The sequence below is a fragment of the Ruegeria sp. BB10 genome (assembly GCF_056535725.1).
Map to the genome: position 1 here is coordinate 1 of NZ_JBQFIW010000003.1, position 115,343 is coordinate 115,343.

Sequence of the window (115,343 nt, forward strand, 5' to 3'; positions counted from 1 at the left end):
GAGTGGGTTCCATGCCCCGGCCTTGCCTCAAATCTATTGGATGCGTTTTCGGATGATCCACTGCAATCAGGTATCAGACGGTACGCACTGACCTTTACGATTGCAAGAATGGCTGGGCTAACAGGTTTCAAATCGATTGCCCATCCGCCCCGTTCGTCACAAATTCGCGAGATTTGCCCCCCAGTGTCGTTTATTCTCCTTTAAACCCTGCGTTGTCTTTGACTAAACAGGGTCACACTTTGAATGATGGGGCCATGGGCAGACTTCTGGATCGCTATATTCAACGCCGCGCCGTCGAACGCTGGCGTCAGGCCCTGCGTGGTGCGTCTGCTGCGCCTGAACCGCAACTGCGGCAACAGCGTGATGATGCGCGCAAGCTGCGCACGCATCTGCAGTTGCTGATTCATGAGGCCGACAGCCGTCTGGCCCGACCTCGAATTGGGTCGACCCAATTCCCAAAACCCCTTGGCACCGATTGGTGCTGGCGACCGGATCTGTGGCGCGGGCCATTGCCGCGTCCGGGTGTGGCCTCGGCCGCACGAAAGGCGCAGATGGACCGGCAGGTGACCTTGTTCCACGACTGTTCCCTGGCCGAAATAGCAATGCGGCAGACCCGGAATTCCCGCGACAAGGATCTGGCCGCATATGGGATGACAGTTGAAGTGTTCGGGTTTTCGGGCTCTTTCCTGTCCCTGTCTGTGGAATTGCCCTACGAGGCTGCTCAGGGCCTGACCAAACAGCATCTCATGCGTGTGGATACCCTGATCGAGGCCGAGCAGCCGCTTGAGATATTCGCCCGTCTCAACATCCAGCACGGACCCAACGCTGAACAGGTTCTGCGCAAGCTGGACCTGTCTGCAAGCTCCTGCTCAGTCGATTTCGATCTGGCACATTTGCCCTTGAATGAGTCGCGGATCGAGAAGATCTGGCTGGACCTGATCTTTGAAAACCCGCAGATGAATCGCGTTTCCCTGCGCGATCTGACCTTCTGCCGCCACCATCGCGCCGATTTGTAAGAGGTCCGGCCATGACGCAACCGACATTGACACCCATCCGGTTCGAGAACGGCCTCTGGCAGGGTCACCTGCAGGCCGAGGTGGCGGTTGAGGTTCTGTACTTGGGCGAACCTTTGGAAGACGTGCGCGTGACACCAGCAGATGACGGATGGGCACTGACTGTCCCTGTACCCGTGAAGGCACTGTCCGATGGCGTGCATTGCTTTGTCATCGTGGACGCAGGCACGTCCGAAAAACTTGGCGATTTTACCATTATCGCAGGCGCCTCGGCAGCGGATGATCTTCGCGCTGAGGTCGAGCTGCTGCGCGCGGAACTGGATATGCTGAAACGGGCATTTCGGCGGGCGCAGAGCGTGGGCGAATAGCCCGTTTAGGGCCAAGTCCCTATCTTTTCATCAGAATCCCGTGCATCCTTGAGCGACCCGCAGCAACTTGGGCAAGCTCATGGATCGCAGCAGCATCATTAAACTCATCGCGCTGATGGTGACGGGGTTCGGGATCGGCATCGACTTTACCGGTGCGTTGATCCTGGTTCCGGCTATCGAAAACAGTTTCGACGCCGATATCACCAGCACCCAATGGGTTTTGAACATCTATGCCCTGTTCTTTGCCATGACGATGGTTGCCGGGGGGCGGCTTGGCGACATGTACGGGCACCGCAAGTTGATGCTGATCGGCCTGTCGATCTTTCTGTTTTCCTCTGTCATGTGTTTTGTATCGCCTAGCCTGGATTTTCTGATTGTCTCACGCGCATTACAGGGGATCGGCGCGGGATGTGTCTGGCCCTGCACGCTGGCCTACGGCGCCACCAAAGTCTCGCGCCCTGAACATCGCGCCATGATCATGGGGCTTATTCTGGCAGGTGTCACCTGTGGTAATGTCATTGGCCCGCTGATCAGCGGTACGGTCGTCAACCTGGGGGATTGGCGGCTATTTTTCCTTGCAAACGTGGTGTTTGCGACCATTTCGATGGTCACCGCCCTAGTGTTGATGGAGCGCGAAACCCAGCACAAACAAGGCGAACACATCGACGTTGCAGGTATGGCTGTACTGTCATTGGCTGTCCTGCTGTTGCTTTATGGGTTGGACGTGGGTGCAGATTGGGGCTGGACCTCATCGCCGCTGCTGATGTTGTTCTTCGTCTGCGCTGTTCTGTTCGTCTTGTTCCCACAAGTGGAAAAACGAGTGAAAGAACCCCTATTGCTGCCCCAGATGATGGCAAACAGAGAGTTTCGCATCACGCTGGGCCTGAACATGTTCAATGTCTCAGCAGCGTTCGTAGGGTTGATGTATTTCCCCCAATACATGCAAAAGGTATTGGGCTGGTCGACGTTGCAATCTGCATTCGGGTTGGCCCCGCTTACTGTTCTGCTTGCCGTGGGGTCCATCTTGTCGGGCAAACTGTACAACGATTTCGGTCCCAAACGGCTTTTGTTCTGGGGTTACCTGTGCGCCACTATCGGTGCGGCCAGTGTTGTCGTGTTGCCCGCAGGGTTGGGCTATTTTCAGATTCTGCCCGGTATGGCGATGATTGGGTTGGGGGCCACGCTGACGGTTGGCCCATCAGGCACCGCTGCGGTTTGCGCGGTGAAACCGGAACGGGCCGGGTTGGTCGGTGGGCTGAGTTTCATGACTCACCTCGTCTATGGTGCCATCTCGGTGGCCTGCGCGACCGCGATCATGTATCTGGCCAGTCTGCGTAGCCTGGGCGAACGTCTGGCGACCGCCGGGATTGATATGTCGGAATCCGATCAGCGGGCCATCAACGGTGGGACGCTGACCACATCCTCTGCACGCGCGATCATGGACAAACTGAGCACGGCCGAAGCCGAAAAGGTCAAAACCGCCATCACCGCAGCGTTTGACACCGGCATGAACATGGCGTTCATTTTCGCCACTGTGTCTGTATCTGTCGGCGTCTTATTGGCGATGTTGCTGGATGAGGAAAAGCTGCACAAAGTGGAAAGCTGATCCACCAAAGAAGAAGGGCCGCCTGTCTGGCGGCCCCGTTTGTTTACTGCGACGGCCCGTTCGGGTTGAAGGCCGACAAACCTTTGAGGATATCGATAGCATAGGCCATTTGATAATCTTCTTCCCGTAGCTCGGCTGTGGCTTCGGCCCGGGCTCGGTCTTCCTCGATCTGACGAATCTCATCTTCGCTGAGGCTGTCATTGTTCAGGCTGCCGCGCAGGTCGGCTTCGGACCGGGCGGGACGGTTCGAATCTTCCTCTTCCGAATCCGGCACCGGGCGCGGTTGCTCGACAATGATGTCGGGGCTGACGCCAAGCGCCTGGATCGAACGACCCGACGGTGTGTAATACCGCGACGTAGTCAGGCGCATGGCCCCGTCGCCACGCAGCGGCATGACCGTCTGAACAGAACCTTTGCCAAAGCTTTTGGTGCCGACCACGATGGCGCGGCGGTGATCCTGCAAGGCACCGGCAACAATCTCGGACGCCGAGGCCGAACCCCCATTGATCAGAACCACAATCGGCTTGCCTTCGGCCAGATCGCCTGGGGTTGCGTTAAACCGCTCACCCTCGCCCGGGTCGCGGCCACGGGTAGACACGATCTCACCCTCGTTCAGGAAGGCATCGGAGACCTTGATCGCCTGCGTCAGCAGACCGCCCGGGTTGTTGCGCAGGTCCAGAACAAAGCCATTGACCTTTTCGATGCCACCAGCCTCTTCGATCTGTTCGTTCAGCCCTTCCTGCAGGTTGGGGAAGGTCTGGTCGTTAAAGGTGGTCACTCGCAGCACGACGCTGGTGCCTTCGGTGCGGGCACGCACAGCGGTCAGCTTGATCGTGTCGCGAATGATTGTGACGTCAAAGGGTTCCTGTTCCCCTTCGCGCACGACCGTAATCACGATTTCCGAACCCACAGGTCCGCGCATCAGATCCACCGCCTTGTCCAGCGTCAGGCCCAGAATGCTTTCGCCATCGACATGGGTGATGAAGTCCCCAGCCTCGATCCCAGCCGCATCCGCCGGGGTGTCATCAATCGGAGAGACAACTTTCACAAAGCCCTCTTCCTGCGTGACTTCGATACCCAGCCCGCCAAATTCGCCGCGTGTCTGCACGCGCATCTGTTCGGCGTCGTCAGGCGACAGATAGCTGGAATGCGGGTCCAGCGATGTCAGCATCCCATCAATCGCTGCTTCGATCAGCTCCTCGGGCTCAACCTCTTCAACATATTGCGCACGTATGCGTTCGAAAATGTCCCCGAACAGATCAAGCTGCTCATAGACGCTGGCCTTGTTCTCAGCCTCTTGTGCCAGCAGGGGTCCTGCGATCTGAGTAGTTGCGAGTATGCCTGCCACGGTTCCGGCCAAACCGGCCATCACAAATTTCTTCATATGTATTTATCCATCCTTGCTGGTCCGAAACCACGATTCCGGGTCCACGGGGCTGTTATCCTGTCTTACCTCTATATAGAGCGTTTCTGACCGATCAGTTCCAGTGCCATCACTGCTTGTTGACAAAATAGCGCCGATTTCGGGCGTTTCACCAGGCATCAAGCCGACCGGAGTGCCCTCGGGGATCACCTGACCGGGGTTGCCGTAGACCTCTTGCAGCCCCGAAAATACGAATAAAAGACCGGGTTGAGGCTCTAGGATGACCAGATTCCCCAAATCCAGCAGCGGCCCGCGATAACGTATCGTAGCCGCAGTCGGCGATGTCACAATCGCGCGTGGACGTGTGCCCAGCACCACACCCGGGCGCTTGACCCCTGCTGCATCCGTGTCACCAGCGCGGTGCAGCACAACACCCTGAGCGGGCAAGGCAACTTCACCCTTGCGCTGTGAAATATCCGCGTTGGTTTCAGCAATCTCTCCTTCCGAGATTTCCGACAGTCCGCTGGCAAACCCTTCCAGCGTTTCTGTGGACGAGATCAGGATCGCCGTTCGAACCGGATCTTCGACAAAACGCACTGGCAAATCGGTCCGATCTGCTATGGCGGTACTGAGCTTCGTACGCGCGGCCTGCACGCCGGTCAGACCTTCAGTCAGTGTATCAGCAGCGCTTTGTTGTAGCTGCCGCAGGGTCTGAACCTCTTGCAGGTCGTGGGCCAGTTCTTGCGCGCGAGCGTTCAAACCTGGCGTGACCTCGGACAGCATCATACCTGCGCGGGCCGATCCCAACGGGCCAGAGGGGTGCAGCATCAGAACCGGTGGCGCGGTTGTTTCGATGGTTTGCAACACGCCCAGCAACTGCGCGATTTCATCCTCGCGGCTGCGCAATTCAGTGGTCAACTGTGCCTCGCGCGTGGCGGCGCGGCGCAGGCCCTCGCGCATGGCGGTCAGACCGGCCTCATAGGCCTGAATGGTTTCGGTCAGGGCACGGACGCGGTCACGGGCGCTGTCGGCCTCGGTCAAAGCGACGGATGCGTCTTCCAGCATTTGCACCGCATTCAGCGCCGCTGTGGACGGGTCGGTCTGGGCGTGGACCGGCGTCGCAAACAGCACTGCCCAAAGAAGCGCGCGCAAGGTCATGACAACAGGCTCTTGCCGGTCATTTCGGGTGGCTGTTCAAGGCCCATCAACTGCAACAGGGTCGGTGCCAGATCGGACAGACGCCCATTACGCAACGTGGAACCTTCCGGCCCACCCACCAGCGCCACGGGAACGGGATTCAAGGTATGCGCGGTGTGCGGTCCGCCGGTTTCGGGATCCACCATCATTTCACAGTTGCCGTGGTCGGCAGTGATGATCATCGCACCACCTGCCTTTTTCAGCGCGGCAACCACCTGTGCCAGGCCCTGGTCCACCGCCTCGCAGGCTTTGATTGCGGCTTTCAGATCACCGGTGTGACCCACCATATCCGGGTTGGCATAATTGGTGACGATCAGGTCGTACCCGGCCTCGATCGCCTCGACAAACTTGGCGGTAACTTGGGCCGAGGACATTTCGGGCTGCAAATCATATGTCGCCACTTTGGGCGATTTCGGCATATAACGATCTTCGCCCACTTCGGGCGTTTCTTTGCCACCGTTGAGGAAAAACGTAACATGCGGGTATTTCTCGGTCTCGGCGAGGCGGAACTGACGCAGCCCCTGTTTAGCGACCCATTCGCCCAGCGTGTTCACGATATCGCGCTTTGGGAACACGGTTGTCATGAAGGCATTGTGACCGTCCGAGTATTCCACCATACCCAATAGCGCAGACAGGTGCGGGCGCGGACCAGTGTCGAAATCAGCAAAATCCGGCTCGCCAATCGCGCGTAGAATCTCGCGCGCCCGATCAGCGCGGAAGTTGAGGCAGAAAACACCATCGCCATCACTTACGCCGCCATAGCCTTGTAGAACCGTCGGCACAATGAACTCGTCGGTTTCCGACTGGTTATAGGCGTGATCAATCGCGCCATGCGCTGTGGCCGCAGTCCGCCCCTGCCCCTTGATCATCGCCTCAAAGGCCTCACTGACGCGTTCCCAGCGGTTGTCGCGGTCCATCGCGAAATAGCGCCCGCTGACAGTCACAACGCGCGCACCTTCGGGCAGTCGGTCCTCAAGCTCGGCAATGTAGGTGAAAGCCGATTTCGGGGCCACATCGCGCCCATCCGTGATCGCGTGCAGCGCGACAGGAACGCCCGCATCGGTGATGGCTTTGGCCGCTGCGATGATGTGGTTCAGATGCCCATGCACCCCGCCATCCGAAACCAGCCCCATCAGATGCGCTGTACCACTCGCGGCCTTCACCTTGGCGATGAAGGTCTGCAGGGCGTTGTTGTCGAAGAATGAGCCATCTTCGATCGCCAGATCAATCTGACCCAGATCCATGGCCACGATGCGGCCCGCGCCGATATTGGTATGGCCGACCTCGGAATTGCCCATCTGACCGCTGGGCAGGCCAACATCGGGCCCGTGCGTTATCAAAGTGGCATGCGGCCCGTTGGCCATGATTGCGTCGAACGTAGGGGTATTGGCCAGATACGGCGCGTTGGCTTTAGCGTCCTCGGACAGGCCCCACCCATCGAGAATGCACAGGACAACGGGTTTGGGGGCGGTCATTATAGCTCTCCGGATTTCTGCTCTTGGTCGATCTTTTACCGCCTGACCATCGGCGGGTGAACCGCCTTTTGGCCTGTGGTGGGCAGATTTAATGCCGGGGCGGATTTTCCTTGCCGATATATTCGGTGAATGGCCGAGCCTTGCGCCCCCGGTACTTGACGGTCAGATCCAGCGGAGCATCGTTTTCGTCATAGACCCCGACAACAACACCCCTGCCGCGGCTTTTGGTCCGCATATCGATCAGTTGTTGTTCCGAGCGCGTGGTCCGTTGCGAGGCGCGGCGCGTCCACGCGAAAAGGTAATCGTACATACGGTCGATAATTTCGGCATGATCCGCGCTTTCACCAAGATCGATCAACTCGTCCGGGTCGTTTTCCAGATCAAACAGGATTGGCCGGTGGCCACCTTCACAATGGATCAGCTTCCACTTTTTGTCGGCAACCATGAACATCACCGCATCCCGGACCGAGGCGTTCAGCGTATCGGCAATCGGTGAGGCCGAATAGTCATATTCACAGATCACCACATCGCGCGCGGTCTCTTCCTGCCGCCCGTGCAGGATCGGCAGCAAGGAATGCCCTTCGAGGATGTGCAAAGGCGCATCGCCCCCCGCAACCTCCACAAAGGTCGGGGCAAGGTCGATGGATTCGACCAGCGCATCACTAACAGTACCGCGCGTAGCGTCGGCCTCGGCTGACGGGTCGTAGATGATCAGGGGCACTTTGGTCGAGGCATCGTGGAAGAAGGTCTTCTCCCCCATCCAGTGATCGCCCAGAAAATCACCATGGTCCGAGGTCAATACGATCATCGTATCGTCCATCCGGCCGGTTTTCTCCATCCAGTCGAACAGGCGGCCCATCTGGTCATCGGCCTGTTTGATCAGGCCCATATAAGCGGGGATCACCGCCTCACGCACTTCCTGGCGCGAGAATGTCTGGCCGATCTTCGTGTCCATAAAGGCCCGCAGCACCGGGTGGGCTTTTTGGCGCTCGACCTCGGATCGCACCACAGGCAGCACATGTTCGGGACCGTACATTGAGGCATAGGGTTCAGGGACGATATAAGGCCAATGCGGCTTGATGAAACTCAGGTGACAACACCACGGGCCGTCCTGCGTTTCCATGAATTCGATACCTCGGCCAGTCAGATATGGGGTTTCGCTGTCTTCTTCGGCTATATTGGCGGGTTCGGGGGAATTCTTCAGGAACCAGCCCGACAGGACGTTGCCATCCGCATCCAGCCCCGAGTTGGCAAAGTCGTGCCAGGGGTTGTCGCTCTCATATCCCTTGGCGATGAGGTATTTGTTGTATTCCCTGGCCCCGTCCGGATCGTAAAACCCGTCCGGCCCCTCGGGACGCATCCCGTCATCGCGTTCAAACACGTCAAAGCCGCATTCTGCCACGCGGGCACCGATCAGGCTGTCGGGTTCCAGCCCCAGCCGTGCCATGCCTTCGGCATCCGCACGCATATGGGTTTTGCCGACCAGCCAGCACCCCATCCCGGCCTTGCGAAGATGATCGCCCATCGTCATCTCGCCCACTTTCAAGGGGATGCCATTCCAAGACGCACCATGCGAATGCACATAGCGCCCGGTATAGGTCGACATGCGTGAACTACCGCAAATGGGGGACTGGATAAAAGCCCGGTCAAACCGCACGCCCCGCGCGGCCAAACGATCAATGTTCGGGGTGTGCAGATGCGGATGGCCGTAGCAACTCAGATAATCCCAGCGCAGCTGGTCGAACATGATGAACAGAATGTTTTTGGCTTTGGCCAACGCGGCACCTCCCCGATAGTCAGGGACTTAGTTAGCCAATTCCCGGCCCGCAGCGAAGCGTAATTTACGCTTCGGCCTGCCGCTCCATCTGTTCCAGCATCTTCTTGGCGCGTTTGCACTGCAACTGATCACGCAGCGGGCTGTCAGGATCAATGTCTTTGTGGCAGACCACACATTTGTCCGCGCCCGAGATCGCGTTCAGGCCACCACAACTGCCTTTGATGGTTTTGCCCATCAGCATAACACCCAACGACATACCTACCATCACAAGGGCAAGCAGAATAAAGGCCAGAATAAAGGTGCTCATTGTGGTACCTACCAGTCAGTTGGTCTCAAGCGCGTCTTTGAACGCGGTGCTGTGTACCGTGATATAGGCTTCTTCGCCACCCGTCACATCCCGCGAGATGAAATACACAGCAAGTTTATGTTCTTCGGCCAGCTCAAGGCCCTTTTCCTGCCCCAGCGCCAGCATCGCGGTTGCCCATGCATCCGCCATCATAGCGTTTTCAGCCAGAACAGTCACCGATGTTGTCCGATGCGTGATCGGGCGCCCGGTTGTTGGATCGATGATATGCGAATACCGCACACCGTCTTGTTCAAAGAAATTCTTGTAATCGCCCGAGCTGGCCATGCCCAGATCGCTGACCGACACAATCAGCTGATAGGTCTGCGCTCCCGCTTGTGGTTTTTCGATACCGATGCGCCAGGCCTCGCCCTTGTCGTTCTGCCCCATGGTGACCAGATCGCCACCGATCTCGACCAGATAATCTTCAATCCCGGCGTCGCGCAGGGTCTTGGCCACCGCGTCGATACCATAACCCTTGGCAATAGCGGACAGGTTGATCCCAACACCGGGTTCAGATTTGGTCAGCGTTCCCGCCTCGGCATCCAGAGTTAGCAAACGCCCCTGCCCGACGCCGTTGAGTGCTTTCAGAATTTCGACATCCGCAGGCACCGGGTCTTCCGGTTTGCGGGGCCCAAAGCCCCACAGTTCGATCAAAGGTCCAAGGGTGACATCAAAGGTGCCGCCGGTTTTTTCATGCACATCATTCGCGGCAGCCATCACCTGTGCGAATTCTGCGGAAACCTGCACCGGTTCGGTGCTTGTCGCGGCGGAAAAGGTCGAGACCTCGGAATTTGGGTCCCAGTTGGACATCTTGGCGTTAACGTCTGCCAATGTTTCTTCGACCGCCACAGCCAGCGCGTTTTCGTCCAGGTCCTGGCCAATTGCGGTGATGTTGAAGGTTGTTCCCATCGTTTCGCCCGATAGGCGAACCACCTCTGGCTCTTTGTCGAACAGACAGCCGGACAGCAAAGTGACGAAGGCCAAAACTGGCACAAGACGCATGGGGCGATCTCCTGGAAAATCAGTGTCCGGCATATGCCAGCCACCCCCGCCAGAGTCAAATCGACTTCACAGTTTCAGCGGCAAAAAGCCCAGTACCAAAAGGCCAATTCCCGCCGGCACACCAAACAGCCAGGCCCGTTTCTGCCATCCCGGCGGCTGCTGTTTCCACGTCTTGCGGAAATTATGGCCGCACACGACCACTACAAAGAAAATCAAGGCAGCCACCGGCGGGGTAAGATACAGGTCGTTCAAAGGCTTAAGCGTCCTTTTTTTGATGGGGGTTTCTGCCGATCAGCGCAATTGCACCCTATACAGGTCGTTTAGCTGCGCTAAGGTAAAAGGGAAAGACTTTGCAAGAACCATGAAGGAGATTGCCCATGGCCCCGACCTCTTACCAAGCCCCCAAGCGCGGCGACAAGGCTGACAAGACCACGTACAGCCAATCGACGGAGTCGAACTTGTCGCATGCGCAGACAACTGTGGCCAAGCTGATGGATGGTAAAGGGGATGCGGTGTTTTCGGTCCGCCCGAACGATACGATCCATTCGGTGGTCAATACGCTGAAGGAAAAGCGGATTGGGGCGGTGCTGGTGACCGACCAGAACGGCACATTGCAAGGCATCCTGTCCGAGCGCGACATCGTACGGCGCATGGCGGATACGCCCGGCCAGACGTTGCCTCAAGCGGTCGAGGATCTGATGACCCGCGAGGTCAAGACTTGTTCGCCGGACGATCTGCTGGATGATGTTCTTAAAACCATGACCGACGGTCGGTTCCGCCACATGCCAGTGCTTCGCGATGGCAACCTGTGCGGCGTGATCACAATTGGAGACGTTGTTCATTTCCGTCTCAAAGAGCTGGAATACGAGGCGCTTCGCATGAAGCAGATGATCGTCGGCTAATGGCTTTGATCTAGAAGGCCAGTAACCTTGCAGCTTAAATAAAACCGGCGCTGAATGCGCCGGTTTTTCGTTTCTTACCCGCCGAAATCGTCGAGCATAATGTCTTCGCGGTCCACACCCAGATCCAGCAGCATGTTGATGACCGACTGGTTCATGATTGGCGGGCCACACATGTAGAACTCACAATCTTCGGGCGCGGGGTGGTTTTTGAGGTATTCCTCGAACAGCACATTGTGGATGAAGCCGGTATAGCCTTTCCAGTCATCCTCGGGCTGCGCATCGGACAAGGCCACGTGCCATTCGAAATTGTCGAACTCTTCGGCCAGCGTGTCGAAATCCTCGACAAAGAACATCTCTTTCTTGGACCGCGCGCCGTACCAGAAGCTGATCTTACGATCGCGGTTTTCAAGGCGTTTGAGCTGGTCAAAGATATGGCTGCGCATCGGCGCCATACCGGCACCACCACCGATAAAGACCATCTCTTTCTGCGTTTCGCGGGCAAAGAATTCACCGAACGGACCTGAAATGGTGACCTTGTCGCCGGGCTTCAGATTGAAGATGTAAGACGACATCTGACCTGCTGGAATACCTTCGGAGCCTGGAGGTGGCGAGGCCACACGGACGTTGAGCATGATCATGCCCTTTTCATCCGGGTAGTTTGCCATCGAATAGGCGCGTTCGATCGGTTCGCTCACCACAGATTCGTACTGCCACAGATTGAAGCGATCCCAATCTTCGCGGTATTCCTCTTCGATGTCGAAATCGGTGTATTTCAATGCGTGCGCAGGGGCTTCGATCTGAATGTAGCCGCCAGCACGGAAGTTTACATCCTCACCCTCGGGCAGGTCCAGCGTCAGCGCCTTGATGAAGGTCGCCACGTTCTCATTCGAGCGGACAGTGCATTCCCATTTCTTGACGCCAAAGACCTCCTCGGGGACTTCGATATCCATGTCCTGTTTGACCGCAACCTGACAGGACAAACGATCGCCGCATGCAGCCTCACGCTTGGTGATGTGACTTTCTTCGGTCGGCAGGATCGATCCGCCGCCCGAATGCACCTTGACCCGGCATTGCGCGCAGGTGCCGCCACCGCCGCAGGCCGACGGGACAAAGAGCTTCTCAGCCGCCAGCGTTTGCAGCAACTTGCCGCCTGCGGGCACCGAAATGGTTTTTTCGCCATTGATAGTGATGTTCACATCACCGGTGGATACAAGTCTGGAGCGTGCCGCCAGAATGATCGTTACCAGCGCGATAACGATCAGGGTAAAGAGGACGACGCCAAGGCTAAAAGTTTCCATTCGTCCCTCCTTACAGTTTCACGCCCGAGAAGGACATAAAGGCCAGCGCCATCAGTCCTGCGGTGATGAAGGTGATCCCCAGACCCTGCAGGCCGTCAGGAATATCCGAATATTTCAGCTTTTCCCGAACCCCTGCCATCGCGGTGATCGCCAGCGCCCAGCCAAAGCCCGAAGACAGACCATAGGTAGCAGCTTCGGCAAAGTTATAGTCGCGTTCCACCATGAACAGCGAACCACCCAGAATTGCGCAGTTCACCGTGATCAGCGGCAGGAAGATCCCCAGCGCGTTGTAGAGCGGCGGAAAATACTTATCCAGGATCATCTCTAGGATCTGCACCATCGCCGCGATCACACCGATATACGAGATAAGGCCAAGAAAGGTCAGGTCCACATCCGGGAACCCGGCCCAGGCCAGCGCGCCCGGTTTCAGCAGATAAGTCAGCAGCAGGTTGTTGGTAGGCACGGTGATCGCCTGAACCAGCATCACCGAAATGCCCAGACCCAGCGCGGTCGAAATCTTCTTGGAAACGGCGATGAAGGTACACATCCCCAGAAAGAAGCTTAGCGCAAGGTTTTCGACAAAGATGGCCTTTACGGCCAATGAAATCAGACCTTCCATTAGTGGGCCTCTACCTGCTGAATTTTGTATTCACGTTCTTCAACCTGGCTCGGCTTCCACGTGCGGAAGGCCCAGATGATCAGACCGATGATGAAGAACGCCGATGGCGGCAGCAGCAGCATGCCGTTGGGCACATACCAGCCACCATTGTTGACGGTTTGCAGAATGGTCACGCCAAACAGCGACCCCGCCCCGAACAATTCGCGGAAGAAACCGACCAGCAGCAGGATCAGGCCATAGCCCATCCCGTTGCCCAATCCATCGATGAACGATGCGACCGGAGGGTTCTTCATCGCAAACGCCTCGGCGCGGCCCATCACGATACAGTTGGTGATGATCAGACCGACAAACACCGACAGGGTTTTCGAAATCTCAAAGGCATAGGCCTTGAGAACCTGATCCACCAAGATCACCAGCGAGGCGATGATCACCATCTGCACGATGATCCGGATCGAGCTGGGAATCTGGTTGCGCAGGCACGAGATAAAGAAGGACGAGAACGATGTCACGAAGGTCACCGCCAGTGCCATCACGAACGACACCTGCAGTGACGAGGTCACCGCCAAAGCCGAACAGATGCCAAGCACCTGCAGGGTGATCGGGTTGTTGTCGACAAGCGGGTCGACCAGCATTTCTTTCTTGGTCTGGGACATCAGATCTCTCCTGCTTGCAGTTTGGCCAGGAACGGAGCGAAGCCCGCATCACCCATCCAGAATTTCACCAGGTTATCGACACCAACCGAGGTCAGTGTGGCACCGGCCAGCGCGTCGACGTAAAAGTCGGGGCCAGCTGCTGGTTGCGATTTCGCAACGGTGATTTGCAGATCACCCGCGTCATCACGCAGTTTCTTGCCGCTCCACAACGCTTTCCAGCGGGGGTTGTCCACCTCGGCCCCAAGGCCCGGCGTTTCACCATGCTGATAGAATTGCAGGCCGTAGATATCGTTGCCGTTGTTTTCCAGCGCGATAAAACCATAGAGCGTGGACCACAGACCATAGCCGTGCAGCGGCAGGATCACCTTGTCCAGATCACCCGCATCATCACGCAGCAGGTAAATCACACGATACTTAGCTTTGCGGCCGATCCCGGCCGGGTCGTCGTCCAGCGCAACGCTCAATTCGGGGTCGCTTGCGGCAGCGATGTCATCGAAAGTGGCCGGATCAAACTGGTCATCGACGAATTCGCCGGTGGACAGTTCCACAACATGCGGCTCAAACGCGGCGAAGGCTTCGGTCACGTCGGCGCCAGGTTCATAAACACCCGCGACCTGCAGGACGTTGATCTGCTTGTCCTTCAGCTTGTTCGCCTCTTGCACGGGGCGCAGACTTACAGCAGCCGAGGACACGACCATCGAGGCGACAAGGCAGACAGCGACGGCGATAAAGATCGTCTTGCCGACCGAATCCGGCGAGGCTGCCAGGAACTTGGCAATCGCCCCCTTGGGTGCCTCGTTATTGTCTGGGGATTGCGTATCAGACATGGCGACGCGCCCTCCGTTTGATGTTGGCCTGAACGACGAAATAGTCGATCAGCGGTGCAAAGACGTTGCCGAACAGAATCGCCAGCATCATGCCTTCGGGGAAAGCCGGGTTAATCACCCGGATCATCACAACCATGACACCGATCAGCGCGCCATAGATGTAGCGGCCCAGATTGGTGTGGCTGGCCGAAACCGGTTCGGTAACCATGAAGGCCAGACCAAAGGCGTAACCACCAACGACCAGGTGCCAGTACCACGGCATTGCAAACATCGGGTTAGTGTCCGAACCGATCAGGTTCAGCAGCAGGGAAAAGACGATCATGCCCCCCAGACAGCCAACGATCAGGCGGAAGTTCGCAATACGTGTCACCAACAGGAAGCCCAGGCCAATCAGACAGGCCAGTGTGGAAGTTTCGCCAAAGCTGCCCTGCATGAAGCCCATGAAGGCATTCCACCAGGTCAGACCTTCGGCTGCCAGCGCCTGATAGCCTTCGGACGCCGAAACCGACAGCGCAGTTGCACCTGAAAAACCGTCAACCGGGGTCCAGACCGTGTCACCCGACATATTCGCCGGATAGGCGAAATACAGGAAGGCACGCCCGACCAGCGCAGGGTTGAGGAAGTTCTTACCGGTGCCGCCAAACACCTCTTTGCCGATGACCACACCGAAGATGATGCCCAATGCCACCTGCCACAGCGGGGCGGATGCGGGCATGATCAGCGTGTAAAGCATTGAGGTTACGAGGAAACCTTCATTGACCTCGTGCCCACGCACGGTGGCGAAGATCACCTCGAAAATACCGCCCGCAACCAGTGTGACAATGTAGATCGGCAGGAAATACATCAATCCGTGCATCACGTTGGCGAAGATGCTGGACGGATCCAGCGAGATGCCAAATGCCTGCAGGATGGCGATACGCCAGCCAGTTGCCGCATCCGGGCCAAGCGCCGCAATCGCACTGTTAGCCTGATAGCCGGTATTCCACATCCCCCACAGGATACAGGGGATCGTCGCGATCACGACATAAGTCATGATCCGCTTCATATCTATGTAGGACCGCGCGTGCGGTGCGACGGTGGTGACGGTTTTCGGAGTGTAGATAAAGCTTTCTACCATCTCGTAGATGGGGAAATACTTCTCGTACTTGCCGCCTTTGGTAAAGTTCGGCTCGATCCGATCGAAGAAGCTGCGCAAACCCATTTGGATCAGCCCTCCTTTTCAATCTTGGTCAGGCAGTCGCGCAGCGCCAGCCCGTATTCATATTTTGCCGGACAGGCAAAGCCGACAAGGCCCAGATCCTCTTCGTCCAACTCCATCGCACCCAACGCCTGGGCACTGTCAGTATCCATCACCAGCAAGGCGCGCAACAACTGTGTTGGCAGATAATCCTGCGGCATCAGCCGCTCAAACACACCCGTCGGCACCATCGCGCGGCGACCGCCGTTCAGGTTGCTGGTGAACTTAAAAAGTTTGTGCGAAAACGCCGAGCCCAGGACCGGTTGAACTGAGTATTTCGACGGCATCGGACGAATCCAACCCATCGGAATCTGGTCGTGATCTTCGCGGATGATGCTGATCTGACGCGCGAAACGTCCCAGATACGCGGTTGGTCCTTCAGCCTGAGTACCTGACAGGATCGACCCCGAAATGATGCGCGGAGTGCCGTCCACGTCGATCTCGTCGTTGGTCAAATCGTCGGTCGAAGCACCCATGACGGTGCGGATCAGACGCGGTTGACGCGCGCCCGGGCCGCTGAGTGCGATCACGATGTTCGGATCCAGATGACCGGACTGCATCAAGCGACCAATGGCGATCACGTCCTGATAACCGATGGTCCAGACCTGCTTGTCCCCCGCCAGGGGTTCAAGGAAATGAATATGCGTCCCGGCCAATCCGGCGGGATGCGGGCCCGAGAAAGCCGCAGCTTCGACCCCCGGCACTTCCGCGCCCGGAATGGCGTCGCCTTCCTTGTGGCACAGATAGGTCTTGCCTTCGGTCAGCTTGGTGATTGCGGCCAAACCGGCTGCAAAGGCCTCACCGGCATCGGCAATGATCACGGCCGCGTCTGCCGCCAACGGTTCACTGTCCATGGCGGTGACAAAAATCGCGGCCGGAGCGGTACCCGGCACCGGCATTTTCGAATAGGGCCGAGTGCGGAAGGCAGTCCAGAGACCGGCCGCGCAAAGCTTTTCGGTCACACCTTCGGCGCTGTCCGCATTGCCCACACCCGAGAAATCAATCCCTGTATCGTTCGGGTCCGAAACCTCGATCACGACGCTCTGCAATACACGGCGCGCACCGCGATTGATTGCCACGATCTTCCCGCTAAGCGGGGCGACCATCATCGCCTCGGGCGCATCCTTGTGGCAGAACAACGGCGTACCGCGCTGAACCGCGTCACCTTCCTGCACCAGCATGCGCGGTTTCAGGCCCAGGTAATCCCCGCCCAACACCCCAACGGATTTAAATTCAGGTCCCGGCTGGATGGTTTGATCCGGCGCGCCTTGCACCGGCAGCTCCAACCCTTTTTTCAGTTTGAAAGTTTGCATGTTGCTACTGTCTTCCAAGCCTCTTTATCTGCGCCGGTTAGACCAACACTTTAACAGTGTCGGACAATAACGCAGGATTTTTTAACAGTCGTCGCAAAAGCGTCGAAATGCGTCCAAATTCCGCGGGCGTAATTCCGATTTGGGCTCCTTTACGCGGGGATGATGCTAAAAGCAAACCCGTTGCCGCCAAAATCACACAATGATTTTCACTTTCCTTTGAAATGTTTCCATTTTAGCGCCCAAAAATTGCTGGTCGCGCCCAGTGCCCTTCCAGTGTAAGCACGCCCAATGGAACAGACGCGCGAATTTGAGATTTTTCTGGTGGCCACCCCCGGGCTTGAGGCGCCTTTGCAGGCCGAAGCCGTCGAAAAGGGATTCGCAGATGCCAAAATTGTACCCGGCGGGATAAGCTGCCATGGCGGTTGGCCCGAGGTTTGGCGAGCAAACCTGTGTCTGCGCGGTGCCAACAAAGTACTGGTCCGGATGGGCACATTTCCGGCAGTACATTTGGCGCAGCTCGACAAGCGGGCACGCAAGTTCCCCTGGTCCGATTTTCTGCGTGCCGACATCCCGGTCAAGGTTGAGGCGACAAGCCGGAAATCCCGCATCTATCATGCCGGGGCCGCCCGCCAAAGAGTCGAGCGGGCAATCACCGAAACGCTGGGTGCGCCGATTTCATCCGACGCTGGGCTGCGCGTGTTGCTGCGCATCGAAAAAGACATTTGCACCTTCTCGGTCGACACCTCAGGAGAACCCTTGCATAAGCGTGGCCACAAACCGGCGGTGGCCAAGGCCCCGATGCGCGAAACCATGGCTGCGATGTTTTTGCGCGAATGTGGTTTCGACGGAGCTGAGGCTGTTCTGGACCCGATGTGCGGTTCGGGTACTTTCGTTATCGAAGCGGCCGAGATCGCAGCCGGGCTAAATCCGGGCCGTTCCCGCCGTTTTGCCTTCGAAGACCTGCACGGATTCGATTCGCGCGCTTGGGCCGAACTGCGCAAAGACGGACCGCCGGTAAACTTGGACACTGTCTTTTACGGCTCGGACCGGAATGCCGGAGCCGCCGAGGCCGCCGCCACCAATGCCGATCGAGCTGGGGTTGCCGCACACACCCGGTTTCAGTGCCGGTCGGTCAGTGACATTAAGCCGCCACCGGGCCCCACGGGTCTGGTCATCGTCAACCCGCCCTATGGTGCAAGAATCGGGGACGAGAAACGCCTGCGCTCTCTGTACGGCAGCCTGGGCAAGGTTCTGATGTCGCGGTTCAGCGGCTGGCGGGTGGGTATAGTGACCAGCAATCAATCACTAGCCCGGGCCACGCGCTTGCCTTTGCTCCCTGCCGGGCCAGTCGTCGATCACGGTGGCACGAAAATCCGGCTGTACCGCACGGATCCCCTACCCTAATTGCTAATGCAGCGGTGGCGCAAAGGACAGTTTCTGCTGGGCACGAATTCCTGCATTTGGCCCCATAATCCCCTTGCACATCCGATTCCTCGGGTATAGATCACGCGCCACGGTCGGAGTGTAGCTCAGCCTGGTAGAGCACTGTCTTCGGGAGGCAGGGGTCGGAGGTTCGAATCCTCTCACCCGACCAGTAAAACTAGGCGCCCAAGGGCGCCTTTGTTGTTGTAAGACAGTAATCCGAGGTTCGTTGAACCTGAGCGCTAGTCGAACTCCAACGCACTGGCTGCTTTACGCAGATGCTCCGGACTATAGCGTGCATAAGTGGACGCCGTGATCCAGTATCTGAGTGACCAAGATACTGAGCGATCTCGTCCATCGAAATGCCTGCTTCAGCCATATGAACAGCCGCGGTGGACAGCAGGCGCATCCGCTACTTACTGTATCTTTTGATGTGCATGGAAGCGTTTATGCAAACCAAGAGCCAAAACGCCGTCGCACGTGTTTTTCAAATGCATCGCTTGCGTATCCGAATTGACGATCAATGAGTAACTCTTGAAGGCTTGGTTTTCAGAAAGTTTGGCTTTCACACGCCTAATGATCGCAAACGGCCCCGTCTGTTGGCGCAAGGTCTGTGGCTTTGAAAGAAGTTCCAAGCAGTGTTCTTCCGTGCTCGGCGGTGCGCCCAGGTCAGCCAGATCTTCTATTGCAGCAACAAGATCGTCTTGTGATCTCGCAGTCAACCAAAGGTCGAGTTCTCGATTTGACCGCGACCAAGAGCTTAGTTTTGCTGATCGCTTTGCAAGTCCGTTGATACGCCTTTCTAAAGCCCCGGATAAGGCCGCGTGCAGATCCGATCCAAGAGCGACAACGCCTGCGGTCCACGAACTCCTAATTAGTCCCTGCGCTTTGTTTTTAGCGCTCTATTGCCCAACAATGCCGCACATCCAATCGCAGGTCCAGGATGAGGGCACCGGCGGGACCTATGACCACTAGCCCTACCCAGCTCCCCGCCGTTGACCCGGCAATGCCAAGAGCGCCACGAGAAGCGCCATCCAGCAACAGCCAGGCTGGCATGTCATTCAAAGGTATCCTGCCCTTATAAACCTCAAACCCACCTCGCAAAAAACCAGCAGAGATAGCAAACTCCAAAATACTTGGGTCCGCAAGTTCAGCCGCATGTCAAGCGCTTCCGATATTTGATGCTCGATAGCCCCAATCTCGAACCCGGTAGAGTGGTGACCATATCCGCCCAATCATACGAACTTTCAAGAGCCTTTTGGGCCAACTCTTCATTTGCGACAACCGGGATGTCTGGGTATTTTTCAAAGTGCTCAACTAGGTTCGAGAGCTCGGTTCCACACTTTACTTGAACCGGATTTCCATTGACGATTAGGTCCAGTCCCGGCGTATTACTGGCCTCGGCGATGTGCACATCGTTGCCGGTCGCGACGAGCGCATCAAGAACCAACCTTTCAGCCGTGTAGCCCCTCAATGAATAGCCGGCACCTTTGAGTAAAAAGTCCTGGCCTCAACGGCAAAACTCAACGGATCGCTTAGATCAGCGGTGCGCGAAAAATCTGCAGCGTTCAGCACATTTTGATCAATCGCTGCGGCATGCCAGAGCATTTCTCCTGCGGTAAGAGAAGCTACAATTGCTGTGTCCGTCAGGTCAGAATTTAAGTGTTTTTGGTTCCATGGCCTCGGCGGAGAGCCCGCAGGTTTCGGTATAGCTGACAGAAAGTGGTGTGAAACTTCTCCCAACCGAGTTCTAAGTGAACTTTTTTCAGCTTTACTTAGATGCTCAAACGAGGAGGTTGGCTCGCGATCTAAAGTGCGCATTTCAGATACGAAATCACTCAGGCCTCGCTCTGAATCCTCGCTTCCCGGAAGTACCAATAGAGCACAAATACGTGCCGCGACTTGGCTTCTAACCACTCTTGAACCTTTGCCCATCGCCAGCCAGCCAAGAGCGCCGACGCCTACGACCACCGTCGCGGGATTGACAAGCGTCGCGAGCAAAGAAACCAAGCTGGGCCTCCCACCAAGGAACCCATGCACTAAGTTTTGCCGCCAGTATATAGGGTAGGAACCCAGCATTGCCTACGATCGTTGCGAAGGCCACCCAGCCACCACCAGCTGCGATAGCCGTTTCGGCAGCAAAATGCGCCTTACGCAGTGCTTCCTGAATTTCAGGATCAGCGTGCTTCGCTGCTTCCGAGACCAGACCCTCATCTGCCAGCATGTTTAGGAGCTCTTCTCGAACTAGACCTGGAAACGGCAGTGGGTCTTCTCGGTGAAGTAAGTTTTTTCCGGTTTTCCATAGCTCGCTAGCCTTCCTTCCTATGAGACCACCAATTTCGTCGTTACTAGGTTCCTTTGTTCCTTCTTGCGTCGAGCCATGACAGACGGACTAAGTCTCAGACGCACGAATAGCCAGAGCCGTTGCAGATTTTCGACCTGAGCGAGAAGACAACGGAACAATGGTTGGCACCATCAAAGCGTCAGCCAACCTGACCCAAAGACGGTGTTTCAACACCGCGTCAGAATTTGATGAAGCCGATAATTTTGTTTCGCGACTTCAATCGCCGACCCGGAAACATCGTCGAGTATAGCAAGATGGTTGTCGGGATGACGTTAAATCTATCCGATCCCCATTTAATTTCACATGCACCAGTTTGCCCTGTGAATTCCTATGGGCAGCACGCAGTTCATTGTTTCAGTTGGTGTCCTGTTGGATAGAGGAGGTTTGGACCGTCCGGATACTGCGAAGCCAGAACCCATCCCTTAATCATGCGTGGGAAACCTAGGACTTCGATTTTCTAGGGTTCTGGCGAACGGGCTTGAGCGAGGCGCTCAGCCATTCCTCGCCCACTTGCGTGATCGGACCCATTGTTTGCGCCTCAAACCCATCAGACAGATTCAGCTGCTGCTGATCTCCATTTTCTCAAATCCGAATTGTCCCTTCGACTCACGCTCTGTCCGACCACAACGGACCCAATAACTATGGCTGCACCTATTGACTGAGTGAAGCTAAGCGTTTGTCCCAAGTATACCCAGCCGAGCACGACAGCTGTAACAGGACTCATCATGCCGAGCATCGAGACTGCACTGGGGTCCAGGCGCGCTATACCGCGAAACCAAAGAGCATAGGTTGCTGCAGCACCAATCAACCCAAGCCAAATAAGGCCGGCGACATTTGTCGCGCTGAGCGCAGGTAGAGGCGGCTCAAGGAACAGTGCGACTGGCAGCAGTATCAAACCACCGGCTGTTAATTGCCACGCTGTGAAACTCAACGCCGAGACCGGAGGTTGCCATTTCCGGCTGAGAACAGTGCCAGCAGCCATTGACGCGGCTCCTCCCAAACCCGCTGCTATCCCGATCCAATCAAGTTGTGCTTCTGGTCCGATCAGCAGCAGAGACACACCCATTACGCCAGTCGCGGCGGCGCCGAGAGCACCAAGTCGGATTGGGGTTCCCAGCCATCCCCACGCCATCAAAATCACGATCATCGCTTGTAACGATCCTAGGGTGGCGGCCACACCACCAGGTAACCTATACGCAGCAACGAAGAGGAGCACCCAGAACAGAGCGAAATTGAGGCTGCCTAAGACGAAAGTTCGACCGAGCCACTCGCGTGGTGGAACGCAGCGCGTCACTGCAAGCAACAACAAGCCAGCAGGCAGAGCTCGTAACGCAGCCAGGGTTATCGGATAGCCAGCCGGGAGCGCTTCCGTAGTTACCAGATAAGTGCTTCCCCATACCGCTGGGGCGAGTGAAGTGAGAAGAATATCAGTTGAGCGTGACACGGTATGTCTCCCGGCTGAGGCGTTTGAAAATTTGAGTGAGACGTCAGGGGCGCGCGGGTTACGCTGCTGCCGCTTGCAGGTTTGATCCAGCGAGGCACGCTGTAATCCTTGCAACATGAGCACCCTGAAACCGCGCTCCGGCTAGGTCGGTTTCGGTAGGCCTGCGGGAACCATCAGCACCGGCGATCGTTCCGGCACCATATGGTGCGCCGCCAATGATTTCTTTTGATGTGGTCTGTCCAGCAAATGTGAAGGCATTCCTGCAATCAGCATCCCAAAGTGTTGAAGAGGGACTTGCGTTGTCAGAAGGGTCGCCTCGTGCCCGCCATGTTGCGAACCCGTAGATGCAAAGACCGCCCCGACTTTACCAACCAGAGCATTCCTGGCCCAAAGCCCGCCAGCCTGATCCAGGAACGACTTCATTTGGCCGGCCATCATGCCAAATCGGGTCGGCGTTCCTAAAATTATTGCATCATAGTTTTCCAGATCTGCCGGCAAGGCTATAGGCGTATCATCGACGACATAGCCGGCCTGCTGGCGGACTTCTTCAGGGACGGTTTCGGGCACACGCCGAACGTCAACTTCGGTGCCGGGAACACTACTGGCGCCTTCAGCTTCTGCATCGGCCAATGTGCGGACGTGGCCATAGCTTGAATAGTAGAGAACGAGAATACGTGACATAGGATACCTCTCAGGGCTGTGACTTGTTCCCTGAGAGAATGGAATATGTTGCGCCGCCAATTAAGTCGCGCTCTTTGACATCACTCTTTACCTGTATTGAACAATGTCACGACCTGAGAGCCAGGCGCAAATGATCAAGAAAGGCTGTGACCTTGACGTCCATTCCCAAGCGAGATGCTGTAACGGCGAATACTTCTGGCGCGGGCAATTCGTGGTCAGGAAGAACTCTCACCAAGGCCCCGCTAGCTTCAGGAACATCAGAAACGAACTCGGGCAGAGTTCCGATGCCTTGCCCGGCTATCAGCAGATCACGCAAAACGAGGCTATTACCAACCCTCACACGCGGATCAAGTTCCAACGATGTGACGCCGTTGGCGGCCGAGCTTCCAGCTCGTCAAATGATCAGCAAGCAAAAAGCCGATTATTGCGTGGTTTTTCAGATCCGCCGGTTGGGTCGGCGTCCCACATCGCTCCAAATAGTCAGGAGACGCAAATATTCTTTGCCGCATCACGCCGATCCGTCGGGCAACAAGTGCCGAATCCGGCATGGCAGCACGGATACGTATCGATAGATCGAACCCGCCCTCGACCATATCGATCACCTTGTCGTCCATCGAAAGAGTAAATCGAAGATCTGGATAGGTTTCCAAGAACTCTGGCAGCATCGGTGCGATAACAGTTTGACCGAAAGAACTTGACGCATTCACCCGAAGGTGCCCACGCATCGCTTTTGAACCTTCCCTGATGGTCTGTTCCGTTTTTCGACCGCGTCGAGAATTCCAATTGCATCTTGGTAATAGAGACTGCCGGTGTCAGTCAGTGACATAGATCGGGTCGTTCTGGTGAGGAGAACGGTTCCCAAGCTCTCTTCCAGAAGTTTCACCTCTCTGCTGAGAAGTGCAGGAGATACACCAAGATCTTCTGCCGCACGGGCAAAGCTGCCGCGTTCAACGATACGGCAAAAGCTTGCATGACTGATAGTTTGTCCAACTCCAGGCCCCGAGCAGTTTTTGAGCCGCCCAGTTGGGCGTAACGAACTGCAAGTTATACGACTGCGTCACTGGTGCGAAGGGCGACGCGCCTGTGTCGCTGGCGTTGATTTCCAGGCGATTGCCAGAAAACAATCATCGCTCTATTTTCGTTGAAGCTTGGAGTAAGGCGTAATGGAAAAATCTAGTCCGCATACACCGAAAAACGGTCCGAGCCGGCCGAACAATGAAAACTCCGATCGCCCCGTCAAAAGCAGAGCTAAACCAGAGAGCGACGCTGCTAGTGAGCCAACTCGGCAGAAAATGCTTAGGGCGATTGCAGAAGATGCGGAAAGACGTCTCAAGGGTTCAATGAAGCTTCTCTCTTGAAGTCGTCATACGAACTTCCAAAGGAATAACAGCACATACAATCAAAGTGCAGCCTACTTTACGCTCCGCCGTAAGCTACCGGCTTTCCATTGAGCAATCAGAACTAACGGAGCATAAAAAAGTTCAGTTAAACGTAAGCGCAATTCGGGTGCTGGACTAGAGCACTCCTCCCTACGATCAACTCTTTTCTTTAGGCTCAAGCTCTGTCTACAAGAGCTAACTGTTTGTGCCTCTATTAGAGCGGTTCTCTCTAGTGTGTTTGTCTCTGAGGTATGTTCATCACTAAAGCAAAAACTGCCTATTTCCGCTCTATGAGCAATCGTTGCTATTTCGTCTCCGGAAATGCTCAATAGCTTTGCTGGCCTTGACCTGTGTGTTTGCTCTCTGCGTAGTATTAGCTCTGACTCGTTCTGGTGAGGCCTGAGTTACGTCCGTTATCTTACGTGTGTCAGGTGTCGGCTGCCCTGCGTTCCGTCTCTCTTGAGCATTCTGACCTGTTCTCGGATGTGTTTTTCAGAAAGCCATGTATTGGGTTCCGCTGGTTCAAAGGTTTACATTTCTCCGAAAAAATCCCGATTTCGGCCCTGATCTGTCAACTTAACGTAAACTTAGTGTAAACCTTTGGCCCGATTTTGGAGTGTTTTTGAGGTCGATAGGTTTACATTCCGTCGATCCCGAGAGAGCGGACGTAAACCTATGTCAACTTTATGCAACCTTAGAAGGCGCCGAATGTCTCATTCTGCTCCGGGTGCTTGAAGGGCTCGATTTAGCCTAAGACGGTGTTCTCCTCGAACCAGCTCTCTATGAGGTTTGCGTTCTGATCGCAGCCGCTAATCAAGTTGCCATAGTTGATCACATAGATGTCGTAGCAGTCCGGCTTCTGCGCGCTGTATGGCAACGCCCGGCAGGACGGCCTCGTCCTTGCCGCTGTCGTCGCGATCGAGTCCGCGCTGACGTCACCCGCTTAGCATAACTCTCGCGGTTCTTCCGAGCCGATGCCGTCTTCGCGTCGCCCGGACACTGTGAACCAGCATCGAAAACTAACGCCGTGGAGGTGTGATCGGCGCCCGATATTGACCTTTCCCGTAAGTCGCCGAGAGCTGCTATTCACCGGGATTCTGCTCTATGCCGCATGGCTGACGTCCGCAAGAAGACCGATGCTGCGCGCAGCCGCCGATGACCGCTTTCTGCACGCCGCAGGCGGCCCCGGTGGGGCCCGTAAAGGTCCGGAATTGGCCGTTTGGGGCGGAACCTTCTAAACGCCAGTAAACCGGGCAAGACATTCCGGAACATCGCGATATAGTTGCAATCTACTTAAACGAACCAGGATGATGCCTTGACGTCTCTGAATGACGAAGACTTGCCTCAACTACAGCGAGAAGTTCAACGATTGCTGGGCCGATGTATGTTGCGACTGCAACAGTGTGAGCGGCTGATCAAGGTTTTGGTCGCGCATCATAGTCTCTCAGGACCGATTCATAACTTGGAGCGGATTCGCACCGCAAGAATTGACGGCATTGCCCGCAGTACGCTTGGCTCTTTAATTGGCGAGCTCATCGGATCGTATGTTGTGGCCGATGAAATCAAGCCACCCGAAGACGCGATGATCGAGTCACCCAAGGCTCCCGACAGGTTCGCCATGCATATGGCTGTTCGTCTTCCGATCACAGACTTCACGCGGGTAGAGTGTGAACTGAGGGAAATGGTCGATCTGAGGAACAATCTGGTTCATCACTTCATCGACCAGCACAACATCGGGAGTGCAGATGGATGCCGTGGAGCGCAAAATGCCTTGGTGGCGGCCTACAGCCGCATCGACCAACACCTCGCGCAGCTTCGGGAATGGGCTGAAGATATGCAGAACCTACGCCAGGCAGCGGCGGAAGCCATGCAGACGCAAGCGTTCAGAGACTGTTTTATCAATCGGGATTCATCCGACGGGACCGTAAACTGGTTTGCCTCGGGCATAGTGAGCGCATTGCGGGAGGCATTCGAGGCATTGGTTGACGATGGATGGGCTCAGCTGGCCGAGGCTGAGAAGTGGATCACCGCGCGCCATCCCGAGCAACTGCCTAACAAGTATGGATGCCAAAGTTGGCGGCAGGTCGTGCATAAGGCACCGGACCTGGAACTCCGGTATTTTGTGATCGATGGAGAACGTTCTGCCTTCTACCGGCCAAAAAGGCTCCCATCGAAGTTGCGTTGAAACATTCGCCTCGAATGGTCATATGCCTCGCTTCATGGCAGTTTACAGTTGGTCGCACCGTAGAAAATTCAGCTTAGCGAATGTCCGGTAGCGGCCGGAAGCTCCCGTTGCATGCCGTGGACTGCACTTCATCGGCTCGCCAAAAACGCTAAGACAGCAAAGGGAGCTTCAACCGCCACAAAGAACAGGTGGATGTGGTCGGGTCGTAGGCGTTGTTGCGGGACCCGGCGAGGCAAAACGGACCAGCCATTCCTCGCCGCGATGCCAACGCTGGTTAACTCTAAGCTCTTAGCGGCGCAGAGGTGCCGTAGAAGCTGCACCCGCCGTAACGTAGGCTCAGGATCACTGCCGTTGCTCAAGTCACGGAGAAACCGCAACCGGGCGAGCTCATTCAATGTCAGGTCGTCATTCCGGACATACATGGCACCTACCTCCCGAAGATGGCTTTGATCGCCGTCTCTGACCGACTGGTCAGCCGAGGATCAGTGTTATCAGAGGCCTTGCGAATTGCCTTTAGCCAGCCAAGTTCATTCGACGTGACAGGTTCTCCGAACACCTCGACAACTGCCTCAGCTGCAGTCAGGCCGATCGACTGCTCAATTGCGAGGCGCATAAGGTAGGCAGCGTCGCATTCCAAAGCTTTCGCCAAAGCCGGGACGCGATCCAATGCCACCTTGGAACTACCCTGCTTGATCGTCGTGATCATGTTCGGGTTGACGTATCCCACCTGCGCCGCGATCTCGGCTTGGCTCTTGGTAGGTTTCAGTTCGAGCACCCTCCGTTCGACATACGTCGCCATCCGGGTGTCTCCATACGGTTTATTTGTCATCGCTATCCTCTCAGAAGTGATGCAGCAAGCGCTGCATGTCTTTGATATAGCGACGGTGAGAATGGGAAATTGCGGAGGGAAAAAATCAATCAACTAAAATGTTTAGCCGATTGGCAACAACTCATTCTAACTGGGTCCATCTATCCGGGCGGAAAAACAGCGGTCTTTTTGCCGTTCCATAGACAAGCTGGTATCGATCGAGGCTATCCACCGATAGGATGAATTCGGTGACGAATAAATTCCTCGTAGGCCTCGGATCCGATACCAAAACCCGCAATTGGTAGTCCATTGCCCCGGTCAGCACGTGGCATTCAAGAACTTCATCGATCATCCGAACGCGTTTCTCGAAGTTCTGAACGTCCGTTTCGTTGTGTCGCTCCAACCTGATACGCACGAAGACGTAATGGCCATCCCATACGCGGCAGCGTCAACGTCGGCGCTGTATCCCTTTATCACTCCGTTGGCTTCAAGGTTTTTGACCCGGCGCAAACACGGCGAGGGAGACAGGTTCACTTCGTCGGCAAGATTCTGGTTCGTTATGCGCCCGTCCCGCTGCAACGCTCGAATGATCTGCCTATCCTTAGCGTCCATTTCACCCTCTTGTAGCAGAATATGCCAATTTCTCCACTTAAGTTGGTATAATTCGCAACCAATAGCCCAAAGTAAAGGCGCAAACTGGCTCCAACATGTATCAGGAGCTAGCAATGACTCGTTCAACCGGATTTGCCACCCGCGCCATTCACCACGCTTACAACCCTCTGGAAAATGACGGTGCGCTGACGCCACCGCTGCATTTGACGTCCACGTTTACCTTGAAACCGCAGAGGCTGGTGGAGAGATGTTCGCTGGAGAGCGTGAAGGTCACATCTACAGCCGTATTTCAAACCCCACATGCGACCTTCTTGAACAACGTATTGCCGTGCTAGAGGGGGCCGAGGCTGGGCTAGCTCTCTCAAGCGGCATGGGGGCGATCACGGCAGTGCTTTGGACCCTTCTGTCGCCGGGGGACGAAGTCATCGTGGACAAAACGCTCTACGGCTGCACCTTTGCCTTCATGCGTCACGGTTTGGCGAAATGGGGGGTCACGATCACACATGTCGACATGACAGACCCTGAAAACCTTAAAGCTGCCGTTTCCAGCAAAACCCGCGTTGTCTATTTCGAAACTCCGGCCAATCCGAACATGCGCTTGGTGGACATCTCCGCAAGCGCCGCAATTGCGCATTCGGTCGGTGCAACAGTCGTCGTCGATAACACTTATGCCAGTCCTTATCTGACCCGCCCGATTGAGCACGGCGCAGATATCGTTCTGCACTCCGCCACCAAATACCTGGGCGGACATGGCGATGTTGTCGCCGGGCTGGTTGTCGGAACCGCCGAACAGATTGCCGAGATCCGCCTTGTTGGGATGAAGGACATGACAGGTGCAGTGATGGCCCCTTTCAACGCGATGTTGATCCTGCGAGGGCTGAAAACACTGAACCTGCGTCTGGATCGTCACTGTGCGTCTGCCAAGGTCGTCGCGGACTTCCTCGAAGCGCATCCTGCCGTCGACGAGGTTTATTTCCCCGGTCTTGAGAGTTTCACCCAGCATGATGTCGCGCAGCGCCAGATGTCCCAACCCGGCGCTATGATAGCGTTTGAAATCAAGTCCGGCCTGTCCGGCGGGATTGGGTTCATGAACCGCCTGAACATGATCCAGCGTGCGGTGTCCTTGGGCGACGCGGAAACCCTGATCCAGCACCCCGCATCCATGACGCATTCGACGTATACCCCGGAAGAGCGTGCCGAGCATGGGATCAGCGATGGCCTGATCCGCCTGTCCGTCGGGCTGGAGGATGTCGAGGACATCCTTGCAGACCTAGAGCAAGCTTTGCCTTACCCTGCTCGCAGCGCCGCCTAAACCCGGAGACCAACATGCACATCGATCCCACCCAACTGAAGATCGTCGAACAGCGCCTGTTGTGGTTGTCTCATTGGATGATCCACCATGCCAACCATGTCCGACCAAAGGTGGATGGGATCAAAATCGGTGGCCATCAGGCTTCGTCTGCTTCGATGGTATCGATCACGACCGCGCTCTACTTCTCGGCCCTACGCCCTGAGGACCGGGTCGCAGTCAAACCCCATGCGTCGCCGGTATTTCACGCGATGCAGTATCTCATGGGTAATCAGACCCGTGAGAAGATGGAGAATTTCCGCGGATTTGGCGGTGTGCAAAGTTATCCAAGCCGGACAAAGGATATTGATGATGTTGATTTCTCGACCGGGTCGGTGGGTTTAGGTGTCGCGATCACCTCGTTTGCCTCGATCATTCAAGACTACATCAAGGCCAAAAGCTGGGGTTCAGACGCGCCAATGGGTCGTATGGTAGCCTTGGTAGGCGATGCCGAACTGGATGAAGGCAACGTCTATGAGGCACTACAAGAAGGCTGGAAAAACGACCTACGAAACACGTGGTGGATCATCGATTACAACCGACAGTCGCTGGACGGTATCGTCCGGGAAGGACTGTTTGAACGGATCGAGAAAATCTTCGATGCATTCAGTTGGGATGTCGTGCGTGTTAAATATGGGGTTCTTCAACGCGCGGCCTTTGAAGAGCCCGGCGGCGCCTGCGTGATTGGATCGACGCTTGCCCCAACCAGGATTACTCCGCTTTGACTTTCATGGGTGGTGCAATTGGCGACAGCGCCTCATGGACGATCTGGGGATCAGGGCGATGTGACTGCTTTGATCGAACGGCGCACGGATGCAGAGCTCGCAGCCCCATGGAGAACCTCGGCGGCAACTGCGTCGAGACGATGGCCCAAACATTTGCCGACATCGATCATGATCGCCCAACATGTTTCCGGCCTACAGTCAAAGGATGGGGCACCCCATTGCAGGCCACAAGGACAATCACGGCGGGCTGATGAACAATAGCCAGTTCGCCGCGTGGCAATCGCATATGGGTGTGCCGAAGGGCGAAGAATGGGAGCCGCTTGCGACAGTGCAGGAACCAAAAAAGCTGAAGGATTTCCTTGCGAATACACCTTCTTTGCCAAAGGTCCGCGCCGCTATTTTGATGACAAGCTGGATGTGCCGACAATCGAGATCGACACCAGTCGCGAAATCTCGACACAGATGGCGTTGGCAAGATTCTGACGATCTATCAAAAGGCGACAGCCCATTGGCCGAACGCATAGTGACTCCCAGATGTGACAGGCACAACAAGCCTTGGTCCTTGGGTGAATAGGCGCAAGCTATTTGCCCGATCCGAACAATCCGACGCCTTTATAGAACACCGAATCCTTCGACGGCGAAATGGGAATTCACTCCGGAAGGGCAGCATATCGAGCTTGTATCGCCGAAATGAACCTCATGTTGCTTCTGGGAGCAGCGGGTCTGTCGCATTCCCTGTTCGGTGCGCCTGATCCCAATTGGCACCGTCTATGATCCATTTGTCAGCCGCGGCCTCGATGCGCTGAATTACGCCTGTTATCAGGACGCGCGTTTCATGCTGGTTGGCACACCTTCGGGCGTCACTCGCCCCGAAGGTGGAGCACAATCCGTTGGAACACCGCTCATCGGGATGAGCCAAGACGGGCTGGCGGCTTTTGAACCCGCCTTCGCCGACGAGCTGGCAGTAATCATGGAGTGGGCCTTTGACTACATGCAACGCGACGGCGAAGGGCAACCGGATGAGCGCACGGCTGCGCGATGAAACCGGAGGGTCCGTCTACCTGCGCCTGACCACCAACCCGATTGAACAGCCCGGCAAACGTGTTGACGACGAGTTCCGCCAAGGTGCCATTGATGGAGCCTATTGGTTACGAAAACCCGGGCCCAATTGCGAAGTTGTAATCGCCTATCAAGGAGCAGTCGCGCCAGAGGCAATCAAAGCCGCCGGTATGATTGGTGAAGGTCGTCGCGACATAATATTGGCCGTGACATCCGCAGATCGCCTGAATGCCGGATGGACCGCCGCGCAACGAGCGCGTTCTCGCGGTAACCAAGCGGCGCGCTCCCACATCGAAACCCTGATGTCCGACCTTCCGCCACACTGCAAGCTCGTCACCGTTATCGATGGTCATCCTGCAACTCTCTCCTGGCTTGGGGCGGTGCTTGGACATCAGACTATCCCCATGGGCGTCGAGCATTTTGGTCAGACCGGAACGATCGGCGATCTATATCGCCATCACTGTATTGACGCAGACGCTATCCTGGAGAAAGTGAATGGCCTGACACATGGCAGGACCCTTCATCGTGCATAATTGGGTTGGATTTGGGCAATAATGTAGAGAGCAAACCAGCACTGAACACAGACCAAGATAACTATTGGGCCATGTAGAGTTCTCTTACGTTCAATGAACCTGCTGAACCCGAACTTGGCTGGTTTGATTGGAGAAGACGCCAAGGAAACAGGGCCTTTGGCAAAAATCAATAACTTGCTCTCTGCACCGGCCTTCGGGAGGCAGGGGTCGGAGGTTCGAATCCTCTCACTCCGACCAATATCACCTAACAGACTAACAGATCTAAACGGTGCAACCGCGTCTCTATAAATGATGCGTTTGCTGTTCGGCAATAAGTTTGGCCGAGAGCGATCTGCTCATCGCGTCCGTATCAAAAACCAAGTTTTTCAACATCCGTTCCAACCACTGCAATGCGCCCGAGGTCAGAAGAAACGTCTCGGGCACCGTCACCCATTCAGCAATCCAAACGCCACCTGATCGTTCGTGTTCATGCAGGGTCAGTTCGCCTATTTGCTCGGCGCGTTGGCGCCCAAGGCGGGCTACGGCTTCGCCGAATTCCGATGTACGTTGGTTTCGTTTGTGGGCCATCGCGGAAGACGCGCCTTGACCAGGTTCCTGAACCTCAAGGAATTCTCCGATGTCAGACGACGACAACTGATTGACGTTATGTGCAATTTTACAAAGCGTCCCGCACAGCGCACCTAGTGCAGTGATGATGTCAGCCACCCCGTCCCGCGCATTCTGCCAATGAGGCTCGACCACATTCAGTCCAAGAGATGCGGCGATACCTTGTTTGATGCGTTGACCGGTCCCGTTTTCATAACCACGCAAATCGCCAACAGGTCCACCAATCTGGACGTTCAACCCACGTCCTGACGCATCTTTCAGCGCCTGTGAACGACGTTCAAGTTCCGATCGCCAAACCAAAAGCTTTGTGGCCAGCTGAATCGGCACTGCGAATTGCCCGTTTGTGCGACCCATCATCATTGTATCGGGATGAGAAGAAATATGATGATCAATGGCCGCGATAACGCCATCCAGAGCGTCTTGAACAAACTCTAGCCCCAGCTTCATCTGCAAAGCCATCGCAGTATCCATAATGTCCTGCGTGGTAGCACGGAAATGCACATAGGCGGCGTATTCCGGAAGGAGGGTGCGCATCTGTTTGACCAATCCGACAATCGGGCGACCGACAAGCATCATTTCCTCTTGCAGATCGGGCTTGTTAAGATCGCAGATTGACAGGGAATTTATTGCCTTTGCCGCCTCAGCTGGGATCACGTTGGCCATTGCCTGATGCTCGGCAAGCACCTGCTCCACGCGCAACCAGGCCGAGATGACTGTATGTTCTGACCAGATGGACCGCATGTCTGCACTGGAAAAACAATCCCGGTAGATACCATAATCAAGCATCTCCAAGCCCTCCTTGTGCGATCCGGCGTTCCTTGACGATACCGCGAATTCGGAATGCCATCGCAGCAAGCCCGACCAGCAGGAACGCAAGCGCGATGGGGCGTTCCACAAAGACCAACGCCCCACCTTCGGACATCAGCAACGACTGGCGAAAGGTTTCTTCCGCGCCCTTGGCCAACACAAAAGAGATGACGAATGCGGCAACATTGAAGTCAAATTTGCGCATCAGCCAACCGGCGAAACCTGCAACTGTCATGACGGTCACATCAAACATCGACCCACGTGCGGAATAGGCAGCCACGAATGAGGTCAGAAAGATCAGCGGATAAAGAACATTGGTCGGTATCTTCAGGATCAACCGCGCAACCTGCGTAGCCCCGAAATAGCCGATCAGACCGTAGGCAAGAATGCCAAGCATTCCACAGGCGAACAGTTTATAGACCAGTTCCTTATCCGTCAGGAACAGGGTCGGGCCAACCTGAATGCCGTGGATCAGGAATACACCCAGCAGGATTGCACCGATGGTTGAACCCGGAATACCAAGCGTCAACAGAGGTGCCATTGATGGGCCGGAAACAGCGTTATTGGCGGCCTCGGGCGCGGCCACGCCTTCCAGCGCGCCCTTGCCCCACATTTCTGGGTTTTTGGCGCGGCGCTTGCCTTCACCGTATGAGATGAACGCGGCAATGGCTGAACCCAGTCCAGGCAGAACACCGATGCCCGCACCGATGAACCCGCCTCGGAAAGCGTGCGGCAGGCAGGGTTTGTACTCTTCCCATGTCAGAGTGTTTCCGTCCGCCGTGCTTTCGTTCTCTTTGGTGTCACCCGTGGCTTCGCGCCGGGTTTCAAGCTGTGCAAAGACCTCACCCAGAACGAATACGCCGATCATCAGCGGCACAAGACCGATGCCGTTGGACAGCTCGAATGAGCCGAAAGTATAGCGTTCTTCGCTTGAAATCGGATCCAGTCCGACCATTGCAATCAGGATGCCCATCAGCGCCGACGCCAACCCTTTGACGATGGAATTTCCGATGACCGATCCAATCACCACAAAGGCTGCAAAATAGATGGCGAAGGTTTCCGGCGGGCCCAGTTTCAGGGCAATGGCCGCAATGAAACCGACGCCGATGACCAACAGAATGTCACCCATCAAATCCCCGATGATGGATGAGATTGTGGCCACCTTCATCGCTTTGCCCGCCTTGCCGGCGCGTGCCAGCGGATAGCCGTCAATCTGAGTCGCCGCGCTGGCCGCAGTACCGGGCGTATTGAACAGGATCGCCGCAACCGACCCGCCATAGCGGCCGGATTTTCCGATCACATACAGAAAGGCGAGTGCAAAAATCGGCGACATGTAAAAGGTAATGGGCAACAGCATGGCAATCGCAGCCGATGCCGTGAGGCCGGGCGTGGCACCCACGATCATGCCAACAACCGCAGCAAGGACAATTGCAAACAGCAGCGTGGGGTCTGTGATAACCGAAAGAAGTGCGGGAAAGATTTCCATGGTGGATTACCCCTGAAACCAGCTCAGCAGATCGAAAACCTCGCCATAGGGAGGGTAGACGCCGAGCAGGACAAAAAAGATGAGATGGAAGATCAGCGGGCAAAGGATGACAGACACGGCCAGCCCGATCCGGCTGCGCACACCGAAAAAGTAGAGGACAAGTGGTGCGACAATGGCCGTTGGCAGTAAGTAACCGAACCAGCGGAAGGATTGTTGATAGATCAGAGCAATGATGAACAAGCCAATGATCTGCAAGGCCGCGCTATTATCTTGTGCGTGGCTCGCTCCACCCGTCGTCTGACGTGCTGCACCCGCCAGCATAAGGCCTGAGAGAAACAGCAGGGCAACTGCGGCAGAGAACGGCACAATCCCGGCCCATGTATCCCCTGGAGATGCCGCAGGCACTTGCCAGGCGCCCCAGATGGCAAAAATCGAAATGAGGGCAAGCACCAGACCTTCTGCATAGGCACGCATGACGATCCTCTCTATTTTCCGTCGTTAGAATTGGGCCGGGGGATGATCCGCCGGCCCCAGGAGCTTTAGTTGGTCAGGCTTTCAACCAAGGGGGTGGCGTCTTCTTTCATCGCCGAAAGCGCCGCCTTGGCTTCCGCACCGTTCTGATAGACCGGGCCGGTCCCGCGTGATGCGAGAAGTTCGGCGAATTCCGGCTTGGCAGCGATCTGTTCGAGTGCGGCCTCCATCGCGGCGACCACCTCTGCAGGCGTCCCTTTCGGAGCAAACACGATTACTGGCGAGGATACTGCAGCAAATGGAATGCCCAGCTCCCCAAAAGCGGGCACCTCATTCATAATGCCGTCACGGTCCTGACTGTTGACCGCCAGCGCGCGCAATTGTTCTTCAAAACCTGCCAGTTGCTGAACTCCAAGGAAGCCGAAATCAGCCTGTTCACCAATCAGCGCGGCACGGGTCGGCCCGCCCCCTTTGAACGGCACATCCTGAGCTTCGATACCGTTATTGGCCAAAAAACCCATGCCGCCAACGTGATGGAAACCACCGCGGCCCGAATGAGCCCACCGCAATTGGCCGGGGTTGGCCTTGGCGGCATCGATCACATCCTGAACGGATTGAAAGGGGCTGTTGACCGGAACCATCAATGAGGTCTGCAACTGGCCAACCTGTGCCACGAAGTCAAAGCTTTCCAGCGCGTCGATCTCAGTATCGCGGGTCATGGTCGACAGCAGGAACGACCCCCCCGACGTCATCATCATAGTGTACCCGTCAGGACGCGCGCCAACGACTGCATTGGCACCGTTCAAACCACCCGAACCGGGTTTATTCACAACTACCACAGGCACGTCCAGAATACCTTCGGCAGCGGCCGAGATAGCGCGCGCATAAGCATCTGTGCCGCCACCCGCCTTGTAGGGGACAACAAGGTTGATCGGGCGTTTCGGCCAATCCGCGGCAAAGCTTGCTGTAGCTGTGGCGGTGACGGTAACTGCCGCGATGGCAACACCAAGAAGAGTTCTGCGTTTCATGAGTAACCTCCCAATTTCACTTGGGATCAAATTACGCGATTTCTTCAATTGTAAAAAATGCAAAGGTGTTATCTACTCTTGCAAATTATGAAAGAGTAGAAGGATGAATATCAAAGCCCTACGCGCGTTTCGCGCTACTTTGTCCGAAGGATCCCTTGTCGCCGCCTCTGAGATCCTCCATCTCAGCCAACCTGCTGTCAGCCGTTTGATCACCGGGCTTGAGGCCGAGCTGAAATTGACGCTTTTTGATCGCAGTGGCCGCAACCTGACGCCGACGCCGGAAGGGTTGGCCTTTTACAAAGAGGCCGGCAGGATTCTGGACAATCTTGACGAAGTTCCGCGCATCGCAGCCGAGATCAAAGCGGGGCGCACCGAAACGCTCCGCATTGTGACGATGCCCCGAATTGCACAATCCCTGTCCGCGCCTGCGGTGGCACGGTTCATGCAAGAGAACCCCAGCACCAATGTAAACCTGGATGTCCGGGCAAGACGCGAGGCGGGAAAATGGCTGGCCGGGCGGGAATACGATATTGGAATTGGGGCGTTGCCCGTCGATCATCCCGGCATAGTCTCCAAACCCCTCTTCCGAGTAAAAGCGCAGGCGGTTTTGCCCGCAGGCCATCCGCTTTCATCCCGAAGTCATTTGACGGCGGACGATCTTGCCGGGGAGCCCGTTATACGTCTGATGCATGGTCTGCTGTTGCGGGATCAACTGGACGACTTCTTTCGTTCCGCCGGTGTGACGCCCAGACAAACCTGCGAAGTCGCCGCCTCGCAGCTGGCTTGCGCGCTGGTGGCAGAGGGCGCGGGTGTCACGATCGCGGATGAATTGGTGGCCGCTCAGGTCGCGTCCGCAAACCTTACGCTTGTTCCCGTGGCCCCAGAGCGGTGGATGACCTTTGGGCTGCTCTATCCGGTTTCCGAAACAGGGTCTAAAACTCTGCCGCTGTTCGAAAAGGCCTTGTTCGACGTCGTCAACGAATTGGCACAGCAGAGTGAGACGCTTGAACCCACCAATTAGAGCAACCTCAGGAACCGGACATTGGCGACAAAGGGTCGTCCGATATGCGAAATGCGCGGCGGTATCTTGACGGTCCGATTGCCGCGGGGTCTCAAGTAGCTCGGTCCTTTAGCGGCGCGGCAACTGAACCCAGTATGGTATCGGCATGAGCGTATGCGCGCCCACCAGCGTTCCTTTGCCTTGACTGCAAGTAGCTTTTCGCCGATCCACCAATTCTCGCATTTTCTCCGTTGTGCCATAGTTTAAGATGCGGCCCATCGCCACCACTCTGGTCCGGCAGAGAATCAGTTACTAAAGGCCCTGTACGTGAATATTGAAAACCGCATGACACTGCCGCCTCGCCATGAGTTGCGAAATGTGCGCAATCGGGGCATTACCTTCCTGGCCCTGGCGTTTCTGTTCAGCATCTTCGTTAACCTTCTGATGCTGACCGGGCCTTTGTTCATGCTGCAGGTTTACGATCGGGTCCTGGGCTCGCGCGCTGTGGAAACGCTGACAGCACTGTTTTTGCTGGTGGCCCTGCTATATGGCCTTATGGCGATGCTGGATTTTGCCCGCGGCAGAATCGTGGCTAGATTCGGAGCGCGGTTCCAGTCTGAACTGGATGAACGTGTGTTCGACGCCACCCTGCGCCGATCACTTTTTCCACAAGCACGGTCCGCTCCGGCCACGGCATTGCGCGATCTTGAGTCGATTCAGAACCTGTGTGCCTCGCCCGTTCTTTTGGCGGTGATGGATATTCCGTGGACACCAGTATTTCTGGCAGCAATCTTCTTGTTTCACCCGTTGCTAGGCTGGTTGGCCGTGGCGGGCGGGAGTTTGCTTATCCTGATCGCCTTGTTGAACCAGTGGCTAACCCACAGCAAGGTGGCTTCGGCACAAAGGGCGTCGGCCCAGGCCAACGCGTTTTCCGAACACGCAAGACAAGCGGCCGAAGTGGTGCGATCGCAAGGCATGCAAGAGGACATAACCCAACGCTGGCAGCGGCAGCGCACCAATGCCCTGCGTCAGACCATTGCCGCCAGTGACTGGACAGGCAGCTTTACCTCGCTGACCAAATCACTGCGGTTGTTTTTGCAATCAGCCATGCTGGCGCTTGGCGCTTGGCTGGTGCTGCGCAACGAACTGACGCCAGGGGCGATGATTGCCGGCTCTATCTTGTTGGGGCGGGCGCTGGCACCCGTTGAGCAGGCGGTTGGCCAATGGGGTATGGTTGAACGGGCCCGCACGGCCTGGAGTTCGCTTAACCGGTTTCTGGATGCGACCCCACCTGAAAAACCTCGCACCAAACTGCCTGTACCCGAGGCCCGGCTGACCGCAAAAAGCCTAACTGTCATTCCTCCGGGTGCGGACAAGCCGACGCTGCGCAATGTCGCTTTGCGACTAGAACCAGGTAAAGCGCTTGGCGTCATCGGTAAAAGCGGCTCGGGGAAATCGACGCTGGCCAAAGCCCTGTTGGGCCTGTGGCAACCTGCCGCCGGGGAAATACGGTTGGGTGGTGCAACACTGGATCAATATGATCCCGACGATCTGGGCCAGCATATTGGTTACCTGCCGCAGGAAGTTACTCTGTTCAACGGATCCGTGGCTGAAAACATTGCCCGCATGTCGGAAAATCCCGACCCTGACGCGGTTGTAGCCGCAGCAAAAATGGCCAACGCGCATGATCTGATCCTGTCATTGAGCAAAGGATATGACACATTTCTGGAAGGCAATGACAGCCAATTGTCGGGCGGGCAAAAGCAACGTATCGCACTGGCCCGCGCCCTTTACGGCAACCCGGTTCTGTTGATTCTGGATGAGCCGAACTCGGCCCTGGATGCCGATGGGACCGAGGCGCTGAACGCCGCTGTTCGAGGTCTGAAAGAGGCCGGAAAATCAACCATCATCATGACCCACCGCCCTCAGGCAATTTCGGAATGTGACGATCTGGCCGTTGTCGAAAACGGGCAAGTTGTGAAATCCGGCACTCGGGATGAGGTGCTGGGTGCAATGGTACAAAACGCTGGCGCCATCAAACGCGGCCTCAGTCAGGTGAAAAAAGATGCAGGATAAGACGGGTAAAGACACGCGCCCGGTGTGGCACATCACGATACCAGCCTTGGTCGGTTTTGTGGCTTTGCTAATTTTGGTTGGCGGGCTTGGCATCTGGTCCGTGCAGACCCGACTGGCCGGGGCGATCATATCGCAAGGAACAATCGAGGTTCAAAGTAGCCGACAGGTAGTGGAACATCCTGATGGTGGCGTTGTGGGCGAGATTTTCGTGCGCGACGGTGACGAAGTCGCCAACGGAGACATGCTGGTACGTTTGGACGATACGTTTTTATCTTCGGAGAAAACGATCGTCGAATCTCAGCTGTTTGAGTTGTTGGCACGTAGAGCCCGATTGGTGGCCGAACGCGACGGTGAGGACGCCGTAGCCATGGCAGCTCTACTTAAAGAAATTCAAAAGCAGGACGATATCGACGCTGAACTGATTGCCGGTCAGCAACGATTGTTCGAGGCCCGTCTGGAAACACTGGACCAACAGACCCAACAATTGGGCAAACAGCGGGTTCAGATCGACAGTGAAATCGAAGGAACCGAGGCACAGCTAGTGTCCTTGCGTCGCCAGGTGGAACTGATTCAAAACGAGCTGAAGGACCAACAAGACTTGTTACAACGCGGTTTGACTCAGGCCAGCCGCGTGTCCGCCTTGCAGCGGGAAGAGGCCAGCCTGACGGGTGAGATTGGTAGGCTCGAAGCTGCTGTGGCTCGCCTGAAAGGTCAGATTTCAGCAACCGAGATTGAGATTGTCGAATTGACGGCCACGCGGCGGGAAGAGGCTATTACCGAACTGCGGGACGTTCAGACGCAGATCGCTGAATTGGCTGAGCGACGTCTTTCTCTGGAAGAACGGCTGTCGAGGTTGGACATTCGCGCACCCGTTGCGGGTACGGTCTATGGCAGTCAGGTTTTCGCCCTGCAATCGGTGATCCAACCCGCCGAGCCGATGATGTATGTTGTACCCCAAGACACGCCCTTGCTGGTGGCAGCGCGCGTTGATGCCATCCACGTAGATCAATTGCATATTGGGCAACCAGTGGCGTTACGGTTCCCCGCATTTAATCAACGTGAGACGCCCGAGATTGACGGACGTGTCATCACCATCTCGGCGGATACGTTCACTGATGATGCAACTGGTCAGACATTCTACCGCGCCGAAGTCGCGCCCGAAGACAATCAGATCGAACGGCTGAACGGGCAAGCCCTTTTGCCGGGCATGCCGGTGGAGACCATGATCAAGACCGACGAAAGAACCCCTTTGTCCTATATGGTCAAACCCATGGCCGACTACTTCAACCGGGCTTTCCGAGAATAACAGGTTGCGGCTTCAGACCGGTTCGAGGTTACCCAGAAGGATCGAGGTCATATCGGTGCTAATCATATTGTCGAACACAGTGACATCCACACCAGTCTCATAACTGACATTGTTCTCGGTAATCCCGGACAGGTCTGCGTCATCATCAAGGAAAACCCATTCCGCTTCATGCGCGGTGGGCAGACCAACGGCAATTTGCAAGATGGTCAGCGCATCCAACGCATTGACCATTCCGTCCTGTGTAATATCGGCCGCGATCAGGTTCTCGGGCGTGGCCGGACCCCAGGTCGGGTCCAACCCGACCGACATGCGCAAGACCTGCAACGCATCCAACGCTGTGATCTCATAGCTGGCCGTCGAATAGGTTTTGATGATATCCAACTCCCCCTCGAATGTACCTGATGGCAAATCCAGATCGAACCGCCCCTCGTCATCCGCCCTGACGCTGATGGTTCCGCCGCCATCCGGTGTAAATCGAATCTCAGCGTCCGACAGGCCAGGATTCGCGGTTTCGGAGGCGACAGTCACAGTGCCCTGCACCCCATCCGAGCTGCCAGGATCCAACCCACCAAAATCGCCAAAATCGACAGGGATATGATCCGGCCCGCCAAAGTCCGCACCAAACACTTCAGCGCTGGTCAGGGGCCCTCCGGTTGAAGAGTTGATCACGATGACCTCATCGAGAAATTTGATCTGCGCCCCCTGCGCAGTGGCTGTGAACATCAGTTGCCCCGGCGTGCGCAGCAGCGGATAGTCGAATAAATTCAACCGGTCGGTTCCGGCCTGAAAACCGTTAATTGTTGTGGGGTCACTGCCGTATTGCATAACAAAGATATCCGCGCCGGCACCTCCATGCATGGTTGTTGCGCCGATACCTGCGATCAGAATGTCGTCACCTGCGCCACCCATCAGGGTTGTTTCGAGGATACTGCCGCTGAGCATGTCATTCCGCGCAGTTCCCGTCACCGTACCAAAACCATCGCGCACGATGCCCAAATCCGCAATCGAAACGCTGAGTTGCGTCAAGCCTTCATCCTGTTGCGCGCCGACAAGAATCTGAAGCTCGTCCCCGACATGGGCAACACTCAATGTTTCGACATTCTGCAACCCGCTATGAATAGTGTCGGCAAAGCTGTCCTGATGCACCAATTGCCCGCCAGGTGTCAGCGTGAAAAGGGAAACGCCATCATCGCCGCCGCCAGCAACAACAAACACATGCCCGTCAGCCTCGATCACGGCTAAATCCTGAACCGTTTCGAACCGTGTATGCAAGGAATCCAAAACATGATCCGTGGGGATCAATCGCCCGTCACCCGCTAACTCCATAACGCTCAGCGAGTTGCTGCCTGCCCCTGCCACAATGACCCAGGATTGGCCATAGGCTTGCACCACTTCGACCGCCGTCGGTGAAGCAATCCCTAAAGTCGCTAGCGCGTCGCTGTTGTCGACCACTGTCAGCGCACCGGTGTTTTGATCAACATTGTAGGTGCTAATCGTGCCGTTGGTCGCGTCGGCTGCAATCATGAAATGATCCGCCCCGGCTTGTAGAACTTGCATCGAATCAGCCTGCCCCGCGATCGACGCCGACAGGCTCAATGTGCCGTCCCCGTTCACGGTATAGGTTGCAATCTGCCCTGTCGATTCGTGCGCGATGGTCAGGATATCGCCGAACTGCACTAGGGCCGAGATATCTCCGCCGCCGGTCAGTGTCCCCGTTTCCTGAAGCGGGCCTACGGTTCCATCTGGGTTCAGGTCATACCCGATCAAACCAGTCGCCGTACGTACATCCAGAACAAGCTGATCGTCTCCGGCCAGCGTTACAGGCATACCGATATCGCCAACCTGAAACGTGATCGTTCCACTGAAATATTCGGTGTCTTGCAATTGCGGCAGCGCACCTTCGACCAGCTTCCAAACCGCGATACCGCCGCCCGGACCGGTCACGCTGTACAGATACGTGACGTCATTAAGCGTTTTTAAAGCCGTATGGCCGATACCTGAATCGAGCGCTGCGCTCCCCGTTGCAACCACTCCTTCGAACTGAAGCATCATATCCAATCACTCCACGCCATACCCGGCACCGATTACAGGATGATCCGATGCCCAGTCCGAAACCAAAGCTGGAATGTGGAGAAAACGAGGAGTTCGGCTTCAGTTTAACTCAATTTTTTCTGGTCCGACCGCATGAGTCACCGAAGAGAAAGACAGATGAAAAAAGCCTGGATCCTTCGAGCGGATGCGGAAACCACATGTGAGGGCAAGATGACCAAAGAACCTGAATCCAAGATCAACCCGGCCGACGCTCAGCCTGATACCGAACGCAAGCGACACATCCGCCAGTGGATTGACGGCAAGATGCGCTGTTGGGCCGGACGTGGCATTGTTGGAGGGCTCGGGTCAACGATCCTCGCGCTGCCCGCCCTGGCGCAGGCCACAATCGAAGAGCTTTATGCGTTCCAATTCGCGGAAACGATTCCCGGCGTAAGATCCGTCAAGCTGTTGGACAATGGCGACGTTCTTTTGAAATTGGCCGATGGTCGCAAGATGGTTGTCGCCGCCGAAAACGTACAGGTGCTTGATAGTGGCGCAATCATGATCGCCGAAGACGCCGTGTCCGAGATTGCCCAGTTCAGCCTGGCAGAGGCCGGAGGCGCCGCAGCGGCAGGAGGTCTTAGCGGCGCAACCGCGGCGCTGGGTGGTCTTGGTCTGGCGGGTGCTGCAGCGGCTGCCGGGGGTGGCGGCGGCGGTGGCGGAGACGACGATACCGCACCGTCACCTGCACCTGCGCCTGCACCGACACCCAGCTATCCGGTTCTCAACTTGGCAGGTTCGCAGGGCGATATGCTAAGCACGGCACGCACTGGACTGACTGCACCAGAGGGTACTGAAACTGTCGAAGTGACGATCGGATCGCTCACCAAAACAGTAACCCCCGAAGATGACGGAAGCTGGAGCCTTTCGCTGACTCCTGCCGAAGCCGCAACCTTGCCACAGGGCGTGCAAACCGTAACGGTCCGCAATCTCGACGCCGAGGGCACGGAATTGTCAGCAGAAACGGTGACATTTGCCGTGGATACCATCCCACCGACCCTGACCATTACAGGGTTTTCGGACGGGGCGGTGATGAATGCCTCGGAACAGACCACTGATCTCAACGTAGTCGGGACAACGAATGCCCAGGACGGGCAAACCGTAGTCGTTACAATCAACGGACAAACCTTCACCGGTACTGTTGCTGGCGGACAATGGAGCGTATCGGTCCCTGCCGCCAATCTGGCGACCCTGCCGGACGGTGCCACGATTGCGGTCACCGCAGATGTCAACGATCAGGCAGGCAACTCGGCAACACAAGCCGATGCCAGCTTTGATACAGACTTTACCGCTCCGACGATTACTCTGGACCCCGTTGCCGGCGGGTCTATCGAATTGATCGACGTCAGCGCCGACCTGACCCTGACAGGGTCAACCACAGCCGTCGACGGTCAGACGGTTTCCGTCACATTTGACGGTCAAACATATTCAACCACGGCCACGGGTGGCGCATGGAGCGTAACAGTCCCAAGCGCCGATCTGACCGGGCTATCGACGGGTGTTCCGGCAACCGTCAATGTCACGGTCAGCGATGCCGCCGGCAACATTTCGGTCCCGGCTTCGGCTTCTGTTCCTGTTGATTTGACGGGCCCGTCTATCTCCGTTTCTCCGCTATCCGTTGGCGGGGTTCTCAACGCGGTGGAGGTTGGGTCCGATCTGACAATCTCGGGATCGACGGCCAACGTTGAAGACGGCCAGCAGGTCACCGTTACCTTGAACGGCAAAACCTATACAGACGCGGTCTCGGGCGGGAGTTGGAGCGTGACAGTTCCAGCCGCTGACCTGGCATCCCTGGCTGATGGAGGAAGCTTTGCGGTGACTGCTGACGTTTCCGATACCGATGGGCTGGCAGCACCTCAAGCCAGTGTACCGCTTACCAAAGATGCAACCGCCCCGACCCTGTCCATTGACAGTTTTTCGGATGGCGCTGTTCTGAACGCAACCGAGCAGGGAACAGACTTCACCATCACCGGTTCGACCACGGCCGAAGATGGGCAACTCGTGACGGTTTCGATGAACGGTCAAACCTATACCGGGGCGGCCTCGGGTGGCGCATGGTCTGTCACTGTTCCTGCGGCGGATCTTGCCGCCTTGTCTGACGGTGTCACCATTCCGGTCACGGCAGACGTGTCCGACACGGCGGGAAATCCGGCGATCCAGGCCAGCAACAGCTTTGATACAGACTTTACCGCCCCTTCGATCAGCGTCACAGGCCTGTCGGATGGCGCCGTCATGAATGCCGTGGAACAAGGCACAGACCTGACTGTCAACGGTACCTCTGACGCCGCAGACGGCACGGTTGTCACGGTCGAAATCGCCCGACCCGACGGAACCGTGGATGTCACGGGCACCGCTACGGTCAATAGCGGCAGTTGGAGCTATACAGCCTCGGCTGCAGATCTTAGCGCATTGCAGGATGGCGTATCATATGATGTCGATGCTTCGGTAACCGACGCGGCAGGCAACAACGCGCAGGACACCACAAGCTTTGCCACTGATTTCACTGTTCCGACAGTGACTCTCGACCCCCTGCCGGTTGGAACCGAATTGGACGTGACCGAGCAAGGCAGCGACCTCACGATCTCGGGCACGACCAGTGCCGAGGATGGGCAAACCGTTTCCGTCAGCCTGAATGGCCAAACATATACCGGCACCGCGTCGGGTGGTTCCTGGACCGCAACCGTCCCTTCCGTTGATCTGGCGGCCCTTGCAGACAGTACGGGCTATCCGATCTCAGCCGGTGTAGCCGATCAGGCCGGAAACCCGGCCACCTCGGCGACCATCACATTGACCACTGACCTTCGGCCCGTGTTGGCCATAAACCCGGTCGGTTCAAACGGCGCTGTGTCGTTGGCCGACGCGCAGGCGTCAGGTGTAACCGTATCGGGCACATCTGTCGGACTAAGTGCAGGTCAGGCGGTAGACGTCACCCTGAACGGCAACCCCGTCGGTTCTGCAACGGTCGCCGCAGATGGAAGCTGGTCTCTGGCTGTTCCTGCCTCGGATTTCTCGGGGATTAACGCAGGTGACGACCTTGATTTTGCAGCGGGCGCAACTGTTACCGGCGGTCCGGGCCCCCTGACCGCAAACGATGACAATACGGCTCATGAACCAGCCGCCTATGTCATCACACAGGCCGGAATCAGTGGAAACACCGTGACATTCGAGATCTACGCAGATGCGGATCGGGATATCTCAAGCGGTCTTGCCATGACGGCAGAGCTGGGCTTTGACCCATCCGTTGTAACCTTCGACACTGGGTCGGATGTGGGCAACGGGGCATTCGATTTCTTCGTGTCCAACCCGATCGGAGGGAACGTGATCCGCTTTGCCGGTGCAGCAACCACCTTCACGGATCTGAACCACCCTCTGGTTACATTCGAGATGACCGTTGTTGACCCAAATCAGCCCATCGAGTTGACTATCACGACCCCGGATGGCGGTCCAAGCGTCTACCAGATTGGCACCAGCGGTGACGACACCTTGGTAGCCTCTGATTTGGATAATTTTATCCGCGGTCAAGACGGTGATGATGCGATTGACGTTTCGGACGCTGGGCGCGACGTCATCATCTTCGAACCTGATCCAGCCGCAAACGGTGTCGATACAGTGACAGGCTTTACGATTGGCACCGCAGCCGAAGTGTCCGATGCCGTTATGTTCAGTGGCCTAAGCTTCGGAACACTTCGCGGAGATGGCACCGATGTCGAGACACTGGCCGTCGGTGACGCGATCGGCGCAGATACCGGGGTCGTCGGTCTGACTACGGTACTGGGCGACCTGTCTGAGAACACGATCGAAACTGCCGTTGAAAGCCTGACTGGAATTCAAGCTGGCGACGAGATTTACGTGATGGCGACGGATGGGACCGACAGCGTGCTGGTCAAAGTCGACTATACCGCCCCGAACTCTGCAACGGTTGAAACCATGGCGCAATTCTCCGGATTGGATGACCTAAGCGGTCTGAGTGCGGACAACATCCTGCACACCGACCCCACCGGGGCCACAGCCTGATCAGAAATTCGGCTGCCGTTGCTTCTGGCGGCAGTCACTCAAATCACGGGGTAAAAATGGCGCAGAATGGCCTGGTTCCAGTCACCTTTTCCCGGCACGGGCAGCGTTACTGGACACGTTTCACGTCTTACCAATTCGCGGCCAATCGCGCTGAATGCGCAATTGTCTTGCAAGAAGCTCAACAAGCGGCCGCCACTTTTCCCATTTTGTTCAAGAAAACAGCCAGAGGTTATGAGCCAACCGGTATATTGTCCGTTCTGAAAGATAGGCCTACCCCATTTGTATCGCAGGCGGGCCAGTGGCTTGCCGCCTATGTGCCCTCAGCTTTGCGTTACTATCCTTTTCAGGCCGCACCCACCGGTCGCAAAACAGCAGACCAGACACCACTGTTTCAATTAAATGTGGATGAATCCTCTGGGTTGCTAAGCGACGACCCAAAGGACGAAGCATTTTTTGACAAAACCGGAGCCATTTCACCTGCGTTGCGCGAGGTGAAAATCTTTCTTCAAGCCCACGCTGCGGCCTGTGAGGAAACCCTGGCCCTGTGTCAGATCATCAATAGTCTTGGGTTGTTCGAACCAATTGCGTCACATGATGGGATACCGCTGCCGCCCGACATGTTTGGGGTGTCGGTCCAGCGGCTCAAGACTTTGTCGCAGGTTGAAAAGCTGAAACTGGTCGAATCGGGTGCTCTTTTCTTGATCCACGCGCATCAGATTTCACTGTCACATTGCGGGTGGTTGGCCCGGGCTCATCAACAGCTTGCACAGCAAAACCCGCAAGAAAAATACACGGAAAATTCAGATATTTCCGGTTTCCTCTACGCCATGGCCAACGCTCAGAATGACGACTTTCTCGGAACCAGTGGGGTGTGAAACACCTATGCAAAAACATGAACGCAGAATAAAATTTTCAACTCTAATCTGTCTCGCCGCGCTTTCGTCGGCTTGCACGCCCGCGCCTGATCTGACGGGGGTTGAAATGTCGCTTTCCCGTGGCTCAGTGGGCGCGGGCGCGAACGCTCCTTCACCGCGGCTTGCGCAAAGTGCATTTGGTCAAAAGGTCCGGGTCGCTGTCGAATCCAACCCCGACTTGGCGCAGAGCGCAACTCGACTTGAAGTCGCTGCTGCCAATGAGGACGCCGCAAAAGGGGAGTTCTTGCCGCAAGTGTCCATCGGCGTAAACGCACGATCCGAGCGCATTGAATCGGATATTGCTGACGTTACCCCCTATTTGCGAATTTCGCAGCTAGTCTATGACGGCGGCGCGGCCTCGAATGACCTGGCTGCCGCAAAAGCCCGCGTGCTTCAAAGCCGGGGCGACCAGTTGCAAACCGCGGCGGCAATCGCGCTTTCGGCAATCGAGGCCTATGTTGTGGTTCTTGACAGGCGGAAAATCCTGGGCATATCGGAACAGAACGTGTCGGCTCACGAAGAAATGCTTCGCCAAATAGCCGAGCGAACCGCGCAGGGTGTAGGTTCAAATGCGGATGTTCTGGCGGCCCGCTCTCGCATGGCTGACGCGCAGACAAGATTGGCGGATGCTGAGGCCAGACTAGATCGTGCGGATGCTCAGTTTCGCGAATTTTTCGGCTCTGCCCCCGGGGTATTGCCCCCTCCGGTTGCGGCCCCAAAACTGTCGAGAACTGATGCTCAGATCGTGATGGACAGCCCACAGGTTCGGCGGGCGGATGCAGCGCTGCTATCTGCAAAGGCCGAGCAGGCTGCTGCTCAATCCCGGCGACAGCCTGGCGTTCAGGTTGCAGCCTTTGCTGATCGGGATGATAGCAATGACGCGAATTTCGGCGTCGACCTGTCATTCAATTACGAGATCGACAGCACAGGACAGCGCCGCGCTGCAATTGCGGCGGCAGAGGCACAGGTCAAAGAGGCTGAATTCACACGAGAATCCGTAATCCGGGACATACGGCGAGAGTTGGAATTTGTTCGCTCGGATCAGCAAGCTGGCGCAGTGCGGCTGCAGGCCGCCCGCATCGCAGTGCAGGCCAACGCCGACAGTGTCTCAGCGGCACGCGAGCAATTCACAATAGGACGGCGCAGTCTGATCGAAATCCTGGACGCGCAACGAGATTATGTGAACGCTCAGGAAAGATTGATCCTGGCTGAGCAGAATTTCTTCCTGACCAACTATGCCGCGCTCAGCCTCACTGGTGACATTCTGGACCTTCTAGGGATTTCATCGGCCAAGTGGGGTGAGGGTCTATGACACAACTGCTGCCAATTTCACGAGACCCCGAGCTTACGCCTTTGGAAAAATGCCTGTTGCACGTCGCGGCTCAACTGGATCGGCCGATGACAAGCGCCACTTTGTATGCCGCGCAATCAGGAACGACCGGGGAACTTACCCTCCGTGACGCTATCGAAGTGGCACAAAGGGCTGGTCTGCAGGCCGGATACGGCAAACGAAAGCTGCGGGATTTCGACACCAAACTGGCACCAGCGCTTTTGCTGTTGCAAGACAATAAAGCCGTTGTTTACCACGGTCGTTCGCCCGATGGGCATCTTTTGATTTTCGACCCTGATCTTGGGGCTGGTATCGGTGAAGTGTCAGAAGATAAGTTGAGGCACATTTACACCGGATATGCCATTTTGTTTCGCCGCAATTATCGCGACGAAGTATCAAACAGCGATTCCTCAAATTCCGGGCACTGGTTCTGGTCGGCAATGGCCGCAAACCGATGGTCTTACACACAGGTTATTCTGGCGGCAGCGCTCGCCAATCTGCTTGGCCTTTCAACGTCGATCTTCATCATGGTGGTTTATGACCGCGTTCTACCCAACGAAGCGACTGAATCCCTGATTGCGCTGACCGCTGGCGTCGGCCTCGCACTAAGCTTCGATTTCATCCTAAAGCTGTTGCGCGCCGGGTTCATTGATCGCGCCGGGCAAAAGGCCGACATGCTGATGGGGCGTCGTGTGTTTGACCAGGTTCTGAACATCCGAATGAAATCGCGTACAGGCTCGACTGGCGCCATGGCCAGCACAGTTCGTGAGTTCGAAACTCTACGCGAGTTCTTTACTTCGGCCACGCTGGTTGCGCTGGTTGATCTGCCGTTTATCGCGCTGTTCATCTTTGTCATCCATCTGGTGGGTGGACCGCTGGCGCTTATCCCGGCCCTCGCGGTTCCAATTGTGTTGCTTGCGGGAATTGCCGTTCAACCAGTGTTGGCACGCCTGGCAGAGAAAAGCTTTTCAGACGGGCAATCCAAGCAATCCGTTCTTGTAGAAACGGTTTCAGGGCTTGAGACCATCAAAACCACCGCAGCGGCAAGGCAAATGCGAACCCGTTGGGAAAATGCGATAGAACGACAATCGTCACACGGCGCGCGAAGCCGCACGGTGACGCAGTTTGCCCTGAATCTGACCGGTTTCACCCAACAGGCTGCACAGGTTTTGATCGTCTTCTATGGCGTGTTTCTGATCACCGACGCTCAGGCCAGCATGGGGGCGCTGGTTGCCTCAGTCATGCTAACGGGGCGCGCTTTGGCCCCGTTGGGACAGCTTGCCCAAACCTTGACCCGCGTCAACCAGGCCCGAAGCGCTTACCGCAGTCTGGATGCCTTGATGCAGGCCGAAAGCGAAAGGCCACAGGGACGCAATTGGGTAAGTCGAAACGGTTTCGAAGGCCGGATCTGCTTCAAGGATGTTCACTTCGCCTATCCCGATCAGACCGAGGACACTTTGTCCGGCGTGTCATTTTCAATTGAACCGGGTGAGAAGGTCGCGGTTTTGGGGCCAATCGGCTCGGGTAAAAGTACAGTGGCCCGGCTGTTGCTTGGACTTTACCAGCCGCGTTCGGGGTCGGTTCTGCTGGACGGGGCAGATATCCGACAGATCGACCCTGGTGATCTGCGTCGAAACGTCGGGTCGATCCTACAAGATATCTGGCTGTTTTCTGGCACGGTACGCGAGAACATAAACAGCGGCACCTTCAGGCCACGCGATCAGGACTTGATCCATGCTGGGAAGGTGGCGGGGGTCGAGGATTTTATTGCCCATACCCCCAATGGGTATGACCTGAAACTGGCGGAGCGGGGCGAAGGTTTGTCCGGCGGTCAGCGACAAGCCATTGCTTTGGCCAGGGCACTGGTCGGACGACCTCCGGTCCTGTTGCTGGATGAACCGACCAGCGCGATGGATGTAAAAACCGAGGCCGAAGTGATCCGTCGCCTGAAACAGGCAACGCAGGACACAACGATGGTCATCGTCACGCATCGCACCAGCCTTCTGGAGCTGGTGGATCGGGTCATTGTGATCGAAGGCGGGCGCGTAGGCGCAGACGGCCCGAAAAGCTTGCTGGTCCAACACGCCCGCAAAACACGGAGGCACCTGAATGTCGCGGCATCCTGATCTGGCCACACTCGCGCGTGAAATACGTGGACGCTCACCGTTACGTGGATCTCTGCTTTTGTTGGTGATTGCGTCCTGTCTTGTCGCGCTTGGACTGTGGGCTCATCTCACCGAATTGGACGACGTGACGCGCGTTGACGGTCGGATCGTGCCTTCGGCTGACATTCAGGTGATCGAAGCCACTGAACCCGGCGTATTGCAATCCCTGAAAATTCGGGAAGGGCAAGTGGTTGAAAAAGGAACGCTGCTGATGGAGTTCGAAACCACCCAGATCGACAGTCAGCTAAACCAGGAACAACAGCGTGCATTCGGGCTGATGGCGCGCACCCAACGTTTGCAGGCAGAAATTGACGGGACCGAACTGAGGTTTTCGCCGAAACTGATCAAAGGGTCCCCCGAGGTCGTGCATTCGGAAACCGCGCTGTATCAGGGGCGCCAATCCGAATTGCGTGCTGAAATCGCAATTCTTGAAAGGCAGCGCCAGCAACGCCAACAGGAATACGAAGAAGGGCTGGTGGATCGTGTGACAGCAGATCAGACGCTTAAGTTGCTGGCTGAAGAACGCGCGATGATGCAGCCACTGGTGGAAAAGAAAATGGAGCCAGCCACAACGCTTTTAACGCTCCGCCGTGGTGAGGCCGAATGGGAAGGCCGCAGAACGCGGGCCGTGGCCGCGACCAACAGGCTGAAAACTGGTCTAGACGAAATAGACGACCGCATCCGCGCAACGCGCAGCCGGTTTCGCAGCGCCGCGCTGACTGATCTGGCGCTGGCGACAACAGAGCTTGCGGCGTTGCAACCCATTCTGCCAGCACTGCGCAACCGGGCCGAAAGAGCACAGGTGCGATCGCCGGTTCGGGGTATCGTGAACCGGGTGCATAGCAGCACAATCGGGGGATTGGCCCGCAGTGGAGAAGAATTGATTGAAATTGTGCCCTTGAACGACACCTTGCTTGTTGAAGCCTATGTGCGGCCAGAAAACATTGCCTTTCTTCACTCAGGGCAGCCGGTCAAGGTCAAGATCACAGCCTATGACTTTGCTCGTTATGGGGCTTTGAACGGTCAAATCACGCGCATCGGTGCAGACACGATCACGCGGTCCGAACGTAATGACGAAGAAGTTTTTGTCGTAGAAATTGAGACTAGCAACTCGATGCTGGATGCCAATGGTCTGGCCGTTGAAATCATCCCCGGCATGATTGCCGAGGTTGACATTCTGTCGGGCAAAAAGACGGTAATGGAATACCTTCTGCAACCAGTGGTCAAAGTCAAAGACAGGGCACTGCGCGAATAGGTCAAAACGAGCTAAGCCCGGTTATAGGTCCACGTTACTGACCAGATCCTACAGAATGGGCGGCTGTCAGGACACCGGTTGTTTAAACTGCTTGTCAAACAATTTCCGGAACACCCCATCGTTCTCGACCAGAGTTTCCAAGTTGCCTTCCTCTATAACCTCACCGTCCTGAATGACAATGATCTTGTCCGCTTCCAACACGGTAGACAGCCTGTGGGCGATGACAATCGTTGTGACATTCTCGGTCAGCTTGTCCAGCGCGGTTTTCACAAGGGTTTCTGATTCTGCATCAAGGGCACTGGTGGCTTCGTCCAGCAACAAGATTTCAGACTTTCGCAGAATTGCTCGTGCAATGGCCAACCTCTGTTTTTGCCCGCCAGACAAAAACGCACCATTTTCACCCACTTGCGTGTCATAGCCGAATTGCATCTTGCTGATAAATTCATGTGCATGGGCGGCCCGCGCGGCTTCGGTCACCTCTTCGTCGGTGGCCTCGGGACGCGCAAATCTGAGGTTCTCCATAATCGAAGCGGAAAACAGGAACGTTTCCTGACCAACATACGAGATCTTTTGGCGCAACGAGGCAAAGCTTGCCCCCTGTAGATCCTGCCCGTCTATTTCAACCGCTCCGCTATCAGGATCATAAAAACGCATGATCAGACCAAAGATAGTAGATTTTCCGCCACCGGACTGACCAACAAGAGCCGTTGTCTTTCCAGCCTCAAATGTCACGTTCATATCCGAAATGACATTGGGGTTTCCCTTGTACCCAAAACTGAGATCCCTTAGCCGAATTTCACCCGGTCCAGATTCCAGCGGTTTGGCATCGGGGCTTTCCCGCATGGGCTCTTCTTCGTCCAGCAAATCAAACATCATGCCGATCGGAACCAGCGCCGTTTCAATGACAACGCGCATCTTCGACAAACGTTTTGCCGGCTCGTATGCCATCAACAGCGCCGTGATGAACGACATCAGCTGACCTGCGGTGGTTGGGCCGCTTCCTGCGATACCTATGGTGCTGATCACCAGAACCCCGGCTATGGCAAGGCCCGCCAGAAATTCCATCAGCGGGCTGGCTACCGATTGCAGTTTCGAAATCGAGTTCGCCCGTTTTTCAACCGATCTGATCGCCCCATTCATCCGTCCGACCATATGATCTTCGAGAGCAAAGACCTTGATGATCGTTATGCCACCGGAGGTTTCCTGAAGAACCTTGATGATCTCGGACAGCGCCGCCATCTCGGACTGCATGATCGAGCGAACGCGCTTGAGCAGGAAACGAACACTCACCAAGGCAACCGGGCCCACGACAAAGAACAGCACTGACAATAAAGGCTGCTGATAGACCATTACGAAAACCAGACCGATCAATGTCAGTAAGTCTCGCACAAAGCTGGTGACAACGACGTTGACCAGCCGTCTGGCCGCCTGAGCCCCCTGCGTCACGCGCATCAAAAGGCCCGAGGATTCGTTTCTGGAGAAAAAGCCCACACCGCGCTTGATCAGCTTGGCATAAAGACGTTCTTGTTGAACGGCAATGATGCGGTTCCCAGCCCGCGCCAAAAACACTGCCTGTACGTAAGATGCAGCCGCCTTGCCGAAAAACAGCGCAATTACAGCCACGGCAACCAGAAAGACCTGCGAGCGCATCTCAGGCTCGGTCATGGTGTTGACGATGTTTTCCATCATCCACGCGGTACCGGCAGTGGTTGCAGCAACCACAACCATGGCCATCATCGCGATCCCATACAACCAGCCCTGGCTGCGCAGGCTTTCGCCCAGCAAACGGCCGATATGACCGGACTGCCATTTGGCCAAGGTTTTTTTGATCATTCTACTCTCCAAAACCCTTAGCTGTTCCGATACCCGGCAGCGTCATGGTATTAACCCGCATTGCACCGGCAACCCCCGGACAGGATGGTGTTAGTTATGCGCGACTGCGCCAAGAATCCATAGCCCGTGCGCAGATAATAAAAGCGATGTGTTCCAGCTGACATCAGGTTTAGGATTTTGTCCTATTTTTTGTGTAACGAAGTGGTTTTGCTAAATTATTCACAACATGAGCTCTAGTATAAGACCGCCTTCCAGCTATTGATAGGCGCTTTACCGCCACTCGACGTCCCCCAGAAAAATGTAACCTGCGCCGTAGATGGTCTTTATCAGGCGCGGGTTTTTCGGATCTTCGCCCAGCTTGGTGCGCAACCGAGAGATGCGCACATCCATTGCCCGGTCAAAGCTGTCGCCAGCCGCACCGCCCAGTGCCTCTTGCATCTGAGATCGGCTGATCAGGCGTTTCGGGCTGTCCAAAAACAATCGCAGAACTTCCCCCTCCGCATGGCTGAACGGTGTCTCTGCGCCACTGGCATCGATCAGGACATAGCGGTCAAAATACGCAGTCCAACCATTGAACATCGCCACATCCGACTGCGAGGTCTGCTGGCGAGGGGACCGCAATCTGGCCCGAATGCGGGCCACAACCTCGGCCGGGTCGAACGGCTTGGTAATGTAATCATCCGCCCCAAGCTCTAGCCCGGTCACACGATCTTGCACCTGCGCCCGACCTGAGATGATGATCACCGCTGCCCCCTGTTCCAGTGCCAGCCGATGCACCAACGCCAACCCGTCCGTATCGGGTAGGGACAGATCAACCAGGCACACATCCGGCGTCACACGTTTCAGCGCAGCCTCGAATTCCCGCGCCCGGGCAAAGCTTTGGGTGCGGAATCCGGCCTCTTCCAGCGCGTCGGTCAGAACACGTCGGATTTCGGGTTCATCATCGACAATGGTGACCAGCGGTTGAGTCATCAGGTGCCCTCGGTTCGGATCAGGGCGGACAGCTGTGCCCGCGTAAACGGTTTACTCAGGACCGGCGCCAGTGTCAGCGCTTGCCGGTGCAGCGGGTCAGAATAGGGCAACGAGGTCATCAAAATACACACCAAGCCTGGCTTCAACTGCGCCAACAGGTCAAGACCCGTCCCCTGCCCTTCCAGTCGGATGTCTGACAGTACCAGCGCGATATCGTCAATATCCGCCGTTAAAGCCAGGGCTTCATCGACCGAGGTTGCCTCGATCACCGAACATCCAAGATCGACCAGCATATCGCGGAACTGCCCGCGCAGATCATCATTGTCTTCGACAAGCAGGACCAGCCCATCCTTCACTGGCGGGGCTGGACGATAGGGCAATCGCATGGCCACCGCTGCGCCCGAAGGCGTGTTGCGAAGGTTCAGGTCTCCGCCTGCCAGTTTTACAGTATCATAGACCATCGGCAGACCCAGCCCCGACCCTTTGCTGCCCTTGGTCGTAAAGAAAGGGTTCAGGGCTTTCTCCAAACCTTCCTCGGAAAAACCCGGTCCGGTATCGGTGACCGCAATTTCAATCCAGATCTCTCCGATCTTATGCGCGCTGATCGTCACCTGACCAAATCCACCACAGGCATCGCGCGCGTTCAGAACAAGGTTCAACAACGCGTCCTGCACCATGCCCGGGTCCAGCATCAGCGCCTCATCCGGCAGAGTGTTGACTACCGACAGGCCGACGCCGCGTGGCAGGGATGGCGAGGCGAGGATGCGTAAGTCTTCCAACAAGCCGCGCATGTCGGTTGCTTTTGGTTGAAATGTTCGGTTGCCAGTCATATCCGCAATCCGGTTCAGCAATTGCCCGCCCCTCAGCGCGGTTTGCTGGGTCGCGGCCACAAGCTCTCGCGCGGCTTCGGACAAATCCATCTTTTCCAACCGGGACTGCATACCCAGAATGATGGTCAACAGGTTCGAGAAATCATGCGCCAACCCACTGGTCATCTGCGCCGCCATGGCCCGGCGACGTGTCTGTTGCAGGGCCACACGCGCCTGCGTTTCCTCGGTAATATCGACAGACATCACATAGACGCCCCCCTCACCATCTGGTGAAAACGACACGCGGATGCGGCGGGAATCCTGATCCTCTGTGAACTCGAACACCGACGTTTCACCGCCATAGGCTTTGAGCAGGTAAGGTTCTACACGGGTAAAGGCCGCAGCACCCAACGCGTCAGATATGTGCATATCCAGAATTTCAGAAGGTCGACCCGGCATGACCGAGCTGAGCCGTCGGTTGGAGTAATCATACCGCCCGTCTGGATTCAGATGGGCAATATGGGCCGGCATCATCTCGGTCGTCATGCGTGTGCGGGCTTCGATCTCGGTCAGCTGACGTTTGGCCTCTTCCAGCGCAGAGTTGGTCGCCGCGAGTTTCCGGTTGGCTGCCAAAAGCTCCTCGGCGCGGTCCAGCAATTGATCCGACAGTTCCTCGGACCGGGCACGCAGCAGGGCCTCGGCCTGTTTGGTGTTGGTGATATCGGTGTAGACGGATACCCAACCGCCTGTGGGCAAAGGCGCACCTTCGACCGAAATCACGCAGCCGTTGGCGCGCACACGTTCCATGTAATGAGGCTCGAACGCCAGCGCCTGTTGAACCCGCTGAGCGACGGCATCCTCGACATCAGTAACTTCACCATATTCACCGTGCTCAACCAGATAGCGGATCGTGTCGGCGAACAGCGCTCCGGGCTGCACAAGTTCATCCGGCAGGTCGAACATATCCTGAAAACGGTGGTTACTGACCACAAGCCGCAATTGGCTGTCGTAGATCGACAGGGCCTGACCGATCAGGTTCAGACCCGCACTGGTCATCGACTTTATCTGTTGTTCAGTTATGTCCAAATTCGCCCTCTCCGCGAACCATGCGTAGCACCGGTTTCGTCACAGGTGTATAGGACAGATTGGATCAGTACCGCGGTTTGGACTTTGCCCCATCCGGCGTGATGGAATGCAGCGACAGCGTATGGTCCATGTTTCGCATCCGATGCCGCAACATTAGCCGCCCCAAACGCGCCAGGTCCACCGCATGATCGGGGTTGCTTGCAACATCCTCCAGCTCTCCCTTGCCGTCGTGATCGAAAAGCAGCGGCGGCAAATCAGCCGCAAATTCGACCAAAGTGAACCGCTCGTCGCGCAGAATGCCCAAACACGAGTCGCTGTTGCCCGTGCCCAATTGCTGTTGCCACAACGTAGGGTTTTCGGGTTCCGAGAAATCAAGCTCGCTAAAAGAATAGCTGCGCCAATCCTCAGGCACTTCGCCACGCAAAAGCGGCAACAAGGACCGGCCATCCATCGCATTCGGAACCGTCTGACCAACCCATTCAAGGATCGTCGGGGTTATATCGACCGACTCGGTTGGCGCAGACACTACCTTGCCCGCCTGAGATTCATTACCCGGCACCCGGATCATCAGCGGCGTATGATAGGCCGCGTCATAGACTGTCATCTTGCCCCAGCTGTGCCGATCACCCAGCATCTCGCCGTGATCGGCGGTGATCACCAGCAGCGTATCGTCGTATTGCCCGCTGTCTTTCAGGTACTGGATAACGCGACCGACATGATGATCCACTTCGGTTGCCAGCCCCAGATAGACCGAGCGCAGCGTCTGGATATTCTCAACCGTGGGGTCAACGTGATCGAAACCAAGCACGAAATCCGCAGCCGTCTGCTTGTCCATCGTTGGACCAAAGAAAGGATGCATCGCCCGCTCTTCAGTTGCATCAGAGCTACCCGCAGGCAGTGGCAATGACGCCGGATCGTACATGTCATTGTACGGCGCGGGGGCCACCAGCGGTGGGTGTGGTCGGATATAGGTCAAATGGGCAAACCAGTTCTGGCCCTTGAGCGGGGCAAGACTGTTCAGGAATGTGTCGGTCAAAAAGGCCGTGTCGCTGTCTTCGGCCGGGTACAGGGCCGGATCATTCAGGCGCGGTGCATCTCCGGTCGGTGACACCGGTTTATGAACGTCCCAGTAATCGTCAAAGCGGTATCCTTTCTGCATCAGGTGGGATCGCCACGGGTAGGATTCCTCCAACCGCATCTCGACGATTTCATCAAACCCGGCCATCGGGTTCTCATAGGATTTCAGAACTGGGTCACCTGCGTCATGCACACGCGGATCGGCCGAGGTATCGGTATAGCCGAACAGCATGGGCAGGTAACCGGCCTTACGCATCTCGGTCGCGATATTCGGCGTATCATGCCGCAGCGGTGTGCCATTGCGGACCGAGCGGTGATTCATCGCATATTGCCCAGTCAGGATCGAGGCCCGCGAAGGCCCGCAAGGATTGGTGACCGAAAAGTGGCGGTCAAATGTCACGGCCTCATCCATGAAAGCCCGCATGTTCGGTAGATCGACGTGATCCGCAAGGGCACCGTTCAGGCAATCTGCCCGCAACTGATCAATAATGATGAACAGGACATTTCCCGCGTGCTTCATGACACTTACCTTGATTCCAACGAGGCGTTTCCGCTGCAGACTTTGACTTGGTTCCGTGGTCGCGGCAAGCCGTTCATCGCGCTGATATTTGAGCACGCTTTTTTTCGTATCACGTACAAAAAACAGTCATTTAAGGGGATGGCGCACATGGCTAGCGTCAGGCGGACCCAAATTGTCACACCCCTGCTATGGTATGGCGGCAAATCTGGTCACAGCGTAAAAATCCGTTGCAGCACAACGTGGTTTCACATCACATACGACCATGACGCAGCCCATGATACATTCGGAACATGACGCCGACGGCGTCTGCCTGCGTATTTCGGGTGAAATGCTCACCAAATCTCTGGCGTCGGTAGAACAGGCTTTTGCCTCAACTCAACCCCAGGGTGGCAACGTCACGTTTGATCTGTCTCAGGTCGAGGCGCTGGATACCGGTGGCGCATGGCTGGTTGCCGATTTGGCCCGGCGAAACAGGGCCGTAGGCGCCGAGGTTCGGTTCGAAGGGTTAAGCCCGGCTCAGTCCGCCCTGTTGGACACTGTAGCCAAGAACATACCTGACGATTCCGGTATCGAAGCGGAACACCGCAGTTTTGTTGATTGGGTCGCCAGCGTTGGTCAAGGCACGGCCGGGGCCTGGAAAGACACCCTTTCGATGCTGGGCTTTCTGGGCCTGACTCTGCATCGGTTGGCCCGCACCATTATTATGCCATGGCGGCTGCGACAGGCAGCGCTGGTATCTCAGATGGAGGAAACGGGTTTTAGGGCCATCCCGATTGTTGCCCTGATGGGGTTTTTGATCGGCGTTGTGCTGGCTTTTCAGGGGGCCACTCAGCTGAAACAATTCGGAGCCGAGATTTTCGTGGTCGAACTGATCTCGATCTCGGTGCTGCGCGAGCTGGGTATCCTGCTGACAGCCATTATTGTTGCGGGCCGGTCCGGGTCGGCTTTCACCGCGTCAATCGGATCGATGAAAGTGCAGGAAGAGATCGACGCCATGCGCACGCTGGGCCTTGACCCGATCGAAGTGCTGGTGATCCCGCGCGTCGTCGCTTTGTTGATCATGTTGCCGATCCTGGGTTTCATTGCGGATATGGCCGCCCTGATCGGTGGGGGTTTGATGAGCTGGATTGATCTTGGCATCAGCCCCGGCATGTTCGTGACGCGGCTGAAGGAAAGCACCGGCATCTGGCATTTTGCCATCGGCATGATCAAAGCCCCGTTTTTTGCCGTGGTCATCGGCGTTATCGCCTGTTGGCAGGCAATGCAGGTCAAGGGATCGGCCCAGAGCGTCGGCCAAAGAACAACAGCCTCCGTTGTGCAGTCGATCTTTATGGTGATTGCACTGGACGCGCTGTTTTCGATCTTCTTCTCGGTGTTGGAGGTCTGACATGGACGGGAGCGTGCTTGAAAAGACCTCGGAAACCGGCGCTCAGCGCGAGGCAGTGATCCGCGTGCGCAATCTGACCAACCAGTTTGGAACGCAGGTGGTGCATCAGAACCTCAACCTGGACGTCTGGCGCGGTGAAGTATTGGGCATCGTTGGCGGATCGGGCACCGGCAAGTCGGTGCTGTTGCGCACGATTGTTGGGTTGAACAGACCCGCCGCAGGCAGCATCGAAGTATTGGGTGTCGACGTCCTGAACGGACCCGAACAGGAACGTCGCCGCATCGAACGGCATTGGGGCGTGGCCTTTCAGGATGGCGCACTGTTTTCGTCTCTGACAGTTTTGCAGAACGTCATGGCCCCGCTGCGCGAACACACCGGGTTAAGTGAAAAGCTGATGTGTGCCCTTGGCAGCCTGAAGATCAGTCTTGTGGGTCTGCCACAACTGAGCTGCGGCAAGTTTCCGTCAGAACTGTCCGGGGGTATGCGCAAACGCGCAGCCTTGGCCCGCGCACTGGCACTGGACCCCGAGATCGTGTTTCTGGACGAACCCACCGCCGGGTTGGACCCGATCGGGGCGGCGGCTTATGACGAGTTGATCGGCGAGTTGCAGCACGCGCTGGGGCTAACAGTGTTTATGGTTACGCATGATCTCGATAGCCTCTATGCCATTTGCGATCGTGTCGCAGTGCTGGCCGAAAAACGCGTTCTGGTTGAAGGACGGATTGAAGAAATGACCAAAGTCGACCATCCTTGGGTACAGGAATACTTCACCGGCCCCCGGGCGCGCGCGGCGCAAAAGAAGGGGCAGGACAGGTAGAGGCCATGGAAACCCGAGCGAATTATATCCTGATCGGCGCCTTCACCCTTGCGGGCATCCTTGGTGCATTCGGCTTTTTCCTATGGTTGGCGAAATTCGAGGTGTCGCGGCAATACGCCTATTATGATGTGCTGTTCGACAACGTATCTGGCCTGTCAGCGGCTGGTGGCGTCAGCTACAATGGTCTGCCGGTCGGTCAGGTTATTTCGCTGAATCTGGACGAGGACGATCCGTCCAAGGTACGGGTCAGGCTTGAGGTCGACGCAGACATCCCCGTAACCGAAGACACAATTGCGCAGTTGCAATCACTGGGTGTCACGGGCGTTAGTTACGTGGAACTGACCGGCGGGTCCGCCAGCGGCACAAAACTGCCACAAGACAGTGTGATTAAAAGCAAACGCAGCGCCATTCAATCGTTGTTTGAGGGTGCCCCGAAGGTGCTGGACGAGGCCGTTACCCTGCTGGAAAACCTCAATGCCGTAGTCGATGACAAGAACCGCAAATACGTCAGCGACATTCTCGACAATCTGGCATCCGCTTCAGGCAAGTTGGAAAAGACGCTTTCGGATTTCGAGAACCTGTCGACGGATCTTGGGGGCGCCGCCAAAAAGCTTGGCGATTTCACAGATCGACTGGATCAGTTGGCCGACACCGCCGAAACGACCCTGACAACCGGCACGGATACGCTGAAAAGCGTGAAAACCGCATCGGACTCGGCAACCGAAGCCCTGGGGAGCGTCAAGGTCACCATCGAAACAGCGAACAGTGTGATAGAGGAAGATATCCGACCCTTTATCGAACGGGCCACAACCTTGGCCGAGAACCTGAACAGCCTGACGGGCGAGGCCGGGGTATCATTGGCAACCATCACCGAGACCTTCGTGAACGCCAACAAAACCCTCGGATCGATCACTGGCACAATGGAGATGGCAGAGGGCACCCTGGCTTCGGCAGAACGTGCCTTTGACTCGGCCAACAAAGTCATAACCGAAGACGTCGGCACTGTAATGAACGACATCCGTACAGCCGCAAATGAGGTATCCGCGACTGTGAAGAACGTCACCCAACGTCTAGACGACATATCCGCCGATATCCTGAGCGCATCGAAATCAGCCTCGGAACTGCTGGGCACCATCGACGGTATCGTCCAGGACAACCGCCGTCAGCTGTCCGATTTCTTGCGGGTCGGCCTGCCGCAGTTCACCCGCTTTATCGAAGAATCGCAACGACTGGTCATCAGCCTGGATCGTCTGGTGGATAAGGTCGAACGTGATCCCGCGCGATTCCTTCTTGGAACCCAAGCATCGGAGTTTCGCCAATGATTAGGCATTTACTTGTGGTTCTCGCCCTGGTGTCGCTGGGGGGATGCGCGGGGCTGGGAACGCTCAGGCAGGCATCAAAGCCTAATGATTTGTACTTGTTGACACCAAAAAGCACGTTTTCGTCTTCGTTGCCGCGCATTCAAAAACAGGTCGTGGTGCAGGAACCAACGGCCACCGCAGCCGTCAACACCGATCAGATTGCTATTCAACCCACACCGTTGCAGGTCCAGTATCTGCCTCGGGCGCGTTGGGTGGACCGCGCGCCGCTGATCGTTCAGGCGCTGCTGGTGGAAAGCTATGAAAACAGCGGCAAGGTGGCTGCCGTTGGTCGTTCGACCGTTGGGTTGCGCGCGGACTATGTCATCGTTCCGGACTTGCGGGAATTTCAGGGCCTTGTGATTGCCGAAGACGATGGATCGTCAACTGTACGGGTCGAAGTTCGAATGAACATCAAGATCATCGACGAGTTCGAAGACAAGATCATCGCGTCAGATTCCTTCCGGGAATATGTGGTCGCCGCCAGCGATAAAACTCCTGATCTGGTCCGAGCGTTCGATGATGCGTTGGGCAAGACCATGCGGGATGCGGTGGAATGGAGTGTGCGCAAGATCAACACCCACGCCGCGAATAATTCTGATCGATTTTAGGGTAGGTAAACGGGCGCTCTTAGGTTTCAGCGCCCGCATACCGGTTTCATTGAGACAATGTCTGGGCCAAACGCATCAATGTGATGGCTTCGGCACGATACCCGAACGGGTCCTCACCCTTTGCCTCATTAGCAAGCGCAATCGCATCCGCATAGGACCACGAGCCTAAATATTCCCCGCCGCGCAGCAACTGCCCAAAGCCCGCAATGGCGTATGAGAATTCCACATCTTCAGTTACGGCCCCCTGCCCCGGCAGGATTGGATGCTGGATCAATTGGCTTTCTGCAACACCAGGGGATTTGTAACGCAGTTTGAAAAACCCTATTTCGTCCGATCCCTCGGACACCGCTTGTTCCGCATAGCGCAAGGGACCATTTCGGATGGCGTCCGACCCCACAGGTGTCACTTCGTAAATCGCAGTCACCGTATGACCGGCCCCGATATCGCCCGCGTCCACCTTATCGTTCGCGAAATCTTCGCGCTGCAAAGCACGGGTTTCATACCCGATCAGACGGTATTCGGCGATCTGCGCCGGGTTGAATTCGACCTGTATTTTGACGTCATTGGCAATCGGAAACAGCACGCCGGTCAGCTGATCGACCAGAACCTTGCGTGCCTCGCTTAATGTATCGATATAGGCCGCCTGCCCGTTCCCATTCTGCGCCAGCGCCTGCATGGTCGCATCGTCCAGATTTCCCCGACCAAAGCCCAGAACGCTTAGAAACGTGCCGCTGTCGCGTTTTTGGGCTATGAAATCTTTCAAAGCGTCCGGGTCCGACAGGCCAACATTGAAATCACCATCCGTGGCCAGGATAACGCGGGTGACCTCGCCATCCTCAACCATGCTTTCCGCCACCTGATAGGCCTGCTGCAACCCGGCCTGCCCGGCGGTCGAACCCCCGGCCTCCAATTGGTCCAGCGCGTTTAGGATTTTGGACCGTTCCGACGCCGCCGTCGGCTCCAGCACTTGCCCGGCGCCGCCCGCGTAAGTGACGATTGACACCTGATCTTCGGGCCGCAATTCCGATAGCATCAGGCGGAAAGATTGTTTCAGCAGCGGCAGTTTGTCGGTATTTTGCATCGAACCCGACGTGTCGATCAGAAACACCAGGTTCAGCGGTGGGCGATCTTCGATTTGCGGAAGCGCACCCTGAATGCCGATATGGACCAGCTGCGTGCCTTCGTTCCAGGGTGTTGGGGTCACCGAAATCGAAGGCCGGAACGGCACATCACTTTCGGGCGCGGGATAGCTGTAGGGGAAGTAATTCACCATCTCTTCAACCCGCACCGCATCTTTCGGCGGCAACTGACCGCGCATCAAAGAGGATCGGACAATCGAATATGAGGACGTGTCGACATCAATCGAGAAGGTCGACACGGGATCTTCGGCAGTGACCTTCAATGGATTGGTGTCGGCGTTGGCAAAATCTTCGGTATTTTGTTCGGGTGCCAGAACAACAACGCGTTGGTCCGGCGACGGCACCAAGGGTTGGGTATCTCCAACTAATCCCGAACTGGAATAGCTCTCACTTGTCACACCCAGGCCACCGGTTTGTATTTTACTCGATGCATTGGGACGCGATCGAGGCGCGATCGAGTCCTCCATCACAACAGGCGCTTCGACCACGGGTTCTGAAACCGCGCTGTCGGGAACGGCGAAAGACAATTCACTGTCTTGATCCGCCTCTTCTGTTTTGGTCCGGGATTCAAAGCGTTCATCGTTCGGTAGTGGGGATGGATTCAACATGTAATCCCGCGTCTGTGGCAGGATCACCACCAAGGCCACTGCGGCGATTGCAGTTGTTGCGGTCAATGCGCCGCGATGCGTCAGGACATTCGACATGGACTTCGCTCCTTCTGTCAGGCGGGCTATTGGGCCTCGCTTGACAGTCGGACGCGCGCCAGACTGCAATCCTTGGGCGCGGGCGAAACTTTTCTGCGCCTGCTGCAGATTTTCCACCCGACGCTGCGCATCCGGCGCGGGGGTGGCGGCATTCATCAAGGTTTTGAAATCTTCAAGATCGTCTGTCATTGAGCCAGCTCCTCTTGCCGCAGGGCGCGCAGGCGTTTGCGGATATCCGACATGCGCCAAGACACTGTGCCCTCAGACACGCCCAGTACCTGTGCCGCCTGGGCATGAGTCATTTCATCCTCAAGCGTCAGGGCCAAGGTGTCCTGCAATTCTTGCGGTAAGGCGCGCATGGCCCGTTGTAGCCAGTCGACGGCTTCGGCGGTTTCCGCCGCTTCCGCCCGGCGCATCTGCTCGACATCGCCCCACCCGACCGCAGCACGGCTGTGACTGGCTTGCCGACGGCGCGCATCTTCGGCGGCGTTGACGACAACACGATACAGCCAAGTGGTGAATTTGGCCTGCGCCCGAAACCCAACAATCTTGGTTGGTAAGGCGGCGCAGATATCCTGTGTCAAATCTTCGGCCTGATCACCGCGCCCACTCAACCGAAAAGCCAGACGAAAAATCCGGTCGTAATGGCGCGCAAGAAGGGCAGCGAACGCATCCGCGTCCCCCTTTGCGGCAGCTTTGGCCAGATCCTCATCCGAAGTTGTCATACGCATCACGATGAGTAAGACGGACCAGAAAGGTCAATCCTTGGCGGCGGGTCGAAAAAAACTTAAAAATGACTTGCCGATGCCATTTTCCAATCCGCAGCAAAGGCTTCGGGGGGCGTATCGGTCAGCAAGGCGCCTTCATCAATAAAAGTGTACATTTCGGCATAGGACCGCTCGTGTTCATCCGCGTTACGACAGCGGATATCGCTTGGATGCAGGTCAGAGACTTTTTCTTTACCCATAGCTCCCAAAAGCTCTCGAAAGCTTTCCAGCGTGGCGTCATGAAAGCGCTGCACCCGAACGCGTTTTTGCGGCACGTTCACTGCCCGTCCCCGGACCGGGTCTTGTGTGGCGACACCCGAAGGGCAGCGGTTCGTATTGCAATGCAACGCCTGTATGCAGCCAACCGCAAACATCATCGCCCGCGCCGCGTTGCACATATCAGCCCCAAGCGCAAATTTCTCGACCATGTCATAGCCCGTGGCCACCTTGCCCGAGCAGATGATCCGCATCTTGTCGCGCAAACCAGCGCCACGCAGGCAGTTGTTAACAAAGATCAACGCCTCGTTCAGGGGCACGCCGAGGCGGTTGGTGAATTCAACCGGAGCCGCCCCGGTGCCCCCTTCGGCACCGTCAATGGTAATAAAGTCGGGCAAAATTCCAGTTTCCAACATCGCCTTGCAGATCGCCATAAACTCGGAAGGACGTCCAATGCACAGCTTGAAACCGACGGGTTTTCCGCCTGACAATTCACGCAGGTGCTGAACGAAATGCATCAAACCCGTCGGGCCTTCAAAAGCCGAATGGATGGGAGGAGATATGACATCCTGATGCTCGGGTACGTGGCGGATTTCGGCGATTTCCTTATCCACCTTAGCCGCAGGCAGAACCCCGCCATGGGATGGTTTCGCGCCCTGCGACAGTTTGATTTCAATCGCCTTGACCACATCTTTTTGGGCTTTTTCAGCGAATTTATCCTTATCGAACGTTCCTTCGAGCGTACGGCATCCAAAATAACCCGTACCGATCTGCCAGATGATATCACCGCCCTCGGCCAGATGGTGCGGAGACAACCCACCCTCACCCGTGTTATGCGCAAACCCCCCATCCTTGGCACCGCCATTTAACGCCCGGATCGCATTGGCGCTGAGTGCGCCGAAACTCATGGCGGATACGTTCAGACGCGAGGCATTATAGGGTTTGGTACACTGGGGTCCGCCCAGCATGACCCGTTCCTCACTTTCGGCCACCTCTTTGGGTGCAAGTGAATGGTTTGCCCGGTGATACCCTACGGTCATGATGTCGAATTGTGTGCCAAAAGCCTGTGTATCCATCTGCCCCTTGGCGCGCGAATAGACCAGGCTGCGGATAATACGGTTATAGGGGCGCCCGCTTTCGTTGGTCTCAACAAAGTATTGGCGGATTTCCGGGCTGACAAATTCCAGCATGTACCGGAAATGCCCCAGAACCGGATAATTGTTCAGAACGTTATGCTTTGTGGTCAGCATGTCATACAGGCCTACCACTGCGTAGGGGATCAGCAGGACCAGTAACCAATGCGCCGGTGGCCAGTACAGCCCCCACAACACAGTCAGCGGCAAACACACGTAGCTGAGGAAGTAATAGAGTTGACGTACAATCATTTTGCGCTCTCCCAAGGTGTTGCCAAACCGGCTAATGGCAAGCGTGGATCAATTCGGTTTTTGATTGCAAGCGTTTGAACCAAACATCACGCGATCAGGTTAGATTACGAAACAGGCAGAATACAGAGCCACTGTTGATCCCCCTTGCCCCAATAGGTATGCCAAAACAAAGGTGAAATTGGGCAGGAATCCAGGCCGTGACACAGACCCGACCCGCCGTCCGGACCACGGCCATCACGTTTGCTGCCGTTTTCGTAGGGGGCGCTGCGGGGTCGTTGCTGCGCGAGGCGCTCTCGGCCCAGATCCCCGGCGCTCCGATTCTGACGGCCACGTTTGGGATCAATATTGTGGCCTGTTTCATACTCGGTTGGCTTTATGCAGTGCGGTATCGCGTGCATGCGCATGTATTGCATCTAGGCGCCGTCGGGTTTTGCGGTGGTCTGTCTACGTTTTCCTCATTTGTGGCTGAGCTGGAGCGTATGGCGGCAACGCATCTTTGGGGCGCTATTTCGGCTGCTGGTCTGGAAATAGCGGTTGGCCTCGCGGCAGCCGTTCTGGGTGAGGCTATCGGACGGCGTCTCCCAGGGCAGAGGCCAGCAAAATGACTGAGCTGTACCTGCACGCCATGTTCGGGCTGGGCGGCGGTCTGGGCGCAGTGCTGCGCCATTGGGTCGCCCTGCGGGTTCGCCACGACCTGCCGTTTGCAACGCTGATTGTGAATATTCTGGGCAGCCTGCTTCTGGGTCTGTGGATCGGTTACCTGGGTGGGTCGGTTGATTTGGGCGAGGAAGAAAGACGGCTGGTTTTCGGGTTTTGTGGTGGGTTTACCACTTTCTCAAGCTTTGCTTATCAGTCGCTGGAGTTGCGGCGGCAACGCACGATTGCGCTGGCGGCGGGGAATATTCTACTTAGCCTGATCTTGTGTTGGCTTGCCTTGTTGCTGGGATTGTTCCTGACACACTAGTGCGCGGGAACAGCAGACTGTGTGCCTGGCTTAGGGGCGCGGCAGAAAAACAGCAAAGGAATCGTCGCCAGGGCCAGCAAACCCAGGTTATTGAAAACGGTCAGATATGAAATCAGTTCAGCCTGCTGGCTGATCGCTTGCCCCAGTATGGCAGCGCCTTGCGCACTGTCGGGCGTCAGGCCAAGCGGTTGCAGATAAGCCTGAGCAGCCGGGTTGTAGGGGGTCACATTCTGGCCAAGCACAGCGGTATTCGTCTGCAACCCGCGCACCACCCAAGTACCAACAAGCGAAATTCCAACCGACGAGCCCAACTGACGGGTTACGTTGAACAATCCAGACGCTTCGTCCTGCCGGGTTTTCGAAATACTCTCGAACGCCAGAATCGACATGGGCACAAAGACCAACCCCATACCCAGACCGCTGACGGCACCCGGCCAGGCCAGCTCCCAAAACCCCGCATTCATATTTAGCGCGCCCATCATTAAGTTGCTTACCGCCGTCAACGCCATGCCCAGCCCGGCCAGAATACGCGGATCAAAACGATGCACCAGTACAGCGCCAGTAACCACCATGGACAGACCCGCCGTAATACCCCGCGGAATGAACAAATGGCCTGAGGCGATGACCGGATAGTCCAGCAGGTTCTGCACAAAAGTTGGCAGGATCGCGATGCCTCCAAATAGCGAGATCGCAAACCCTGCGATGACCAGATTGCACAGGGCAAAATTCCGGTCCGCGAAAAGGCGTAGATCAACGACGGGGCGCTTCGAGCTGAGCGCATGAACAACAAACCCCAACGCGCCCAGAACCGACGCGATCAGCGCCACCTGTATCACACGAGAGGTCAACCAATCCTTGGTTTCCCCCTGATCCAGTATGTATTGCAGGCACCCAATGCCGATGGCCAGCAAGGCCAAACCGATCCAGTCGATCTTGACCTCTTCGGTTTCATCATCCGGCAGCTCTCCGGCCAGCAACAGCAGGGCCATGGCCGCCACCGGCAGGTTTACGAAAAACACCATTCGCCACGAGAAATACTCGGTCAGGGTGGCCCCGACTGTCGGCCCCAAGACGGGGGCAACCACGACGCCCAGACCAAAAACAGCCATCGCCTGCCCGCGTTTTTCGCGGGGATAGGCATCAAACAGGATGGATTGCGACAACGGGATTAGGAACGCACCGAACATGCCCTGCGCCAGTCGGAAGAAGACGATTGTCTCAAGGCTCCACGACAAGCCGCACATGACGGACATAGCGGTAAAGCCCGTGATGGCGGTCAGGATCAGCCGCCGCCGTCCGACCCGGCGGGCAACAAACCCGGTCAGCGGCATGACCACGACAGCCGAGACGATATAGCTGGTCAATATCCACGTTGCCTGATCGGTCGTGGCCCCGAAAGCGGCCTGAACATGCGGTAGTGCTACATTGACAATGGTGCTGTCCAACACCTCGAGTATAGCGCTGAGAACAACGGCGATCACAATCACCGGATTGACGCGGCTGGCCGCCGATCCCGTCATTTTTCTGCCTGATCGACGGTCGTGTCCACAGTCACTTTGCTGCTGCCACCCACACGCAGGGGCACATCGGTCGGATCAAGTTCAACGCGCACCGCAAAGCGGCGGGTGACCTTGACCCAATTGCCGCTGGCATTCTCGGACGGTAAAAGCGAGAAAGTATCCCCCGAGCCGCGCCCGATCGAGGCGACCTTGCCCGTCAGCGTCACACCCGGCAGCATGTCGATCTGAACCGTAACCGGTTGGCCCGGACGAATGCGCGGCAGAGCGGTTTCCTTGAAATTCGCATCCACCCACCAGTCCGAAGACTCGACAATCGAAAACTGCGGCGCATTGGCGGCCACCGCTGAACCTGGCCGCAAGGTCAGGTTAGCAATCCAACCATCCGCCGCTGCATAGACCTTGGTCCAATCCAAATCCGCTTTTGCAATCTCAAGCTGCGCGCGTGCAGAAAGGACGTTGTCCTGCTTTGCGGCCACACTGCTTTGCAGAGCCAACAGCGCAGCCTGGCTGGCGGTCAGCCGGGCCGAGGCCTGCGCGAATTCCGTCGTCGCCTGATCCAGCGTGACCTGCGCCACGTCCCCGTCCGAGTATAACGCCTTGTTGCGTTCAAAATTACTTTTGGCCGTATCAAAGGCCGACTGAGCGGAATTTACAGCCGCTTCAGCTGCCGAAATCTGGGTGGAAATGGTTTGAACCTGTTGCATGGCGCTGTCCAGATCGGCCCGTGCTTGATCGACGGATGCCTTGAATTGCGTTTCGTCAATGGTGAACAGCAGATCCCCTGCCTTAATCGGCTGATTTTCCGTGATCGGAACCTCGGCCACTTGCCCGGTAACTTGTGCTGCCACGTTGATGATATTCGCACCAACATACGCATCATTCGTTGAAGGGTAACGCTCTTCATGACGCCAAAACAGGAACAGTCCTGCACCGATAGCAATAAGCATGGCTGCAACGGCAAGGGCTTTCATAGGTCAGGCCTCAAACAATTGGCTACATCGGATAGGTGTGCATTCGCACCGCCAGATTGCCCATGATCCAGACAGTTCCAAGGATGATGATCAATAGCACCAGCGTGGAGAAAAGGATCAAATCCAGGTCTTCCCGGCTGCTGCGGCGGCGATCAATATGCAGGAAATAGACCAGTTGTACGATCAATTGCGCCAACCCCAATAACGCGATTGAAAGGTAAACCCCTTTGGTCTCGATGCCGTATTTATAGGCTATCGCGAACACCGCCCCTGTCAGCAAAAGCGAGCCACCATAGCCAATTATGTAGCGCCGACGCTCGCGCCGGTGCATCTCGCTGCGCTTATCCATAGGTCAGCCCTCCGAAATAAACGATGGTGATAATCCCGATCCAGATCAGGTCGAGAAAGTGCCAAAACAATGCCAACCGAACCACGCGCGACATCAGCAGATCGGTCAAGCCAAACAGGCGCAGCTGAATGCCCAACACGATCAACCACAAGCACCCAGCAGCCACGTGCAACCCATGCAGCGGCACCAGACCGTAGAAGGCCGATAGAAACCCGCTGCGTTGAGGGACACCGCCTTTTTCGGTCATCGCCACGAAATCGCGGATTTCCAGCACCAGAAAGCTGAGACCCAATACCAGCGTCACGCAGAACCAGAACACGATCCGCCATCTGGGCAGGTTGTATTTCAGCGCCAGCATTGCCAGCCCCACGGTAAGGCTGCTGGTCAAAAGGATTATCGTCTGGGCAAAGATGCTTCTCAGATCGAACAGCTCGTGCGGACCGGGCCCGCCAGCCTGTGCATCGATCATGGTGATGTAAATGGCGAACATCAGGCCGAAATAGACCAGATCGCTCATCAGAAAGACCCAGAATCCAAAAGTGACAACCTCGGCGGCCTGGTCCGCGCTTGCATGCCGCCGGCCGAGGTTCAGCCCCGGATAGCTGTGCGTCGGTGCGCGTTTCATGTCACTGCCTCCAGGTCAGGGCGGGCAAGGCCGCGATTTTCCGGAGCGATTTCATGATCGCGATCCACCGGTGCAGAGCTGCGCACCAAATCAAGCCAGGCTTCGTGTTGTTTGCGAACCTCCTCGGCGGGGATGACCTCTTCGGTGTCCAGCCTGAAGGTCCACAGGATGAAGGACAGCAACATCAACGCTGTTACCAGTGCGGCCAGCCACCAGATCCACCAGACCAATGCGAACATCCAGACTCCGCTGAGTACACACAGGATGAACCCGATCCCAGTGTTGCGCGGCATCGAGATATCTTCGTACTCATCAGGTGTCGGATAGGCCTCACCCCGTTCCTTTGCGGCGGCAAAGTTATCCCGATCCGTCACCTGCGGGATGACGGCAAAATTGTAGGGCGGCGGCGGCGACGGGATCGACCATTCCAGCGTGCGCGCATCCCACGGATCGCCGACTGGTACGCGGGTGTTTTCCCGGTCGCGGATACTGACCCACAATTGCATAACCACCGCCAACAGCGCCGACAAGATCACCAGCGCGCCGATGACGGCGATGATCATATAGGGGTGGAAACTGGGGTCTTCCCAACTGAACGACCGGCGCGGCATCCCCATGAGGCCAACGAAATAAAGCGGCAAGAAAGTCAGCATGAACCCAACCGTCCACAATACCACTGTGATGCGCCCCCAACGCTCGTTCAGCCGGAACCCAAAAGCTTTGGGGAACCAGTAATTGTATCCGGCCAGCAGGCCGAACAGTACGCCCGGCAACAGAACATTGTGGAAATGCGCCACAAGGAACAGAGTGTTATGCACCTGATAATCGACCGTCGGGTTGGCAAGGATCACACCCGACAAGCCACCAATCACAAACAACATCAGAAAGGACAGACCGTACAGCATCGGCACCGAAAACCTGATTCGGCCACGATACAAAGTCGCCATCCAGTCATAGACCTTCACCCCGGTTGGAATGGCGATCAGCATGGTAGCGATGCCGAACACAGCATTGATCAGCGCGCTTTGGCCCATAGTAAAGAAATGGTGCAGCCAGACCGTAAAGGACAGCACCGCGATGCACATTGTGGCAATCACTAGCGAGTTGTACCCGTAAAGCCGTTTGGCCGAGAATGTGGCGAAAACCTCGGAATAGATACCATAGGCGGGCAGAACCAGCAGATAGACCTCGGGGTGGCCGAACAGCCAGAACAGGTTGGCATAGTTCATCATGTTGCCGCCAAGGTCGTTGGTGAAAAAATGGAAATCCAGATACCGATCCGCCGCCAGCATCAGTGCGGCCACGCCGAGCGGCGGCATGGCAAAGATGATCAGGATCGAGCTGCTGATGATTGTCCAGCAATACATTGGCAGCCGCATGAACTTCATCCCCGGCGCCCGCAGCTTATAGATCGTGACTGCAAAGTTGATCCCCGTCAGCGTGGTACCGATGCCTGAGACAACAATGGCCCATATCCAGTAATCCGGCCCCACGCCGGGATTAAAGGCAGCACCGGTATAGGGCGGATAGGCTGTCCACCCGCCGGTCGAGAAATTGCCAACCACCAGCGACACCATCAGCATCATGCCCGCCGAGACGGTCAGGCCCAGACTGATCTGGTTCATTACCGGAAAGGCCACATCCCGCGCACCGATCATCAGTGGAATAAGGTAATTCGCGAGCCCGAAGACAAAGGGCACGGCGACAAAGAACACCATGATCGTGCCATGGGTGCTGAACAACTCGGCGAAATGTTCGGCCTCAAGGAACCCGTCACCGGGGCCTGCAGCCTGTTGGGCGCGCATGACCACGCCCTCAAGCACGCCACGCGCCAGCATGACGATGGCAAAGACGATGTACATAATGCCGATTTTCTTATGATCTGCGCTGGTCAGCCAGTCGCGCCACAAAGGCCCCCACAGGCGGAACCATGTCAGTGATCCGACCACGACAATGACGCCTACAATCACAACGGCCGCCGCCGCGTTGGCCACAATTTCGTTTGCGTTAGGGTTTTGGATCAGACCCGTGATCGGGAAGGCATCCCAGTTCAGACGGCCAAAGAATCCTGTTTCGGTCATTGCGCGCCCTCTTGCCCGTATTCAGCGGTTCCCGGTTGTTGATCGCGTGGCAACGGTTGCCCACCGTGATAGCGGTGCAAAATGGACTGGAACAGATCACCGTCCTCCAGCGTAAAATAGAGCGCATTGAGTGGCATCAATGAGGTCCCCAATGCTGCCTGTACCTCATCCCGATCCGTGCGCATGGCCAGCGTTCTGTACGTGTCTTCGGTCATAGGGATCCCCTGGGTGCGAACACTTTCAACCCAGGCATTGAAGTCTTCGGCCTGCATCGCCTGAGTCAGAAACTTCTGCTTGGTAAAACCCCGCCCATTATACTGCGTGTTTTCGCCCTGCATCGTCTCAGGCGTATCGGCGACCAGATGCAGCTGAGTTGTCATCCCCGGCATCGCGTAGATCTGCCCCGCCAGGGCAGGGATCATAAAGGATTGCATCACCGTATCCGTCGTCAGCGTCATCGCCACTTGCTGTTTGACAGGAATGCCGAACTCTCCAACGGTGGCGATACCAAGATCGGGGTAAATGAACAGCCATTTCCAATCGAGGCCAACAACCTGCACGTTCAGCGCGGGTGTTTCACCGAACGGAGCGGCGTAAGGGTCCAGCCGGTGGGTGGCTTTCCACAGGTAAAACGAAAGCAGCGCCACGATCACGACCGGTACGCCCCACATGGCAAATTCCAGCTTGCCCGAGAAATCCCATTTGGGCCGGTACTCTGCCGCGCTGCCCTTGCGCCGCCGGTACCGCAAGGCGATCAGCGGCACCAATACTAAAACCGGCAATACGGCGATCATGATCAGAACAGTCGCCCGCAGCAGGTGGGTTTTCTGAACCGCCGCAATAGGGCCTTGCGGGTCCATGAAGCTGTTGCTTGCCCACGCCATCTGTGCCGAGGTCACAACAACCGCGATCACCAATGCCATTGCTGAAGGTTTGAGTAAGGCCACGCCTGATAGTCCTCTTAAGCCTTCGTTTCGGCCAACTATCGGCAGAGTCACAGATTTTCTCAAGGTTTTTTCCAAAACCGTCGATTGTTTCACGCCCTGCCTGAACAACCACAGCATTAGGATCGTGCAAATCGCCTTCGATGATGCGGTTGACTTGGCATCGCAGCCGGGTGAGACATTTTGGTGATGCGTTGGATTATTCTCGCCCTCAGCCTTTGGTGCCTTTCGACAAGTGCAAACGCACAGGATCGTGCGGCGGTCGAACGCCAGTTTCAGGCGTGGCTGCAGGATACAGTCTGGCCGCGTGCCAAGGCCCAAGGTGTTTCACGCGCAACCATGCAGCGGGCCTTTGGTGGGGTAACGCTCAACTGGAAGTTGCCCGATCTGGTGCCGCCGGGCAGTTCTGCTCAGACACCCAAACAGCAAAAACAGGCTGAATTTGGATCACCTGGCCGATACTTCAATGCCGGTTCCGTTCAGGGTGCAACTGCTACAGGGCGGCAGATGGCGCGGCGTCACGCCAAGACCCTGGCGCGGGTCGAGGCGGAAACCGGGGTTCCCGGACGGATCATCCTGGCCATTTGGGGCCGGGAAAGCGGGTATGGCCAAGTACCCATCCGCCACGATGCCTTTCAGGTGTTGGGGACAAAAGGGTTCATGAGTACCCGGGCCGCGTATTTCACCGACGAGTTGATCGCCGCACTGCAAATTGCCGAGGCCGGCCACGCCCCAACGGGCACGTTGAAAAGCAGCTGGGCGGGCGCGTTGGGTCAACCGCAATTCATGCCTTCGAACTTCCTAACCTTTGCCGCGGATGGAAATGGCGACGGGCGGTCCGACATCTGGGGCTCGGCCGAAGATACAATCGCCTCCATCGGGCATTTCCTGTCGCAACATGGCTGGGTCACCGGACGCGACTGGGGGTTCGAGGTCACGGTTCCAACCCAGATAACCTGTGCGTTGGAAGGACCGGATCAGGGTCGACCTATTCAGGACTGGGCTGCCATGGGGATCACCCGCGTATCTGGCAAGCCATTTCCACCACACGAACTGCCGGGTGAGGGGTTTCTGATGATGCCAGCTGGACGCAAGGGACCCGCCTTTATCGTCACGCCGAATTTCTACGTTCTCAAGGATTACAACAAAAGCGATCTCTACGCTCTGTTCGTGGGCCATGTCGGAGACCGCATTCAGTATGGCGTTGGGGACTTCAAAGCCCGCTGGGGCAAGGTTGATACCTTGTACCGGTCAGATATCGCAGCCATGCAACGGGCGTTGGAAAACCAGGGCCATGATGTCGGCGGTGCGGATGGATTGCCGGGGTTCAAGACTCGCCGCTCGATTGGGCGCTGGCAACAAGTGACTGGACGCAGCCCGACCTGCTTCCCAGAAACCAGCATGAAATCCGCTCTAGCGCAGTAGCGATTCGCTGCAAATTTGATGTGATTCGAGCTTCCTTGACGTCAAGTTTGCGGGGCGACCTTCACAAAAATGTCAAGAAACGATGAAGTTTCATTATTAAATTTCCCAACCTACGTCCATTTCGTTCACGATCCACCTGTAGTTGCTTAAATTGTGGGCGCCATCTTTATCCCGATTTGAAATAATGCCACCTTCACCGGCAGTGAAAGGCGACTTTCGCAAACACGTTCCCGACTGCAAACCGAAAGACTGCGACGCGGTGTTCCTTGCGATCTAAAAAAGCAAAATTCGAACCCGTCTTGGTCTTGTTCAGGGTCGGACAAACAAGGTGGCCTGTACCCATCCTGAAAGGATGCGCGTGCCGGACCCCTAAAAACGGGAGTAGAAAAACATGAACAAGTATATGCGTACATCTCTGGCGGGGCTTTTGACCTCGACCATGATCACCGGTGCCGCCTTTGCTGCGGGCACCCATCCCACAACCGGCGAGGCGCTGGCGGATGACCAGACCTTTATCTACCGCCTTGGCGATGAGCACAGCTCGGTCGATCCGCAGGTTGTTGAGGATACCTATGGCGCTGAGATTACCCGCGACCTGTTTGAAGGTCTGATGAACCAGGACGAAGACGGCAATCTGGTTCCGGGCGTCGCCACCGGCTATACCACCAACGACACCAAAGACGTTTATACCTTTACCCTGCGCGACAACGCCAAGTGGTCGAATGGCGACCCGGTGACAGCAGGTGATTTTGTTTATGCCTGGAAACGCGCTGTCGATCCCGCACTGTCTTCGCCCTACGCCTGGTTCATGGAGCTGATGTCGATCGAGAATGCTGCTGAAATTATTGCCGGGAACAAGCCTATTGACGAGTTGGGCGTCAAAGCCCTCGACGATCACACTCTGGAAGTCACTCTGAGCGCGCCCCTGCCCTATTTCCCGCAGATGACCACGCACTCCACCACCTTCCCGGCCCCGCAGAAAGTGATCGAGGAACATGGTGACGCCTGGACCCGGCCCGAAAACATCGTCTCGAACGGTGCCTATATCTGGACCGAACACCTGCCGCAGGAACGCTCGGTCCGTGAACGTAACGAGATGTATTGGGATAATGAAAACACGATCTTGGACAAAGTCGTGACGCTGGTCATCAACGACGAAAACGTCGCTTTGACCCGCTATCTGGCTGGCGAACTGGACCGCACCGAAGTTCCCGCAGGGCAGTTTCCCCGCATGAGCCAGGAACACCCGGATCAGGCCATCAGCTTCCCGCGCCTGTGTAACTACTATTACACATTCAACCTGACGGAAGACGGTCCCGAAGCGTTCAAGGACCCTAATGTCCGCCAGGCACTGTCACTGGCCGTTGATCGCGAGATCATCACCGAAAAAGTCATGGCTGGTGGCCAGCCGCAGGCTTACACTTTCGCTCCCGAAGCGACCGCTGGATTCACGGTCCCCGAGGTCGAGATGGCCTCGATGACTCAGCCCGAGCGGGATGAACTGGCTAAAGAACTGCTGGCCGGTGCCGGTTACGGCCCCGACAATCCGCTGAGCTTTGAGATGGTCTACAACACCAACGAAGATCACAAGAAAGTCGCCGTGGCGCTGAGCCAGATGTGGAAACAGAAACTGGGCGTGAATGTCGAGCTGGCCAACATGGAATGGAAAGTCTTCCTGGAAGAGCGCGGCAACCAGAACTTCGATCTGGCCCGCGGCGCATGGTGTGGCGACTATAACGAGGCCTCCACCTTCCTGGACCTGCTGCAATCGCAATCAGGCTATAACGACGGCAAGTACAACAACGCCCGCGTTGACGAGCTACTGGCCGAAGCCAAAACCTCGGACGATCCTGCACCTCTATACACCGAGGTTGAGCGGATCATTGCACAGGAAACGCCTGTGATCCCGATTTACCACTATGCTGGCGTCTACATGATGGACACCGACGTAGGGAACTGGCCGATCAACAATGTCGAGCAGAACTGGTACTCGAAGAACCTCTACAAACGCGCCGAGTAATCGTCTTTGAACCTCGCCCTGTCCCGGATGCAACCGGGGCAGGGCCAATAAACATGGGGGCATGAAATGCTTGCCTATAGTCTACGGCGACTGCTGGTCGCCATACCGACGATCCTGTTGCTGATCGTCGCCTGTTTCTTTCTTATGCACTTCGCGCCCGGTGGGCCCTTTACCTCGGAACGGCCTCTGCCACCGGCGGTTCTGGCCAATATCGAGGCCCGCTATGGGCTGGATCAACCGCTGTGGAAACAGTTGTGGGATTACCTCTATAACATCGTCGTGCATTTCGATTTCGGCCCGTCCTTCAAGTTCAAGGACCGCGATGTGAACGACATCATCGCACAGGGTTTTCCAATCTCGCTGACCTATGGGTCGCTGTCGTTCCTGGTTGCTACCACCGTTGGTGTGGGTCTGGGGATCGCCGCCGCAATCAAGCACAACAGCTGGATCGACTATTTCGCCGTGGGTCTGGGCATTGCTGCGCAGGCGCTACCGAACTTCATCATGGGCCCGATCCTTATCCTGACTTTCACCCTGTGGCTGGGGCTGCTGCCCGGCGGTGGTTGGAATGGTGGTCAGTGGCAATATCTGATCATGCCGGTCATTGCGCTGGCGACTTCCTACATGGGGTCAATTGCAAGGATTACACGGTCGTCGATGCTTGAGGTTCTGAACTCGAACTTCATACGCACCGCGCGTGCCAAGGGCCTGCCGACCAGAACCGTGATCTGGCGCCATGCGTTGAAGCCGACCCTTCTGCCTGTTGTGTCCTATCTTGGGCCGGTCTTTGTCTACGTGCTGACCGGTTCTGTCTTTGTCGACATCTATTTCTCGACCGGTGGATTAGGTCAGGCCTATGTCGGCTCGGCCCTGTCGCGGGACTATGCCGTGCTGTTGGGCGTCACGATCCTTTATGGCGCGCTGACCGTTGTCGTGAACTTGCTGACCGACCTGGCCTATGCTTGGTTCGATCCGAAAATCCGGTACTGAGGGGCTGGCAATGCTTGGAAAATCACAGAAAGCCGCTCAGTTGGCCGGAGACGTAACTGACTACACGGTTATTCAGGGACGTTCGCTGTGGCAAGACGCACGGATGCGTTTTGTTCGAAACAAAGCCGCAATGGCCAGCGTCTTCATTCTGACCATGATCGTCCTGTTCACAATCTTTGGCCCATATTTCGCCGTCTGGAGCAACGAGGAAATCGACTGGAACGTTATGGGGGACGTGGCTGGCATGGGCATGCCCTCAATCGAAACCGGGCACTATTTCGGCGTCGACGATCTGGGACGCGACCTTTACAGCCGCGTCATTCAGGCCACTACAACATCGCTGCTGGTCGGGCTTATCGGGGCGGCAACCGCACTGATTGTCGGAACCTGCTACGGTATCGCCGCCGGATATATCGGCGGGCGCACCGACGGTGTCATGATGCGGTTTGTCGACATCCTGCTGGCGATCCCGGCCACATTGATCGTCATCTTGCTGCTGGTCGTGGCGGGGCGGTCGTTCTTCATGTTGTTCATCGCACTTGGCGCGGTGGGCTGGCTAACCATGGCGCGGATCGTTCGGGGGCAAACCCTGACCCTGAAAAACCGCGAGTTCATTGAGGCCGCCCGTGCAGCTGGTGTCAGCGAGTTCACCATCATGTATCGCCATATCCTGCCAAACCTTTTGGGTGTGGTAATCGTCTATGCCTCGTTGTTGGTGCCGGAAATGATCCTGATGGAAAGCTTCATCTCGTTTCTTGGATTGGGCATTTCGGAACCCTACACGTCCTTGGGTCGTTTGATTGCCGAAGGCGCAGGAACGATGGCTTACGGGACGCTGTGGCAGTTGATGTACCCGCTGACAATCTATGTCGCCATCATCATCTCGATGTTCTTCATCGGCGATGGTTTGCGTGACGCTCTGGACCCGAAGGATCGCTGATATGAGCCTGTTCTCTGTTAAGGACCTGAGCGTCCAGTTCAATACGCCAGATGGTGTGGTCGAGGCCGTCAAAGGCATCAGTTTCGACATCAATCCGGGCGAATGCCTTGGCATCGTGGGTGAAAGCGGGTCAGGCAAAAGCCAGACCTTCATGGCCGCGATGGGATTGTTGCCGCCTGCCGGGCGGGCCATGGGGTCCGCTACTCTAAACGGCAAGGAAATCCTGAACCTGCCTATCAACAAGCTGAACAAGATCCGTGGCGATGATGTCGGCATGATCTTTCAGGACCCACTGACCGCGCTGACACCGCATCTGCGGATCGGTCAGCAAATGCGAGAGGTTCTGCAGGTACATGAAGGGCTGCAAGGGTCCGCAGCTCGGGCTCGCTGTCTGGAATGGCTGGATCGCGTCCGCATCCCCGAGGCAAAACGGCGGCTGGATCAATACCCGCACGAATTGTCGGGCGGTATGCGTCAGCGCGTGATGATTGCAATGTCGATGCTGTGCAATCCCAAGCTGCTGATCGCGGATGAACCGACCACGGCGCTGGACGTCACTGTGCAGGCCGACATTCTCGACCTGATGGTGCGCCTGCAAAAGGACGAAGGCACGGCGATTGCCCTGATCACCCATGACATGGGCGTTGTTGCGCGGATGTGCGATCGCATTCAGGTCATGCGTCTGGGTCAGTTTGTCGAGGCCGGAGACACGCGCGAAATCTTCCGCGCACCGCAGCACGAATACACCCGTACTCTGCTAGAGGCGATGCCGCGGATCGATGCTGGCGATGCGCCGAAGGCTTTGGACAAGGTCGAAGACCCGCTGTTGAAAGTTGATGACGTCAAGGTCCATTTCCCGATCCACGTGCCGGGTGGCATATTTGGACGCAAGGTGCCATTGAAGGCGGTCGATGGCGTCAGTTTTGACATCCGCAAAGGTGAAACACTGGGTGTTGTAGGCGAATCTGGCTGTGGAAAATCCACTCTAGCAAGGGCGGTTCTTCAACTGATCGAGCCCAGCGGTGGCAATGTCAGCTGGCTGGGCCATCCCATTGTCGGGTTAAAACGGGCCGAGCTGAACAAATACCGCAAAGACTTGCAGATCGTGTTTCAGGACCCGCTGGCCAGCCTCGACCCGCGGATGACGATCTCGGCGTCTATCGCGGAACCGCTCAGGACCTACCGCCCCGATCTGACGGATCGGGAACGCAAGGAAATGGTCGCCGACATGATGGAACGGGTTGGTCTGAAGGCCAACATGATCAACCGTTATCCGCATGAGCTGTCCGGCGGGCAAAACCAGCGGGTCGGCATTGCACGGGCGATGATCAATAAACCCAAGTTGATCATCTGTGATGAGGCGGTTTCGGCGCTGGATGTGTCCATTCAAGCGCAAATCGTGGAATTGTTGCGTGAACTGCAACAGGAGTTTGGCCTGTCGATGATCTTCATCAGCCACGACCTGTCTGTGGTACGTGCGGTCTCGAACCGGATCATGGTTCTGTATCTTGGCCGAATAGTCGAGCTGGGGGATGGAGAGGTGATCTGTTCCGACCCGATCCACCCTTACACGAAATCCCTGATCTCGGCGGTTCCAATTCCTGACCCGGATGTGGAACGCAGCCGTCAGCGGTTGAAGCTGCCTGGTGAACTGCCCTCACCCATGGATCCCAAAGCCGCATTGCGGTTTCTTCCCAGCCGGTTGGCCGAAGGTCAGACCGATTATGTGCCGCAGCTGAGCGAGGTGACGCCGGATCATTTCGTGGCCGAACACGACCCGCTGGAAATCATCATGAACGGGGCCTGACCCTGCTGCCCCGAAGCCGTTCACCCGGCTTCGGGGTTTGAATTGGACCCAGTGACTACGGCAACTGTCGGCAAGGCGGATCTAAGGCAGGCAGATATCCGTTTCTGCTGCAGATAAGGGCAGAAATCCGCAATGTCGCGCAGGGTAAATCCCGATCTTTTTGACTTCTACCGCACCGGGTGGCACCATCCTTTGCGAATGATACGTTGGTTGTTACAGAGCGTTGATTGTTCGGACCACAGCGCCTAAGAGACCCGCGTAGTACGCTAACAGTCAGACATTGTTTTAGTAACTTGAGAGGTCAAATGACACGTAAGGTCACAAAGGCGATCTTCCCCGTCGCAGGGCTTGGTACGCGGTTCCTGCCCGCGACAAAGTCGGTCCCGAAAGAGATCATGACGTTGGTCGACCGCCCGTTGGTACAATACGCCATCGACGAAGCGCGTGCCGCCGGCATCACTGAATTCATTTTCGTGACCTCTCGCGGCAAGTCTGCACTAGAAGACTATTTCGACCACAACTTGGTGCTTGAGCAGGAGCTGAAAGCCAAAGGCAAGGAAGACCTGCTGGAAACGCTGAACGCCACCAATATGGAAAGTGGCGCGATTGCCTATATCCGTCAGCACAAAGCGCTGGGTCTGGGTCACGCGGTCTGGTGCGCCCGTCGCCTGATCGGCGACGAGCCTTTCGCGGTAATGTTGCCCGACGACGTGATTGCCGCCGACAAGCCTTGCCTGCAGCAAATGATCGAAGCCTATGAAGAAACCGGTGGCAACATGGTGGCAGCCATGGAGGTTCCCGAAGACAAGACCAGCGCTTACGGTGTGTTGGACGTAGGTGAAAATATCGGAACGGTCGTACGCGCCCGCGGCATGGTCGAAAAACCCAAGCCCGAGGATGCGCCCTCGAATCTGGCCGTTATCGGCCGCTATGTGTTGGGGCCGTCGGTTTTGTACAATCTGAACCAACTGAAAAGAGGCAGCGGTGGTGAGATTCAACTGACCGACGCGATCGCCGAAGATATTGGCAATGGCGTGCCGGTCTTTGGGTACAAATTCAACGGACAGCGGTTCGACTGCGGCTCAAAATCAGGGTTCCTGCAGGCCACGGTAGCCTTTGCGCTGGCCCGCCAGGACTTGCGCGAGGATCTGAGCCAGTATCTGCGTGACGTTGTGGCGACGGATCAGGCTGCTCAGTAACAACATCTGACGACACATCGACCGGGGTTTTCCTCGGCACGGCATTTCCACAAGCCGGGGCGCTCAGCGCCTCGGCTTTTTTGATGCTTCTGAAAAGTAAGCAATTGGTTTTTCGGGCGTCCGGCACGGTCAGACGGAATTCATCCATCAAAAGGCAATGTGGCGCGCAATGCAATTGTCGGACCGACAGCCACAGGAGGACGCACGTGCCACAAAATTCACCCCGATTGAGCCTTCCATTTTTGCAACCCTCACAGGCCCAGAAACACGTCACCCATAACGAGGCGCTGCGACAGCTGGATGTTGTTACCCAGCTGAGCCTGGCCTCGACAAACGCGTCGACTCCACCTGCCGTTCCAGACCAGGGCGAGGTTCACGCATTGGGCAACGCACCAACAGGGGATTGGACGGGTCAGACCGGAATGTTGGCTACTTGGCAGGACAACGCCTGGTATTTCGCCGCGCCCGGGACAGGCTGGCGCGCATGGGATGAAAGCACCGGTCAAATGAAAGTCTGGGACGGTGGGGCCTGGATCGATCCCCCGGTGGCGACGCAGAATTTGGACGGAGTGGGTATCGCCACAAGCTATGACAGCACGAACCGCCTGTCGGTAAGATCTCCGGCCACATTGCTCAGCCACGAAGGCGGTGGGCACCAGCTGAAAATCAACAAGGCCGGTGCAGGCGACACCACGTCAGTGCTGTTTCAATCCAACTGGACTGGCCATGCCGAAATGGGTTTGTCGGGCAATACCAGCTTTGCAATCAAGGTTTCACCCAACGGCAGCACCTGGACCGACGCACTAAGCTTTGACCCCACGACCGGCATTGCAGATGGCGCAGCAATTCAAGCCAGCCCTGAAGACACGACACCCGGGCGCCTGATGCGGGCTGACTACGGTTATGGCCCTGGCAACCTGTTAGGGTCCGTTTCCGAAAATGGCGGTGTACCAGACGGAGCGGTGATCGAGCGGGGCTCAACCCCCAATGGCGACTACGTGCGTTTTGCGGATGGAACGCAGATTTGCACCGTCACCCTACCCGCAACGGGCTGTATAAATGCTGAGGGCGCGCTTTTCGCAGGCGACGTGGCGGTTTGGGATTTCCCGATGACTTTTGCAACCGGTTCAACCATTTCGGTCAGTGGCAGCGGAGGGGCCAGCAATCGGTTCATCGGCTTTGAAGCCCCGACCGAAACGCAGGTAGGTTTCAAGATTTTGGCCGCCAACAGCGATGCGACGGCGCTGACACCAACGGCCATTGCCATTGGCCGCTGGTTCTGACGGAACGAACTGCCCAGGTCCCGACCTGGGCAGTTACTTAGCCCGCAAATCCGCCGCTGCCTGATCCAGGAACCAGGCATAGGTTTCGCGAATGCCGTCTTCCAGCCCAACGCGCGCGCGCCAGCCCATGTCGGCAAGACGGGACACATCCATCAGCTTGCGCATGGTGCCGTCCGGTTTGCTGACATCCTGAATTATCCGCCCGGTGTAGCCAGTTGTTTTGGCCACCAACGCCGCCAGTTCCGCGATGGAGATATCCTCGCCACAGCCCACGTTAATGTGGCTCAGCATCGGTTGGGTGTTCGCCTCATAGACATCGCGCGGCAGGTCGAGCACGAACAGCGATGCCTCGGCCATATCGTCCACATGCAGAAATTCGCGGCGGGGTTTGCCGGTACCCCAGATCACAACTTCGTCCAAACCATCGCGCTGCGCCTCGTGGAACCGGCGGATCAGGGCGGGCAGGACATGGCTGTTTTCGGGGTGGAAATTGTCACCCGGACCATACAGGTTCGTGGGCATGACCGAGCGGTAATCGACCCCGTGCTGCCGATTATAGCTTTCACACAGTTTGATCCCGGCGATCTTGGCAACAGCGTAGGGCTCGTTTGTGGGTTCCAGCACTCCTGTCAGCAAAGCATCCTCGCGCATCGGCTGTGGCACGGCACGCGGGTAGATGCACGAACTGCCCAATTGCAGAAGATGTTTCACCCCAGCGGCAAAGGCCTGATGGATCACATTACATTCGATCATCAGGTTGTCGTAGATGAAATCCGCCGGGTAGGTATTGTTGGCGTGGATGCCCCCCACCTTGGCCGCGGCAAGGATCACGACATCCGGGCGTTCAGCCTGCATAAAGTCGCGCACGGCGGCCTGATCGGTCAGATCTACTTCGGAATGTGTACGCGTGATCAGCTCAAGCGCTTCGCCGGCTGCCTGACGATCCTGCAAACGGCGCAGAATTGCGCCACCTACCATGCCGCGGTGACCTGCTACGTAAATCTTGCGCATGTCGTGTTCCTCAGCCGTTTTCCAGACTTACCGGCAGTTCGTAACCATGCTCTTTCAACAGCGCATGACGTTTCGCGGTTTTCAGGTCTTCGACAACCATCTCGGCGCACATTTCCTGCACGGTCAGTTCGGGTTCCCAGCCCAGCTTGGTTTTCGCATTCGAGGGATCGCCCAACAGCGTTTCCACCTCGGCCGGGCGGAAATATTGCGGGTCGATGCGCATGATCACGTCGCCAGGTTTCAAAGCTGGCGCGTTGTCCCCTTCAATTGACGTGACGGTTGCGATTTCATCCACGCCGTCGCCCGAGAATTCCAACGTGATACCCAACTCGGCAGCGGACCATTCGATGAATTGGCGGACCGAATATTGCACGCCGGTAGCAATTACGAAATCTTCGGGATTGTCCTGCTGTAGCATCAACCACTGCATCCGCACGTAGTCTTTCGCGTGGCCCCAATCCCGCAGGCTGTCGATATTGCCCATGTAAAGGCAATCTTCGAGACCTTGCGCGATATTGGCCAGACCGCGGGTGATCTTGCGGGTCACAAAGGTTTCGCCACGGCGCGGGCTTTCATGGTTAAACAGGATGCCGTTGCAGGCATACATACCATAGGCTTCGCGATAGTTGACGGTGATCCAATAAGAATACAGTTTGGCCACCGCGTATGGCGAACGGGGGTGGAACGGGGTCGTCTCACGTTGCGGCGTTTCCCGGACCAGACCATACAGCTCGGACGTGGACGCCTGATAGAACCGCGTTTTTTTCTCCAGCCCCAGAAAACGGATCGCTTCCAGCAGGCGCAGGGTTCCGATGGCGTCTACATCTGCCGTGTATTCCGGAGATTCAAAGCTGACCGCCACATGCGACTGCGCACCCAGGTTGTAAACTTCGTCCGGCTGCACCTCCTGAATGATTCTCGTCAGGTTCGACGTGTCGCTCAGATCGCCGTAATGCAGGTGCAATTTGGGGTTGGGGTCATGAGGATCTTGATAAATGTGGTCGATCCGCTGCGTGTTAAAGGACGACGCCCGGCGCTTAATCCCATGAACTTCATACCCTTTTTCCAGCAGGAATTCGGCCAGATAGGACCCATCCTGCCCGGTAATACCTGTAATCAACGCCTTTTTCGTCATCTTATTTTCCCACGAAATACTGTGTGCATCTTTTCCACCTCAGAAACAGCAAGAACTCGCAGAATGCAACCCAACGCATTAAATCACTGAAAATACTGGCGGCTATTAACCGCCAGCCTGCGTATGCGTCACTATTTAACGTCAGGACGTCCCGTAGAGCGGCACATCGCTTTTTGCACCATCCGCCAGCGCTTTGCTCTGATCCCGGCGTACTTGTTCATATAGAGCCAGCGATTGTTCAGAGAACGCCGCGCTCGGGAGGGCGACATGAACAAAGTTTGACCGTTCGTCCTGACCGCGCACCAACATGGCATAGTCACGATCCGCGACCAGTTGCCGGGCGTTGGGGTTGAGATAGCGGATCGCCAGACCAATTCTGCGATCACCGGATCGGTTCGGACCCGAGCCATGAATAGTCAGCCCGTGATGCAGCGACATTTGCCCGGGGGCAAGTTCGATATGGGTTTTGTCTTCGTCTGCGACATCAACGGCGACTTCCTGCCCGCGCGACAACAGGTTTGTGTCGGAATAGGTGTCGTTATGCGGCAGGATCGGGTTTTTATGACTGCCCTGTACGAAATCCATACAACCGCTTTCGACCGTGGCCGGGGACAGCGCGATCCAGGCGGTCACTTGATCCGGTGTCTCACCCATGCCCCAATAGGTCAGATCCTGATGCATGCCCACCGTGTGTTCGGTATGGGCCTCTTTGACGAAAAACTCGGCGGACCAGACCATGATATCCGGCCCCAATACGCCTTCGACCACATCCAATACCCGTGGGTCCTGTGCCACCCTCGCGGCCAAAGGTATGACCAGATGTGCGTTTACACGCTTGTAGGTGTTCAATGGCAAAGGCAGATCTGCGGATAGCCAGTCGGTCTCGAGTTGTTCGAATTCCGCGCGGATTTCGGCGATCTCATCGGGAGAAAAAACCGTCAGAGGGAACAGAAATCCGTCTTCCCAGTATTTCTTGGACTGGTTCACCGTCAAGGCGTGGGGTGAATTAGATGATTGCGGCATGAGGCACCTCTTGAATGATCGTTCACGCAGGATAGGCCGGAACGCCACAAGGTCAGCGCGCAACCTCTTGCCCGTTAGACTAAGTTCAGCTTAGCCTATTCTCATGTCGTCCCGTATGCCCTCGCTCAACTGGCTGCGCGTGTTCGAGGCCGCGGCCCGCACCGAAAGCTTTGCCCGCGCGGCCACGCAGTTGAACATGTCGGCTGCAGCCGTCAGCCAGCAGGTGAAAGCGCTGGAAACGCGATTGGGCACGCCGCTGTTTCACCGCCACGCCCATGCCGTAACCCTGACCGAGGCGGGGCGGGCCTATCTGCCGTCGGTTCAACAATCGCTGCTGATGTTGGAAACCGCCACTACGGGGCTGTTCGGCGAAACCCGGGAACAGCGGTTGTTTGTGCAATCTATTCTGCTTTATGCGCACGGCATTCTGGCCGGTGGGCTGCCAGATTTTCACGCGTCGCATCCGCAGATCAGCCTGTCCTTGACCACCGGCAATCTGGTTTCAGATTTCGCCAACCAGTTCACCGATTTGCAGATCGTTTTCGGCAATCCGACACTCTATGGCGCGGACAGTGATGTGTTGTTGCATGAACGCCTGTATCCCGTAGCCCCGCCAGATATCGCCAATCAGATTCACCACCCCCAAGATCTGTTCCGTTTCCCTTTGATCGAGGTTTCGACTCACCGCGCCAGTTGGCTGCATCTGTTCGAGACCTTACGTCTGCCTACAGGTCAGGCGCGGTTTTTCTTTGCGGATAACTCCCTGATAGCGGCCGAGATATCGGCCAGCGGCGGTGGCATCGCACTGGCCCGCGCGCCCGCATCAGATCGGATCATGGAAATGTCGGGCCTTGTCCCCTGCCTGCCCGACATTCAAGTGGCAGGTCACGAAACCTACCATCTGGTCTATCCATCCCGCGCAGCCCTGCGGCCACCGGCGCGTGCCTTTCGCGAATGGCTGCTGGATCACAATGCGGCGGTCCAGACCCGGTAACGCCCCTGCCCTGTCACCTCGCGGATCAGGCCGCGCCGGGTGAACCGGTCGATATTGCGCTGTACTGCTGCACGTGACGCTTTTGTCAGTTCCTCGGCCAGTGGGGCCGAAACCATGGGCCAGGCAGTCAGAACGTCGATCAACAAAGGCGGTGTCCGCCCGCTCAGCCCGCTGGTTGCCTCGCGCGCGCGGTGTTCCCAAGCGCTGACCCGATCAAGATGCATCAGCGCGGCTAAGGTTGCCTGCCCTGCCCCTCTGATCCAGGCCGAAAGCTTTTCGTCTACCTCGCCAACTCCGCGCAGCGCCCCGGGACCAGACAGCGCCAAAGGCATGAACGTCGCCCCGCCCCGCCCCATCGTTGCCGCGTGGCGGGCCGCGATAATTGCGGCTTCGGTATCCTGCCCGATCCCCTGAGACAGCGCGCGCCAGGCATGGAACCCCATGGCCGCTTGCGTCACCGGATGCAAGCCTTCGGCATTGCGCATCACTTCTACCAGATCGGCCACTGCCTCGGGGATGTCTTCGATACCTTGCGCCATGCGATCCAAAAAGGCGGTCAGGCCAATTTCCCACCCATCCGAAGACGGGCCCGGTCCGGAAATTAAACGCCGTACCGCCCAACCGGCCCGAAACAAAGCCTGAACGTCATCACCGGTTGCACCGATCCGCAGACCGGTCCACAACGCCAGCCGGTCAACACTGATCCGGTCCCCGGTCCACCAGCCCAGATCGGATACATCCATCAGCGCCAGCCGATGCGTCCATCCATCCGGCCCGGCCCGCAACCTCTCATCCAAAGCACCGAAAATTGCCGCCAGGTCGGCCAGTTCAAAAGACAGCTCGGCCTGAGCCGCACGCCAATCGCGCGGATCGAACAGCAAACGGCGATCCACTTTCGGGCCCGGGGGCAAAAAATCCTCGACCGCCTCTTCATCCTCGGGCGGCAGAAACCACAAGTCATCGTCTTCGGGCGGGTCCACATCATAGATACTGGGAGGGCCTACCGCATCGGCGTCCTCATCCGGATCAGGCATGACGGGCTTTTTCTTCATACCCATTATATTTCGAGGATTTGCCTCGCTTCACAAGGCGTTTTTGCGCATTACGCGTTTAACCCGCAAATCTTTCAGTAAGAAAATCCAGCTGACCGCTCAGATCAGTCTGATCGTTGCTGCCGATCAGCATGTAGCCATATCCGTCCCGCGCCCAGTTGGCTGTGGCCAATCCGCTCAGCACGGCCTGTTGCACGTCCTTGTTCGGCGCGCCCTCACCCTGTCGGATGACACAAAAGGCAAAGGGCCGACCTTCCGCATCGGCAAACACCACCTGAACCAACGGCTTGCCCTTAAATGACAGGACCTGCGCGCGTTTCAGCTCCATCCCCGGAAGGGTTTCAAGCTCTTCGCGGTTCAACGACCGACCCAGCTGTGCCTCAGCCTGTGCGAACTGCTCGTCTAAAGCCTGAGAGGAACTGTCCAGCGACGCAATCGTCTCTGGCACATACAACGACTGATAAATCGCAGCCTGTTGAACCCAGCCCAGCGGCTCGGGACGGGTCGCCCAAAAGGTCGCCGATGCGGCAATGATCGCGACCGAAGCCGCAACGGCAAGCAGACGCAGCCCACCACCGGCTCGCACGACCGGGACCACCGGCTGGGGCAAATCAACCTGGGGCGTTTCCACTGGCACACGTTCGAAAACCGCCTGCACCACAGGTGCGAACGGGTCCAGCGCCATCAGGCGCTGTTCCAATGCGGGATCCGCCTCAACCGCGCTTTCGATCGCGGCGGCTTCGGCCTCATCCAGTTTGCCTTCCAGATACGCCAACAGCGTCTCGTCGGAAAACTTCATTTGCCACTCCGTCGAACGGTGTCTGCCGCCTCATGCTGCATCACAGTTTTCAGTTTCTGCCGGGCATTGGACAACCGGCTCATGATAGTTCCTATCGGCACCTCCAGCAACGCGGCAGCTTCGCGGTAGCTATAGCCCTCGACGAACACAAGCACGACCGTCTCCCGCTGCGCCTCTGGCAGCTGCATCACTTGTGTAAACACTTCAGTGGCGAAAATATTCGTTTCTGAATCGTTTCCGGGTGCAATTAAGTCTGCTTCGGGTGTCACGGACAGCGCCTGCGCCTTGCGAACCGAACGCGCCCGTACCTCATTCAACCAGATCGAGCGGCAGATCGTCATCAGCCAGCTATCCAGCCGGTCATGTGACGTGACCTGGTGGTGTCGCTCCAACGCGCGCAGACATGTGGATTGCAACAGGTCGTCGGCCACGTCGGATGCGCCGGACAGTGCCAACCCAAACCGCCAGACGCGTTTCGAATGCATCTGGATCGCGCCGCGCACGGCCTGTTCCGAACTAATCTCACCACCCATCGAATAAATCGCGACCTGTGTGTGTTTGCTTTCCACGGACCGGGCCCGCGGGGTCAGGACTGACATAACCCGAGGAGGAAAGAAATGAAACTTCTGTTGAAGGCAGTCACGATTGCGTCGGCAATTGTTGCAACCCCGGCGCTGGCGGACGGCTGGACCCTTGTCCCCGAAGGATCGCATCTGGCCTATGGGACCATCAAGAAAGACACCGTGGGCGAGGTCAATTCCTTCACCAACCTCAGCGGTCATGTCAGCCCGGACGGCAAGGCCGAGATTCAAATCGACCTGTCCTCGGTCGAGACCAATATCGACATCCGTAACGAACGTATGATCGAGTACGTGTTTCGCAAAGCAGGTACTGCGGCGCTGACGGCCACGTTTGACATGGCCGAAGTCTCAAGTCTGGGTATTGGCGAAACCACCACCGTCGATACCGAGGCCGTGTTGTCCCTGGCTGGAACGGATGTGGCCTTCGATGCCGAGATGTTTGTGGCCCGCCTTTCTGAGTCCTCGGTGATGGTGTCGACCAACGACATGGTGTTCATCAGCGCCGAAGACGCAGGCGTGAATGCTGGGGTCGACAAACTGATGGAGTTGGCCAGCCTGCCCGGCATCACTCGCACGGTTCCGGTGACGGCCCGGCTGATCTTCAACTTGGATGGCGAACAGGCTGCGGTTGCCCCTGCTGCCCCGGTTGCCGTCGCCGCAGTGGAAGGAGACATCAAGGCGGGTAAGAAAGTGTTCCGCAAATGCAGCGCCTGCCACAAGCTTGAGCAAGACCGCCACACTGTCGGTCCGTCACTGCACGGGGTTATCGGCGCTACAGCCGGTCAGGCGGACGGGTTCCGGTATTCGGCCCAATTGCAAGAGTCGGGCATCGTCTGGACCGCTGACACCCTGACCGCGTTCCTGTCTGACCCGCGCGGCACGATCCCCGGTAACAAGATGCAGTTTCCCGGCCTGAAAAAGGACGAGGATATCACCAACCTGATCGCCTATCTGCAGGCCGAAGCGCAGGGCTGATCCCGAACCCGGCGAAAACCGGGTTTCCTTTGCCCGCTCTGCCACGCTATCCCTTGTCTCAGTCACGATGAGGGAGACGCAGGGCATGAGCGAAACGGTCAAACTGTCATTGGACGAAGTCCGAGACCTCAGCCTTTCTATTTTGACCACGTCTGGTTTCGGGCCGGATCATGCCGCAGCGATCGCCGATACGCTAACCACCTGTCAAATCGATGATTGCCAATCACATGGATTGTTCCGCCTGTTCATGTGCGCCGACACGATAAATGCGGGTCAGATCGACGGGCATGCAGAGCCAGTCCTTGAACCGTCGGATAACGCAGTCGTTCGGGTTGATGCGCAGGGCGGGATGTCCCTGCTGGCGTTCGAAAAAGCGCTGCCGGTTTTGATCGAGAAAACCCGCACCCACGGCATCGCCGCCATGGCGATCAACCGGTGTTTCCATTTCTCGGCACTCTGGCCCGAGGTGGAGCGTCTGTCCGCGGTCGGTCTGGCGGCGATGGCGATGGGCCCCAGTCACGCTTGGGTTGCCCCGGCCGGCGGCACGCGTGGTAGCCTTGGCACCAACCCGCTGGCTTTCAGTTGGCCTCGCCAGAATAAAGACCCGTTTACCTTCGATTTCGCCACCAGCGCCTTTGCCCGGGGCGAGATCGAACTGTACCACCGCGCAGGCAAGCCCCTGCCCGAAGGTGTCGCCATCGACAAACACGGCAACCCGACCACCGATCCACAGGCCGCGATGGACGGTGCGATGCTAACCTTTGGCAGCTACAAGGGCTCGGCCCTGTCGATTATGATCGAACTGCTGGCCGGTCCGCTAATCGATGATCTGACCAGTCTGGAAAGCATGGAATTCGCCGATGGCGCCGGCGGCGCACCTTATCACGGGGAAATCCTGCTGGCCTTCGATCCTGCGCAATTCAGCGGCGGTCGAGTCGATGAGAATGACGCGCGGGCCGAGCGTTTGTTCGCCGATATCACCGATCAGGGCGCGCGTCTGCCGTCGCAACGGCGCTTTGCCGCGCGGGCCCGCAACACCGAACGTGGCTATGTCGAGGTTGCCAAGACCCTGCACGACGACCTGCAGGCTTTGGCCGAACAGGCGCAGGCACGCTAAAGCCTCTTTCCCTTGGCGATGTGGCTGGCTAAGAAGTCCCTCCAGACATATTCAGGAGGCCCCCTTGGACCGCATCGCCCGCACCATCGCCACCGAAATCAATGCCCGCCCCGAACAGGTGGGGGCCGCGGTGAAATTGCTGGACGAAGGGGCCACCGTGCCTTTTGTCGCCCGCTACCGCAAAGAGGTGACGGGTGGGCTGGACGACACCCAACTGCGCACCCTGTCTGACCGCCTGACCTATCTACGCGAACTGGAAGCGCGGCGCGAGACGATCCTGGGCTCGATCAAAGATCAGGGCAAGCTGACCGACGATCTGGTCAAATCCATCGCGCAGGCCGATACCAAGGCGCAGCTGGAAGACATTTACCTGCCCTACAAACCCAAGCGCCGCACCAAGGCGATGATTGCCCGCGAGAATGGGTTGGAACCGCTGGCGGATGCCATTCTGGCGGATCGGTCGGCTGACCCAGAAATTCTGGCGCAGGGCTATGTCACCGAAGCAGTGGCAACCGTCAAGGACGCGCTGAACGGCGCGCGTGACATCATCACCGAACGGCTGACCGAAAACGCCGCCCTACTGGGCGAGCTGCGCAATTTCATGCAGCGCGAGGCCCTGCTGACTTCAAAGGTAATTGAAGGCAAGGAACAGGAAGGCGCGAAGTTCAGCGACTACTTCAGCCATTCGGAGCTTTGGGCAAAAGCCCCGTCGCATCGTGCGTTGGCGATGCTGCGGGCCTCGAAAGAGGGGATCGTGACACTGGATATCGCGCCCGATCCCGAAACTGGCGCCGCCCGTGCCGAAGCGATTGTCGCCGCGCACCTTCACACACGTGGAGACGGTCCCGGAGATCTGTGGCTACGTAAAGTGGCGGGTTGGACTTGGCGGGTTAAGCTGTCGCTGTCGATGATGGTCGAGCTGATGGCGGATCTGCGCGGCCGAGCGCAGGATGAAGCAATTGATGTTTTCTCGCGCAATCTCAAAGACTTACTATTTGCTGCACCGGCGGGTGCCAAGGCAACCCTGGGTCTGGACCCCGGTATTCGAACTGGCGTCAAAGCTGCGGTGGTTGATGCCACAGGTAAAGTGGTCGCGACCGATACGCTTTATCCGTTTCAACCTAAGAACGATCTACGCGGCGCGCAGGCCGCCATTCTGAACCTGATCGCTGCGCACGAGATTGAACTGATCGCCATCGGCAATGGCACCGCCAGCCGGGAAACCGAGAAACTTGTGGGTGATACGCTGAAACTGCTGCCAAAAGCTGTTTCGGCCCCGACCAAGGTTGTTGTGTCCGAGGCTGGCGCATCGGTCTATTCCGCCTCAGAACTGGCCGCGCGCGAATTCCCCGATCTTGACGTGTCGTTACGCGGTGCGGTTTCCATCGCCCGTCGGCTGCAGGACCCGCTGGCCGAACTGGTTAAGATCGAACCTAAATCCATTGGGGTCGGCCAATACCAGCATGACGTGGACCAGCACAGGCTGTCGCAATCTTTGGCGTCGGTGATCGAAGATGTGGTGAACGCGGTGGGGGTTGATCTGAACACGGCCTCAGCCCCCCTGCTCTCTCATGTCTCGGGGTTGGGGCCCGGCTTGGCCGAAGCAATTGTCATGCATCGCGACATGAATGGCGCATTTCAATCACGTAAAGAGCTGCTGAAGGTCGCCCGCCTTGGCCCGCGCGCTTATGAGCAAAGTGCAGGCTTTTTGCGCATACGCGACGGGTCGGAACCTCTGGACGCCTCTTCAGTTCACCCCGAGGCCTATGACGTGGCCCGCCGGGTTGTTTCGGCCTGCGGGCGCGACATCCGTCAGATCATGGGTCACGACGGAGCGCTAAAGGGGTTACGCGCAGAACAATTCGTCGACGACACCTTCGGCTTGCCGACCGTGCGCGACATCTTTGCCGAGCTGGAAAAGCCTGGCCGAGACCCCCGCCCCAGTTTTGTCACCGCCTCGTTCACCGACGGTGTCGAAGACATCACCGACCTGAAACCGGGCATGGTGTTGGAAGGCACAGTGACAAATGTCGCCGCCTTTGGCGCTTTTGTGGATATCGGGGTGCATCAGGACGGGCTGGTCCATGTCAGCCAATTGGCAGACCGTTTCGTCAAGGACCCGCATGAGGTGGTCAAGACCGGCCAGGTCGTCAAGGTCACCGTGGTCGAGGTGGATGTCCCCCGCAAGCGGATTGGCCTAACCATGCGCAAGGATGGCGGAACATCAGCTCGCGAAGATCGGGCCAGTCGAGGACCAGAAAAGAACTTCGGCCCGTCAAAACTCAAAGGTCCGCAACGCGCAAAATCTGACAGTAATGCGCATAACAGCGCATTTGCGGATGCGTTGAAATCTGCGATGAAGGACCGTTGATGAAAACGGGCATTCACAGCCTTTGCCTTTGACGCCTAGGCGAAGGCGTCCGGCTCAAGCTCTTCCCAAAAATCAAAGATGGCATTGGCGTTCAGACCAGAACGCCAGCCATGGGCGCGGAAGTGTTCCCGGTCCAGATCATTGTCGAGCCCTGCCATAAACAAGCGTTTGTCCGCATCCCGCTGGGTTGGGTTTCGCCGCGAAACCAGTTCTTCAACGATAGACAGCTTTCGCGACCGCTCGGTACGCTCAGCCACTCGGGCTGCGTAAGCCTGATCTTCTAGCGCCTTCTCAACGACCCGTACGCGCGCGGCCTCGACGGCTTCGGGGCTGGGTTCAGGCGGAGAACCGTTTTCCGGCGGTTGATAGTCGTCGCGCAAGGCGGCGGACAAATATCCAACCGTTGATTTCACATCCCCCTGCCCGCTTACATAATCCAATTTTTGCTGCACATAGTCTTCACCATGTTCCGCAATCCACTGTCGCGCCAACCGGTCGGACACCCCTTGCTTACGGAGCGTCTTGTAAACTTGCAGATTGCGGACGCCATCGCTGTCATCGATTTCGAACATTGCCTTCTGTGGATTGCCTTTGATCAGAAACCGGATATCCGTGACCGTGCGGCCCTTTTTTTGAAACTGTGGCTCTATCAGTATGTCCGAACTTTTGTTCACCTCAGCCACGGCGGGTTTGATGATCTTGGCGTTGAGGTGTTTGAAGCTGCCGTAATAATCGCTGCCGTCTACCCCCATGAGTTTGCGAAACACGTCCAGCGCCCACCAGCCCGTAGAACCGGTTCTGACGAACCTATAACAATTCTCATACAGCGCCAGGCCATGCCCAGAGCTAAAGTTCCTTTGGATCTGCACATTGATCAGGGCATAGATTTTCGGATCATAAAGCTTTTGGGCCAGCGCCGGGGAGTAGGCGTATTCACAGACCCCGTTCTTCAGCTTGGCAAAGCTGAGCAATGAGGACACGCCCCATTCTTGTCTGCCCTGCTCATCCAACATGTCCCACTCCGCGACGGTCTCGGCCAGCGCTCGCAAACTCGCCCGCAGCGTATCGAAGTCGTTTGAATTATAGCCGACCATCATCGCAAGCGTCCGCGCGTCGATAGTATGTGTCTGCGCCGAGGTTAGTGCGTCATACGCGTTCAACAACAGGACATTCGAGAGCTTACGCTGCAAAAGCGTAAGCTTGCCGCTGATGTGAATCGCGGCGACGTTTTTCTTGACCGTCTCCCGACGCAATGCACCAGAGAGCTGATCCATATCCAATTGTGTATCCGGCATGATTCTGCCTGGCTGCTCGTTTTGGTATTTCTTGCACAAAAAGTACCCATGGATCAATTCTATTTGGGTACCCAAATACAGGAAAGAGAGAATCCCGTATCTGGGTACCTGACCTGAAAATCCTCGCAGTTATCCACAGAACCGGATCGAGGGTCGCCCAATTAGAGGGTTTCACATGTACTGCGACCCGGCGAAAAACGAAAATTTAGGGTCTAATCTGGTCGAAATTTCAGCGTCCTGCGAATCGGCCCCCTTCTTCCTGAAACTCGGCACTAAGCAACCTGTAGACGGGTACCTTTGATACCGGATTCTGGTCCCTTTCATACCGTAAACAGGTGCTGAAGTGAATTTAAGCTATTGGCTTTAAACACTATTTTTCTCGTAAAGATTCTAAAACATCTAAAATAAATAAACTCTTTGTTGGCTCTGGTGTTGCCTATTTTACTGGTTTCGTGGCGAAACCCACTCAGAGAGGCTTATTCTGTGGAAAACTCTCACTCTGAGGATAGCGTCATTGGAAAATGTTCGCTATGTTGGGCAATATACGCCGCTAAGGCGAACATTACCCGAGGCATCGACAGTGAATAAATCTAACCAACCTCCTCTGCCGCCCTATTTGAATCTGGATCCAGAGCTAGCAGCGCAAAAGTTGCCTGATCCTATCGGAACTTCTCGATTCGCCAAAGCGGCTACATTCTGCGCAAAAGGGCGCGAAGACCTGGCGCGACGTGGGTATGCTCCGGACGGCGAAAAAAGACTGCGTAGATTTTCCATCTGGGAGATCACCAAATACCTGATCCCTGTTGCACCTGCGCATCTGCGGCGGGTGCTCAAGGCCAATCCCGAATTGCCGCAGGGTGAAGGCGAGGCTGGCTCCAAGTGGTTTTCGCTGGAGGAAGTACTGACCCTCCGACAACACTTTGCAGCCGAAGGCGTCAGCACCAAGGAATATCTGCCATACCGACCAGATGGCCTTCCTGCAAAGGTGGTTGCTGTGGCCAATTTCAAAGGGGGTGTCGGCAAGACATCAACTGCTGCGCATCTGGCAATGTCAGCTGCGCTGGACGGATATAAAGTATTGGTTATAGATCTGGACAGCCAGGGCTCGATGACCTCAATTCTAGGTGGAAGTGTTGCGGATGAATGGCAAACGGTTTTTCCACTTATAGCCAAAGATTACGCGCGTGCCGTACAAGAGGAAAACCGGGTCCGCAATGCGGCTGGGCAGCCTGAAATCCCCCTGGATGAAACGCTGCAAGAAGCGCTCAATACCCTGCCCCGCGATGTTATTCAGAAAACGCATTGGCCCAATATCGACCTGATTGGCGCCCAGTTGAACCTGTATTGGGCCGAGTTTCAGATACCCGTTTGGCGCATGGGTTTGCGCAGTTGGCCGCTTTGGGATGGTTTGACCAACTTTCTGCAGGATGAAGGAGTGTTGAACGATTACGACATTGTTTTCCTCGATACGCCTCCTGCACTTGGGTACCTAACGATCAACGCGCTGGCTGCAGCTGATATTTTGCTTGTGCCTTTGGGGGCCTCGTTTCTTGAATTTGATTCAACGGGCCGGTTCTTTGACATGCTCTACACGACTTTTGCCAGCATCGAGGACGGTGAGAACGCGGCGCAAAGGGCGGCTGGTTTGCCCGAGCTCAAGTTTGAATGGGATGTGGTCAGGGCCATAATCACTCGGTTTGATGCCAGCCAGCAAACCGATATGGCAAATGTGATTCAGGCCTATTTCGGGGACTTCATGAATGCATACCGTCAGGACTATACCGCTCTGGTCGGTCAGGCGGGTGAGCAGGTAAATGGAATCTATGAAGCGGATTACAGGGACTTCAATCGCGATACGTATGTACGAGGTCGGGAAACATTCGACCGGACCTATGCCGAATTCAAGCAGGTCTTGATCGGCTGCTGGTGGCGCGACGCTCAGATGGAAGGAAACGCAGATGGCTAAACGCAGAAGACTGACCGCTCCGGACACGTCAGAATTGGAACAGCTTGAGGCTGGTTTCGCGGCGAAACCGTCGATCAGCCCGTTTGAAACCAAATCATCGACTCCTCCGATTGCACAGGTCGCGGCTGAGGCTGCAACGCTCAATGGCATGGCAGCGGTGACCGATCGCCTTGCTCTGGCGCAGGATCAAGGTGACGCAGCTCGATGGCGCGATGCGCAGGATGCCGGACTGGTGGCGGAAATGCTGTCGCTGGATCAGATTGATGCCGATTTCATTCGTCGCGACCGAATGGTTGAAGATGAAGAAGCCATGGCGGAACTTTTGGAGTCCTTGCGCGTTCACGGGTTGCGCACACCAATTGAGGTCACGCGTGACGGCGAAGGTTACGGGTTGATTTCTGGCTTCCGACGATTGAATGCCTTCCGGCGCCTGGCCGAGACCGATCCGCGGTTTTCTGAAATCCCAGCCTTTGTCCGAGAGGCTGGTTCGGGGCAGGGCGCCTATGTCTCAATGGTCGAGGAAAACGAACTTAGGGCAAATCTCAGCCCTTATGAACGTGGACGCATTGCGGTTTTAGCCGCGGGACAGGGGGTATTTGCATCGACCGAAGCCGCTGTTGACGTTTTGTTTGCTGCTGCGTCCAAGGCAAAACGATCCAAGGTTCGTAGTTTTGCGGTGGTACACGAAGCACTTGGTGACTTGTTGCAGCACCCGGTCGCCCTGTCCGAAAAAGCAGGACTGAAACTAGCGGCCGCATTGCGGGAGGGGGCACAACCCCAATTGCGTCAGGCTTTGGCCGAGGTGGGCGAGTTGGACCAAAAATCGGAATGGGCGTTGCTGGAAGCCGCCCTAAAGACGTCACCTGTCCCTGTGAAAGACAAGGCGAGGGGAGGGCGTCCGCAACAGGTTCAGCGCCTGGCTCCGGTGGCGTTGACCGGAGGCAGCGACATTCTGGCCGAAGTGTCCGCAGGCGAATTACGCCTTCGTATTCGTGGAATGGATATCCCTGCCGAAGACGCGCAGAACATCGTTGAACGGTTGGCCGATTACCTGCGTGAGTTTCGCGGCAAAACATAAAGCGGGAAGGTGAGATAGGACCGCAAAATAAGACCTGCTATGTGGTGCGCAAAATGACATATTTTTGCGCACCAATTGGGTCGACCGTCTGACACCATAGGACGCTGGGATTCCACGTAATGTGCCAACGGTTATGAGGATCATGCCGTACCTGTATGAAACGGGAACTTGGTTTTCAGGACGTCAAATGGGACGGGTTCGGAATGGCTGACCGCCGTTCGATCAGCTGACCGTCAAGCCGTTCGGCACTGGGTCTTTCCTGATCCGAAATCCAGCGTGCGAGGGCAACGGCGGCTTTCTCACCCATTTGAGACACCGGCAAATGCACTGTGGTGATGGCAGGCACTGCGACAGCAGAACTGGGCAGATCGTCGACCCCAACCAGAGAGATATCGTCGGGCACGCAGACATTCTCGAGCTGAAGACCGAACAAAACCCCCAAGGCAACGACATCTGACAGGCACAAAATGGCGTCCGGTTTTTGAGCCTGCCCGCAGATGAGTTTGGCACTTTCCGCGCCGCCACGATGGCTAATCTGGGTCTCGTAGCAGGTTAGCTGTCCGTCCCAGGGCAGGTCGTGCAGCCCGGAAAGACGTGCGCGAGTTCGGTCATTATCATGCACCGGACCGTGTACAACAGCTATGTGGCGATGCCCAAGGTCGGCAAGATGCTGCAGGGCAAGCTGAGCCACCGCTTCGTTGTCATACCCGATGGTCGGCAGAGGGTTTGTTGCGTCATAAAAGGATGTGATGATCGTCGGCAGCATCGTCCGATCGATCAAATCGTGCAGTGCGTCACTGTGGGTGGCACCTGTGATAATCAGACCTTCGGCTCCGATATCAACAAGGCTTTGCGCTTTATCGGCTTCGATTTCGAGGTCCGAGTCCGTTGTCGCAACAACAAGGGACAATTGGTGTTCGGACAGCTCACGCTCTAGCGCGGCAAGGAACCGGGCAAAGATCGCGTTGTCAAGCGTTGGCACCAAAGCTCCGACAAATCGGGTGCGGCCGGAATTGATCGCCCGTGCGGCGGCGCTGGGTACGAATTTCAACGCGTCAATGGCAGCCTGGACTTTCTCAAGCGTGTCTTTCTTCACCACGCCTGGTTCATTGAGAACCCGAGACACCGTTGCGACCGATACACCCGCCGCTTTGGCCACGTCTCTGAGATTTGCGCGTTTTTTGGGTTCAGGGCTTCTTGGCTTCACCGTTTTCTGGGTCCGTTTCTGCGGTCGTATAAGAAAGTGTTGACATATGTAACTAGTTTCAGCAACCTCTGTAACTAGTTACATTTTGGCTATCTGGCTGCACCATGCACGGATCTTCAGTCTTACATACGTTCGCGAATACGGGGTTTAACGGCCTTGGCCGGCGGTTTCCGGGCTTTCCGAAAATCTCAGATGCGCGTACGCATATCCTGGCCCCGCGCGATGCGTTGCAACTGAAAATGTCCGCTGGGGATTTGCTGTCGATAGAAGGGGTTGGCCCGGCGCAACCTCTGGATTTGACGGCATTTGACGAGGTTGGGCATCCAATGTTGGCAACCTTGGGGCTGACGGCAAACGGACAGATCGCAGCGGGCGACTTTGATAGTGCCCGATATTCAGGATGGATTGCTGCACAGGGCGGGGGGGAACCGGTTCCCGGACACAGGTTGGATCAAGTGACCGATCCGGTGATTCTGCGCGCCGACACGTCCGTTACGGTCTGGGTGATCCGTCCCAATGAACGTTCGGGGTTGATCGAAGGTGCAGGGGCCGGATGCGTTACGGTTCAACACAAATCATCCGCTGCGCAAGACTCGCACCTGCCACCTTTGCTGGGTGATACACGGGATGAATTCACCGTACCGCGGGGCAGGGCAGTTGCCTATGAACTGAAGGCCGGAGAATTTGTTCAGATCATCGACGTCGAAGGCCAACAGTGTTCGGATTTCATGGCGCTGCGCGCTGATGGGTTGGATCGTGGTGACGAATGGATGATCGACTCCACCGCCACCCGCTCGATGGTGCGTCGTGCATTCCCAGGGCCCGGGTTGCTGGACAAATTTTTTGATCGCGAGATGCGTCCGCTGTTGAATGTCATACAGGATACCTGCGGGCGACATGACACTTTCGGTCTGGCTTGCACCGCACGCGGGTATGAGGAGCGGGGGTTTCCCGGTCATCTGAATTGTTCCGACAACATGTCGAATGCCTTGGCCCCGTATGGCGTCGCACGGCGTGCGGCCTGGCCGGCCATCAATTTCTTTTGGAACACATGGATCGATCCGGCGACCCATCACATCCAGACCGAAGAATCCCATTCTCGTCCTGGGGACTATGTCGCGATGCGCGCGATCGAGGATCTGGTCTGTGTCTCAACCGCCTGCCCGGATGACATTGATCCGATTAATGGTTGGAATCCGACAGATGTGCATGTGCGCATCTATCGCCCCGAAACACCGATCCGCCGCGCGGTGGCCTATCGCGAAAAGGAAGATGCCCCGATGTCGATCAGTCAGGAATCCGCGTTTCACGACCGGCTCGCTCCGCTGACCCAGCATTTCGCGCCGGCGCGCGATCTGTGGGCGCCGGTCAGCTATCCCGCCCATGGCACGCTGGGAGAATATTGGGCCTGCCGTCAGGCGGTGACGGTTCAGGATATGAGCGGGCTGCGCAAATTCGACATTATCGGCCCGGATGCCGAGGCGTTGTTGCAGCTGGCGACCACGCGAAACGTGGCCAAGTTGCCGGTGTGGCGTGGGTCTTACACTTTGATGTGTGACGAAAGCGGGGCCGTCATTGATGACGGCACCTTGTTCCGCCTTGCGCCCGAGATTTTCCGCTGGTGCTGTGGCTCGGAAGAAAGCGGTCGCGTGTTGCAGACGCTGGCGGATGAACACGGATTGCAAGTGCGCGTGCATGCATTGCGCGGTGCGATGCCGAACCTGGCAATCCAGGGTCCGAAATCGCGCGACCTGTTGCGCAAGATCGCCTTTACGCAACCTCATGTACCCGGGCTGGATCACCTGAAATGGTTTGGCGTCACCGTCGCCCGTCTGCGCGATCGCGAGGGCGCACCGTTCATGCTGTCGCGCTCAGGCTATACCGGAGAACTGGGGTATGAGGTCTTCTGCTCCAAATCCGATGCAGTCGCAATCTGGGACGCGGTGATGGAAGCGGGTGAGGAATTCGGGATCACGCCAATGGGTTCGGCCGCGCTGGACGTTATCCGGATCGAGGCCGGTCTGGCCGCCGCCAACGCCGAATTCGCGCCGGGCGTCGATGCATTCGAAGCGGGGTTGGGTTTTGCCGTCGACCTGACCAAATCCGACTTTACCGGCAAGGCTGCGCTGGAACGCAATGCGCGCGAACCGCGCCGGGTACTCAAGGGGTTACTGATTGGCTGCGATGATGTACCCGCCCACGGTGCCCCTGTCTTTGCAGGTGAGCGGCAGGTGGGTGTGGTCACTTCGGCCACCCGCTCACCGATGTTGGAACACGCCATCGCGATGGCGCGGCTGTCGGTCGAACACGCGGAAAATGGCACCGAACTTGAGATCGGACAGCTTGATGGGCGGATGAAGCGCCTGTGTGCCACCGTCTCGGACATTCCATTCATAGACCCGCAACGCAAGCGGGCGCGCGCTTGATGGCGCATGCAACTCAACGCAACGGGAGAAGACATATGAGGAAACTAACATTCACGGCAACCTTGACCATGATCTTGGGCGCAACAACGGCAATGGCGCAGGAGAAGGTCATGGTGGGTGAACCCAGCTGGCCCGGTGCCAAAATTATGAGCCGGGTAATCGGTCAGGTCATCGAAACCCGTTTGGGCGGCGAAGTCGGTTATGCTCCTGGTGCCAACGCGGTGATCTTTGCCGCCATGGATGGCGGGCGCGGCGATATCGACGTACACCCGGACGTCTGGTTGCCGAACCAGTCTTCGTTCACCGATGAGTACGTTGATCAGAAGGGCACGGTTGGACTGTCTTCGGGCAGCTACGAAGGCCGCGCCGGGATTTGCGTGCCGAACTACATGGTCGAAGATCACAACATCAAATCCATCTACGATCTGGCCACCCCAATGGCGCAGGAACTGTTCGATTCAGACGGTGACGGGCTGGGCGAGGTCTGGGTCGGCGCGTCCGGCTGGGCGTCGACCAACACGTTCAAGGTGCGGGTACGGGACTACGGCATCGAAACCTTCCTGACACCCACCACCGAAGACGAAACCGTGTTTTATTCGCGTCTGAAGGATCAGATCGACCAGCAGAAAGGGGCCGCGTTTTACTGCTATGCGCCGCATTATGTGCATGCCCTCTATGACGTAACCATTCTGGAAGAGCCCGAGCATGACGCGGCCACCTACAAGATGGTGCAGCCGGATCAGGATGCCGACTGGTACAACAAATCCCATGTCAGCACCGGCGAGCCGGTTAAAACCGTGACCGTGGCGCATTCCAAGTCTTTGGAACAGCGCAATCCGGCGGCTGCCTCTTTTCTGGCCAATATCGACATGGGCGCAGCCCAGCTTAGCGGATTGACCTACGAGGTCGTGGTCAAGGGCCGCGAGATTGACGAGGTCGTGGCCGAATGGATCGCCGGGAATGGCGATACCGTCGATGGTTGGCTTGGTCTGAAAACAAACTAAAGCCGTCGCGCCCCCGGTGTTTCGGGGGCGCCCTGTAACACTCTCAACAGCGGTGGGGTCAGTATGACAGCGGATATCGCAATCGACGCAAAAGGCGTGTGGAAAGTATTCGGCGCGCGCTCGCAGGAGGCTTTGAAAGCCATCCACAGCGATGGGCTGAGCAAGGCCGAAGTGCTGGACCGCTTCAACTGCGTTGTTGGCGTGGCCGATGCCAGTTTCGAAATTGAGCGTGGGGAGCTGTTCTGTGTCATGGGCCTGTCTGGTTCGGGCAAATCGACCCTCGTGCGCCATGTAAACCGACTGCTCGAGCCAACGGATGGTCATATCTATCTGGATGGCGATGACGTGATGGGCCTGAATGACGAAGGATTGCGCGATCTACGCAACCGGCGTGTTGCCATGGTGTTCCAAAACTTCGGCCTGATGCCGCACCGCACCGTGCGTGACAACGTGGCGATGCCGTTGGAAATACGTGGCACCGGCAAAGCCCGCCGCTGGGAAGAGGCGGACCGGGTGTTGGAGCTGGTCGAACTGAACGGATGGGAAGACAAATACGCCCATGAGCTTTCGGGTGGCATGCAGCAGCGCGTGGGCCTTGCCCGCGCCATTGCAGCCGATCCGGAAATCCTGTTGATGGATGAGCCATTCTCGGCCCTCGATCCGCTGATCCGCAAACAGTTGCAAGATCAGTTCATGGACCTCAGCCACAAGCTGAATAAAACGACGATGTTTATCACCCACGATCTGGACGAGGCCATTCGCATCGGCCACCGCATCGCGATTATGAAAGACGGGCGTATCGTGCAGATTGGTACACCGGAAGAGATCATCCTCAACCCCGCCGACGACTATGTTGCCGATTTCGTTGCCGGTATATCTAAGCTCAACATGATCTTCGCCCATTCGGTGATGAAACCGGTGGACGAATTCGAGGCCCATCATGGCGAGGTGCCGGAGGATGCAAAGGAAGCGCATCCCGAGATGGATTTGTCCGATCTGATGAACCTTTGCGTCGATGGCCACGGTGTCGTCGCGGTCACGCAGGATGGCAACACGGTCGGGGTGATCAACCGCGCGGGTCTGATCCGCGCCATTCAGGACAGCCAGGCATAAGGGGACCGATATGAAACATGTTGATGTGCAACAGATCCAACCGGAAACCGCTGATCGGCTGAACGGGCTGATCGCCGATTTCGTGGGGCAGGGGCAGGAATACTACCAAAAAACCTTTGCCTATATGATGCAGGCGCCCGGTTACCGGTTCACGCTGAACAAGGCCGCAGCGATCCTGGGGCCGATCTGGTTCGGCGCGCGTGGGTTGTGGTCGTGGTTTCTGGGCTTTCTGGTGCTGGAAACACTGGCCTATATCCAGATCGGGCTGGGGCTGTTCGGTGATCTTGGTCGCGAGTTCCGTGAACGCGCAGCCCAGATCGAACAGACGCTGGAACTGCGCCGCCAACAGATTGCCGCCGCCGAACAATCCGGCTCCGCCACGTTGGAGTCGTTGAAACGTGCGGCGGAATCGCTTGAGGGCGCGTTGGTCGGGGCCCAAGAGGCCGCGCGCAGTGCGGATTCCACCGGTGTCGCTTATCTGATGGTTGGAATTGTGCTGTTACTGGCGGTCAAGTTTCTGGCAGCGTCGCTGGCCAACTGGACGCTTGAGGGTCAGTTTGCGCGTTGGCGCTCGGACACAAGTGTCGCGAATGGCTGGTCGACCCCCCGGATGGTTGTGGCCGCGGCATTGACGGGCATTGTCGTAGTGCTGTCGATGATCAAATTCGCGCAGCCTGACGCTTTGGCGGTGCTGAAAACCTTTCCGACCAATCGCGACTGGCGGCTGAATGTGGGCGACGGGGTGCAGGCGGTTTTTGAATGGACCAAGACCGCCGGGCGCGGCTTCTTTGACGGCCTGACCTATGGCATGCGCACCTTGCTGGACTGGATTGAGGTGGTGCTTGTTGATACGCCCTGGCCGGTGGTGGCTCTGGTGATCATCATGCTGGCCTACCTGTCCGCCGGTGCGCGCGTGGCAATCTTTACCGGGGCAGCGCTGGCCTATCTTGGGCTTTTGGATTTCTGGGAAAAGGCGATGACCACGATTGCCTTGCTGGGTGCAGCGGCGTTGATTTCGATCACGCTGGGAATCCCGCTGGGTATTTATTGCGCCCGCCGCCCACGTGCCTTTGCCATCGTGCGGCCCATTCTGGATTTCATGCAGTCGATGCCATCCTTTGTCTACCTGATTCCCGTGGTGGCTTTCATCGGATCAGGCAAACCAGCAGGCGTCGTGGCCACGATGATTTTCGGTAGTCCCCCGGTGATCCGCTTCACCGTTCTGGGTTTGCAGCAGGTGCCGGAAACGGTGCGTGAGGCTGCGCTCGCCTTTGGGGCCACGCCGCGTTACCTGCTGTGGCGAGTGGATCTGCCGCTGGCGCATAAGACCATCATGGCAGGCGTCAACCAAACCATCCTGATGTCGCTGGCCATGGTCGTTGTAGCCTCGCTGATCGGTGCTAAGGGTCTGGGGGAAGACGTGCTGGAAGCGTTGCAGTACGCGGCGGCAGGTCAGGGTATTCTGGCCGGTCTGGCGATCCTGTTCTGTGCGCTGATCCTGGATCGGATCGTGGCCGGTAAGAAGTAGAGATCTACCGCGATCCAAAGCTGTCTGGCCGGGGGCTGCCCCCGGCCAACGCATCCCGGTTACGACCAGCGTTCGATCAGGCGAATGGCCCAGACCAGCACGATGCCATAGATCACATGCCCGACTAGCGCGACCCATGTGATACCAGTGAAATTCAAGAAGAACGGCAAACCGGCGATGGTCGTGATACCGCCAATGGCAAATACCCAAAGCCCAAAACCGTAGACTGCTGATCCTACAAATATGTGGCGGCCTTTGAACAGGGTCGCCCAAACCGGGTTGAAGACGTAGAGCCAGCCAATCGGATAACCGATCAGGCCAACCAGATAGAAGTGAACAAAATACCCGGCGAAATCGCCATTGGGCAGGCCCAGTGTTCCGAGCAGGCTGCGCGCAAGCCCGTGCGGAGACAAATTGGAAAACCCCAATGACGGGCTGATCAGCTGCCCCCACAGGTCAAACGCATTGGACGCGAAGAAACCTGAAATGAACATCATACCCAAAAGCGGGATGTTGAATCGTGGGAACAGACCCGTCGAAGAATGCGCAGTTTCTGACATCGCCATGGGATGACCTTTCATGCCGGTTGCGTTGCTTTGTGCCTTTAAAATTGTGAAACGGCGGCTGAATTCAACGAATTGAAAGAGCTTTCACGCACAGGTGACAAAGCGAAGAATATTGAAACAAACCTGTGGGGATGGCCCGCTATCCGCGGCGTGGGGCTCGCCTCAGCAGCGGGATTTCAAAACGTCCACGACCGCATCAAAGGCCTGTACATCCTGTTCGGCGCGGGCGGTCAAAAGCCCCCCCTCAAGTACGGCCAGAGTGGCGCGGGCCTCGGCCGCTGGATTTGTCACGCCTGTGATTGACTTGTCTTGCAGGCCCAGTTCAAAGATCGCTTCGATCTGCTTGATCACCATGGCGCGGAAGGCTTTGATCTTTTCAATCACGTCGTCTGAAAGGCTTTCAAGGCTGCTGATCAGCGAAACGCACAGGCACAGGGTTTTGCCATCGTTGAGTGCATTTCGGTACAGCCCGATCAAGGCCTGCAATCGTTGCGACGCGGTGTCATGGGCGGCCTCGGCTTTGCGGCATTCGGCCTCAAAGGTCGAGTGGTAGCGATCCATCAAAGCAGCCGACAGGGCGGCCTTAGTGGGAAAGTGATAATGGATCGAAGCCTTGCGAATACCCACCGCATCAGCCAGATCGGCATAGCTGAATCCATCGAACCCGCGCGCGCGGGCGGCATGTTCGGCAACATCCAGCAAGGCGGTTTTGGTATCGGTCGCCATCTGTGTTCAATCCCTTTCCGAGCTATTCAAAGGCAGCGGTGTTCCCCCTGCCTTTGACACCCTCAAAGCAGTACCGGCCCGGCCCCTAAAATGCCAGAGGGATCGCGTTTCACGTGCTAGACCGCCGGAGCTTTGGCAAAGGGCAAATGCCCGGTTTTCATCCAGACTTTTGCGCCATGGGAACCCGCGGTGGCTGATAGGGCCTGGCCTTCGGGCAGGCGCAACCAGCCATCTTTGGTCAGGTCATCACCGCCGGTGGTGATGGACCCGTCAATGACCAAAAGCTCGATGCCGCCAGCGGCGTCAGAGTTGAGAACCGCGCCCGGATCAAGATGACTGTAGGTGACGATCTCACGGTCATCCTTGTGCAGCGTGGCGGTTGACACGCCATTTACCGGGGCAGCCAGTTCATCCGCCATGGTCTTGCGGAACTGGGTGCGGTCGTCCAGATCGAACTGCCATAGCTTGACGAAGATGGTGCAACCGGGTTCCGATCCGGGCGTATGCGCCGAGGTTGGCGGATTGCGCACATAGGTTCCTGCGGGGAAGTCACCGTGTTCGTCCTGAAATACACCATCGAGTACGATGAACTCTTCACCGCCAGTGTGAGTATGAGCCGAAAACTTGCTGCCCGGTGCGTACCGCACGATGGTGGTGGCGCGGGCAACTTCGCCGCCGATCCGGTCCAGCATGCGCCGGTCCACGCCCTTCATGGGCGAGGCCTGCCACTCAAGCTGATCAGAGTGAACGACGACGCGGGATGAGAAATCCGAGTTGAGTTCCATTGATAGTATTCCTTTCGACTTCAGTGGCAGGGGCTGGTTCAGGCCGCGATGGACGGGCGCGCCGCCATTTTTGCACGCCATGCATTTAGATGGGTCAGGTTTTCCGGGATGTCGACCTTGGCGAAGTCGGCAAAAGCCAATCCGGCGAAGGCCGTGATGTCTGCCACCGAGAAAGTGTCGCCAGCAAGATATTCATTCTCGGCCAGAACTGAATCCAGATAAGCCATGGTTTGCCCGGCCACCTCTTTCTGTTTCATGCCCCATTCAGCACATTGATAGGTTTCAAGATCCGGTCCAAGGCCGGGGGTGGCGTGGTGGAAATATGTGCCGACCGCGTTCAGCAGACCGTTTTCCGCCCGCAGGTTCATCATCGAGATTTGCGCGCGTTCCTTGGCTGTTTCCCCAGTCAGCGATGGGCCGTCGAATGTCGCATCAATATATTCGGTGATCGCGTTGCACTGCGCGATATGTGTGCCATCGGGCAGCTCCAGGCAGGGAACTGCGGCGTCAGGGTTTTTAGCTTTAAATTCAGGGGTGCGGTGCTCACCGCCCATCACGTCCACCGGAATGAACTCAACTTTGTCAGATGCGCCCTTTTCAGCCAAGGCGATGCGGATGCGGGTTGGGTTTGGAAACCCTTCGATATCATGGATTTTCATAGGTGCGATTCCTTTGGAAGTATTATCAATGAAAGCCTACCTATCAGAAGGTAGATAATTTCGCAACCATGATTCAGCCCCCACATCTTGCGGTTAGAAATATTCGAAGGTGTTGGGGCTCTAAGCCCCGCGTAACTGTTTCACCAGAAAGTCGATTAACGCTCGAATCCGAGCGGTCAGGTGGCGGTTTTGCGGATAGGCTGCGTAGAGTCCGAGCGATATTGCCTCTTGTGCTTCAAACAGCAATTGCAGACGGCCCGTGTCCAAAAAGGGCTGTGCCGTGTACAATGGAATCCGGCCAATCCCCAGCCCGTCCGCTGCCATATGCGCCACAGCGCGAGGGGAATTTGCGCGAAAGTTTCCGGATACAGAAACCACGTATTCCCTGTCCGATCCCTTGAAAGCCCAATTGTCGATCATATTGCCGGTGGTCTGTAGTAGACAGTTGTGGGTGGATAAGGCGGCGGGCTCTTGCGGCGTCCCATGTTGCGCCAGATATTCGGGCGACACACAGCAGACAATACGCATGTCCGTCAGCTTGCGCGCCACAAGGTTGGAATCCTTCAGTGCGCCAAAGCGAATGGCAAGGTCATACCCTTCTTCGACCATCGAGACGTGATGGTCAGACAGGTGCAATTCGATCGTGACTTTCGGATGTTCGGTTTGGAACGGTTTCAGCAGATGTATCAGTTCGGCCGAGCCAAACCCGGTTGGCGCGGTGATCCGTATACGCCCCGCCAATTCGGTCTGGCGTTTCTGGACCAGCCCTTCCAATTCATCAAACTGGTCCAGCAGTGAAACGCAACGCTCGTAATAGGACCGTCCGGTATCGGTCAGGGTGACGCTGCGGGTGGTGCGGTTGAACAATTGCGCGTTCAGGCGGTCCTCAAGCTGACCGACATATTTGCTGGCCAGCTTGGTGCTGATGCCGATCTGTTTTGCGCCTTCGGTAAACGAAGAATGTGCCGCCACCGCCGCAAAGGTGCGCATGCCTTGGATCGTGTCCATTATCTACACTGCGTTCATAGTAATTCTCTGAATGCGTATATTATCGCCTCTGATAAAGCAATCTAAGTTTGGCGCATAGATGCTGACCCTCAGCCGAACCCCTTCAATCAGAGAAAGAGCTTTCAAATGTCCAACGCAATCCGAATTCACAGCTTCCCCCTGTCCGGCCATGCCCATCGTGCCGTCCTGTTTGCCAGCATTGCCGGTATTAATCATGACGTCATCGATGTGGATTTGGCTGGTGGTGAGCATAAGCGCGAGCCGTTTTTGGCGATGAACCCAGCGGGGCAGGTACCGGTGCTTGAAGATGGTGATGTGGTCATCACCGACAGCAACGCCATTCTGGTCTATCTGGCGCGCAAATATGCACCGTCCTATCTGCCTGCGGACCCAGTGCATGAGGCCGAAGTGCAGAAGTTTCTGACCCTCGCAGCTGGTGAGATCGCCTTTGGCCCTGCCGCTGCGCGTTTGATCAATGTTTTCAATGCGCCCTTGAACAAGGACTTTACCCACGCCACCGCGGCAAAGGTTCTTGCCAAGCTGGATGCGCATCTTGAAGGCCGCGAGTGGCTGGTTGGGGATGCCCCAACAATCGCGGATGTCGCCATCTACAGCTACACCGCGCATGCGCCTGAAGGTGACGTTTCGCTTGAACCTTACGCAAACGTGCGCCGCCTTCTGGCCAATGTCGAGGCGCTGGACGGCTTTGTCCCGATGCCTCGCACCGCGGTTGGTCTGAACGCGGCCTGATCCACCCCTTGGCCAGCTGCGCATTTGTGGCTGGTCAACCCGCCCCTGACATATGAGGTCTGCCATGAACGCCCCGACCGCATCAGATACATCGCCTTTCCACGCAGGTGAACGGGATATGCAATCCCGCATCGGCAAACGGGAAAAGATGGAGGCTGTTGGCCGGAACTACATCCGCCCCTACATGCCCGATCAGCATCGAGAGTTCTTTGGCAAGCTGCCTTTTCTTGTAGTGGGCAGCGTCGATCCTGATGGTTGGCCCTGGGCGTCGATGATCTCGGGTCGGCCGGGGTTTATCCATTCACCGCATGACCGTCGGCTTGATGTTGACGTCCAGCCTCTGCCAGACGACCCGGTGCGAACGGCGCTGAAGCCCGGCGCGCCCATCGGTGTCGTCGGGGTCGAACTTTCCACGCGGCGCCGCAACCGTATGAATGCCACCGTTGGGCGGGTCGAAAATGGCGGTTTCTCTCTGGATGTGGTGCAGTCATTCGGGAATTGTCCGCAGTACATCCAGACCCATGATGTTACCTTTGTCCGAGAGCCGGACGCCAACGTCGCCCGCTCTGTCGATCGGCTATTTGAGCTGGACCCAAGAGCCCGGGACATGATCGCGACGGCCAATTCGTTTTATGTCGCCAGCCACGCCAACACCCCCGACCATACGGGCGTTGACGTTTCACATCGTGGCGGGCGGTCGGGGTTTGTGCGGGTTGAGGGCAACAGCCTGTTGGTTCCTGATTTTGCAGGCAATAATTTCTTCAACACGCTGGGCAACTTCCTCGTAAATCCGAGGGCGGGCCTAGTATTTCCGGATTATCAGACCGGCGATGTGCTGATGCTGACTGGGACGGTTGAGGTGCTGTCAGAAGACCATCCCGATATCGCGGGCTTCCATGGTGCAAGCCGGGGTTGGTGGTTTCATCTGGATCACGGCCTACGCCTTCATGACGCGCTGCCCTTCCGAGCTGAATTTCTGGAGTTTTCGCCCAACAGTCTGATGGCGGATGACTGGCAAACAGCCGAGGCCAGGCGAGAGGCTGAAGCACTGCGCCGTCAGTGGCGAACCCTGCGGGTGGCTGCTGTTCAGGATGAAAGCGACGTGATCCGGTCATTCATCTTCGAGGCCACGGATGACCTGCCTCTGTTGCCGTTTGAAGCAGGTCAGTTTCTGACACTTCGCACTAGCCCCGATGGCACGGCGCCGGCAACGCGGACCTACACGGTATCCTCAGCGCCCGGCGATGCCGGGTATCGGATTTCCGTCAAGCGCGAGCCGGGTGGCGTGATGTCAAACCATTTGCACGAAACACTGTCGGTCGGTGATCTGGTCGAGGTCAAAGCCCCGAAAGGTCAGTTCTTTCTGGATGCGTCTGAAACCCGGCCTGCTGTGCTGTTTGCGGGCGGGGTCGGTATCACACCGATGATGTCGATGACCCGCCACGTGATGCACGAAGGCGCGCGAACCCGCCACACGCGCAACCTGACCATTTTTCACGCCGCGCAAACCGTGGGACAGCGGGCTTTTCACAGTGACCTGCAACAGGCTGCGGCCGAGGGCGGCGGAAAGATCCGTTATGTCTCGGTTGTCTCACAGCCCGAAGAAGGCACCCGCGTGGGGGTGGATTTTGACGCAAAAGGCTACATCACGCCCGAACTGATCCAAGATACGCTGCCTCTGGATGACTACGACTTCTTTCTTTGTGGCCCGGCCCCTTTCATGCAAGCGATCTATGACATGCTGCGCGGTCTCGGCGTGCGGAATGACCGTATTTATGCCGAAGCCTTTGGCCCTGCCGCATTGGCGCGGCGCGTCGACGAGAACGCCGTCGCGTTCCAGCCCGAACCTGAGGCCGAGGCCGCCAATGTGGAATTCAAAGCCAGCAATCAAAAGGTGCAATGGGCGCAAGGCGACCCGACCTTACTGGAGGTGGCCGAGGCGCAGGGATTGACACCAACCTTTTCCTGCCGTTCAGGATCATGCGGCAGTTGTCTAACCCGCAAGATTGCCGGTCAAGTTGCCTATCGCACCGAACCATCAGCTGAACATTCAGAAGACGAGGTGCTGATCTGTTGCGCTGTACCCGCCAAGGGGTCGGATACGGTTGTGCTGGATCTCTGAGGTGAAAGGTTTTCGGGACATTGTCGTAAGCGCCGGGTAAACAGGTCTGATGAAACGCGCGACCATGTAAGGAAACCCAATGACTGATGCCAAACTCAGAACCACATCGGGCAATGGCCGGATTTTTGACAGTGTACTCGACACGATCGGAAACACCCCCACGATCCGCATCAACAATCTGGGACCCGAAGCCGTCAACCTGTTCGTTAAATTCGAGGCGTTCAACCCCGCCGGATCGGTCAAGGATCGTCTTGCCGTCAATATCATCGAAGCCGCAGAACGCAGCGGTGCCCTGAAACCTGGCCAGACGGTTGTTGAGGCCACCAGTGGTAATACGGGCATCGGTCTTGCGATGGTCTGCGCGCAAAAGGGTTATCCGCTGGTTGTTACCATGGCCGAAAGCTTTTCGACTGAACGTCGTCGCTTGATGCGTATGCTGGGTGCAAAGGTTGTTCTGACGCCAAAGGTGGAAAAAGGCTTTGGCATGTACCGCAAGGCAGTCGAACTGGCCGAGGAACACGGTTGGTTTCTGGCGCGTCAGTTCGAAACCCAGGCCAATGCCGAGATCCACGCTGCAACAACCGCGCGGGAAATTCTGGGGGATTTCAATGGCGACAGGCTGGACTATTTCGTGACTGGCTATGGCACCGGCGGCACGGTCACCGGAGTGTCGCGGGTTTTGCGCGCTGAAAGTCCTGAGACTAAAATTATCCTGACCGAACCGGCCAACGCGCAGTTGGTGGGCAGCGGCGTCGCGACCGAACGTGGCAAGGATAGCGATCCAGTTTCAAGCCACCCCGCGTTCGAACCGCATGTCATTCAGGGCTGGACGCCGGACTTTATTCCCGCAGTTTTGCAGGAATCCATCGACAACCGCTATTTTGATGAGCTGATCCCGGTGGCTGGTCCGACAGGGGTTGAATGGGCGCAGAAGTTGGCCAGCCAAGAGGGTATCCTAACCGGCATATCCGGTGGCGCGACCTTTGCCGTCGCAATGCAGATTGCTGAACAGGCCGAGCCCGGCGCGTCGGTCCTGTGCATGCTGCCTGACACGGGTGAGCGGTATCTGAGTACACCCCTGTTCGACGGGTTCCCGGTTGAGATGACAGAAGAAGAGACTGCGATCTCACGCTCGACACCCGGATATCACACCAGCTGACGATCAAGCGATTCTTGCCTAATGCCACCTGTAACTGCAATGATATCGGCAAGTTACGGGGGGAGCGCAGATGCGAAAACGTCTATTGCTGCTGAAAGTCGCAATCGCGATGACTGTGGTCAGCATTGGTATTTTTACCCTGGATGCCCGGGCCCAAGGAACGACCAGCCCCGCTGCGCAGGATCAAAGCTTGGCTGATGTGAAATCGATCATGGACCGTCGCTGTGTCGTCTGCCACAGCTGCTATGACGCACCCTGTCAGTTGAAGCTCACCTCGCCCGCAGGCGTTCAGCGCGGGGCAAGCAAACAGGCCGTTTATCATACCGAGCGTTTGACCGATGCCCAGCCCACGCGGCTGGGGATTGATGCGCAAACGGTCCCCGAATGGCGGGCGCTGGGATTTCACACGGTAACCCGTGATCCAAATGATGCCGAAACTCCGGGCCTGCTGGAACGGTATCTTGAGCTGGGGCGACAGAATCCGATGCCGATTAACGCGCCACTTCCGAGCGAGCTTGGTCTGGCGCTTGATCGCCCTCTGGTTTGTTCGACATCCGGAGAATTTGATCAGTTCAGCCGCGATCATGAGCTTGCCGGCATGCCCTATGGCACTGCACCGTTGGCGGATGCCGAATTTCAGGCCCTCATGACCTGGGCGCGCAGCGGCGCAGCGCTGCCATCTGTTGCAACCGAAATTCCCTCAGAGATTCAGGACCAGATCACGCAGTGGGAGGTATTCCTGAATTCAAACGACATGCGCAGCCAGTTGATGAGCCGGTATCTGTACGAACACCTGTTTCTGGCCCGCCTCCATTTTCAGGGCGACGATGCGCGGCGGTTCTTCCAACTTGTCCGCTCGACCACCGCGCCGGGTGACACCATAGACATTATTGCCACGCGGCGGCCATTCGATGATCCGGGGGCGGGTGCGTTCTACTATCGTTTGCAGCAGGTCACCGAAACGATCGTACACAAGGAACATCTGGTCTATTCGATGGGACCAGATCGC

Annotated in this window: 94 protein-coding genes, 1 tRNA gene and 3 pseudogenes (1 of these 98 running past the window's edge); 46 read left to right on the top strand and 52 right to left on the bottom strand. The window is 56.9% G+C overall.

The features are described from left to right. Nucleotides 1–254 precede the first annotated feature (254 nt). The 3 genes from ACR3EP_RS20255 (at nt 255) to ACR3EP_RS20265 (ending at nt 2,987) form a co-directional block, all read left to right on the top strand. Entirely contained in the window at nt 255–1,016 is a 762-nt protein-coding gene (locus tag ACR3EP_RS20255; protein WP_480639226.1) for a DUF6478 family protein, read from the top strand. Nucleotides 1,017–1,027: 11 nt separating this feature from the next. Next, nucleotides 1,028–1,381, top strand: coding sequence for a hypothetical protein (locus ACR3EP_RS20260; protein ID WP_480639227.1), 354 nt, complete (start codon nt 1,028–1,030; stop codon nt 1,379–1,381). Between the two features lie 79 nt (nt 1,382–1,460). After that, nucleotides 1,461–2,987: an MFS transporter gene (locus ACR3EP_RS20265; protein ID WP_480639228.1), complete on the top strand. Its 1,527-nt coding sequence runs from the start codon at nt 1,461–1,463 to the stop codon at nt 2,985–2,987. Nucleotides 2,988–3,030: 43 nt separating this feature from the next. Here ACR3EP_RS20265 and ACR3EP_RS20270 read toward each other — a convergent pair whose 3' ends face one another. The 7 genes from ACR3EP_RS20270 to ACR3EP_RS20300 all read right to left on the bottom strand — a co-directional run bounded on the left by ACR3EP_RS20270 (nt 3,031) and on the right by ACR3EP_RS20300 (nt 10,399). Continuing rightward, nucleotides 3,031–4,371 (bottom strand): S41 family peptidase, encoded by a 1,341-nt coding sequence (locus ACR3EP_RS20270; protein WP_170350038.1) that lies wholly within the window; start codon nt 4,369–4,371, stop codon nt 3,031–3,033. Between the two features lie 6 nt (nt 4,372–4,377). Further along, complete coding sequence (locus ACR3EP_RS20275; protein WP_170516235.1) at nt 4,378–5,508, bottom strand: murein hydrolase activator EnvC family protein; 1,131 nt, start codon at nt 5,506–5,508, stop codon at nt 4,378–4,380. Then, nucleotides 5,505–7,022: a 2,3-bisphosphoglycerate-independent phosphoglycerate mutase gene (gpmI, locus tag ACR3EP_RS20280; protein WP_480639229.1), complete on the bottom strand. Its 1,518-nt coding sequence runs from the start codon at nt 7,020–7,022 to the stop codon at nt 5,505–5,507. The genes ACR3EP_RS20275 and gpmI overlap by 4 nt, the downstream gene beginning before the upstream one ends. An 88-nt stretch (nt 7,023–7,110) precedes the next feature. After that, the gene (locus ACR3EP_RS20285) at nt 7,111–8,799 is read right to left on the bottom strand and encodes a sulfatase-like hydrolase/transferase (RefSeq protein ID WP_480639230.1); all 1,689 of its coding nucleotides are present in this window, start codon (nt 8,797–8,799) and stop codon (nt 7,111–7,113) included. 64 nt (nt 8,800–8,863) lie between these two features. After that, nucleotides 8,864–9,106: a (Na+)-NQR maturation NqrM gene (gene nqrM / locus ACR3EP_RS20290; RefSeq protein ID WP_170350034.1), complete on the bottom strand. Its 243-nt coding sequence runs from the start codon at nt 9,104–9,106 to the stop codon at nt 8,864–8,866. Nucleotides 9,107–9,121: 15 nt separating this feature from the next. Further along, on the bottom strand, nt 9,122–10,147 hold the full coding sequence (locus ACR3EP_RS20295) for an FAD:protein FMN transferase (protein WP_226689491.1): 1,026 nt from the start codon (nt 10,145–10,147) through the stop codon (nt 9,122–9,124). A gap of 66 nt (nt 10,148–10,213) precedes the next feature. Beyond that, nucleotides 10,214–10,399, bottom strand: a complete 186-nt coding sequence (locus ACR3EP_RS20300) for a hypothetical protein (protein WP_170361640.1) — start codon at nt 10,397–10,399, stop codon at nt 10,214–10,216. A 125-nt stretch (nt 10,400–10,524) separates the two neighbouring features. On the opposite strand from ACR3EP_RS20300, the gene ACR3EP_RS20305 reads away from it, so the two are divergent. Further along, nucleotides 10,525–11,049, top strand: a complete 525-nt coding sequence (locus ACR3EP_RS20305) for a CBS domain-containing protein (RefSeq protein ID WP_170350031.1) — start codon at nt 10,525–10,527, stop codon at nt 11,047–11,049. A gap of 74 nt (nt 11,050–11,123) precedes the next feature. On the opposite strand, the gene nqrF is transcribed toward ACR3EP_RS20305, so the two are convergent. From nqrF to ACR3EP_RS20335, 6 genes are read right to left on the bottom strand one after another with little or no spacing between them, the layout of a single operon-like run. Beyond that, complete coding sequence (gene nqrF, locus ACR3EP_RS20310; RefSeq protein WP_480639231.1) at nt 11,124–12,347, bottom strand: NADH:ubiquinone reductase (Na(+)-transporting) subunit F; 1,224 nt, start codon at nt 12,345–12,347, stop codon at nt 11,124–11,126. A 10-nt stretch (nt 12,348–12,357) separates the two neighbouring features. After that, complete coding sequence (nqrE, locus tag ACR3EP_RS20315; protein ID WP_170350029.1) at nt 12,358–12,966, bottom strand: NADH:ubiquinone reductase (Na(+)-transporting) subunit E; 609 nt, start codon at nt 12,964–12,966, stop codon at nt 12,358–12,360. Then, nucleotides 12,966–13,619 carry an NADH:ubiquinone reductase (Na(+)-transporting) subunit D gene (locus ACR3EP_RS20320; protein ID WP_170350028.1) on the bottom strand — a complete coding sequence of 218 codons (654 nt, stop codon included), beginning with the start codon at nt 13,617–13,619 and terminating at the stop codon, nt 12,966–12,968. The genes nqrE and ACR3EP_RS20320 overlap by 1 nt, the downstream gene beginning before the upstream one ends. Then, on the bottom strand, nt 13,619–14,446 hold the full coding sequence (locus ACR3EP_RS20325; protein WP_480639232.1) for a Na(+)-translocating NADH-quinone reductase subunit C: 828 nt from the start codon (nt 14,444–14,446) through the stop codon (nt 13,619–13,621). The genes ACR3EP_RS20320 and ACR3EP_RS20325 overlap by 1 nt, the downstream gene beginning before the upstream one ends. After that, the gene (locus ACR3EP_RS20330) at nt 14,439–15,647 is read right to left on the bottom strand and encodes an NADH:ubiquinone reductase (Na(+)-transporting) subunit B (RefSeq protein ID WP_170350026.1); all 1,209 of its coding nucleotides are present in this window, start codon (nt 15,645–15,647) and stop codon (nt 14,439–14,441) included. Before ACR3EP_RS20330 ends, ACR3EP_RS20325 begins: the two co-directional genes overlap by 8 nt. 5 nt (nt 15,648–15,652) lie before the next feature. After that, nucleotides 15,653–16,996: a Na(+)-translocating NADH-quinone reductase subunit A gene (locus ACR3EP_RS20335; RefSeq protein WP_480639233.1), complete on the bottom strand. Its 1,344-nt coding sequence runs from the start codon at nt 16,994–16,996 to the stop codon at nt 15,653–15,655. A gap of 288 nt (nt 16,997–17,284) precedes the next feature. Here ACR3EP_RS20335 and ACR3EP_RS20340 point away from each other — a divergent pair, with 288 nt between their 5' ends. Next, nucleotides 17,285–18,400: a THUMP domain-containing class I SAM-dependent RNA methyltransferase gene (locus ACR3EP_RS20340; RefSeq protein WP_170394688.1), complete on the top strand. Its 1,116-nt coding sequence runs from the start codon at nt 17,285–17,287 to the stop codon at nt 18,398–18,400. A gap of 114 nt (nt 18,401–18,514) precedes the next feature. Continuing rightward, nucleotides 18,515–18,590: transfer RNA gene (locus ACR3EP_RS20345), tRNA-Pro, on the top strand. A 1,298-nt stretch (nt 18,591–19,888) separates the two neighbouring features. Here the strand turns inward: ACR3EP_RS20345 and ACR3EP_RS20350 are convergent. The 6 genes from ACR3EP_RS20350 to ACR3EP_RS20375 all read right to left on the bottom strand — a co-directional run bounded on the left by ACR3EP_RS20350 (nt 19,889) and on the right by ACR3EP_RS20375 (nt 23,935). After that, the gene (locus tag ACR3EP_RS20350) at nt 19,889–20,428 is read right to left on the bottom strand and encodes a hypothetical protein (protein WP_480639234.1); all 540 of its coding nucleotides are present in this window, start codon (nt 20,426–20,428) and stop codon (nt 19,889–19,891) included. Nucleotides 20,429–21,309: 881 nt separating this feature from the next. Further along, the gene (locus ACR3EP_RS20355; protein ID WP_425082009.1) at nt 21,310–22,206 is read right to left on the bottom strand and encodes an EamA family transporter; all 897 of its coding nucleotides are present in this window, start codon (nt 22,204–22,206) and stop codon (nt 21,310–21,312) included. Between the two features lie 141 nt (nt 22,207–22,347). Then, on the bottom strand, nt 22,348–22,887 hold the full coding sequence (gene wrbA, locus ACR3EP_RS20360) for an NAD(P)H:quinone oxidoreductase (RefSeq protein WP_480639235.1): 540 nt from the start codon (nt 22,885–22,887) through the stop codon (nt 22,348–22,350). Between the two features lie 106 nt (nt 22,888–22,993). Further along, entirely contained in the window at nt 22,994–23,227 is a 234-nt protein-coding gene (locus ACR3EP_RS20365) for a LysR substrate-binding domain-containing protein (RefSeq protein WP_480639355.1), read from the bottom strand. Nucleotides 23,228–23,234: 7 nt separating this feature from the next. Then, nucleotides 23,235–23,612, bottom strand: coding sequence for a substrate binding domain-containing protein (locus tag ACR3EP_RS20370; RefSeq protein WP_480639236.1), 378 nt, complete (start codon nt 23,610–23,612; stop codon nt 23,235–23,237). Then, the gene (locus tag ACR3EP_RS20375; protein ID WP_480639356.1) at nt 23,591–23,935 is read right to left on the bottom strand and encodes a LysR family transcriptional regulator; all 345 of its coding nucleotides are present in this window, start codon (nt 23,933–23,935) and stop codon (nt 23,591–23,593) included. The genes ACR3EP_RS20370 and ACR3EP_RS20375 overlap by 22 nt, the downstream gene beginning before the upstream one ends. A 1,383-nt stretch (nt 23,936–25,318) precedes the next feature. Here ACR3EP_RS20375 and ACR3EP_RS20380 point away from each other — a divergent pair. Both ACR3EP_RS20380 and ACR3EP_RS20385 read left to right on the top strand, forming a co-directional pair. After that, nucleotides 25,319–25,504, top strand: coding sequence for a hypothetical protein (locus ACR3EP_RS20380; RefSeq protein ID WP_480639237.1), 186 nt, complete (start codon nt 25,319–25,321; stop codon nt 25,502–25,504). 77 nt (nt 25,505–25,581) lie between these two features. After that, the gene (locus ACR3EP_RS20385; RefSeq protein WP_480639238.1) at nt 25,582–26,451 is read left to right on the top strand and encodes an OST-HTH/LOTUS domain-containing protein; all 870 of its coding nucleotides are present in this window, start codon (nt 25,582–25,584) and stop codon (nt 26,449–26,451) included. Nucleotides 26,452–26,878: 427 nt separating this feature from the next. On the opposite strand, the gene ACR3EP_RS20390 is transcribed toward ACR3EP_RS20385, so the two are convergent. Further along, entirely contained in the window at nt 26,879–27,280 is a 402-nt protein-coding gene (locus tag ACR3EP_RS20390) for a helix-turn-helix domain-containing protein (protein WP_480639239.1), read from the bottom strand. A gap of 140 nt (nt 27,281–27,420) precedes the next feature. Next, nucleotides 27,421–27,871, bottom strand: a pseudogene (locus tag ACR3EP_RS20395) (Lrp/AsnC family transcriptional regulator). 113 nt (nt 27,872–27,984) lie between these two features. On the opposite strand from ACR3EP_RS20395, the pseudogene ACR3EP_RS20400 reads away from it, so the two are divergent. Beyond that, nucleotides 27,985–29,183: pseudogene (locus ACR3EP_RS20400) on the top strand (methionine gamma-lyase). Nucleotides 29,184–29,197: 14 nt separating this feature from the next. Next, nucleotides 29,198–31,536, top strand: a pseudogene (locus tag ACR3EP_RS20405) (1-deoxy-D-xylulose-5-phosphate synthase N-terminal domain-containing protein). Between the two features lie 282 nt (nt 31,537–31,818). On the opposite strand, the gene ACR3EP_RS20410 reads toward ACR3EP_RS20405, so the two are convergent. The 4 genes from ACR3EP_RS20410 to ACR3EP_RS20425 all read right to left on the bottom strand — a co-directional run bounded on the left by ACR3EP_RS20410 (nt 31,819) and on the right by ACR3EP_RS20425 (nt 35,934). After that, nucleotides 31,819–32,928: a lyase family protein gene (locus ACR3EP_RS20410; RefSeq protein WP_480639240.1), complete on the bottom strand. Its 1,110-nt coding sequence runs from the start codon at nt 32,926–32,928 to the stop codon at nt 31,819–31,821. Further along, the gene (locus ACR3EP_RS20415) at nt 32,921–34,435 is read right to left on the bottom strand and encodes a tripartite tricarboxylate transporter permease (protein WP_480639241.1); all 1,515 of its coding nucleotides are present in this window, start codon (nt 34,433–34,435) and stop codon (nt 32,921–32,923) included. Before ACR3EP_RS20415 ends, ACR3EP_RS20410 begins: the two co-directional genes overlap by 8 nt. A 6-nt stretch (nt 34,436–34,441) precedes the next feature. After that, nucleotides 34,442–34,909, bottom strand: a complete 468-nt coding sequence (locus ACR3EP_RS20420; protein WP_480639242.1) for a tripartite tricarboxylate transporter TctB family protein — start codon at nt 34,907–34,909, stop codon at nt 34,442–34,444. A 65-nt stretch (nt 34,910–34,974) separates the two neighbouring features. Continuing rightward, the gene (locus ACR3EP_RS20425) at nt 34,975–35,934 is read right to left on the bottom strand and encodes a tripartite tricarboxylate transporter substrate binding protein (protein WP_480639243.1); all 960 of its coding nucleotides are present in this window, start codon (nt 35,932–35,934) and stop codon (nt 34,975–34,977) included. Between the two features lie 103 nt (nt 35,935–36,037). Between ACR3EP_RS20425 and ACR3EP_RS20430 the strand changes: the two genes are divergently transcribed. From ACR3EP_RS20430 to ACR3EP_RS20440, 3 genes are all read left to right on the top strand, one after another. After that, nucleotides 36,038–36,955, top strand: a complete 918-nt coding sequence (locus ACR3EP_RS20430; RefSeq protein WP_170412152.1) for a LysR family transcriptional regulator — start codon at nt 36,038–36,040, stop codon at nt 36,953–36,955. 324 nt (nt 36,956–37,279) lie between these two features. Next, nucleotides 37,280–39,010 (top strand): type I secretion system permease/ATPase, encoded by a 1,731-nt coding sequence (locus ACR3EP_RS20435; RefSeq protein WP_170350011.1) that lies wholly within the window; start codon nt 37,280–37,282, stop codon nt 39,008–39,010. Then, nucleotides 39,000–40,316, top strand: a complete 1,317-nt coding sequence (locus ACR3EP_RS20440) for an HlyD family type I secretion periplasmic adaptor subunit (protein ID WP_425082019.1) — start codon at nt 39,000–39,002, stop codon at nt 40,314–40,316. The genes ACR3EP_RS20435 and ACR3EP_RS20440 overlap by 11 nt, the downstream gene beginning before the upstream one ends. A gap of 12 nt (nt 40,317–40,328) precedes the next feature. Here ACR3EP_RS20440 and ACR3EP_RS20445 read toward each other — a convergent pair whose 3' ends face one another. Beyond that, a complete protein-coding gene (locus ACR3EP_RS20445; protein WP_480639244.1) occupies nt 40,329–42,368 on the bottom strand; it encodes a hcalcium-binding protein in 2,040 nt (679 codons plus the stop codon). A 156-nt stretch (nt 42,369–42,524) separates the two neighbouring features. Here ACR3EP_RS20445 and ACR3EP_RS20450 point away from each other — a divergent pair, with 156 nt between their 5' ends. From ACR3EP_RS20450 to ACR3EP_RS20470, 5 genes are all read left to right on the top strand, one after another. Next, nucleotides 42,525–46,421, top strand: coding sequence for a beta strand repeat-containing protein (locus tag ACR3EP_RS20450; protein ID WP_480639245.1), 3,897 nt, complete (start codon nt 42,525–42,527; stop codon nt 46,419–46,421). Nucleotides 46,422–46,477: 56 nt separating this feature from the next. Then, nucleotides 46,478–47,296, top strand: a complete 819-nt coding sequence (locus tag ACR3EP_RS20455; protein WP_480639246.1) for a SapC family protein — start codon at nt 46,478–46,480, stop codon at nt 47,294–47,296. A gap of 106 nt (nt 47,297–47,402) precedes the next feature. Beyond that, a complete protein-coding gene (locus ACR3EP_RS20460) occupies nt 47,403–48,647 on the top strand; it encodes a TolC family protein (RefSeq protein WP_480639247.1) in 1,245 nt (414 codons plus the stop codon). After that, nucleotides 48,644–50,791: a type I secretion system permease/ATPase gene (locus ACR3EP_RS20465; RefSeq protein ID WP_480639248.1), complete on the top strand. Its 2,148-nt coding sequence runs from the start codon at nt 48,644–48,646 to the stop codon at nt 50,789–50,791. Before ACR3EP_RS20460 ends, ACR3EP_RS20465 begins: the two co-directional genes overlap by 4 nt. Beyond that, nucleotides 50,775–52,085, top strand: a complete 1,311-nt coding sequence (locus ACR3EP_RS20470; protein ID WP_480639249.1) for an HlyD family type I secretion periplasmic adaptor subunit — start codon at nt 50,775–50,777, stop codon at nt 52,083–52,085. Before ACR3EP_RS20465 ends, ACR3EP_RS20470 begins: the two co-directional genes overlap by 17 nt. 66 nt (nt 52,086–52,151) lie before the next feature. Here ACR3EP_RS20470 and ACR3EP_RS20475 read toward each other — a convergent pair whose 3' ends face one another. The 4 genes from ACR3EP_RS20475 to ACR3EP_RS20490 all read right to left on the bottom strand — a co-directional run bounded on the left by ACR3EP_RS20475 (nt 52,152) and on the right by ACR3EP_RS20490 (nt 58,382). Next, a complete protein-coding gene (locus tag ACR3EP_RS20475) occupies nt 52,152–53,918 on the bottom strand; it encodes an ABC transporter ATP-binding protein (RefSeq protein ID WP_480639250.1) in 1,767 nt (588 codons plus the stop codon). Nucleotides 53,919–54,188: 270 nt separating this feature from the next. Further along, the gene (locus ACR3EP_RS20480; RefSeq protein WP_170350002.1) at nt 54,189–54,890 is read right to left on the bottom strand and encodes a response regulator transcription factor; all 702 of its coding nucleotides are present in this window, start codon (nt 54,888–54,890) and stop codon (nt 54,189–54,191) included. Beyond that, the gene (locus tag ACR3EP_RS20485; RefSeq protein WP_480639357.1) at nt 54,890–56,755 is read right to left on the bottom strand and encodes a hybrid sensor histidine kinase/response regulator; all 1,866 of its coding nucleotides are present in this window, start codon (nt 56,753–56,755) and stop codon (nt 54,890–54,892) included. Before ACR3EP_RS20485 ends, ACR3EP_RS20480 begins: the two co-directional genes overlap by 1 nt. Before the next feature lie 94 nt (nt 56,756–56,849). Beyond that, nucleotides 56,850–58,382 (bottom strand): sulfatase-like hydrolase/transferase, encoded by a 1,533-nt coding sequence (locus ACR3EP_RS20490; RefSeq protein WP_170361815.1) that lies wholly within the window; start codon nt 58,380–58,382, stop codon nt 56,850–56,852. Nucleotides 58,383–58,656: 274 nt separating this feature from the next. Between ACR3EP_RS20490 and ACR3EP_RS20495 the strand changes: the two genes are divergently transcribed. From ACR3EP_RS20495 to ACR3EP_RS20510, 4 genes are all read left to right on the top strand, one after another. Next, complete coding sequence (locus ACR3EP_RS20495) at nt 58,657–59,769, top strand: ABC transporter permease (RefSeq protein WP_480639251.1); 1,113 nt, start codon at nt 58,657–58,659, stop codon at nt 59,767–59,769. Between the two features lies 1 nt (nt 59,770). After that, on the top strand, nt 59,771–60,586 hold the full coding sequence (locus ACR3EP_RS20500; RefSeq protein WP_170349998.1) for an ABC transporter ATP-binding protein: 816 nt from the start codon (nt 59,771–59,773) through the stop codon (nt 60,584–60,586). A 5-nt stretch (nt 60,587–60,591) separates the two neighbouring features. Next, a complete protein-coding gene (locus ACR3EP_RS20505; protein WP_480639252.1) occupies nt 60,592–61,908 on the top strand; it encodes an MlaD family protein in 1,317 nt (438 codons plus the stop codon). 95 nt (nt 61,909–62,003) lie between these two features. Then, on the top strand, nt 62,004–62,555 hold the full coding sequence (locus ACR3EP_RS20510) for an ABC-type transport auxiliary lipoprotein family protein (RefSeq protein WP_254428493.1): 552 nt from the start codon (nt 62,004–62,006) through the stop codon (nt 62,553–62,555). A 46-nt stretch (nt 62,556–62,601) separates the two neighbouring features. Here ACR3EP_RS20510 and ACR3EP_RS20515 read toward each other — a convergent pair whose 3' ends face one another. The 3 genes from ACR3EP_RS20515 to ACR3EP_RS20525 all read right to left on the bottom strand — a co-directional run bounded on the left by ACR3EP_RS20515 (nt 62,602) and on the right by ACR3EP_RS20525 (nt 66,766). Next, nucleotides 62,602–64,587: a vWA domain-containing protein gene (locus tag ACR3EP_RS20515; protein ID WP_480639253.1), complete on the bottom strand. Its 1,986-nt coding sequence runs from the start codon at nt 64,585–64,587 to the stop codon at nt 62,602–62,604. Next, on the bottom strand, nt 64,584–65,123 hold the full coding sequence (locus tag ACR3EP_RS20520) for an RNA polymerase sigma factor (RefSeq protein WP_170361811.1): 540 nt from the start codon (nt 65,121–65,123) through the stop codon (nt 64,584–64,586). The genes ACR3EP_RS20515 and ACR3EP_RS20520 overlap by 4 nt, the downstream gene beginning before the upstream one ends. A 62-nt stretch (nt 65,124–65,185) precedes the next feature. After that, nucleotides 65,186–66,766, bottom strand: coding sequence for an FMN-binding glutamate synthase family protein (locus tag ACR3EP_RS20525; protein ID WP_170349993.1), 1,581 nt, complete (start codon nt 66,764–66,766; stop codon nt 65,186–65,188). Between the two features lie 197 nt (nt 66,767–66,963). Here ACR3EP_RS20525 and ACR3EP_RS20530 point away from each other — a divergent pair, with 197 nt between their 5' ends. Both ACR3EP_RS20530 and ACR3EP_RS20535 read left to right on the top strand, forming a co-directional pair. Next, nucleotides 66,964–67,371, top strand: coding sequence for a fluoride efflux transporter FluC (locus ACR3EP_RS20530; RefSeq protein WP_480639254.1), 408 nt, complete (start codon nt 66,964–66,966; stop codon nt 67,369–67,371). Continuing rightward, nucleotides 67,368–67,730 (top strand): fluoride efflux transporter FluC, encoded by a 363-nt coding sequence (locus ACR3EP_RS20535; RefSeq protein ID WP_480639255.1) that lies wholly within the window; start codon nt 67,368–67,370, stop codon nt 67,728–67,730. The genes ACR3EP_RS20530 and ACR3EP_RS20535 overlap by 4 nt, the downstream gene beginning before the upstream one ends. Here the strand turns inward: ACR3EP_RS20535 and ACR3EP_RS20540 are convergent. Genes ACR3EP_RS20540 through ACR3EP_RS20565 form a run of 6 tightly spaced genes read right to left on the bottom strand, consistent with a single transcriptional unit; the run spans nt 67,727 to nt 74,136 of the window. Then, a complete protein-coding gene (locus tag ACR3EP_RS20540) occupies nt 67,727–69,250 on the bottom strand; it encodes a DHA2 family efflux MFS transporter permease subunit (RefSeq protein WP_480639256.1) in 1,524 nt (507 codons plus the stop codon). The two genes, ACR3EP_RS20535 and ACR3EP_RS20540, sit on opposite strands and share 4 nt — an antisense overlap. Further along, entirely contained in the window at nt 69,247–70,221 is a 975-nt protein-coding gene (locus ACR3EP_RS20545) for an HlyD family secretion protein (protein WP_480639257.1), read from the bottom strand. The genes ACR3EP_RS20540 and ACR3EP_RS20545 overlap by 4 nt, the downstream gene beginning before the upstream one ends. Nucleotides 70,222–70,243: 22 nt before the next feature. Then, entirely contained in the window at nt 70,244–70,570 is a 327-nt protein-coding gene (locus ACR3EP_RS20550; protein WP_170376942.1) for a cytochrome o ubiquinol oxidase subunit IV, read from the bottom strand. Then, nucleotides 70,563–71,195: a cytochrome c oxidase subunit 3 gene (locus ACR3EP_RS20555; RefSeq protein WP_170349988.1), complete on the bottom strand. Its 633-nt coding sequence runs from the start codon at nt 71,193–71,195 to the stop codon at nt 70,563–70,565. Before ACR3EP_RS20555 ends, ACR3EP_RS20550 begins: the two co-directional genes overlap by 8 nt. Beyond that, nucleotides 71,192–73,276: a cbb3-type cytochrome c oxidase subunit I gene (locus ACR3EP_RS20560; protein WP_170349987.1), complete on the bottom strand. Its 2,085-nt coding sequence runs from the start codon at nt 73,274–73,276 to the stop codon at nt 71,192–71,194. Before ACR3EP_RS20560 ends, ACR3EP_RS20555 begins: the two co-directional genes overlap by 4 nt. Then, on the bottom strand, nt 73,273–74,136 hold the full coding sequence (locus ACR3EP_RS20565; RefSeq protein ID WP_480639258.1) for a cytochrome ubiquinol oxidase subunit II: 864 nt from the start codon (nt 74,134–74,136) through the stop codon (nt 73,273–73,275). Before ACR3EP_RS20565 ends, ACR3EP_RS20560 begins: the two co-directional genes overlap by 4 nt. Between ACR3EP_RS20565 and ACR3EP_RS20570 the strand changes: the two genes are divergently transcribed. The 8 genes from ACR3EP_RS20570 (at nt 74,135) to ACR3EP_RS20605 (ending at nt 83,884) form a co-directional block, all read left to right on the top strand. Next, a complete protein-coding gene (locus ACR3EP_RS20570) occupies nt 74,135–74,410 on the top strand; it encodes a hypothetical protein (RefSeq protein ID WP_480639259.1) in 276 nt (91 codons plus the stop codon). The two genes, ACR3EP_RS20565 and ACR3EP_RS20570, sit on opposite strands and share 2 nt — an antisense overlap. Next, entirely contained in the window at nt 74,410–75,645 is a 1,236-nt protein-coding gene (locus ACR3EP_RS20575; RefSeq protein WP_480639260.1) for a lytic murein transglycosylase, read from the top strand. Before ACR3EP_RS20570 ends, ACR3EP_RS20575 begins: the two co-directional genes overlap by 1 nt. A gap of 391 nt (nt 75,646–76,036) precedes the next feature. After that, nucleotides 76,037–77,665, top strand: a complete 1,629-nt coding sequence (locus tag ACR3EP_RS20580; protein ID WP_170376949.1) for a peptide ABC transporter substrate-binding protein — start codon at nt 76,037–76,039, stop codon at nt 77,663–77,665. Nucleotides 77,666–77,731: 66 nt separating this feature from the next. Then, nucleotides 77,732–78,655, top strand: a complete 924-nt coding sequence (gene oppB / locus ACR3EP_RS20585) for an oligopeptide ABC transporter permease OppB (protein ID WP_170349984.1) — start codon at nt 77,732–77,734, stop codon at nt 78,653–78,655. Between the two features lie 10 nt (nt 78,656–78,665). After that, on the top strand, nt 78,666–79,595 hold the full coding sequence (locus ACR3EP_RS20590) for an ABC transporter permease subunit (protein ID WP_170349983.1): 930 nt from the start codon (nt 78,666–78,668) through the stop codon (nt 79,593–79,595). 1 nt (nt 79,596) lies between these two features. Next, nucleotides 79,597–81,402, top strand: a complete 1,806-nt coding sequence (locus tag ACR3EP_RS20595) for an ABC transporter ATP-binding protein (protein WP_480639261.1) — start codon at nt 79,597–79,599, stop codon at nt 81,400–81,402. A 305-nt stretch (nt 81,403–81,707) separates the two neighbouring features. Further along, complete coding sequence (gene galU / locus ACR3EP_RS20600) at nt 81,708–82,601, top strand: UTP--glucose-1-phosphate uridylyltransferase GalU (RefSeq protein WP_170349981.1); 894 nt, start codon at nt 81,708–81,710, stop codon at nt 82,599–82,601. 206 nt (nt 82,602–82,807) lie between these two features. Beyond that, on the top strand, nt 82,808–83,884 hold the full coding sequence (locus ACR3EP_RS20605; RefSeq protein WP_480639262.1) for a DUF2793 domain-containing protein: 1,077 nt from the start codon (nt 82,808–82,810) through the stop codon (nt 83,882–83,884). A 33-nt stretch (nt 83,885–83,917) separates the two neighbouring features. On the opposite strand, the gene fcl is transcribed toward ACR3EP_RS20605, so the two are convergent. The 3 genes from fcl to ACR3EP_RS20620 all read right to left on the bottom strand — a co-directional run bounded on the left by fcl (nt 83,918) and on the right by ACR3EP_RS20620 (nt 87,053). Next, entirely contained in the window at nt 83,918–84,895 is a 978-nt protein-coding gene (gene fcl, locus ACR3EP_RS20610; protein WP_480639263.1) for a GDP-L-fucose synthase, read from the bottom strand. 10 nt (nt 84,896–84,905) lie between these two features. Then, the gene (gmd, locus tag ACR3EP_RS20615) at nt 84,906–86,030 is read right to left on the bottom strand and encodes a GDP-mannose 4,6-dehydratase (RefSeq protein WP_480639264.1); all 1,125 of its coding nucleotides are present in this window, start codon (nt 86,028–86,030) and stop codon (nt 84,906–84,908) included. 141 nt (nt 86,031–86,171) lie between these two features. After that, nucleotides 86,172–87,053: a phytanoyl-CoA dioxygenase family protein gene (locus ACR3EP_RS20620; RefSeq protein WP_480639265.1), complete on the bottom strand. Its 882-nt coding sequence runs from the start codon at nt 87,051–87,053 to the stop codon at nt 86,172–86,174. A gap of 103 nt (nt 87,054–87,156) precedes the next feature. Between ACR3EP_RS20620 and ACR3EP_RS20625 the strand changes: the two genes are divergently transcribed. Next, complete coding sequence (locus ACR3EP_RS20625) at nt 87,157–88,047, top strand: LysR family transcriptional regulator (RefSeq protein ID WP_480639266.1); 891 nt, start codon at nt 87,157–87,159, stop codon at nt 88,045–88,047. On the opposite strand, the gene ACR3EP_RS20630 is transcribed toward ACR3EP_RS20625, so the two are convergent. From ACR3EP_RS20630 to ACR3EP_RS20640, 3 genes are read right to left on the bottom strand one after another with little or no spacing between them, the layout of a single operon-like run. After that, nucleotides 88,020–89,099, bottom strand: coding sequence for a helix-turn-helix domain-containing protein (locus tag ACR3EP_RS20630; protein WP_480639358.1), 1,080 nt, complete (start codon nt 89,097–89,099; stop codon nt 88,020–88,022). The genes ACR3EP_RS20625 and ACR3EP_RS20630 overlap by 28 nt on opposite strands. Before the next feature lie 58 nt (nt 89,100–89,157). Next, nucleotides 89,158–89,898, bottom strand: coding sequence for a hypothetical protein (locus ACR3EP_RS20635; RefSeq protein ID WP_480639267.1), 741 nt, complete (start codon nt 89,896–89,898; stop codon nt 89,158–89,160). Further along, the gene (locus tag ACR3EP_RS20640; protein WP_226689425.1) at nt 89,895–90,467 is read right to left on the bottom strand and encodes an RNA polymerase sigma factor; all 573 of its coding nucleotides are present in this window, start codon (nt 90,465–90,467) and stop codon (nt 89,895–89,897) included. Before ACR3EP_RS20640 ends, ACR3EP_RS20635 begins: the two co-directional genes overlap by 4 nt. A gap of 48 nt (nt 90,468–90,515) precedes the next feature. Between ACR3EP_RS20640 and ACR3EP_RS20645 the strand changes: the two genes are divergently transcribed. From ACR3EP_RS20645 to ACR3EP_RS20655, 3 genes are all read left to right on the top strand, one after another. After that, nucleotides 90,516–91,454 (top strand): c-type cytochrome, encoded by a 939-nt coding sequence (locus tag ACR3EP_RS20645; protein ID WP_480639268.1) that lies wholly within the window; start codon nt 90,516–90,518, stop codon nt 91,452–91,454. Between the two features lie 85 nt (nt 91,455–91,539). Further along, nucleotides 91,540–92,571, top strand: a complete 1,032-nt coding sequence (locus ACR3EP_RS20650; RefSeq protein WP_170376969.1) for an Ldh family oxidoreductase — start codon at nt 91,540–91,542, stop codon at nt 92,569–92,571. A gap of 64 nt (nt 92,572–92,635) precedes the next feature. Further along, nucleotides 92,636–94,942, top strand: a complete 2,307-nt coding sequence (locus tag ACR3EP_RS20655) for a Tex family protein (protein WP_480639269.1) — start codon at nt 92,636–92,638, stop codon at nt 94,940–94,942. 35 nt (nt 94,943–94,977) lie between these two features. Here the strand turns inward: ACR3EP_RS20655 and ACR3EP_RS20660 are convergent, their stop codons facing one another. Then, a complete protein-coding gene (locus ACR3EP_RS20660; protein WP_480639270.1) occupies nt 94,978–96,237 on the bottom strand; it encodes a replication initiation protein in 1,260 nt (419 codons plus the stop codon). A 580-nt stretch (nt 96,238–96,817) separates the two neighbouring features. Here ACR3EP_RS20660 and ACR3EP_RS20665 point away from each other — a divergent pair. Both ACR3EP_RS20665 and ACR3EP_RS20670 read left to right on the top strand, forming a co-directional pair. Then, entirely contained in the window at nt 96,818–98,203 is a 1,386-nt protein-coding gene (locus tag ACR3EP_RS20665; RefSeq protein WP_170349970.1) for an AAA family ATPase, read from the top strand. Then, entirely contained in the window at nt 98,196–99,281 is a 1,086-nt protein-coding gene (locus tag ACR3EP_RS20670; protein ID WP_480639271.1) for a ParB/RepB/Spo0J family partition protein, read from the top strand. The genes ACR3EP_RS20665 and ACR3EP_RS20670 overlap by 8 nt, the downstream gene beginning before the upstream one ends. Before the next feature lie 175 nt (nt 99,282–99,456). On the opposite strand, the gene ACR3EP_RS20675 is transcribed toward ACR3EP_RS20670, so the two are convergent. Then, the gene (locus tag ACR3EP_RS20675) at nt 99,457–100,488 is read right to left on the bottom strand and encodes a LacI family DNA-binding transcriptional regulator (RefSeq protein ID WP_480639272.1); all 1,032 of its coding nucleotides are present in this window, start codon (nt 100,486–100,488) and stop codon (nt 99,457–99,459) included. Between the two features lie 104 nt (nt 100,489–100,592). Between ACR3EP_RS20675 and ACR3EP_RS20680 the strand changes: the two genes are divergently transcribed. The 4 genes from ACR3EP_RS20680 to ACR3EP_RS20695 all read left to right on the top strand — a co-directional run bounded on the left by ACR3EP_RS20680 (nt 100,593) and on the right by ACR3EP_RS20695 (nt 106,559). After that, the gene (locus ACR3EP_RS20680) at nt 100,593–102,914 is read left to right on the top strand and encodes a DUF1989 domain-containing protein (protein WP_480639273.1); all 2,322 of its coding nucleotides are present in this window, start codon (nt 100,593–100,595) and stop codon (nt 102,912–102,914) included. A 35-nt stretch (nt 102,915–102,949) separates the two neighbouring features. Beyond that, a complete protein-coding gene (locus ACR3EP_RS20685; protein WP_480639274.1) occupies nt 102,950–103,918 on the top strand; it encodes an ABC transporter substrate-binding protein in 969 nt (322 codons plus the stop codon). Nucleotides 103,919–103,981: 63 nt separating this feature from the next. Beyond that, entirely contained in the window at nt 103,982–105,031 is a 1,050-nt protein-coding gene (locus ACR3EP_RS20690) for a quaternary amine ABC transporter ATP-binding protein (protein WP_170505995.1), read from the top strand. Between the two features lie 10 nt (nt 105,032–105,041). Next, the gene (locus ACR3EP_RS20695) at nt 105,042–106,559 is read left to right on the top strand and encodes an ABC transporter permease (RefSeq protein WP_170349964.1); all 1,518 of its coding nucleotides are present in this window, start codon (nt 105,042–105,044) and stop codon (nt 106,557–106,559) included. A gap of 59 nt (nt 106,560–106,618) precedes the next feature. On the opposite strand, the gene ACR3EP_RS20700 is transcribed toward ACR3EP_RS20695, so the two are convergent. The 5 genes from ACR3EP_RS20700 to ACR3EP_RS20720 all read right to left on the bottom strand — a co-directional run bounded on the left by ACR3EP_RS20700 (nt 106,619) and on the right by ACR3EP_RS20720 (nt 110,303). After that, the gene (locus ACR3EP_RS20700) at nt 106,619–107,125 is read right to left on the bottom strand and encodes a hypothetical protein (RefSeq protein ID WP_480639275.1); all 507 of its coding nucleotides are present in this window, start codon (nt 107,123–107,125) and stop codon (nt 106,619–106,621) included. A 162-nt stretch (nt 107,126–107,287) separates the two neighbouring features. Continuing rightward, complete coding sequence (locus ACR3EP_RS20705; protein ID WP_480639276.1) at nt 107,288–107,851, bottom strand: TetR/AcrR family transcriptional regulator; 564 nt, start codon at nt 107,849–107,851, stop codon at nt 107,288–107,290. A gap of 116 nt (nt 107,852–107,967) precedes the next feature. After that, on the bottom strand, nt 107,968–108,636 hold the full coding sequence (locus tag ACR3EP_RS20710; RefSeq protein ID WP_170376984.1) for a cupin domain-containing protein: 669 nt from the start codon (nt 108,634–108,636) through the stop codon (nt 107,968–107,970). Between the two features lie 38 nt (nt 108,637–108,674). Next, nucleotides 108,675–109,295, bottom strand: coding sequence for a glutathione S-transferase family protein (locus ACR3EP_RS20715; protein ID WP_480639277.1), 621 nt, complete (start codon nt 109,293–109,295; stop codon nt 108,675–108,677). A 120-nt stretch (nt 109,296–109,415) separates the two neighbouring features. After that, a complete protein-coding gene (locus tag ACR3EP_RS20720; RefSeq protein ID WP_170349960.1) occupies nt 109,416–110,303 on the bottom strand; it encodes a LysR family transcriptional regulator in 888 nt (295 codons plus the stop codon). A 126-nt stretch (nt 110,304–110,429) separates the two neighbouring features. Between ACR3EP_RS20720 and ACR3EP_RS20725 the strand changes: the two genes are divergently transcribed. From ACR3EP_RS20725 to ACR3EP_RS20740, 4 genes are all read left to right on the top strand, one after another. Then, nucleotides 110,430–111,053 carry a glutathione S-transferase family protein gene (locus tag ACR3EP_RS20725; protein ID WP_170349959.1) on the top strand — a complete coding sequence of 208 codons (624 nt, stop codon included), beginning with the start codon at nt 110,430–110,432 and terminating at the stop codon, nt 111,051–111,053. Between the two features lie 64 nt (nt 111,054–111,117). After that, nucleotides 111,118–113,175: an FAD-binding oxidoreductase gene (locus ACR3EP_RS20730; RefSeq protein WP_480639278.1), complete on the top strand. Its 2,058-nt coding sequence runs from the start codon at nt 111,118–111,120 to the stop codon at nt 113,173–113,175. Nucleotides 113,176–113,254: 79 nt separating this feature from the next. Continuing rightward, entirely contained in the window at nt 113,255–114,334 is a 1,080-nt protein-coding gene (locus ACR3EP_RS20735; RefSeq protein WP_480639279.1) for a PLP-dependent cysteine synthase family protein, read from the top strand. A gap of 70 nt (nt 114,335–114,404) precedes the next feature. Further along, nucleotides 114,405–115,343, top strand: the 5' end (the start) of a protein-coding gene (locus ACR3EP_RS20740) for a fatty acid cis/trans isomerase (RefSeq protein ID WP_480639280.1). It continues 1,410 nt past the right edge of the window; the window shows 939 of its 2,349 coding nt (coding positions 1–939); the start codon lies at nt 114,405–114,407; the stop codon falls past the right edge of the window.

Excerpts from the sequence above, each read along its gene's own strand:
- ACR3EP_RS20320 (WP_170350028.1), bottom strand. The coding sequence starts at position 13,619 with ATGTCCCAGACCAAGAAAGAAATGCTGGTCGACCCGCTTGTCGACAAC.
- ACR3EP_RS20330 (WP_170350026.1), bottom strand. The coding sequence starts at position 15,647 with ATGGGTTTGCGCAGCTTCTTCGATCGGATCGAGCCGAACTTTACCAAA.
- ACR3EP_RS20725 (WP_170349959.1), top strand. The coding sequence starts at position 110,430 with ATGTCCAACGCAATCCGAATTCACAGCTTCCCCCTGTCCGGCCATGCC.
- ACR3EP_RS20490 (WP_170361815.1), bottom strand. The coding sequence starts at position 58,382 with ATGAAGCACGCGGGAAATGTCCTGTTCATCATTATTGATCAGTTGCGG.
- gmd (WP_480639264.1), bottom strand. The coding sequence starts at position 86,030 with ATGACGAAAAAGGCGTTGATTACAGGTATTACCGGGCAGGATGGGTCC.
- ACR3EP_RS20270 (WP_170350038.1), bottom strand. The coding sequence starts at position 4,371 with ATGAAGAAATTTGTGATGGCCGGTTTGGCCGGAACCGTGGCAGGCATA.
- ACR3EP_RS20535 (WP_480639255.1), top strand. The coding sequence starts at position 67,368 with ATGACTGAGCTGTACCTGCACGCCATGTTCGGGCTGGGCGGCGGTCTG.
- ACR3EP_RS20645 (WP_480639268.1), top strand. The coding sequence starts at position 90,516 with ATGAAACTTCTGTTGAAGGCAGTCACGATTGCGTCGGCAATTGTTGCA.
- gpmI (WP_480639229.1), bottom strand. The coding sequence starts at position 7,022 with ATGACCGCCCCCAAACCCGTTGTCCTGTGCATTCTCGATGGGTGGGGC.
- ACR3EP_RS20620 (WP_480639265.1), bottom strand. The coding sequence starts at position 87,053 with ATGCCGCAATCATCTAATTCACCCCACGCCTTGACGGTGAACCAGTCC.
- ACR3EP_RS20440 (WP_425082019.1), top strand. The coding sequence starts at position 39,000 with ATGCAGGATAAGACGGGTAAAGACACGCGCCCGGTGTGGCACATCACG.
- oppB (WP_170349984.1), top strand. The coding sequence starts at position 77,732 with ATGCTTGCCTATAGTCTACGGCGACTGCTGGTCGCCATACCGACGATC.
- ACR3EP_RS20730 (WP_480639278.1), top strand. The coding sequence starts at position 111,118 with ATGAACGCCCCGACCGCATCAGATACATCGCCTTTCCACGCAGGTGAA.
- ACR3EP_RS20520 (WP_170361811.1), bottom strand. The coding sequence starts at position 65,123 with ATGACAACTTCGGATGAGGATCTGGCCAAAGCTGCCGCAAAGGGGGAC.
- ACR3EP_RS20515 (WP_480639253.1), bottom strand. The coding sequence starts at position 64,587 with ATGACAGACGATCTTGAAGATTTCAAAACCTTGATGAATGCCGCCACC.
- ACR3EP_RS20295 (WP_226689491.1), bottom strand. The coding sequence starts at position 10,147 with ATGCGTCTTGTGCCAGTTTTGGCCTTCGTCACTTTGCTGTCCGGCTGT.
- fcl (WP_480639263.1), bottom strand. The coding sequence starts at position 84,895 with ATGCGCAAGATTTACGTAGCAGGTCACCGCGGCATGGTAGGTGGCGCA.
- ACR3EP_RS20265 (WP_480639228.1), top strand. The coding sequence starts at position 1,461 with ATGGATCGCAGCAGCATCATTAAACTCATCGCGCTGATGGTGACGGGG.
- ACR3EP_RS20705 (WP_480639276.1), bottom strand. The coding sequence starts at position 107,851 with ATGGCGACCGATACCAAAACCGCCTTGCTGGATGTTGCCGAACATGCC.
- ACR3EP_RS20625 (WP_480639266.1), top strand. The coding sequence starts at position 87,157 with ATGTCGTCCCGTATGCCCTCGCTCAACTGGCTGCGCGTGTTCGAGGCC.
- ACR3EP_RS20505 (WP_480639252.1), top strand. The coding sequence starts at position 60,592 with ATGGAAACCCGAGCGAATTATATCCTGATCGGCGCCTTCACCCTTGCG.
- ACR3EP_RS20445 (WP_480639244.1), bottom strand. The coding sequence starts at position 42,368 with ATGATGCTTCAGTTCGAAGGAGTGGTTGCAACGGGGAGCGCAGCGCTC.
- ACR3EP_RS20325 (WP_480639232.1), bottom strand. The coding sequence starts at position 14,446 with ATGTCTGATACGCAATCCCCAGACAATAACGAGGCACCCAAGGGGGCG.
- ACR3EP_RS20560 (WP_170349987.1), bottom strand. The coding sequence starts at position 73,276 with ATGACCGAAACAGGATTCTTTGGCCGTCTGAACTGGGATGCCTTCCCG.
- ACR3EP_RS20420 (WP_480639242.1), bottom strand. The coding sequence starts at position 34,909 with ATGCGTGCCTATGCAGAAGGTCTGGTGCTTGCCCTCATTTCGATTTTT.
- ACR3EP_RS20595 (WP_480639261.1), top strand. The coding sequence starts at position 79,597 with ATGAGCCTGTTCTCTGTTAAGGACCTGAGCGTCCAGTTCAATACGCCA.
- ACR3EP_RS20650 (WP_170376969.1), top strand. The coding sequence starts at position 91,540 with ATGAGCGAAACGGTCAAACTGTCATTGGACGAAGTCCGAGACCTCAGC.
- ACR3EP_RS20435 (WP_170350011.1), top strand. The coding sequence starts at position 37,280 with ATGACACTGCCGCCTCGCCATGAGTTGCGAAATGTGCGCAATCGGGGC.
- ACR3EP_RS20630 (WP_480639358.1), bottom strand. The coding sequence starts at position 89,099 with ATGAAGAAAAAGCCCGTCATGCCTGATCCGGATGAGGACGCCGATGCG.
- ACR3EP_RS20680 (WP_480639273.1), top strand. The coding sequence starts at position 100,593 with ATGCACGGATCTTCAGTCTTACATACGTTCGCGAATACGGGGTTTAAC.
- nqrF (WP_480639231.1), bottom strand. The coding sequence starts at position 12,347 with ATGGAAACTTTTAGCCTTGGCGTCGTCCTCTTTACCCTGATCGTTATC.
- ACR3EP_RS20635 (WP_480639267.1), bottom strand. The coding sequence starts at position 89,898 with ATGAAGTTTTCCGACGAGACGCTGTTGGCGTATCTGGAAGGCAAACTG.
- ACR3EP_RS20275 (WP_170516235.1), bottom strand. The coding sequence starts at position 5,508 with ATGACCTTGCGCGCGCTTCTTTGGGCAGTGCTGTTTGCGACGCCGGTC.
- ACR3EP_RS20305 (WP_170350031.1), top strand. The coding sequence starts at position 10,525 with ATGGCCCCGACCTCTTACCAAGCCCCCAAGCGCGGCGACAAGGCTGAC.
- ACR3EP_RS20540 (WP_480639256.1), bottom strand. The coding sequence starts at position 69,250 with ATGACGGGATCGGCGGCCAGCCGCGTCAATCCGGTGATTGTGATCGCC.
- ACR3EP_RS20735 (WP_480639279.1), top strand. The coding sequence starts at position 113,255 with ATGACTGATGCCAAACTCAGAACCACATCGGGCAATGGCCGGATTTTT.
- ACR3EP_RS20565 (WP_480639258.1), bottom strand. The coding sequence starts at position 74,136 with ATGGACCCGCAAGGCCCTATTGCGGCGGTTCAGAAAACCCACCTGCTG.
- nqrE (WP_170350029.1), bottom strand. The coding sequence starts at position 12,966 with ATGGAAGGTCTGATTTCATTGGCCGTAAAGGCCATCTTTGTCGAAAAC.
- ACR3EP_RS20485 (WP_480639357.1), bottom strand. The coding sequence starts at position 56,755 with ATGACCAGTGCGGGTCTGAACCTGATCGGTCAGGCCCTGTCGATCTAC.
- ACR3EP_RS20715 (WP_480639277.1), bottom strand. The coding sequence starts at position 109,295 with ATGAAAATCCATGATATCGAAGGGTTTCCAAACCCAACCCGCATCCGC.
- galU (WP_170349981.1), top strand. The coding sequence starts at position 81,708 with ATGACACGTAAGGTCACAAAGGCGATCTTCCCCGTCGCAGGGCTTGGT.
- ACR3EP_RS20255 (WP_480639226.1), top strand. The coding sequence starts at position 255 with ATGGGCAGACTTCTGGATCGCTATATTCAACGCCGCGCCGTCGAACGC.
- ACR3EP_RS20690 (WP_170505995.1), top strand. The coding sequence starts at position 103,982 with ATGACAGCGGATATCGCAATCGACGCAAAAGGCGTGTGGAAAGTATTC.
- ACR3EP_RS20700 (WP_480639275.1), bottom strand. The coding sequence starts at position 107,125 with ATGGCGATGTCAGAAACTGCGCATTCTTCGACGGGTCTGTTCCCACGA.
- ACR3EP_RS20685 (WP_480639274.1), top strand. The coding sequence starts at position 102,950 with ATGAGGAAACTAACATTCACGGCAACCTTGACCATGATCTTGGGCGCA.
- ACR3EP_RS20390 (WP_480639239.1), bottom strand. The coding sequence starts at position 27,280 with ATGACAAATAAACCGTATGGAGACACCCGGATGGCGACGTATGTCGAA.
- ACR3EP_RS20425 (WP_480639243.1), bottom strand. The coding sequence starts at position 35,934 with ATGAAACGCAGAACTCTTCTTGGTGTTGCCATCGCGGCAGTTACCGTC.
- ACR3EP_RS20570 (WP_480639259.1), top strand. The coding sequence starts at position 74,135 with ATGAAGCTGTTGCTTGCCCACGCCATCTGTGCCGAGGTCACAACAACC.
- ACR3EP_RS20410 (WP_480639240.1), bottom strand. The coding sequence starts at position 32,928 with ATGCTTGATTATGGTATCTACCGGGATTGTTTTTCCAGTGCAGACATG.
- ACR3EP_RS20450 (WP_480639245.1), top strand. The coding sequence starts at position 42,525 with ATGAAAAAAGCCTGGATCCTTCGAGCGGATGCGGAAACCACATGTGAG.
- ACR3EP_RS20480 (WP_170350002.1), bottom strand. The coding sequence starts at position 54,890 with ATGACTCAACCGCTGGTCACCATTGTCGATGATGAACCCGAAATCCGA.
- ACR3EP_RS20460 (WP_480639247.1), top strand. The coding sequence starts at position 47,403 with ATGTCGCTTTCCCGTGGCTCAGTGGGCGCGGGCGCGAACGCTCCTTCA.
- nqrM (WP_170350034.1), bottom strand. The coding sequence starts at position 9,106 with ATGAGCACCTTTATTCTGGCCTTTATTCTGCTTGCCCTTGTGATGGTA.
- ACR3EP_RS20340 (WP_170394688.1), top strand. The coding sequence starts at position 17,285 with ATGGAACAGACGCGCGAATTTGAGATTTTTCTGGTGGCCACCCCCGGG.
- wrbA (WP_480639235.1), bottom strand. The coding sequence starts at position 22,887 with ATGTCACGTATTCTCGTTCTCTACTATTCAAGCTATGGCCACGTCCGC.
- ACR3EP_RS20590 (WP_170349983.1), top strand. The coding sequence starts at position 78,666 with ATGCTTGGAAAATCACAGAAAGCCGCTCAGTTGGCCGGAGACGTAACT.
- ACR3EP_RS20660 (WP_480639270.1), bottom strand. The coding sequence starts at position 96,237 with ATGCCGGATACACAATTGGATATGGATCAGCTCTCTGGTGCATTGCGT.
- ACR3EP_RS20545 (WP_480639257.1), bottom strand. The coding sequence starts at position 70,221 with ATGAAAGCCCTTGCCGTTGCAGCCATGCTTATTGCTATCGGTGCAGGA.
- ACR3EP_RS20670 (WP_480639271.1), top strand. The coding sequence starts at position 98,196 with ATGGCTAAACGCAGAAGACTGACCGCTCCGGACACGTCAGAATTGGAA.
- ACR3EP_RS20260 (WP_480639227.1), top strand. The coding sequence starts at position 1,028 with ATGACGCAACCGACATTGACACCCATCCGGTTCGAGAACGGCCTCTGG.
- ACR3EP_RS20370 (WP_480639236.1), bottom strand. The coding sequence starts at position 23,612 with ATGCGTGGGCACCTTCGGGTGAATGCGTCAAGTTCTTTCGGTCAAACT.
- ACR3EP_RS20695 (WP_170349964.1), top strand. The coding sequence starts at position 105,042 with ATGAAACATGTTGATGTGCAACAGATCCAACCGGAAACCGCTGATCGG.
- ACR3EP_RS20475 (WP_480639250.1), bottom strand. The coding sequence starts at position 53,918 with ATGATCAAAAAAACCTTGGCCAAATGGCAGTCCGGTCATATCGGCCGT.
- ACR3EP_RS20710 (WP_170376984.1), bottom strand. The coding sequence starts at position 108,636 with ATGGAACTCAACTCGGATTTCTCATCCCGCGTCGTCGTTCACTCTGAT.
- ACR3EP_RS20525 (WP_170349993.1), bottom strand. The coding sequence starts at position 66,766 with ATGATTGTACGTCAACTCTATTACTTCCTCAGCTACGTGTGTTTGCCG.
- ACR3EP_RS20720 (WP_170349960.1), bottom strand. The coding sequence starts at position 110,303 with ATGGACACGATCCAAGGCATGCGCACCTTTGCGGCGGTGGCGGCACAT.
- ACR3EP_RS20430 (WP_170412152.1), top strand. The coding sequence starts at position 36,038 with ATGAATATCAAAGCCCTACGCGCGTTTCGCGCTACTTTGTCCGAAGGA.
- ACR3EP_RS20580 (WP_170376949.1), top strand. The coding sequence starts at position 76,037 with ATGAACAAGTATATGCGTACATCTCTGGCGGGGCTTTTGACCTCGACC.
- ACR3EP_RS20415 (WP_480639241.1), bottom strand. The coding sequence starts at position 34,435 with ATGGAAATCTTTCCCGCACTTCTTTCGGTTATCACAGACCCCACGCTG.
- ACR3EP_RS20455 (WP_480639246.1), top strand. The coding sequence starts at position 46,478 with ATGGCGCAGAATGGCCTGGTTCCAGTCACCTTTTCCCGGCACGGGCAG.
- ACR3EP_RS20495 (WP_480639251.1), top strand. The coding sequence starts at position 58,657 with ATGATACATTCGGAACATGACGCCGACGGCGTCTGCCTGCGTATTTCG.
- ACR3EP_RS20335 (WP_480639233.1), bottom strand. The coding sequence starts at position 16,996 with ATGCAAACTTTCAAACTGAAAAAAGGGTTGGAGCTGCCGGTGCAAGGC.
- ACR3EP_RS20555 (WP_170349988.1), bottom strand. The coding sequence starts at position 71,195 with ATGAAACGCGCACCGACGCACAGCTATCCGGGGCTGAACCTCGGCCGG.
- ACR3EP_RS20465 (WP_480639248.1), top strand. The coding sequence starts at position 48,644 with ATGACACAACTGCTGCCAATTTCACGAGACCCCGAGCTTACGCCTTTG.
- ACR3EP_RS20500 (WP_170349998.1), top strand. The coding sequence starts at position 59,771 with ATGGACGGGAGCGTGCTTGAAAAGACCTCGGAAACCGGCGCTCAGCGC.
- ACR3EP_RS20550 (WP_170376942.1), bottom strand. The coding sequence starts at position 70,570 with ATGGATAAGCGCAGCGAGATGCACCGGCGCGAGCGTCGGCGCTACATA.
- ACR3EP_RS20470 (WP_480639249.1), top strand. The coding sequence starts at position 50,775 with ATGTCGCGGCATCCTGATCTGGCCACACTCGCGCGTGAAATACGTGGA.
- ACR3EP_RS20575 (WP_480639260.1), top strand. The coding sequence starts at position 74,410 with ATGCGTTGGATTATTCTCGCCCTCAGCCTTTGGTGCCTTTCGACAAGT.